This window comes from Planococcus plakortidis (assembly GCF_001687605.2).
Classification (GTDB): domain Bacteria; phylum Bacillota; class Bacilli; order Bacillales_A; family Planococcaceae; genus Planococcus; species Planococcus plakortidis.
Map to the genome: position 1 here is coordinate 1,524,051 of NZ_CP016539.2, position 115,343 is coordinate 1,639,393.

Sequence of the window (115,343 nt, forward strand, 5' to 3'; positions counted from 1 at the left end):
CACCACCGAATTGGTGCTTGAGAACGTCCGTGTGCCAAAAGAAAACCTGCTTGGCAAACGCGGCGAAGGCTTTAAGCAATTCTTGGTGACACTTGACGGCGGGCGCATCGGCATTGCGGCGATGGCTGTCGGGATCGCACAAGGCGCTTTCAATAAAGCGCTCGCTTATGCGAAAGAACGCAAGCAGTTCGGCAAGCCTTTGTCCGAATTCCAAGTGACGCAGTTCAAGCTCGCGGATATGGCGATGAAAATCGAACTCGCACGCAATATGGTCTACAAGGCGGCCTGGCTGAAAGACCAAGGGCGCCCATTCACGAAAGAAGCGTCCATGGCCAAATTGTATGCATCTGAGATGGCGATGGAAGTGGCTGACGAAGCGATCCAGATCCACGGCGGCTATGGTTATATGAAAGAATACGAAGTCGAGCGCTATATGCGCGACGCCAAGCTTCTTGAAATCGGGGAAGGGACATCCGAAGTGCAGCGCATGGTCATTTCACGCCTTGTCGGCTGCTGATCGGGTTGCAAACCGTGAAACTTTAACTATGTGTTTATTGCCGTCAACAGAATCCTTCGAATTTACCGATTTTGTCACAATACGGCAATTATTATCCGTTATGGCTTTTCGTTTACTGGATAATACAGTACAATAATGAATGATACTTATACTATCATCAAGCAGAACACAGTAGAAGGAGGGGTAACGGATGCAAAAGAATGCAATTGTACCTTATATCTTAATCATGGCTTTCGGTATTGGCCTGATTTTCTTCCTGTCATTGGAAGGAGTCGGCAACGAAGCTGAAATCGCTGAAGAACATGCGGCTGAGGAAGAAGGCGGCGGTGAAGCGGCTGAAGGCGAAGGCGGAGAAGAAGCGGCTAGCGGCGACTTCGACCCTGAATCCCATGCACAGTCAAGCTGTGTTTCTTGCCACGGTTCAAGCTATGAAGGCGGAGTTGGCCCATCATTGGTAGCCACAGAACTTTCACAAGAAGAAATCGAAGAGATTCTGATCAACGGTAAAGGCTCAATGCCACCGGGTACGGTTCCTGAAGAAAACGTATCAGCAATGGCTGAGTGGGTACTGTCACTCGAATAGCATCAAAAACCCTTAGTTCTTCCGGAGCTAAGGGTTTTTTGTCAATTAGGAGGAACTTTATGAACGCGCAGCAATTATCAGTTCGATTAATGAAAGTGGCGGAACATGTCCAGCCAGGGGCCGTAGTAGCAGACATCGGTTCGGATCATGCCTATTTGGCATGCTATCTTCTCCATAACGGGTCGGCAAGCCGGGCGGTAGCCGGTGAAATTGTCAAAGGCCCGTATGAATCGGCGAAAAAGCAAGTGCGCGAAGAAGGGCTGGAAGGAAAAATTACCGTCCGCCTTGCGCCAGGCCTTGAAGCGGTCGAGCCTGAAGACGGGATCACCGCGGTGACCATCGCCGGAATGGGCGGTTCGCTGATTGCCTCGATCCTGGAAGAGGGAAAAAGCCGCCTCGCAGGCGTCGAGCGCTTGATCCTGCAGCCAAACGTCCATGCCCAAGCAATCCGGTTATGGGCTGTCCAGAACGGCTGGCGTATTGTAGCAGAAGATATCCTGAAGGAAAAAGACAAGATCTATGAAATCCTGGTGCTGGAACCGACAGCTGAAGAAGTGCAGCTGGATGCGAAACAATTATTGTTCGGGCCGAAACTATTGCAAGATCAAAATGATATATTCAAGGAAAAGTGGAAGCGCGAGGCGACTCAATGGAAAGCGATCGCCGAACGTTTGGAGAACACAGAGGAAACCGAAGACATTCGTACGAAAAAAGAGCAGCTGCTCGAAAAAATCGCATTGATGGAAGAGGTGTTCGCGGATGAAAATCCCTAACGGCCAACAGATTATTGAAGAGTTCGAGAAATGGTCGCCGAAATATTTGGCGATGGAAGGCGACCCGATCGGGCTGCATGTCGGCACATTGAATAAAAGGATCGAACGCGTGCTGGTGACGCTCGATGTCGATGAAGCAGTGGCAGATGAAGCGATCGAAAAAGGCGCTGGCCTCATCATTGCCCACCATCCCCCGATTTTCCGTCCCTTGAAAAATCTCCAGACGGACTTTCCGCAAGGCCGGCTAATGGAAAAACTGATCAAAAATGACATTGCGGTATATGCAGCGCACACAAATCTCGATGTCGCTTGGGGAGGCGTCAATGACTTATTGGCTGATGCGCTTGGCTTGCAGGACGCGGAAGTGTTGGTAAAGACCCACGAAGCGGAGCTCGTGAAGATTGCCGTCTTCGTGCCTGAAAGCCATGAAGGCCAAGTGCGAAAAGCGCTCGGCGATGCGGGGGCCGGGGCGATCGGCGATTATGACCATTGCAGCTATACATTGAGCGGCACTGGGCGCTTCCGGCCGAATGCTTCAGCCGATCCGTATATCGGTGAAGCGGGCAAGATGGAAGAGACAGCGGAATCGAAAATTGAGGTCGTGGTCAGGAAAGCCGAAAAAGACCGCGTGATCCGGGCGATGATCGCCGCCCACCCATACGAAGAACCGGCCTACGACGTCTTCACTTTGGAGAACAAGGAGTTGCCGATGGGGCTTGGCCGCGTCGGCCGCTTGAAAGAAGAGATGACGTTCGATGCGTTTGCCGAGCATGTGAAAAAGAGCCTAAATGTCCCCTTTGTCCGTGCGGTCGGTACCGGAAAAGAACGCATCAGCAAAGTGGCGGTGCTTGGGGGCGACGGCAACAAATACATCCAGCAGGCAAAACGTGCAGGGGCGGATGTCTATGTGACGGGTGACCTTTATTTCCACGTGGCCCAGGATGCACAGGCGATCGGCTTGCCGGTGATTGACCCAGGGCACCATGTCGAGAAAGTGATGATCCAGGGAGTTGTAGACCATATGGCGGAAAAAGGCGCCAACTGGCAATGTGAGTTCCTGGCGTCTGAAGTGAATACAGAACCGTTTCGTTTAAAGTGAAGACATTAAAAAGAGGCCCCGTTCAGGGCCTCTTTTTTATAACTTATTCATTCACCGGATACGGTTCGATGCGCTCCGATGGCTTCGGATGCTTGATCTTCGGCAAAATTTTGTTGAGCGGTACGGAACGCTCGAGTGTATGCGTTGCCGGATCTTCCGGATCGTATTGATCCAAGAACTTCATCACTTCTTTGACGATCGGTGTCGGAGTGGATGCGCCGGCGGTCAGTGCGACCGTTTCGATGCCTTCTAGCCATTCCAATTTCAGTTCGGACAAATCGGAGATGCGGTAAGCCGGTGTGCCGGCGATGTCCTGGGATACTTGCGCCAGGCGGTTGGAGTTATTGCTCATCGGGTCGCCGATGACGATCAGCAGGTCGGCGTCGACAGCTTGTTCTGCGACAGCTTCCTGGCGCACTTGCGTGGCCAAGCAAATCTCCTTATGGACTTCAGCGTGCGGGAAGCGTTCTTTCAAGCGTTCCATCATATGGACGACATCCCATTGGCTCATCGTCGTCTGGTTGGTGATGATGATTTTATCTTGGTCCAGTTCGAGCGCATTGACATCATCGAGCGTTTCGACCAAATGAACCAAATCCGGAGCGACGCCGATTGCGCCTTCAGGTTCCGGGTGGCCACTCTTGCCGATATAGACGATATGGTAGCCTTCAGCTGTTTTTTCACGGATCAGGTCATGCGTGACGGTGACGTCCGGGCATGTGGCATCGATTGAAACAAGTCCTTTTCTGCGCGCCAGTTCACGCACTTGCGGGGATACGCCATGTGCCGTGAAGATGACCGTGCCGGTTTCCACTTGCTCGAGTATCTCTAGGCGGTTTTTGCCGTCAAGCGTGATGATGCCATCTTCTTCGAATGCATCCGTTACGTGTTTATTGTGGACAATCATGCCCAGTATATAAATCGGGCGCGGCAAAGTCTCATCCATGGCTGCGTTTTTCGCGATGACCATGGCATCCACTACCCCGTAGCAATAGCCTCTAGGCGAAATCTTTTTTACTTTCATTATCAAACCGCACTCCTTTCAACATCATGACTTCATTATAACGGAGACGCCGCCGCTTTACAAAAGATGCATCGCTAAGAATGGCCATTTTATGCTATAATAGCGAGAGCTTAAGGAGGGAACTATATCCCATGACAAAATTCAACGAATACCGCCTCAAGCCATTTTTGCTTGAAGCGGTCAAACAACTCGGTTTTACAGAACCGACAGCCATCCAGAAGGAAATGATTCCACAAATCATGAGTGGAAACAGTGCGATTGGCCAGTCCCACACAGGTACAGGCAAGACCCATAGCTTTATCATCCCGATCGTCGAGCGCATCGATGTGTCCAATCAGGAAGTCCAGGCCGTAATCGCGGCGCCGACACGTGAACTCGGAACACAGATTTATAACGAAATCCAAAAACTGATTGGCGATTCCGGCATCGAAGTGAAATCGTTCATCGGCGGAACGGACAAACAGCGCTCGATCAATAAATTGAAGACGCAGCCGCATATCGTCATCGGCACGCCAGGGCGCCTGAAGGACCTGGTCAATGAAAATGCGTTGCTTGTCCATACAGCCAAGATCCTGGTCGTTGATGAAGCCGATCTGGCATTCGATATGGGCTTTATCGAAGAGATCGACCAAGTCGCAGGCAAGATGCGCGATGATCTGGAAATGTACGTATTCTCAGCCACGATTCCGGAGAAACTCAAGCCGTTCCTGAAAAAATACATGGCCAACCCGGCCCATATCAAAATTGGCGATAAGCGGCCGGTTGCAGAAGGGCTCGATTTCTATTTGGTGCCGGTGCGCAGCAAAAAGAAAGTTGAACGCCTGCAGGAAGTGATGAAAATCATCAATCCGTACCTCGCCATCATTTTTGTCAACACACGCACGAATGCCGATTACATCGCTGAAGAATTGGCAAAAAACGGTATTCGCGTCGGGAAGATCCATGGCGATCTGGCGCCGCGTGAACGCGTCAAGATGATGAAGCAAGTGCGTGATCTGGAATACCAATACATCGTTGCGACAGACCTTGCCGCCCGCGGGATCGATATCCAAGGGGTCAGCCATGTCATCAATTATGAATTGCCGGAAGACCTGGAATTCTTCATCCACCGCGTCGGGCGGACAGCGCGTGCGGGCCTTAAGGGTGTCGCCATCACCTTATTCAGCCCGGAAGATGAAGACGCTATCGTCCGCGTCGAGAAGATGGGCATCCCGTTCCAGCAAAAGGATATCGTCAAAGGTGAATTTGTCGACATGAAAGAGCGCCACAGCCGGAAAAAGCGTGTGCGCACGGAAAATGAAGCTGACACCAAAGCGAAATCGATGGTCCATAAACCAAAAAGCGTCAAACCGATGTATAAAAAGAAAATGAAATGGAAAATGGACGAAATCAAAAAAGCGGAACGACGCAAAAACCGCAAAAAGTAAGGGGTTATATAAATGCTATTAGGATCGCATGTCTCGATGAGCGGCAAGAAAATGCTGCTCGGCGCGAGCGAGGAAGCCGCTTCCTACGGCTCGACCACATTCATGATCTACACAGGGGCACCGCAAAACACCCGCCGCAAACCGATCGAGGAACTGAACATCGAAGCGGGCCGGGCGCACATGGCGGAACACGGCCTGTCGAATATCATCGTCCACGCGCCTTATATCATCAATATCGCCAACACGACCAAACCGGCAACCTTTGAACTCGGCGTCGAGTTTTTGCAGTCGGAGATCGAACGTACGGCAGCACTCGGCGCGGAACAGATCGTCTTGCACCCCGGTGCACATGTCGGCGCGGGAGTGGAAGCCGGCACCCAGAAAATCATCGAAGGCCTCAACGAAGTGCTGACAAAGGATTTTCCGGTCAATATCGCCCTTGAGACGATGGCTGGAAAGGGCAGTGAAATTGGGCGCAATTTCGAGGAGCTGGCAGCGATCATCAACGGCGTGACGCATAACGAGCGCTTATCGGTTTGCTTCGATACATGCCACGTCCATGATGCGGGATACGATATCAAAGAAGATTTCGACGGGGTGCTGGCGGAATTCGACCGCATTATCGGCATCGACCGCCTGCAGGTCTTGCACATCAATGACAGCAAAAACGTGCGCGGGGCAGGGAAAGACCGACACGAGAACATCGGCTTCGGCGAAATCGGTTTTGATGCACTCAATTCGATTGTCCACCATAAACAATTGATGCATGTGCCAAAAATACTCGAGACACCGTATGTCGGCCTGGATGCGAAAAAGAAAAAAGCGCCGTATGCATATGAAATCGAGATGTTTAAAAACGGCATTTTTGCGCCTGATGAAATCGAGAAGATGAAATTACCGATCGAATCCCAATAATTCACATAAGGAGCTGGACCGGACGCCATCAAACACGGCATGCCGGTCCAGCTTTTTTGTATCAAAAAATATCATCCGTCCTTGCCGAAAAAGATACAGCATCTTTCAAGCGGGCGCTTTACGATTTGCAGTTTTCCGCATCGGCTTGCAAAAGCTTTACGGAAAAGCCCAAACGGTTTACAGGAAGGTACAAGTGCTCTATACTTTCTATAGTAAATCGTAATCATTCTTATTGGAAAAGGGGCGACCCTATGGCAGCGCCATTGATCAACATTAAAGAAGTCAGCTATGAATATGAACAAACCAAAGCATTGGACCACATTTCGATGGCAGTGGAAGAAGGCGATTTTTTGGCGATCCTCGGCCCGAACGGCTCGGGGAAATCGACTTTATTGAAAATCATGCTTGGGCTCATCCGGCCATCCGAAGGCAGCGTGGAATTGTTCGGCATCGATTCGAAGCAATTCAAACATCGCGAATGGATCGGCTATGTGTCCCAAAAGTCGAATTCGTTCAATTCAGCTTTTCCGGCCACCGTCCAGGAAGTGGTGGCAGGAGGCTTGGCGAAAAAAACCGGCTTGTTCCACAAATTGCCGAAAAACACAGCCAAGCAAGTCGAAGAAGCGCTTGATGCGGTCGGCATGAAAGCATTCATGGACCGCAGCATCAGCGAACTTTCCGGAGGCCAGCAACAGCGCGTCTTCATCGCGCGTGCCCTTGTCTCGAAGCCGAAAGTGCTCATTCTCGATGAACCGACAGTCGGCATCGATGTCCAGAATGTCCAGGCATTCTATGATATGCTCGCCGCGCTCAACCGGGAGCGCAATATTACGCTTGTGCTCGTGACGCATGATGTCGATACAGTAACCGACCGCATCACGCATGTTGCGTGCTTGAACCAAACCATCCATTTCCACGGTTTCAAAGACCAGTTGCACATGATGAGCGATGAGAAGCGCGAAGCGTGGTATGGCCATTCCGTACGGAAAATCCATCATACGGAAGGGACCCACACACATGTTTGAGGCTATCTTATCCTATGAATTCCTGCAAAACGCATTCGCATCCGGCTTGATCATCGGCGTCATCGCGCCGCTGCTCGGTGTCTTCATCGTGGTCAGGAGGCTATCGCTGATCGCAGATGCCTTAAGCCACGTGACGCTTGCGGGCATTGCCGGAAGCCTTTATTTAAGCCAAAGTGTCGGTGCGCTCGCGCTATTAAATCCGTTGTATCTCGGGATCGCATCATCCGTGATGGGTTCGATGCTCATCGAACGGCTGCGCAGCGTCTATAAGCATTATGAAGAATTGGCCATCCCGATCATCCTTTCCGCGGGTATCGGCTTCGGTGCCATTTTCATTTCCCTGGCGGAAGGGTTTTCGAGCGATTTGTTCGGGTATTTGTTTGGCACGGTGTCAGCCGTCAGCCGTCAGGATTTGTTCATCGTCGCAGGGATTGCCGTGGTCGTTTTGGCGTTTATCCGTATCTTCTTCAAGGAATTGTTTGTCTTGTCCTTCGATGATGAATATGCCAGGGCATCCGGCTTGCCTGCAAAATGGATCCATTTCCTGTTCATGATCGTCACGGCACTGGTCATTGCAGGTTCGATGCGCATCGTCGGCATCCTGCTCGTGTCGTCCTTGATGACCATTCCGGTAGCGACGGCGATGCGCGTCGCCAAAAGCTTCAAGCAAACCATCTGGCTATCGATCCTGTTTGGTGAAGTATCGGTCTTGACCGGTTTGGTTGCCGCCTTTTACTTCGATTTGGCGCCAGGCGGCACAATTGTTGTCACATCCATTGCCATTCTGCTGGTCATTCTGGCTTATCGAAAAATCTCGTTACCTAAGAAAAGGGGGGCAGCCGCATGAATTTGAATAAAGCGTGGGGCATCCTGAAAGAAAACGGTTTTAAGGAAACGACAAAACGCAATCAGATACTGGAAATCTTCGAAGGGGACGAACGCTATCTGACGGCCCGTGATATTCTGGATGTCATGCAAAAAGATTATCCAAGCATGAGCTACGACACTGTCTACCGTAACTTGGCAACATTTGTGTCGCTCGACATTTTGGAGGCAACGGAGTTGTCCGGTGAAAAGCATTTCCGCATGCATTGCGAAAGCGACCATCACCACCATCATTTCATCTGCATGGACTGCGGCAAGATCAAGGAAATCCCGTTGTGCCCGATGGACTTGTTGGGTGCGGCATTGCCGGCCTATGAAATCGACAATCACAAATTCGAAATCTACGGGAAATGCCCAGAATGTAAATAAACGCTACTATTGAAAAGGGCCTGACAGTTCATGCTGTCAGGCCCTTTTTTATCTACACATGATAGAAACAGGCAAATAAAAAAAGCGCAAGTTAGACTTGCGCTCTTTCGTTTACCGCTTGAGCAGTTCCTGTTGAATGCCGAATTCTTTTTTCACCCACTCGTCAGCTTCGAGCCAATCGTAGACGCGGACCACTTTGTTCGGTACCGGCTCACGGTTGTAGGGGGTGTCGAACAAGATGACCGGAATGTCCAATTCCTCGGAAATCTCTACCGCATTGTCATGTTTGTCTTCGAAGAACAAATCAACATTATGCGCTTTGGCGGTGCTGATTTTTTTATGCGTGCCGATCAATTCGATATGGTCGTAGGCAATCGCGTGCTGTTCGAACCAATCGTATGTGACGTTTCGAACGTTAGCTCCGCGTGCCGAGATAAAATACAGTTCGTATTGGTCTTTCCAGTTATTGATGATTTGTTTGGCGTCTTTCGAGATTGGAGAAGACGCGTAAATTTTCGGTTCGTGCTTTTTGAACCAGGAGTAGAACTCTTTCTTATCAAGCTGCGGCAAAGCAGCTGTCAAGTCGTATTCCCGGATGTCCTCGATGGTCAATTCACTGCCGAATGCTTCATTGATGTGTGGAATCAGCGAAGTGGGGCAAGTGACAGTGCCGTCGATATCGATGCCAAATCGATACATATCATCACAACCTTATGCTTGTTGTTGTTCCAGTTCCTTCTGCTTTTTCTCTTCCGCCTGTTTAGCGAAATATTCTTCCGCCAATTTGTCGATCTCGATCTTCAATTCCTCGACCATGGTTTCTTCAGGCACTTTGCGGACCGTTTTGCCGTGCATGAAGAGCAGGCCCTCGCCGCGTGCGCCGGCGATGCCGATATCGGCTTCGCGCGCCTCGCCTGGACCGTTGACGGCACAGCCAAGAACAGCGACTTTGAGTGGTGCTTTGATCGTAGAGATGTATTCTTCCACTTCGTTCGCGATGGAAATCAAGTCGATTTCGATCCGTCCGCAAGTCGGGCACGAGATGAGCGTCGCTGCGTTCGACGACAAGCCGAAGACTTTCAGGAGTTCACGGGCCACTTTGACTTCCTCGACAGGGTCTGCACTCAAGGAGACGCGGAGCGTATTGCCGATGCCTTTTGCGAGCAATGCCCCGAGCCCTGCAGAACTTTTCACGGTACCTGAGAACAAAGTGCCGGATTCCGTGATGCCGAGGTGGAGCGGGTAGTCGAATGCTTTCGATGCCTTTTCGTATGCTTCGATGGCTAGGCTTACATCGGATGCTTTCAACGAGACGATGATGTCGTGGAAATCAAGGTCTTCGAGGATCTTGATGTGGTGCAATGCCGATTCGACCATGCCGTCCGCTGTCGGATAGCCGTATTTCTCGAGGATTTTGCGCTCGAGCGAGCCGGCGTTAACGCCGATGCGGATCGGGATGCCTTTCGCTTTCGCTGCGTTGACGACCGCCTCGACTTTTTCACGGCGTCCGATATTGCCCGGGTTGATGCGGATTTTATCGGCACCCTGCTCGATGGCGATCAACGCCAGTTTGTAGTCGAAATGGATATCGACGACCAAAGGGATATTGATCTGTTTCTTGATTTCACCGATGGCATAAGCTGCCCGTTCATCGGGGCAAGCGACGCGGACGACTTGGCATCCGGCTTCTTCAAGGCGGAGAATCTCCGCGACCGTAGCTTCTACATCGTGCGTTTTCGTTGTCGCCATACTTTGTATGAATAGTTCATTGCTTCCGCCAATCGTAATGTCGCCGACTTTGACGGGGCGTGTTTTTGAACGGTGAGTCATTTCGCTCATGTTAAATTTCTCTCCTTTTTGTGAGTTTCCGGTAATCCGGACGGTTACTCAGCTTACCTTGCACGGAATTTATGTGCTGGTCTATTTCTCTTGCCTATAGCCATTTTAGCAGTGTCCCGTTTGAAAAGACAAGAAAGACGGCTGTTCTGTACAGATTCTTTACAACAGCGCAATATTAACGCGTTGTTCTGGCAGCTGGGGCTTTCGGGTAGAAGCGTGCCGCATTATATAGAAGAAACAATGTCCATAAACTCGTCAACAGCGAAATCCATAAGCTATTGACCCAGAAACTCGCCACATATGCGGCTATGGTCGGCACGGTGACAGCGAGCGCTGCCGTGCGCCACATATGGCGGTATTCCCCGCGGCGCTTGAGAAAGGCGAGAAAACCGTAACCGAATGCCGCGAATACGCTGATTTTGATGAAGTGGTACAGCGTTGTGGAGACAAACAGGAAAATGAGCGCGAACGGGTAGAGCAGCCATTCGATTTCTTCTATGAATTGCAGCAAGCCTTCGAGTTCGGATGAGCTCGAGCCGATGCCAAGCACGAACTCGGCAAAAGAAATAAGCGAAAGCAAGGCAATGAACCAGAAAACGAATGCCAGGATGCGGCCGATCGGCATGATGCGGACCGCTGCGCGTTTTTTCGGTTCCATGAAGCTTGCTTTAAATAATTGGTAGAGGTTCACAACAATCTTCCTTTCCGTATGTATTGTAATATTATCACGGAAAATAGGGAATACCGGGGGCTTATGTTACGGGTTTGTAAATTTTCAATAAAGGTATTTACATTTACTTAGCGAAGTATTCATAATAGGTGAGGTGTGATTACGTTATATTTAGGAGTTGAATGTGAATCGTGGAAATGAATTGGCAGGAAGTACTGTTTACCTTCATCGGGGGCCTCGGTATTTTCCTATTCTCAATCAAGTATATGGGTGACGCTTTGCAGAAAGCTGCGGGCGATAAATTGCGGGACATCTTGGACCGTTTTACGACCAATCCGTTCATGGGTGTCTTGGTCGGGATCATCGTAACGATCCTGATCCAATCGAGTTCAGGGACGACCGTTATCGTCGTCGGCCTCGTCAGTGCCGGCTTCATGACGCTGAGACAAGCGATCGGCGTCATCATGGGCGCCAATATCGGAACGACCGTCACGGCGTTCATCATTGGCCTCGATGTGGGGGCATACTCGCTGCCGATCATGGCGGTCGGGGCATTCCTGATTTTCTTCTTCAAGAAAAACCAAATCCAGAACATCGGCCAAGTCATTTTCGGTTTCGGCGGATTGTTCTTCGGGATGGAGACGATGAGCGGGGCGATGAAGCCGCTTCGTGAATTGCCGGCCTTCATCGACATGACCGTCAACTTGAGTGAGTTCCCGATCCTCGGCGTGGCAGCCGGGACGATCTTCACTTTCATCGTCCAAAGCTCGAGCGGGACGATCGCCATCCTTCAAGGGCTTTATGCAGAGAACTTGCTCAGCCTCGATGCCGCATTGCCGGTCCTTTTCGGTGACAACATCGGGACGACCGTGACGGCGGTGCTCGCGGCACTCGGGACATCGATCGCAGCGCGCCGTGCAGCGGCTGTTCACGTCCTGTTCAATGTCATCGGCTCCATCATCTTCCTGATCCTGCTCGTGCCGTTTACGGCGTATGTCGAGTGGCTCACCGGCGTTTTGGATCTCGAGGCGAAAATGCAGATCGCTTTCGCGCACGGTACATTCAACGTGGCGAACACATTGATCCAATTCCCGTTGATCGGCGTTTGGGCATACCTTGTGACTAAAGTGATCCCAGGCGACGAAGTGCTTGTCGAATTCAAGCCGAAGCATTTGGACTTGAACTTCATCGAGCAGTCGCCATCGATCGCCCTAGGCCAAGCCAAGGAAGAAGTCTTGCGCATGGGCAAATATTCCGTGCAGGGGCTTGAAGAAACATATGAATATTTGAAAACCAGAAGCAAGAAGCACGCTGAAATGGGGTACCAACTGGAAGATGCCATCAACAACCTGGATGGCAAGATCACCGACTACCTCGTGCTCATCTCAGCAGAATCAATCTCGGCAGCGGATTCCACGCGCCACACGATGCTGATGGAAACGGTCCGCGACATCGAACGGATCGGCGACCATTTCGAAAACATCATCGAATTGATCGATTACCAGGAAGCGAATAAAGTGAAATTGACCGGCGAAGCGATGGAAGACCTGGACGAAATGTTCACACTGACCATTGCCACCGTTTCGAAATCACTCGATGCCCTTGACACGACAAGCCACGAGCTTGCGCGTGAAGTGGCGGAGCAAGAAGACCTGATCGACAAAATGGAACGCAAATTCCGCAAGAAACACATCCTCCGCCTGAACGAAGGCGCATGTTCTGCACAGGCAGGAATCGTCTTTGTGGACATCGTCAGCAACTTGGAGCGGATCGGCGACCACTCCGTCAATATCGCGGAAGCCATCCTCGGCAACCGTACATGATCCATACTCCCTTTCATCCTTTACATTTCTCGAATTGTAAGGCACGATGAAAGGGAGTTTTTATATCGGAATAAGGAGGGCTCGAGATGCTCGAAATTGTCGGCTGGGTTTTTGTGCTTGTATTTTTTGCGATCGGCTTCATCGGACTTGTCTATCCGGTCATCCCGGCGTCGCTGTTCATTTTCGGCGGGTTTATCATTTATGGCCTGTTTTTCAGCTTTGCTGATTTGCCGTGGTGGTTCTGGCTCATCGAAATCTTATTCGTCCTGTTATTGTTCGGTGCGGACTTTTTGGCCAACGCGGTTGGCGTAAAGAAATTCGGCGGTTCAAAGGCCGGTTTGGTGGGCAGCACGGTCGGGTTGATCTTCGGTCCATTTATCATCCCGTTTGCCGGCATCCTGATCGGCCCGTTCCTCGGGGCCATCATTGCAGAGATCCTCGTCAATCGGTCATCAATCAAAAAATCGATCCGCTCCGGAATCGGCTCGGTGGTCGGCTTCATTACTTCTGCACTGACGAAAGGCATCATCCAAGCGGTGATGGTCGGCATCTTCTTCTGGGTGATTTGACTGCCATCTCCGACTAAGGTCTGAAAAGGGCAGGTCGATATGCTTTATATTTGTGTCGGTCTGAAAATTTTGATACGCTTAGAAAGTAGAACAATAGACTCAAGGAGGAATTTAATCATGGCATACGAACTACCGGAACTACCTTACGCGTACGATGCGCTAGAACCGCACATCGACAAGGAAACAATGAACATCCACCACACGAAACACCACAACACGTACGTTACAAACGTAAATGCGGCATTGGAAGGTCATGACGATCTTTCTTCAAAATCAATCGAAGAATTGATTTCTGACTTGAACGCAGTGCCTGAGGACATCCGCACAGCTGTCCGCAACAACGGCGGCGGCCATGCGAACCACTCGCTATTCTGGCAGCTTCTTTCACCGAATGGCGGCGGGCAGCCGACTGGCGCGGTAGCGGACGCGATCAACAGCAAATTCGGAAGCTTTGACGAGTTCAAAGAAAAATTCGAAGCTGCAGGCAAAACGCGCTTCGGTTCTGGCTGGGCTTGGCTAGTCGTCTCTAATGGCGAATTGGAAATCACTTCAACGCCAAACCAGGATTCCCCATTATCTGAAGGCAAAACGCCGATTCTTGGAGTGGACGTCTGGGAGCACGCCTACTACTTGAAATACCAGAACCGCCGTCCGGATTACTTGGCAGCATTCTGGAATGTCGTCAACTGGGACGAAGTTTCCGAGCGCTACGAAGCCGCTAAATAATTGTTAAATATTGAAACCCAGGCACACACTTTTTCGTCTGAAAAAGTGTGTGTTTTTTTATGTCCGTGCTATACTAACAACTGGATATTTTTTTGAAAGGAGCTACGCGCTCATGAAAACCCCTCAAAAACGTCGTGTGTCTCTGGCAAAGTCCAAACTCCAGTCCAATACGACCTTTCGGATGAACATACTCTTTTTTGCTATTTTTCTGCTGTTTTCCATGCTCATCCTGCGGCTAGGGTATTTGCAGATCGTTAAAGGGGAAGATTATGCCCGGGCGATTGCGAGAACCGAGGAAGTGGCGGTCAATACAAGCGTGCCGCGTGGCCGAATTTTTGATTCTGCCGGGCGCCTGCAAGTCGATAACGAGCCCGTCAACAGCATTACCTATACGAAGATGCAGACGACCAAGAGCAGCGAGATGCTGGAAGTGGCAAAAGAACTCGCTAAATTGATCGAAAAAGATACGAAGAAAGTGACTTTGCGCGATAAGCAAGACTTTTACATACAATTGAATACAGAGAGCGCAACGGAAAAAGTGACAGCTGAAGAACGTGCTGCGATCGAGGCTGAAGATATTCCTCAGAAAGAGAAGCAGCAGAAGCTCGATGCTTTAGTCCGCGAGAAAATCACGGATGAAGAACTGAATAGCCTGACAGAGGAACAATTGGAAGTGCTCGCGATTTACCGGGAAATGTCATCAGGCTATGCTTTATCGCCGCAGATCATTAAAGGCGAAGGCGTGACCGATGAAGAATTTGCCGTGGTGTCAGAGCGCTTGACGGACCCGAAATTGGAAGGCGTCAATACGGTGACGGATTGGAAGCGTGTGAAAATGACCGATTTGACGATTCTCGGCAGCACGACGACGCCTGACCAAGGGATTCCTGCCAACCGCCTCGACTATTATTTGAGCCGTGATTACTCCCGCAATGACCGCGTTGGCACGAGTTTTCTGGAACAGCAATACGAAGATGTGCTGCAAGGGCAGAAATCGATCGTCAAGAACGTCACTGACGGGCGCGGGCGTGTCATCGAGACAGTGCCTGTAGATGAAGGCGAGCCCGGAAAAGATTTGGTGTTGACGATAGACAGCGAACTCCAGTATGAGTTGGAAAAAATCGTCGAAGAGAAGTTGCTGGCTTTAAAAGCCGGTCCCAACTCACAGCTGGTCAAAGATGCTTATTTGGTCATGATGAACCCGAACACCGGTGATGTCTTGTCCATGGTCGGCAAACGTGTCGGCGAGGACGAAAATGGTAAGCGTGTCGTCAATGACTACGCGTTCGGCACCTTCACTGCGGCTCATGAAATGGGATCAACCGTCAAGGGTGCGACGCTCTTGACTGGCTATGCACAGGATGCCGTGGAGATTGGGGAAGTGCAGATCGACGAACCACTGAAGTTCGCGGGCACTACCCAAAAGAATTCGATCTTCAATACGACAGCGTTCAACCGCATCCCGATGAATGATTTGATGGCGATTGAACGTTCCTCCAACGTCTATATGTTCAAGATTGCGCTGGACATCGCAGACAGGCAATACCAATACAACCGGGGCTTGAGCGTCGCCCCTGAAAGTTTCGCCCTGATGCGCAATTCATTCGCGCAGTTCGGCCTCGGAGTCGAAACCGGCATCGATTTGCCGAACGAAGGCACGGGTTATGCCGGTGGGGTCAGTCCAGGGACGAAACTTTTGGACCTTGCAATCGGCCAGTTCGATACGTATACGACGATGCAATTAGCACAGTATATTTCCACAATCGCCAATGATGGCTACCGCATGCAGCCGCATGTCGTCAAGGAAATCCGCAAATCCTCTTCTGACGGCGAGACGCTCGGGCCAATTGAGACTATTATGGAACCGAAGATCATGAACCGCATCAATAATACGCAAGAAGAAATCGACCGTGTTAAAGAAGGCATGCGCAATGTGTACATCGGAAGCTCCGGATCTGCGCGCGGCCAGTTCAGCGATACGCCATACACAGCAGCCGGCAAGACCGGGACTGCGGAAGCCTATTTCTACGAACGTGGCCATGCACTGCACGGCACGTTGAACGTCAACATTGCCCATGTCGGTTTCGCGCCATATGAGGACCCAGAGATCGCTTATGCGGTAGTCATTCCCTTTGTAACGACAAATCCCCGTGAAGTTCCGAGAACGAATAACGAAATCGCCCGTGCCGCGGCGGATAAATATTTTGAATTGAAAGCAAAGCGCTCGGAAGACGAGCCGAATAAAATCAAGCCGCCGATCAGCGGCACGCGCATCGAATAATCGTTTCCTTCCTTTTATAAAATAACCGCCTGACCAAAGTCCCGTGACGGGAATTGGGCAGGCGGTTTTTCGCTTTTTCAATAAGGCTTTCGTCATTTACAATTTCTTAACAATGGCTTCATATGTCCTCAACAATAGAATCGTATAGTTGGTCTTGTAAACAACAAACCATATTAGGGGGAAACATTAAAATGAGAAACTGGAAGTTCGCTATGGCATCAACAATTCTTGGAACGGCATTTCTACTTGGCGCATGTGGCAGCACAGAAGAAACTGCAACAGGCAGCGAAACGGCTGATTCCGCTTCAGACGAAGCAGTAGTTGAAGGTTCGGTCACTGGTGATGGATCGTCAACAGTCGCGCCAATCCTCGAAGGCATTGTTGAAGAATACGCAGCAGTTCAACCTGAAGTCCAAGTAACGGTCGGTGTTTCCGGTACGGGCGGTGGATTCGAAAAATTCATCCAAGGCGAAACAGCTTTCTCGAATGCTTCTCGACCAATTAAAGAAGAAGAAGCAGCTGCTCTAGATGAAGCGGGCATTGAATATACAGAATTCCTTCTTGCTTATGACGGGCTATCAGTAGTCGTCAACCAGGAAAACGACTGGGTAGAGGATTTGACAGTTGAAGACTTGAAAAAACTTTGGGTAGAAGATGGCAGCACGAAAATGTGGTCAGACATCAACCCGGAATGGCCGGATGAAGAAGTCGTCTTCTATGCGCCAGGTACAGCTTCTGGAACATACGATTATTTCAATGAAGTCATCCTAGAAGATGAAGACATCGTTGAATCGGCGACATTGTCTGAAGACGACAATACGCTCGTGCAAGGAATCCAAGGGGATCCAAATGCGATCGGATTCTTCGGCTATGCTTACTACATTGCGAACCAAGATACATTGAAAGTCGTAACCATCGATGGCGTCGAGCCAACTCCTGAAACGATTGAATCCGGTGACTATTCGCCACTGTCACGCCCGCTCTTCACTTACGCCAACAATGCGAAAATTGCTGAAGATGAAGCGGCTTACGATTTCATGCAGTTCACTTTGGAGAACGCCGGGCAAATGGCCGAAGCTGTTGGATACGTTCCATTGGCAGTAGAAGATTACGAGCAAGGCTTGGCAGATCTTAAAGCGTTGAAATAAATCAAGTTGCAAGTTCAGTCTTAGGGTGAGCAGCTGCTGCTCGCCTTTTGCGGTTGAAAGGGGATTCCATTATGCGGACATCGGTTCAAGAACTGATCGCAAAGTCGAAAGATAAGAAAAGTAAAAAAGTCATTGAGAGACTCATCCCGATTCTATTGTTTCTGATCGCTTCTGTTTCGGTTTTGACAACTATCGGGATTGTCCTGACATTGATCATTGAAACCATTACCTTCTTTACGCGGGTGCCGCTCGCCGATTTCATCCTTGGCACGACTTGGCTGCCGTTCGCCAATAGCGGAGCGCAGTTCGGCATTTGGCCATTGATCGTCGGTACGCTGAAAATTACCGGCATCGCGATTATCGTGGCTGTGCCGATCGGCATTTCAGCTGCCATTTACTTGAGCGAATACGCTTCTGATAACGTACGGCGCATCGTCAAGCCGGTCCTTGAAGTGCTGGCGGGGGTCCCGACCATCGTCTACGGCTTTTTCGCCCTGACGTTCGTGACACCTGTATTGCAAAGCTTTTTCCCGGAGATCAAGATCTTCAACGCGATTTCACCGGGGATTGTCGTTGGCATCATGATTATCCCGATGATTGCTTCACTGTCTGAAGACGCCATGTCATCTGTCCCGAAAAGCATTCGCGACGGGGCGCTTGCCATGGGCTCGACAAAGTTTGAAGTCGCTTGGAAAATCACTGTTCCAGCCGCATTTTCCGGCATCATTGCCTCGGTTGTGCTCGGTTTGTCCCGTGCGATCGGCGAGACGATGATCGTTTCGCTTGCGGCAGGTTCCACGCCGAAATTCGATGGCGATTTCACCGGTTCGATCCAGACAATGACCGCCTATATCGTGCAAGTATCCAAAGGCGATGCCGGCTATGGGACGACAATCTATTATTCCATTTATGCGGTCGGGTTTACCTTATTCCTCTTCACGATGGCGATGAATATCCTGGCAGGCTATATGTCAAAACGTTTCCGGGAGGAATATTAAGATGAGATACGTTGAACACGAAAAGGTTGTTCGTCGCATGAACGGCCGGATGATCGTTAACCGGGTCTTTCAAGGGCTCTTCATGTTTGCCACGGCGCTTGCGCTGCTTGCGTTGGTCATCTTGCTGTACCGGATCGTCAGTCAAGGGGCAGGGCATTTATCGCTTGATTTCCTGACCAATTTTGCATCGCGGTTCCCGGAAAAAGCAGGGATCAAAGCGGCGCTTGTCGGGTCGATTTGGTTAATGGCAGTTGTCGCCCCGACATCCATTTTGCTTGGTGTGGGGTCCGCGATTTATTTAGAGGAATACGCCAAAAAAGGACGCATCACGACGTTTATCCAAATGAACATTTCCAACTTGGCGGGCGTTCCGTCGGTCGTCTTCGGACTTTTGGGATTGACGATTTTTGTCCGCGCTTTGGCGCTCGGCAACAGCATCCTCGCAGCAGGCTTTACGATGAGCTTGCTCATCCTGCCGGTCATTATCGTAGCGGCACAGGAAGCGATCCGTTCGGTTCCTGGCGAATTGCGCGATGCATCGTACGGCATGGGTGCTACCAAATGGCAGACCATCGTGCGCATCATTTTGCCGGCAGCAATTCCTGGCATTCTAACAGGCAGCATTCTTGCCTTGTCGCGTGCCATCGGCGAAACGGCGCCACTGATCGTCGTCGGTATCCCGGTCATCATCCAATTTTTGCCGGAAGGCGTCATGGACACGTTCACCGCTTTGCCGATGCAAATCTACGACTGGTCGAGCCGCCCACAAGCGGAGTTCCAGACAGTTGCAGCTGCCGGGATCATCGTCTTGATGGTCGTGTTGTTATTCATGAATTCAATAGCAGTCTTCATTCGGAACAAATTCGATAAATCCTATTAAAGTGTCATGCGGAAGGGGAGTTCATTATGAACACAGCAACGATCAAAACGAAAATCGATACAGCACAGCCTACTTCAGTAGAACTAGCTGAAAAGGAAAGTGTCTATAGCACGCGTCAATTGAATCTATGGTATGGCAATAACCATGCCTTGAAAAACATTGACTTGGAAATCGGGGAAAACGAAGTGACGGCGATCATCGGGCCATCAGGGTGCGGGAAATCGACTTATTTGAAAACCTTGAACCGCATGGTGGAACTGGTGCCTTCCGTGAAAACTTCAGGCGCAATTCATTACCGCGGCCGTAATATCTTCGATTCCAGTTACGGGGTTGAAGAATTGCGCACACGTGTCGGCATGGTGTTCCAAAAGCCGAATCCGTTCCCGAAATCGATTTACGATAATATTGCCTACGGACCGCGCATCCATGGCATCAAGAACAAGAAAATCCTGGACGAAATCGTCGAGAAAAGCTTGCGCGGCGCAGCGATCTGGGACGAAGTGAAAGACCGCCTGAACGAAAATGCATACGGCATCTCGGGCGGCCAACAGCAGCGGATCTGCATCGCGCGGACATTGGCGATCGAACCGGACGTCATCTTGATGGACGAGCCGACTTCTGCTCTCGACCCGATTTCAACATTGAAGATCGAAGAATTGGTGCAGCAGTTGAAGGAACAATACAGCATCATCATCGTAACGCACAATATGCAGCAAGCTGCGCGGATTACCGATAAAACTGCCTTCTTCTTGAATGGGGAAGTCATCGAATACGACCGTACGGATACCATCTTCTCGAACCCTGCCGACAAACGGACAGAGGATTATATTTCAGGTCGATTCGGCTGACCCACAACTCTAATCAGGGAGAACGAGAGCTTCCTGCTGGCCGTGACAAATGGATGAATGGGAGGAACAGTAAATGGCAGTACGCGAAAAGTTTGAATATGAATTGCACTCAGCGCAGGAACAATTGATTACACTCAGCACGATGGCAATCGATGCACTCGACAAATCGATGGACGCGCTCATCGCCCATGATATCGACAAGGCGCTTCAAGTGATCGATAATGATGCCAATATCAACCGGCTCGAAGAAGAGCTCAATGACCAAGTGATTCTCATGATCGCCAAGCAATCACCGGTTGCGACCGATCTCAGGCGCTTGATCGTCACGATCAAAGTCGCATCGGACATGGAGCGGGTCGGGGATTATGCCGTCAACATCGCGAAAGAAACGATCCGCATCGGGCAGCAGGAGTTGCTTGAGCCGATCGGCAAGATCGGGCGCATGCACGAACTCGCCACTTCCATGCTGCGCCAAGGCATCGATGCCTTGATAGAGGAAGACGTGGAAAAAGCGAAGGAAATTGCCGAGCTCGATGATGAAGTCGACAATTTATACGGTGAAGCGATCCGGCTGTTGTTCCAACATAGTGCCAGAGAGCCTGAAAAACTCAGCCAAGTGACGCAGCTGGCGTTTGTCAGCCGTTATATGGAGCGCTCTGCGGATTATGCGACCAATATTGCGGAGCAATTATTCTATCTCGTCCGGGGCCGCCATTACGATCTGAACAAATGAAGGGAAACCACAGTTACGGCTGTGGTTTTTTATTTACGGAAATCACCGGGACACGGGATTTTTCAGTAGACAATCACTGAAGGTATGCTATAATAATTAAGTCGTATAGATCACGCTTATTAATGAAATGGATTTTTGAAAGAATTGGGAGGGATATCGATGCGTGTAAACATTACACTAGCTTGCACAGACTGTGGCGAAAGAAACTACAGCACTGTTAAAAATAAGCGCAACAACCCTGAGCGTCTTGAATTGAAAAAATATTGCTCACGTGAAAAGAAAATGACAACACACCGTGAAACGAAGTAAGTAATTGACTGCCAAAACCTCCCGGGGTTTTGGCTTTTTCTTTTGTTAGGTGCAGTTTACTATAGAACATATACATAGACAGGCTATACAGTTCAGCAGAAAGGGCGTTTGCGCAATGGAAAAAGCAGTATTGAGAAAATCGGTCATCGGCCAAATGAACGAACTCGCGAAATCGGAGCATGCAAGCAAGTCATCGGCGATTTTGGAAAAACTCCTGGAAGACCCCGATTTCCAGCAAGCCGAGAGCATCGGTGTGACCATTTCGCGCTGGCCGGAAGTCGACACGATGCCGCTGATCGAAACGTGCTGGCGTTTGGGGAAGAAAGTTGCCGCGCCAAAATGTTTTGCGAAAGGCCGGACGATGGACTTCCGCCTGTTCGACAGCTTTGAGCAATTGGAAGTGGTGTATATGGACTTGAAAGAGCCTATCGAAGCTTCGACACAGCCAATTGGCGCCGACAGCATCGATTTATTGATCGTGCCCGGCGTGGTCTTCACGGAGAGCGGTTATCGCATCGGCTTTGGCGGCGGTTATTACGATCGTTATTTGAGCGGATACAGCGGCAATACACGGTCCTTGGCGTTCGAACTCCAGCTAGCTACGGGATTGCCGATCGAAAGCCATGACATCCCGGTCGACGGCATCATCACTGAAAAACGAACGATCGATGCAAAGGCGGTGAGAGCATGAAAGACCTCTACGATGTAATGCAATTGCTGAAACGGTACGGAACGATCATCTACACTGCGGATTTCATTTCAGACATCGATTTGATGGAATCCGATATCCGAGAACTGTATGACCATGAGTTCATCACGCCGCGCGAATATGCATCCGCTTTGATGATTTTGCGCCAGAAACGCACAGAATATGAGAAAAAGGGAAAATCATGAAACCGGAAGCGTTTTGCGGCGTCCAGTAAGGGTAATTGCTTTTGTTAGAAGGGAATTTGTTCTATACTATAAGGTATTGAATTTCCATTTTACTTGATACTGAAATTTGCACGAACCGGACAAACGCTCCGGAAAGACGAGGAGGATGTGCGGCAATGAAAAACAAAGAATGGCCCAAGCATTCGGTCCTGGCCATCGCAGTCATCGCGACATGGTTGACGACATATGCCGTCTACAAAACGGCCTTTTCCATTACAATCGACAATGCATTGCAGGAATTCATCCTGTTCCTGAACCCCTTGAGCTTATTATTATTCGCCTATGGAGGCGCGCTCTTCTTCAAGAGCAAGAAAGCGCGGAACCGCTATATCGTAGCTATCGCCGTCGCGACATCGATCATCCTGTACGGCAATGTGGCGTTTTACCGCTTCTTTACGGACTTCATCACTTTGCCCGTGTTGTTCCAGACAGATAATTTCGGCGACCTCGGCAACAGTGCGGCCGCGAGCATCTACTGGACTGACATTCTCTATTTCGCCGATATCATCATCATCCTCTTGGCGATGCGCTTCGTGAAGGAAAAGGAGACGGTTGCCAAATCGGCAGCGACACACCGCAAGGCATATTTCGTCCTGTCGGCAGCGGTGCTGTTCTTCAATCTCGGCCTTGCGGAAGCGGAACGCCCGCAGCTGTTGACGCGCAGCTTTGACCGCGAAATGCTTGTCAAGAACCTGGGCGTGTACAATTACCACTTGTACGATATCTATATCCAATCGAAATCGCAAGCGCAGCGAGCGCTTGCGGACGGCTCCGAATTGACGGAAGTGACCAACTATGTCCGTTCGAACCAGGCTGAACCGTCAGAGGAAATGTTCGGCGCAGCGGAAGGGCGCAACCTGATCGTCGTCACGCTGGAGTCATTGCAGACTTTTGTCTTGAACAATGAAATGAACGGTGAGACCATCACCCCTTTCATGAATGATTTGACACAAGATAAAGATACAATCTACTTCCCGAACTTTTACCACCAGACCGGGCTCGGCAAGACATCCGACTCTGAGTTCCTGCTCGAGACCGGCATGTATCCGTTGAGCGGAGGCGCCGTGTTCTTTACGCATAGCGGCAATACCTTCAATTCCATGGCGGAGAAGATGGGCAATGAAGGTTATTCGACCAATGTCCAGCACGCCAATACGAAAAGCTTCTGGAACCGTGACATGATGTATGAATCGCTTAACATCGATAAGTTCTACGATCTCCAGAGCTTCACGGTGGAAGAAGGGCAAGCGGTCAACTGGGGCATGAAGGACATCCCTTTCTTCGAGCAATCCGTCGGCCATATGACCGAAATGCAGCAGCCGTTCTATACGCGCCTGTTGTCGCTGACCAACCACCATCCATTCACTTTGGATGAAGAAGACAAGCTAATCAGCGAATTCGACTCCAATTCCGGCACTTTGAACCGTTACTTCCAGACAGCGCGTTATCTGGATGAAGCAGTCAAGTCCTTATTCGAGGACTTGAAAGAGCAAGGATTGTACGAAAACTCCATCATCGTCATGTACGGGGACCACTACGGGATCTCCGACAACCATAACGAAGCGATGGCACAATATCTGGGCAAGGAAATTACGCCGTATGAATCGGCGCAATTGCAAAAAGTGCCATTTTTCGTCCATATCCCAGGATATGAAAAAGGATATGTTGATGAGGAAATCGGAGGCCAAGTGGACATGCGTTCGACCATCTTGCATTTGATGGGCATGGAAACCGAGAAAGATATCCAATTCGGTGGCGATCTGTTCTCAGAAGAACACGAGGAATTCGTCATTTTCCGTGACGGGCGATTTGTCACCGATGAGTATGTCTATGCAGCGAATGTCTGCTACGATATCGAAACTGGAGAACCGGTGGAAGACCAAAGCGTATGCGACCCGTATGCTGAACGTGCCCTGGAGGAACTTCAGTATTCCGAGTCGATCATCAATGGCGACTTGCTCAGGTTCTATGAAGAGGAAAACGGCCAATTGAAAACATTGGGTGAACAAGAACAACCGTAATCATAAAGGGCTGCTACAACCGTTCCGGTGTGGCGGCCCTTTTCTTTACGGAAAATAAAAAAACCGGCGCATTGGATGCGCCGGTTTCTTCTTTCTTAGTGAAGGCCAGGTGGGTAACCGTGTGTAATGAGAGTTGCAACGGTGAAACCGCCGAAAATCACAAAGGTCCCAAAATTAAATAAGAATCCTAAAACTTCTTTGTTTTTTAGCGTTTGAACTGTACCGATTGCAGCCAAAACTGCAGTGAGGCCGAAAATAACCATCAAAATCCAACTCATCTTATGACACTCCCTTCAACTTTAACAGCCAGTGCCGTCTTCTACTCTTTATATTGTAAAGAAAGTGAGCAAGTTTGTCGAGCCGTAAAAATGTCATTCTATTGAACAAGCAGGGAATGTCTTCATGATATACTGCAATAGAGGTGAGGAATATGTTGAAAATTGACCGGTTGGAACTAGGGCCAGTGCAGGCGAATTGCTATATCGTATCAGGCGACGCCAAGCAATGCCTTATTTTTGACCCTGGCGAGGAAGCCGGAAAAATCCAGGAACTACTGAAACGCAAGCAATTGACGCCGCTTGCGATTCTTCTGACACATGCCCATTTCGACCATATCGGGGCAGTCGACGAATTGAGGGAGGTATATGGAATCCCCGTCTACCTTCATTATAAGGAGCGCGATTTCCTGGGCTTGCCGAATTTGAACGGATCGGGCAAATACGCGGCGTTGCCGGATTATCGCGTAGCGGAAGCCGATAAATTGATCACAGAGGAACGATCGCTTGAAATCGGGCCATTCAAGATGGAACTATACCATACGCCTGGACATTCGCCGGGGAGCGTCAGTTTTTATTTCCCGCATGACCGTTTCGCGATCGTCGGGGATACCTTGTTCGCGGGAAGCATCGGCCGCACCGATTTGGCGGAAGGCTCCGAGCAAGTGCTGTTGAAGTCGATCCGAGAGTCGCTATTGACGCTGCCGGACGAAACATTCCTGTTCCCGGGACACGGGCCGGAAACGACCCCTATACAGGAAAAACACCATAACCCTTTCTTGCAGAGGTAATAGAAAGGCAAAAAAAAACGGCCGAGAAGGCCGTTTTTTTGCGTTCACATTCAATTGCTATTAATGACCTGCTCCTGGGACGTGGATGAACGTAGAGTAGTAAGTAAAGCCAACGAAAAACACTGTCAGATAGGCTCCGAAAATATACATGTACATGCGTTCAGAAATGTTCAAGTATCCAAGAAGAACGAAGAAGCCGGTATTGGCAACCATCAACAATGATACTTCTACCATGTCGCCGACGTAAAATAAGATTGCAAAGATTCCAGTCCACCATCCCATTAATTTAAACATATTATCCATGGGTAATCCCTCCTTTGCCACAATACAATAATCTCCTATTCATTATATAGGAAGACGAGTCTATGTGTAAACAAGGACTTCGGGCTAGATTGTGACAAAGCGGTGTAGGCGTCTCCATAAAGCGTTCTAAAGCTATGCACGCAAGCCCTGAAAACCTGTATTTCAAGGCTTTGAGGCGCTCAAATAATTATTTTGCTATTTTTGATATCCAAGGACCATCCATATGCTTATACTAATGGTGAGCGGGGAGGCAGCCTCCGCTCCTAGACCCGGACAGGAGGTGAATATGCAAGACATCATTGAACGGCGTTGCTTCGATCTATTGCATTCCGCCGTAGAAGAAAAAACCACCGATATCCACATCAGGCCTGAACCCCGCGATTACAGCATCACCTACCGGACCTACAACCAATTCAAGCCGGTGGCGAAAATCCCCTTCGATTTAGGCGATCGAATGATAGCCTACTTCAAATACCTCTCCCTTTTGGACATGAGCGAAAAACGAAAACCCCAAACCGGCTCATTCCATCTCCAGATGAATGGCCATACCCACCATTTCCGCATCTCAACACTGCCGTCCGTCATGACGAAAGAAAGCATCGTCATCCGCGTCATCCCCGACAGTACAGCGTTGTTTCTCGACGAATTGGCGGCATTCCGTGATTCGGCCAGGCTGCTCGAGAAGCTTGCCGGCGAACGGCAAGGGCTAATGCTATTGACAGGACCGACTGGCTGCGGCAAATCGACGACCTTGTATTCTCTCTTGCGCCATTGTTCCGAACGGCTGAACCGCAATGTCATCACGCTCGAAGACCCGGTCGAGCGGCAAAATCCTGCCTATCTTCAAATCCAAGTAAACGAAAAGTCGGGAATGAATTATGCGACCGGCTTGAAAGCCATTTTACGCCATGATCCTGACATCATCATGATCGGCGAAATCCGCGATGCCGAAACCGCTGAAATAGCCGTCAGGGCTGCCTTGACAGGGCATTTGGTGTTTTCGACGATCCATGCGAGGCATTCGGTCGGCTGCATTCATAGGCTCCATGACCTTGGCATCCCCTACGAAGATATGTTGCAGACGCTCATTGGCATCGCAGCCCAGAAAATCGTGCCGATGTATGAGGATTTGGAGCAGCTCCAGACGAAGCATCGCGCGTTATACGAGATTTTATGCGATGACAGTCTAGCGGACGCGATTCGTTCCGCGAAACAGCAGCAGGATTATCAACTGCCGGAGCATTTATCGTTCGGCGGGCAGATCCGGGAAGGGGTGAGGATCGGTGCGCTTCATTCCGCTTTCGAATTCTAGCCGATTGCCGTTTCGCGACCGCGGCCAATTCTTGATGAGGCTTTCGGTATTGATGTCGGAAGGCTATTTGTTTCCCGTTGCCATGACGCTCCTGTTGCCCATGCACACAGAGCGTGTTGACGAGGCGCTCGCGGGCATGGACCGCATATTAAAAGGCGGCGGCAACGCAGCGGAAGTGCTCAAGTTTCTCGGGTTCCGCGAGCGCGTATTGTTCCCGGTTGAGATTGCCGAGTTTCATGGCAAACTCGGCGAGGCGATGACCGGCATCGCTGCAGGGTTCAAGCGGACTGAAGAAGTGCAGAGGAAGTTGCGCAATATCCTCATCTATCCGGTCTCGCTGTTAATTCTTACCGCTGCGTTGTTCTTGTTTTTCAGAACCAATTACGTGCCCAATCTGACTGCGTTGATTTCTTCGCTGCAGCACGGCGAGGAAGGCAAGGGGGTTCCGGTTTATTTGCTGCGCATTCCGGATGTGGCGATCGCTGTTTTCACGGCTGTTGCGTTGATAATTATTGGCTTCCGTGAATATGTAAAGCGGCAGCCTGCAGAACGTCAAATTTCACTATTGATCAAATTGCCGGCCATTGGCCCCGTAATGCGTCTTTATTGGTCGCAAATCGCTTCTAGGGAACTTGGCACGTTATTGCATAGCGGAATTTCCTTGCAGGAAGCGCTGAAATTATTGCGCATCCAGCAGCATCACCCCATTATCAGCCAGATCGCTGAATCGCTCCACGACGAAGTCAAGACCGGCATCGCACTGTCAGTTGCTGTTGGGCGCCATGATTTTGCGGCAAACGATATGGCGGCATTCATCCGCCACGGGGAAGCGACCGGCATGCTCGGGAAAGAATTGATGCTCTATAGCGAAGTGTTGCTCGACCGGATGGAACTGCAAGCCCAGCGGTCATTGAAAATCATCCAGCCCAGTTTCTTTGTGTTGATTGCCGTTTGTATCGTCGCCGCCTATTTGGCGATTCTTTTGCCGATGTACAATCTCGTCCATACGATATAAGGAGGAATACGATGAAACGATTAAAAAACCAACGGGGCTTTACGCTTATTGAAATGTTGATCGTCATGTTGATCATCACCGTATTGATCGCGATTGCCATCCCGAATGTCTCGAAACAGACATCGGCGGTCGATGAAAAAGGCTGCAAGGCCTTCGTCCAGATGGTTCAGGGCCAAGTGGAATCTTACCGGATGGATAAAAAAGCGATACCGGCGATGGCGGACTTGGTGTCTGAAGGCTATTTGAAAACAGGCGAGACGAGCTGCCCGAATGGGGAAGTGATCAATATTTCGGTTGACGGCGTGGTGAGCTCATCAAAAGGTACCTAAAAAGCAGTTCAGGATTTACCTTGATTGAAATGCTTCTCGTGTTGATGGCGGTCGGAATCAGTGCCTCACTGGTCGTGGCTTCTGCTGCATCACTCGAAAGAAAGCGGGAAGAAGACCGTTTTTTCGCATTGCTGGAGCAAGACATTCATTATGCGCAAAGCCAAAGTTATTCACTCGGCACTTCTGTGGTCGTCGTTTTTCGGGTTGCCAAGCCAGGCTATGAAGTGGTGTATGGATTGACCCGCCCTGGATATGCCAGGGCCATGCCGGAGTCGATTCGCTTGAACGCATCCAGCAATCTGCGCGAAGTGTATTTCATGGCGAATGGATCAATCCACCAGCCAGGCACCATGCGCTTTTCGACCAGCAGCGGTGAAAGGACGGTGACGGTCCATCTTGGAAAAGGGCGCGTGGTGGTTTCAAAATAACAAGGGCATCTCCATGGCGGAAACGATGCTCAGCCTGTTTATGGTATTTCTCGTGTTCGGTTCGCTGTTGCCGCTCGTCCATGATATGCAGGTCAGGCTCGAACTGAAGAAAGAGCGTCTCGCGGCTTATGAGACCTTGCATGAAGCGGCAAAAACCATTGCCTCTACAGGCAGCGCTGAAGGCCAACGCTCAGTGAACGGCATCTTGTATTCCTGGCAAGCGGAAGGCCATTGTGTCGAGTACGTGGATTTTCAAGGGGAGCATGTGCGCTTATGCATCGAGTGAACATCCGGTCATCAAAAGGGTTTACCTTTCTGGACAGCCTGTTGGAGCTGTTGGCATTATCGATTATGCTGCCGCTTGCCGCGATGTTCTATCTATTCAGCTCGCAATTTTTGGTGGATTTGGATTCCAGCGCGACAGAGTTCCGCCTGTTTGCGCTGGAGCTGCAGCAGTATCTGGATGGCAGCGAACAAATTTACATTATGCGCGATGGAAAGGGCGTACGCATTGTTCGTGAAGGCGTTGTTTACGATATCGAATTGTACGGCAGCGTCGTGCGCAAGCGCAAAGACCAGCTGGGCCATGAAATCATGCTGACCGATGTGAAAAACAGCTTTTTTCAATTAAAAGGCAAGCGTTTGACCATCCAACTGGAGTTTCACAGCGGCGCAAAAGAGGAGGCCGATTATGCGCTTGCGCTTCCTGACTAGCCAATCCGGTGCAGTCTATCCATTGTCTCTCGTGTTCTTTATGTCCGCATTGACGCTAATATCCCATATGGTGCTGCTTTATGCGATCGAATATCAAACTTATGATAGTTTGGAAAATGTTCATAGAAATGCTACTATACAACTACTGATAGAAATTGGGCAAAATAAAATCCCTGAGTAGGGTAGTACGGGTGGGTACAATGAACAGAATATATTTGATCGGTTTTATGGGCTGCGGAAAAAGTGCGGTCGGCAGAAGGCTAAGCTTCTTATTGAAGATGCCCTATTATGACATGGACAAAGAAATCGTCCGTCAAGTGGGCATGACGATACCGGAAATCTTCGAACGTTTCGGCGAGGAATATTTCAGGAATCTCGAGACGGAATTTTTGCAAAATTTGCAACAGGACCATTGTATTATCTCTACTGGCGGCGGTGTCACGATGCGCAAAGTGAATCAGCGCCTCATGCGCCAGACGGGACTCGTGTTATTTTTGGATGCGCCTTTCAAGGAAATTTGGCGCCGTATCCACAAAGACCCGAACCGCCCGATTGTCCGGCGTTCGACACGCGAGGAAATCGAGGCGCTCCATAAATCGCGCTACCGGGATTACAAAAGGACAGCGCATATTACCATCCGGACCGAGCACCGCACGCTAAGGCAAATTACGCAATATGCTGCATTCCAAGTCAAACGCTTGAAAAACGAATGATTTTAAAGTTTTATTTTTAAATGTTCGTAATTAGAGCTTTAAGACAAAAAAGATTGCGCTTTCGCTGATTCAATGTTAGGATGTAGTCGAAGTTATACTATTCTGTATAACGGGATGGACCAATTCATCATTGATTTGGGCGGATGATTGTACGGGGAGAGAACGCTATAGCGTCGCCGAAGGAGCAAATGATCGATCATGAATCTCTCAGGCAAAAAGACTCGTACAGGACGCATCTCTGGAGAATGCTGACCTTGTGCAGCTACCGATGAGGAAAGCCGTTACGGTAAACTTTCAGGTGCCAGGACAGAGAATTCCCTTTCCTAGTAAAGGGGATTTTCTGTCCTTTTTGTGTGCCTTGAAAACAGGAGGGGAAAAGATTGGGACAATTGAAGCGAACACCTTTGTTTGAATCGTATGCCCGCTATGGCGGGAAGACGATCGATTTCGGCGGATGGGAATTGCCGGTGCAATTTTCTTCCATCAAAGAAGAGCATGAAGCAGTCCGCACAAAAGCGGGGTTGTTTGATGTCTCCCATATGGGCGAGATTTTCGTATCGGGGCCGGACAGCCTGCCATATTTGCAAAAATTGCTGACCAACGATGTATCGAAGCTCCAGGAGGGGCAAGCGCACTACACGGCTCTGTGCTATGAAGACGGCGGAACCATCGACGACCTGCTTGTCTACAAACTCGGCGATGCCCGCTATCTGCTCGTGGTCAACGCTTCGAATATCGACAAGGATTTCGATTGGATGCAAAACCATCTCGAAGGCAATGTCGAAATCGATAACGCCTCGGACCGCTTTGGCTTGCTGGCTTTGCAAGGGCCGGTGGCTGAAAAGGTATTGTCTGCGTTGACGGAAGAAGACCTATCGGCGATCCGCCCGTTCCGGTTCAAGGATAATGTCGAAGTAGCCGGGCAGCGAGTATTGGTATCGCGCACCGGCTATACGGGAGAAGATGGGTTTGAAATCTATGGAAGCCCGGAAGCGGTCACGGCCTTATGGGACCGGATCCTGGAAGCCGGTGAATCGGAAGGCATCGTGCCGGCAGGTTTAGGTGCCCGCGATACCTTGCGTTTTGAAGCAGGTCTCGCACTTTATGGGCAAGAGCTATCAAAGGATATCACGCCGCTTGAAGCGGGTATCGGTTTTGCGGTCAAGCTGAAAAAAGAATCCGATTTTATCGGGAAACAGGCGTTAGCGGAACAGAAAGAAGCTGGGGTGCCGCGAAAATCCGTCGGCATCGAAATGATCGACAAGGGCATCCCGCGCCATGGCTATGCAGTATACAAGGGTGACGAGAAAATCGGCGAAGTCACGACAGGAACACAATCGCCGACATTGAAGAAGAACATCGGGCTGGCTTTGCTGGATGCAAACCACAATGAGCTAGGCACGGAAGTGGATGTCGAAATCCGCAACAAGCGCCTGAAAGCAAAAATTGTCGCAGCGCCATTTTATAAACGCTCTAAATAATCCGAATAAAGAAGGGGACTGCACACGATGAACCATCGCTATCTACCAATGACTTCCCAAGATGAAAAAGAAATGCTCGAGACGATCGGTGTCCAATCGATCGGCGAATTGTTTTCGGACATACCTGAAAAAGTACGATTCAAAGGCGAATACAACATCAAGCCTGCTAAATCCGAATCGGCATTGACGAAGGAACTGGCACAGCTCGCGGGCAAGAATGCGGATTCGGTCCGGTATGCTTCGTTCCTCGGCGCTGGTGTTTATGACCATTACAAACCGATCATTGTCGATCACGTCATTTCCCGTTCTGAATTTTACACGGCCTATACACCTTACCAGCCCGAAATCTCCCAAGGGGAATTGCAGGCGATCTTTGAGTTCCAGACGATGATCGCGGAAATCACCGGAATGGATATCGCAAACTCCTCCATGTACGACGGTGGCACAGCGCTTGCAGAAGCGGGCATGCTCGCAGCAGGCCAGACGCGCCGCAAGAAAATTCTCGTATCCCGCGCGGTCCATCCCGAATCACGCGATGTAGTGCGTACTTATGCGCTCGGCCAATCGATCGAAGTAGTGGAAGTCCCGCTCAAAGACGGCCGTACGGATATCGATGCCCTGAAGGAAATGGTCGATGAAAACACAGCGACCGTCATGATCCAATACCCGAACTTTTTCGGGCAAGTGGAAGATCTAAAAGAAATCGAACCGATCGTCCATGGAGCGGGAGCGCTCTTCACGGTGTCTTCCAACCCATTAGCGCTTGGCGCCTTGACCCCGCCAGGCAAATTCGGTGCTGACATTACAGTCGGCGATGCGCAGCCATTCGGCATCCCTGAAGCATTCGGCGGCCCTCATTGCGGCTATTTCGCCGTGACACAGAAATTGATGCGCAAAGTTCCGGGGCGCCTTGTCGGCGAAACGACAGACGATGAAGGCAGACGCGGATTCGTCCTGACTTTACAAGCGCGCGAACAGCACATCCGCCGCGACAAAGCCACGTCCAATATTTGTTCGAACCAGGCCTTGAACGCTTTGGCTGCTTCTGTAGCCATGACGGCGCTCGGCAAGGAAGGTACGAAGGAAATCGCGGTACAGAACATCACCAAGACCCATTATATGAAGCAGCAGCTGAAAAAATCCGGATTTGAGATCGCTTTTGACGGTGCCCATTTCAATGAAATTGCCGTCAAGGTCGATTCGTCGGTCAAGAAATTGAATGCGGCTTTATTCGAAAAAGGCATGATCGGCGGCTATGATCTCGGCTTGAGCTACGACGAGTTAAAGGGCCATATGCTGATTGCGGTCACGGAACAGCGTTCTAAAGAAGAAATCGACGCGTTTGTACAGGAAATCGATGCATTCGTGCGAGAAACGGAGGCTTCCCATGCATAAGGACAACCAACCACTCATCTTTGAAATGACCAAACAAGGCCGTGTCGGCTACAGCCTGCCGGAACTTGATGTGCCGGAAGTGGATTTGAACGAACTGCTCGGACAAGAGCTTGTCCGTGAGGAATTTGCAGAATTGCCGGAAGTCTCGGAGCTCGATATCATGCGCCATTACACAGCGCTGTCAAAACGCAATCACGGTGTCGATTCCGGGTTCTATCCGCTCGGTTCGTGCACGATGAAATACAACCCGAAAATCAATGAATCCGTTGCCCGCTATTCAGGTTTCGCGAACATCCATCCACTGCAGGAGGAATCGACTGTGCAGGGCGCAATGGAATTGATGTATGACCTTCAGGAACATTTGAAGGAAATCACCGGCATGGACGAAGTGACGCTGCAGCCGGCTGCAGGCGCACACGGTGAATGGACGGGCCTCATGATGATCCGCGCATTCCACGAAGCGAACGGCGATTTCAACCGCACGAAAGTCATCGTGCCTGATTCTGCCCACGGAACGAACCCGGCTTCTGCGACAGTCGCCGGTTTCGAAACGGTGACCGTGAAATCGAACGAACACGGGCTTGTCGACCTTGAGGATTTGAAGCGCGTAGTCGGCGACGACACGGCGGCACTCATGCTGACGAACCCGAACACGCTTGGCCTGTTCGAGGAAGACATTCTCGAGATGGCCTCGATCATCCATGGTGTCGGCGGCAAGTTGTATTACGATGGCGCGAACTTGAATGCCGTCATGTCGAAAGCACGCCCTGGCGACATGGGCTTTGATGTCGTCCATTTGAACTTGCACAAGACCTTCACGGGCCCTCACGGCGGTGGCGGCCCAGGATCTGGCCCAGTCGGCGTGCAAGAGGACCTGATCCCGTATTTGCCGAAGCCGATCCTCATCAAGACCGATGAAGGCTTCGCATTCGATTACGACCGCCCTGAATCCATCGGCCGTGTCAAACCGTTCTATGGCAACTTCGGCATCAACGTCCGCGCCTATACTTATATCCGCACGATGGGGCCGGATGGCTTGAAGAAAGTGACGGAATACGCCGTCTTGAATGCCAATTACATGATGAGACGCCTCGCGCCTCATTTCGATTTGCCGTACGACCGCCATTGCAAGCATGAATTCGTCTTGAGCGGCCGCCGCCAGAAGAAACTCGGCGTCAGAACACTCGATATGGCGAAACGCCTGCTTGATTTCGGTTACCATCCGCCGACGATCTACTTCCCGCTCAACGTGGAAGAAGGCATGATGATCGAGCCGACCGAGACGGAATCAAAAGAGACGCTCGATAACTTTATCGATGCGATGATCCAGATTGCGCGTGAAGTGGAAGAAAATCCAGAGATCGTGCAGAATGCACCGCACACGACGGTCATCAACCGGCTCGATGAAACGAAAGCGGCACGCAAGCCAGTGCTCCGTTACCAGAAGCAGTCAGCTAGCGAATAAGATAGAAAAAATCCCGGATGCATTCGCTTCCGGGATTTTTTCGGTTATTTGGATTTGATTTTGCCTGTCCATTTCTTAAAGCCGCCCTGCAATTGGAACAATTGGTCATAGCCTTTTTTCTTCAGGAACAATGCGACGCGACCGCTTCTTGCACCGTTTTGGTCATATAGGTAGACCGGCTTGTCTGCGCGGATTTCCTTATAGCGCTGGCGCAATTGCGATTGCGGGATATTGCGCGCCCCGAGGATGTGGCCGGCTGCAAAGTCTTTCGGTTCCCGGACATCGATGAGCTGCGCTTTTCTGTAGCCTTGGATGAATTCTTCCTGGTTCAAGTCGGTAACTGCCTTGCGGATGCGCAGGAAGGAAACGACCGCAAAAATGAGGATGGCGATGACGACACCCAATGTGATGTACAATAATTCCACTATTCTTGCCCCTTTCTATACTTCCCCATTATAAGAGATAAGGTGGCGGATATTCAATGGCTATGTTACAGTAATCGAGGCAAATCAGAGGCAATCCTGTGAAGCCTGGGGGCATGAACCGCATTGCGGCCATCCTTTCGGTTGTCAAGCGAATTCCGCAGGAAATTAACCCGTTTTTTGCGCCAGAATATGCGAACATACGTGTCTTTCGTCTCATTTTGAAGGAAGTGTGAACGCGTAACCCTTGCCATTGCTCGGTTATTCGGGCAAGACGATTTTCCATCAGAAAAATGTTATTGCGAGTGAGTTTCAATATATAGTATCATGGGAAATGTAATAATACTATATATAGTGTTCACTCCATATAATACAAAGGAGGATTTGTCAAATGGTTTCAGCCACACAATCCGATTATACATTAAACATTGAATCATTGAACAAAGACATCGAGGCTTTCCCTCAAGTCCATGCAATCACGAAGGATATGAAGAAGACCCATAAAGGCGTCTCCCGCCTGGTCATGATCGACCGCTATTCCTTCAAGGATACCAGCAAGAGCACGTTGAAGCCTGGTGATTTCGTCGTTCTGACAGTCAAGGAAGACCCGAAATTCCCTGCGCGCGGGCTTGGATATATCGTTTCGATCGATAAAGATGCGAACAAGGCGCGCGTATGGATCGAAGAGGATTACCGCAGTGCGATCGACAATCCTGAAGAAGTGGAACAAGGCATCGTCAACCGCCCGATCGATGTCATCGAGAAACCGCTCGAAGTGTTTTATGAGCAAATCGCCAAACGCAACGCCACAGGCCTTTCCGCAGTCGAGAAAACGCCTGAAAAGCAAAGCGAATGGTTCGAAAAATTCTACGAGCAACTCGTCAACTTGAATTTCGTGCCGGCCGGCCGCGTCCTTTACGGTGCAGGCGCCGAGACAGATGTCACCTATTTTAACTGCTACGTGATGCCTTTTGTTGCCGATTCACGGGAAGGCATATCTGACCATCGCAAGCAAGTGATGGAAATCATGAGCCGGGGCGGCGGCGTCGGGACGAACGGATCGACACTTCGCCCGCGCAATACACTCGCCCGTGGTGTCAACGGCAAATCATCCGGTTCCGTATCCTGGCTGGACGATATCGCCAAACTGACGCATCTGGTCGAACAGGGCGGTTCGCGCCGCGGTGCGCAGATGATTATGCTTGCCGACTGGCATCCGGATATCGTAGAGTTCATCATTTCCAAAATGCAGAATCCGCGTATACTGCGGTACTTGATCGAAAATACCCAAGACGAGACGATCAAGCGCCTCGCGAACGATAAATTGAAGTTCAAGCCTTTGACGGAGCAGGAAGAAGCGATGTATCAAGGTTTGCTTAACTACCGTGCCATCCCGGGCATGGGCGGATTCAATGAGAAGATCATGCGTGATGCGGAGACGAAACTGCGCGATGGCGGCACATTCTCCGTCCATAACGAAGAATTCCTCACCGGCGCCAATATTTCCGTCACCTTGACGAAGGATTTCATGGAAGCGGTCGAAAAAGACAGTGATTTCGAATTGCGTTTCCCGGCGGTCGAATCATACTCACCGGAAGAGATGGCCATCTACAACGAAGAATGGCATAAGATCGGCGATGTGCGTGAATGGGAGCGTCTCGGGCACAAAGTCCGCACCTATCGTGTCATTAAAGCGCGCGAACTGTGGAATTTGATCAATGTGTGCGCAACATACTCGGCAGAACCCGGCATCTTCTTTATCGACAACGCCAATGAAAAGACGAACGCGACAGCTTACGGACAAAAAGTCGTGGCGACGAACCCTTGCGGAGAACAGCCGCTCGCGCCATACTCCGTGTGCAACTTGGCGGCCGTCAATTTGGCACGCTTCGCCGATCCGAAAACGAAGCAAGTCGATTTTGAAGCGCTGAAAGAAACGGTGCGCGTCGGGGTCCGCATGCAGGATAATGTCATCGACGCAACGCCTTATTTCCTGGAGGAAAACCGCGTGCAGGCGCTCGGCGAACGCCGCGTAGGGCTTGGCGTCATGGGCCTCGCTGACTTGCTCATCTATTCCGACCGTGAATACGGTTCGCCGGAGGGCAATGAGCTGGTCGATGAAATCTTCAAGACCATTGCGGTTGCCGCATACGAAGCATCCACTGAACTCGCTGAAGAGCGCGGCAGTTTCCCGTTCCTCGTCGGCGAAACAGACGCGGAAACCGAGAATCTTCGCCGTGCTTTCACGGAAACCGGCTTTATGCAAGGCATGCCAGAAGAAATCCGCCAGGCGGTAATGGCTAAAGGAATCCGCAACTCGCACTTGTTGACGGTGGCGCCGACTGGCTCGACCGGGACGATGGTCGGGGTATCGACAGGTCTCGAACCATATTATTCATTCACCTACTACCGCAGCGGCCGCCTCGGGAAATTCATCGAAGTGAAAGCGGATATTGTTCGCGAATACTTGAAGAACAACCCGGACGCAGACGAAGACAATCTGCCGGAAGCATTTGTCACATCCATGGACCTTGCGCCGGAAGCGCATGCGGACGTACAGTGCATCATCCAGCGTTGGATCGATTCCTCGATCTCGAAAACCGTCAATGCGCCAAAAGGCTATACGGTGGAACAGGTCGAAGGCGTCTATGAGCGTCTTTACAGAGGCGGTGCCAAAGGCGGCACAGTGTATGTCGATGGTAGCCGCGATTCACAAGTGCTGACTTTGAGAGCGGAAGACAATACGTTCGAAGAAGAGCATAAAGAAGAAGACACCGGCAAGCGCCCGGTCGTCTTGATCGATACCATCCAGGATTTGCGTTCGACCAATGTCACGATTGGATCGGAAGTCGGCAATACCTGCCCTGTCTGCCGTAAAGGGACAGTGGAAGAAATGGGCGGATGCAACACATGCACAAACTGTGCAGCCCAATTGAAATGCGGATTGTAACAGATCCGTGCGCCCTGGGAACACCCCGGGGCCGGAAGGGAGCGGAAGCCAACATAGGCTTCCGCTTTTTTTCGGGCTTGAGGGACCTGCTTTCCTGCTTGCCGCCGATAATACGTATGCTAGAATGGAAAAGGAACGCAAAGAAAGGGGTGCAAGGGGCATGAGAGTCTTGGTGTTGAACGGTCCCAACTTGAACCGTCTTGGGAAACGCGACAAACAAAAGTACGGCAGCTTCACGTTACAGGAACTTGAACGGGAACTGCAGGAGTTCGCCGATGGGGAAGGCTTCGAACTGATCTGCCGCCAGTCCAATCATGAAGGCGAACTGATCGATTGGATCCACGGCGCGGACGATGATGCCATTTCCGGCATCGTCTTGAATGCCGGTGCGTATACGCATACAAGCATCGCTATCCGCGATGCCATCGAATCGATCCAAGTGCCGGTCGTCGAAGTACATATTTCCAATATCCATGGGCGTGAAGAGTTCCGCCACCATTCCCATATCGCCCCGGTAGCAATTGGCCAAATCGCCGGCTTCGGCAAGGACGTCTACCGGCTGGGGCTCCAGGCACTCCTGCTTCGACAACAGAAAGGATGAAACTGATGAAATTGATGAAACTGCGCGAACAAATGCAAAAGCGGGAATTGGATTCCCTGCTGGTGACAAATCCGTACAATCTTCGTTTTATTACAGGCTTCACCGGAACGGCCGGGCTTGCGCTCATTACGCCGAATGACGCCTGGTTCATTACCGACTTCCGTTACACCGAGCAGGCAGGGGAACAAGTCAAGGAATTCAAGGTGGTGCAGGCACAAAAAGGCTTGATTGACGAAGTGGCGCGCATTGCCGGGGAAGCGGCGGTCGAGCGGCTGGCTTTCGAACAGGATTATATGACCTTTGCGACCTATTCGCAGTATCAGGAAAAACTAACCGCGACGCTCGAACCGGTAAGCGGGGTGATCGAAAAGCTGCGCATGGTGAAATCACCGGAAGAACTAGAGGTGCTGAAAGCGGCAGCCAAGATCGCCGACGATGCATTCGAACATATTTGCTCGTACATTAAGGCGGGAATGACAGAACTGGAAGTTTCCAATGAACTGGAATTCTTCATGCGTTCACAAGGCGCGACTTCCTCTTCATTCGACATCATCGTCGCCTCGGGCTTGCGTTCTGCGTTGCCGCATGGCGTTGCGTCCGATAAAAAAATCGAACAAGGCGATCTCATCACGCTCGATTTCGGCGCATTGTACAATGGCTACGTATCTGACATCACGCGCACCGTTGCGGTCGGCGAACCTTCCGACAAGCTCAAGGAAATCTATCAAGTAGTGCTGGATTCACAAATGTTGGCACTCGAGAAAATCAAGCCGGGCATGACCGGGATCGAAGCGGATGCCATCGCTCGCGATTACATCAAATCTAAAGGCTACGGGGAAGCGTTCGGTCACTCGACAGGGCACGGCATCGGGCTCGAGGTCCACGAAGGGCCAGGGTTGTCGTTCCGCTCGGAAACCGTCCTTGAACCGGGCATGGCTGTGACGGTCGAACCGGGCATCTATTTGCCGGGAATTGGCGGAGTGCGCATCGAAGATGATATACTGATTACCGAAACGGGGAATGAACGCTTGACGCATTCTTCCAAAGAGCTTCGCATTTTATAATAAACGGAGGAACTACAATGATTTCAGTAAATGATTTTAAAACAGGATTGACCATCGAAGTGGATAACGATATTTGGCGCGTGATGGAATTCCAGCACGTAAAACCGGGTAAAGGCGCAGCATTCGTTCGCTCGAAGCTACGCAATTTGCGCACGGGAGCGGTCAACGAAAAAACATTCCGCGCCGGCGAAAAAGTGGCGAAAGCGCAGATCGATAACCGCAAGATGCAGTATTTGTACGCAAGTGGCGATATGCATGCGTTCATGGACACGGAAACATACGACCAGATCGAATTGCCGGAAAAAAGCATTGAATATGAACTGAAATTCCTCCAGGAAAACATGGAAGTACAGGTCATCCAATACCACGGCGAAGTGCTTGGCGTCGAATTGCCGAACACGGTCGTCCTCGAAGTGGCTGAAACAGACCCGGGCATCAAGGGAGACACAGCGAGCGGTGGTTCAAAACCGGCGATCCTGACAACGGGCCTATCCGTGCAGGTGCCGTTCTTCATCAACCAAGGGGATAAACTAATCATCAATACCACCGATTCTTCGTACGTATCCCGCGCTCAATAAGTAGGAAAGGCCTCTTTTATGAGGCCTTTTTTTAAAAAAACAGCCTCGCTATTTCAAAATGATTCAAAAAAGTCTAAAATGGAGAGGTAGCTAAAAATAATACATAACAGGGGAGTAGGTATAATATGAAAATCCAAGAAATTCGCGAAATCATTAAATTGGTGGATAATTCTTCCATCAACGAATTCAGCTATGAATTCGATGGGGTCAAAGTCAAGATGAAGAAGAATTCAGCCGGCTCTGCACAGCCGTCGGCAACGGTACAGCCGCAAGTGGCAGAAGAGCCTGCACAGGCGCCTGCGCCGGCAGCCCCGAAACAGGCGGAACCAACTCAAGCTGCGCCGACAGAACAGCCTGTCCAAACGGAAACTGCTGAGCCTGCGGGCGCGTCCAATGAAGACTTGCACAAAATCCTGTCTCCGATGGTCGGCACGTTCTATCAATCGCCGTCACCGGAAGATGATCCATACGTGGCTGTAGGGACAAAAGTTTCTTCAGACCAAGTCGTTTGCATCGTTGAAGCGATGAAGCTCTTTAACGAAATCGAAGCAGAAGTGGATGGGGAAATCGCTGAGATCCTAGTCAAAGATGGCCAGTTGGTCGAATACGGTCAGCCATTGTTCCTCGTAAAAGCAAACTAAGGGGGGAGCTGACGATGATGAAAAAAGTATTGATTGCCAACCGCGGCGAAATTGCCGTGCGGATCATCCGCGCCTGTAAAGAGCTCGATATCCAGACCGTTGCAGTTTATTCGGAAGCGGACAAAGAAGCATTGCATGTTGAATTGGCCGATGAAGCGTATTGCATCGGGCCGAAGTTATCAAAAGACAGCTATTTGAACTTCTCCAACATCATCAGCGTCGCAAAACTGACGAATTGCGACGGCATCCACCCGGGGTATGGTTTCCTCGCTGAAAATTCGAGCTTCGCCGAATTATGTGAAGCGTGCGACATCATGTTCATCGGGCCGACAGCCGCAGCGATCTCGAAAATGGGCACAAAAGACGTCGCTCGTGAGACGATGCGCGCTGCAGGCGTTCCGGTCGTTCCCGGCTCCACCGGGATTGTCGGTAGCGAAGAGGAAGGCTTGGAGATCGCCGAGAAAATCGGTTTCCCGGTCATCATCAAGGCGACCGCGGGAGGCGGCGGCAAAGGGATCCGCGTAGCGAGAACACGCGAAGATTTCATCAAAGGCCTGAACATGACACAGAAAGAAGCGGCAGCAGCGTTCGGCAACCCAGGCGTCTATATCGAGAAATTCATCGAGGATTTCCGCCATATCGAAATCCAGGTGCTGGCCGATTCGCATGGCAATGCCATCCATCTGGGCGAACGGGATTGCTCGATCCAGCGCCGCATGCAAAAACTCGTCGAAGAAGCACCATCTCCGGCCTTGTCGGAAGAATTGCGTGCTGAAATGGGCGAGGCGGCCGTTAAAGCGGCGCAGGCGGTCAATTATCGCGGTGCCGGCACAGTCGAATTCATCTTCGATGTCGAAAACCAGAAATTCTATTTCATGGAGATGAATACGCGCATCCAGGTCGAACACCCGGTCACCGAAATGATCACGGGCATCGATTTGATCCAACAGCAATTGAAAGTCGCTTCCGGCGAAACGCTCGCCTACAAACAGGAAGATGTGACGTTCAAGGGCTGGTCGATCGAATGCCGCATCAACGCCGAAAACCCGCTCAAGAACTTCATGCCTTCTGCAGGGCGTGTGGATATGTATTTACCGCCGGGCGGCCTAGGCGTACGCGTCGATTCCGCCATGTATTCGGGCTATACGATCCCGCCTTATTATGATTCGATGGTGGCCAAGCTGATCACTTTCGCCGATACACGCGAGGAAGCAGTGGCCAAGATGAAACGTGCACTTGATGAATTTGTTGTCGAGGGTGTCTTCACGACCATTCCATTCCATCTGCGCCTCATGGATCACGAGGTGTTCAAATCCGGGGACTTCAACACAAAATTCCTGGAAAAATATGATGTAATGGGCTCCTGAGGAGGAATAATTAAATGGCAGAGAAAGTAATCCCCTATGTAAAAATGAAATCACCCGGAGCACAGGATCTCGGGAATATCGAAGTCGCGTCAGAAGTGCTGGAAATTATCGCCAGCATCGCAGCGACCGATATCGAAGGCGTTGCCAGCATGCGCGGCAATTTCGCTTCAGGCGTCGTTGAGCGCTTGGGCAAAAAAGTCCATGGCAAAGGCATCAAAACCGAGCTGTCGGATGAAGGGCTGGCCATCGATGTCTATTGCGTCATCGATTATGGCGTATCGATCCCGAAGACGGCCAAGAAAATCCAGGAACAAGTCCGCCAGACCTTGGAGACGATGACTTCGCTGCAGACGCAGGAAGTGAATGTTCACATCACCGGTATACATTTCGACAATCCACAAGTGGACTGATCAGCAGGCTGTCCGGACATGCTCATGCATGTTCCGGCCAGCCTTCTTTTTATGGGATACCCGGTGCTCTTGATGATTTGTTGGAACATTTCAAACTTGGAAGTTCCACGGGATTACCTGTATAATGGGGGGATAATCAGCTTGAAAAAGGAGACCGGAATTATGATGAAACGACACGAAGCACGGGAAAAAGCGCTTCAGACGCTATTCCAGCTCGATGGAACCGAATTGACAATCGAAGAGGCGATGGAACATGTCATTGAGGGCGAAACCGACCAGTTCTATAAATTGCTTGTGGAAGGGACGAACGGCAAGCAGCAGGAAATCGACGGGAAATTGAAGGGCCACCTGCAAAACTGGTCACTCGAGCGTTTGCCGAAAGTTGAACGCACCATTTTGCGCATGGCCGTATTTGAACTGGAATACATGGATGATGCCCCGAGCCGGGTCGTCTTGAACGAGGCGATCGAGTTGAGCAAAACCTTTGGGGATGACAAGTCCAGCCGTTTCGTCAACGGCGTGCTTTCGAAATTCACTGACCAAACTGCGAACTAATCATTGGAGGAATCTACGTGACTGCTGAATTGATTGATGGAAAAGCCGTAAGCCGGAAAATTAAAGAGCGAGTGCAACAACGTGTAGAGAAACTGAAAACAGAAGGAGTCACCCCGGGCCTTTCGGTCATACTCGTGGGCGATGATTCCGCTTCGCAAACCTATGTCAAAAACAAGAAAAAGACCTGCGAGTCCCTCGGCATGCGGTCGGACCTTCATTTATACCCCGCGTCCATGACCGAGCAGGAACTGCTTGAGAAAATCGATGAATTGAACAACGATCCGGATATCCACGGCATCCTGGTCCAATTGCCGCTTCCTGCGCAGATCGACGAATTCAAGATCATCACGGCCATCGCTCCCGAAAAGGATGTCGATGGCTTCCACCCGATATCGGTCGGCAATCTGATGATCGGCAAGGACACGTTCCTGCCATGCACGCCGCATGGGGTGATGGTGCTGCTTGAGCATTACGGCATCGACCCGGCAGGCAAGCATGCGGTCGTCATCGGCCGCAGCAATATCGTCGGCAAACCGGTCGGGCAATTGCTGCTGCAAAAAGATGCGACCGTGACCTATTGCCACTCCAAGACCCCGGACTTGAAGGCCATGACCAAGCAGGCGGACATCATCATCGCTGCGATCGGGCGGGCGAAGTTCATCGGGCCTGACCATATCAAAGAAGGCGCCGTCGTCATCGATGTCGGCATGAACCGGGACGAAAACGGGAAATTATGCGGCGACGTCGATTTCAGCGCGGTGCAAGAGCGTGCCGGGTTCATCACGCCTGTGCCGGGCGGCGTCGGGCCCATGACCATCGCGATGCTGATGGAAAATACTTGCCTATCGGCGGAAAAAGGATTATCGAAAGACAAAGCCGGCGAAAGCGTGTAAAATGAATAGCAAATAGAGCTGTTTTTCGAAAGAAAGACAGCTTTTTACTTTCCATAGACAGGGGTTGACATTTTGGCGACCGACCCGTACTTAAGTGTTGCAGCAATAACAAAATACATAAAGAAGAAATTCGATGCCGACCCCCATCTGCGTGATGTTTACGTAAAAGGGGAGCTGTCGAATGTGAAAATCCATACGAGCGGGCATATTTACTTTACGTTGAAAGACCAGAAGGCGCGCTTGCCGGCCGTCATGTTCTCGGCGCGGGCGAAATCGATGAAATTTCGCCCGGAAAGCGGCATGACCGTCCTGATCCGCGGAGATATCTCCGTCTACGAAGCATCGGGACAATACCAATTATATGCCCAGTCGATGCAGCCAGATGGCATCGGCGATTATTATTTGGCTTTCGAGCAATTAAAGGAAAAGCTCAATAAAGAAGGCTTGTTCAATGCTGCACATAAACAAGCCTTGCCGCAGTTTCCCGAAAAAGTGGCAGTCATCACGGCGCAGACCGGAGCCGCAGTTCGGGACATCATCACCACGCTGAAGCGCCGGTACCCGCTTGCGCAGATTGTGCTGTTCCCGACCTTGGTGCAAGGCCAGGGGGCAGTCCAGTCGATCGTCCAGTCGATCCAGCAGGCGAACCGCACAGACAGCGACGTCTTGATCGTCGGGCGCGGGGGCGGATCGATCGAAGATCTGTGGGCTTTCAATGAAGAAGCGGTGGCACGTGCGATCCATGCATCAGGCATCCCGGTCATCTCGGCAGTCGGCCATGAGACCGATACGACGATCGCTGATTTTGTGGCGGATTTGCGGGCAGCGACCCCGACAGCCGCCGCAGAGCTCGCGGTGCCGAGCCGCATCGAGCTGCTCGAGCGCGTCATGGGCCAGCGCCAAGCGATGTTCCGCCTCATGTCAAATGACCTGGAACAGCGCCGCATCCGCCTGACACAGCTCCAAAATTCATATCCGATGGCATATCCGGACCGCCTCTACCGGCCGTTCATCGAGCGCATCGAACGGGCGACGGACGCATTGCAGCGTGAGACCGTGCTTACGGTCAAGCGTTCGGGAGACCGCCTTTCCATGCTGTCCCGCCAATTGGAAAACCGCAACCCGGCTGACCGCATCCGCCAGGCGGACCGCGATTTGGCCGTTCTTGCGGACCGTCTCGACCAGCGCATTACCCAAGTGTTCCGGCAGCGGGACCAGCAATTGAAATCTGCCATCCGCACGTTGGATGCGCTCAGCCCCTTGAAAGTCATGGACAGGGGCTATGCGATTCCGTTCAAGGAAGGCGGCGTGGTGAAATCCGTGGATCAGCTGGGGCTTGGCGACAGGCTGAGCCTTTCATTGAAAGACGGGGAAATCGAGACCGTCATCGAAGCGATCAACCCAAAAGATAAGGAGCGCGACTAAATGGCAGAAAACAACTTGATGTTCAATGACGCAATGGAGCAGTTGGAGGAAATCGTCAAATTGCTCGAGCAAGGCGATGTACCCCTCGAGGAAGCCTTGACGCTTTACCAAAAAGGCATGGAATTATCGAAGCTGTGCCACGATAAATTGAAAAATGCCGAGAACCAGCTGGTGACGATGATGAAGGATGGCAAGGAAGTCCCTGCTGAAATCGAAGGGGAAGGGAATGCGCAATGAACTTAAAACAATTCAGAACCCATTATGAACCGGTCATCCAGCAGGAGATGGCGGAATTGATCAGAGCATTGGCGATTCCGGAATCACTGAAGGAGTCCATGCATTATTCCTTGCAGGCAGGAGGCAAGCGCATCCGGCCGATGCTCGTGCTCGCCACGATGCATGAACAAGGCGCAGCCCATCCCGATGCCTTGAAAGTGGCTGCTGCGATCGAAATGATCCATACATATTCCTTGATTCACGATGATTTGCCGAGCATGGACAATGATGACCTGCGCCGCGGCATGCCTACCAACCATAAAGTGTTCGGCGAAGCGGTCGCCATTTTAGCGGGCGATGCCCTGTTGACCTTGAGCTTCGGCATCCTGTCGCGCCTGGAAGATGTTTCCGCAGAAGATAAAATACGCCTCATCGACCTGTTGTCGACAGCGGCGGGCGCGGAAGGCATGGTTGGTGGTCAGGTCCTCGATATCGAAGGGGAAGAACAACAGCTGAGCCTGGAACAATTGGAACAAGTGCATGTATTGAAGACAGGTGCTTTGCTGACCTACAGCATCATTTCAGGGGCGATCCTCGCAGGAGCCAGTTCCGATCAGTTGGTGGCGCTTTCAACTTTCGGCCGCCATCTGGGCTTGGCCTTCCAGATCCAGGATGATATTTTGGATGTCACCGGCACATCCGAAGAACTCGGGAAAACAGCCGGAAAAGACGAGTCGAGCGACAAAAGCACGTATCCCGGCATCCTGACTTTGCCGAAAGCGAAGGAAAAGCTGGATCATCACGCACAACAGGCACTGGATGCGCTTAGTGAACTTCCCGGAGACCAGCGATTATTGAAGGAATTGACTGAGCTGATCGTCCAGCGAAAAAGCTGAAAATAGGGCTCTTGTTTGTACATTTGCCCTGTCTTGCTATAATATGGGGAGACAACAATACAGGAAAATATAGAAAAAAGGTGTGTGATGGCAAATGGATCTTCATTCGATAACTGGTCCATCTTTCCTCAAAGAGCTGAATTCAGAGCAACTGGAGCTCTTAAGTGAAGATATCCGTCGATTTCTCATAGAAAATCTTTCGAAAACCGGTGGGCATATCGGCCCAAACCTCGGCGTGGTGGAATTGACGATTGCGCTTCACCGCGTGTTCGACAGCCCGGATGATAAATTGATCTGGGATGTCGGGCATCAGTCCTACGTCCATAAAATCTTGACAGGTCGCGCGGATCAATTCGAGACGCTACGGAAATTCAAAGGCCTGTGCGGCTTCCCGAAACGCAATGAAAGCGATCACGATGTCTGGGAAACTGGCCACAGCTCGACTTCCTTGTCTGCGGCGATGGGCATGGCGGCAGCGCGCGATATTAAAAAAGACAAAAATTATGTCATCCCGATCATCGGCGATGGCGCATTGACCGGCGGCATGGCGTTTGAGGCGCTGAACCATATTGGGCATGCCCAGACCGACATGACCGTCATCCTTAATGATAACGAGATGTCGATCGCACCGAACGTTGGGGCGCTGCATAGCGTTCTTGGACGCATGCGGACAGCCGGCAAATACAATAAAGTCAAAGACGACCTCGAATATTTGCTGAAAAAAGTGCCGGCAGTCGGAGGCAAGCTCGCTTCAACGGCAGAGCGCGTCAAAGACAGCCTGAAATACCTGGTCGTTTCGGGGATGTTCTTCGAAGAGCTCGGCTTTACCTACCTCGGCCCGATCGACGGGCATGACCTGGAGGAGCTTGAAGACAACCTGGAATATGCGAAAAAAACGAAAGGCCCTGTCCTGCTTCATGTCATTACGAAAAAAGGCAAAGGCTATTTGCCGGCCGAACAGGATAAAATCGGCACATGGCACGGGATCGGGCCATATAAAATGGAAACCGGCGATTTGGTGAAATCTTCCTCCACAGCCCCTTCGTGGAGCGGGCTGATCGCGGAAACCGCCCGCAAACTGGCGCGCACCGATGAACGCATCGTCGCCATTACGCCAGCGATGCCTGTCGGTTCGAAATTGGAAGGGTTCGCCTCCGAATTCCCTGAGCGCATGTTCGATGTCGGGATTGCCGAACAGCATGCGACGACAATGGCCGCGGGTCTTGCGACACAAGGGATGAAGCCGTTCCTTGCGATTTATTCGACATTCCTGCAGCGCGCCTATGATCAGGTAGTCCATGACATTTGCCGCCAGAACTTGAACGTCTTCATCGGCATCGATCGCTCGGGCCTTGTCGGCGCGGATGGCGAAACACACCAAGGGGTCTTTGATATCGCCTTCCTTCGCCATCTTCCGAACATGGTCTTAATGATGCCGAAAGATGAGAATGAAGGGCAGCATATGGTCAAGACGGCGGTCGATTACAACGGGGGCCCGATTGCCTTGCGCTATCCGCGCGGCAATGGCCTCGGAGTGCCGATGGACGATGAACTGAAGGCGATCCCGATCGGCAGCTGGGAAGTGCTGGAACAAGGCACGGACGCCGTCATCCTGACATTCGGCACAACTATTCCGATGGCACTCCATGCAGCCGGGCAGTTGCGCGACGAAGGCATCCGGGTGGAAGTTGTCAACGCGCGCTTCATCAAACCGATGGACGAAGAGATGTTGGCATCGATTTTCAGCCGCAATGTACCGGTGTTGACAATCGAGGAAGCGGTATTGCAAGGCGGCTTCGGCAGTGCGGTACTTGAGTATGCGCATGATAACGGCCATTCGCATGCTGTCATCGACCGCATGGGCATTCCGGTTCTCTTCATCGAACATGGCGATGTCGCGGAGTTGATGGACGAAATCCACCTCAACAGCGATGAAGTGGTCAAGAAAGTGAAATCGCGCATCAACCACAATTCACAGCAGCAGGAGCGGTCGAACGCCCTATGAATAAAGTGAAAAAAGAACGGGTGGATGTCCTGTTAGTGGAACGGGGCATCTGCGAAACACGTGAAAAAGCCAAGCGCGCCATCATGGCCGGGGTGATTTTCTCAGGCAGCGAACGCCTCGAGAGACCCGGCGAAAAGATCCCTGTAGATGCGCCGCTTGAGAAAAAAGGAAATGATTTGCGCTACGTCAGCCGTGGCGGCCTGAAACTGGAAAAGGCGCTCGCTGAATTCGATGTCACGGTAGACGGCAAAATGATGCTCGATATCGGCTCATCGACTGGCGGATTCACCGATTGCGCATTGCAAAACGGCGCCCGCCATGGCTATGCGCTCGATGTCGGCTACAACCAACTGGCCTGGAAAATCCGCCAAGATCCTCGTGTCACGGTCATGGAACGCACGAATTTCCGTCACTCGAAACCTGAAGATTTCCAGGAAGGCTTGCCGGAAGTGGCGACGATCGACGTCTCCTTCATTTCATTGCGCATCATCCTGCCGGTACTGAAGACCATTTTGGTGCCAGGCGGCGATTGCATCGCGCTCGTTAAACCCCAATTCGAAGCGGGGCGTGAGAAAGTGGGCAAGAAAGGCATTGTCCGCGACCCGAAAGTGCACCGGGAAGTGCTGCAAAAAGTGGCAGCCCATGCCGTCGATTGCGGTTTTGAAGTCAAGGCGATGACCCATTCCCCGATTACCGGAGGCGAAGGGAATATCGAGTTCCTGTTCCATCTGGTCTCCAACGAACAGGGGGTCAAAAGCGATTTGCCGGATGCGCAGTCGATTGCACAAGTCGTCGAGCGGGCCCATGCCGCTTTTAAGGAACAACATACACCGCTATCATAAAAGGGCTGGGGAATCATTTCCCCGCCCTTTTTTGGTGGCTTGCCGCTGGAAATGAGTGAAGCCAGCCGATAAGGGGTAAATAGTTCTATGGTGGACACGATGTTTTCTTGTCATCAACGCGGTTTAGAGGTACGATATAAAGTATATGGAATAATTATTCACTCAAGGGGGAGCACCATGAATAAAGGACAACGTCATATCAAAATCCGCGACTTGATCTCAAATCGCGAAATCGAAACGCAAGATGATTTGGTCGACTTATTGAAGGCTGCGGGCTATGAAGTGACGCAAGCGACCGTATCGCGCGATATCAAGGAACTTCATCTAGTGAAAGTCCCATTGCAGGACGGTCGTTATAAATACAGTTTGCCGGCGGACCAGCGTTTTAACCCGATGCAGAAACTGCACCGGGCGCTTACTGACGCATTCGTCAGCATCGATGGGGCCAGCCATTTTTTGGTCATGAAAACACTGCCGGGAAATGCCCACGCGATCGGGTCTTTGATCGACCATTTGGATTGGGAGGAAATTCTGGGGACCATCTGCGGGGATGACACATGCTTGATCATCTGCCGTGATGTGGAACACCGCGAAGTATTGAAACAACGCTTGATTGAAATGCTTTAATTAAAGAGGTGGGTGTATATGCTGCGAGAATTGGATATCCGCAATTTTGCGATTATCGATACATTATCGGTCAGTTTTACAGAAGGCATGACAGTCCTGACAGGGGAAACAGGTGCAGGTAAATCGATCATCATCGATGCCGTGCACTTACTGGCCGGAGGGCGCGGAAGCCAGGAATTCATTCGACACGGGGCACAGAAAGCCGAAATCGAAGGCTTGTTCCATATTGAGGGCAATAAGCATCCGGTCCATAAAAAACTGGAGGACTTCGGCATCCAGGCGAGCGATGGGGATGTCCTGTTGCGCCGCGAGCTGAACGGCAAAGGGAAAAATGTCTGCCGCATCAACGGCAAACTCGTGACCATCTCGATCTTGCGCGAAGTGGGGGCTGCTTTGATCGATATCCACGGCCAGCACGAGACGCAGGAGTTGATGGACGAGAAGCAGCATCTTCATCTATTGGATCAATTTGCCGGGAAGCTGTTGACCAAGGCCAAGGAGGGGTATGGCCATACATTCGAAAAATATACGAAATTAAAGCGTGAGTTCGCCAGTTATAATGAGAATGAGCAACAGATCGCACAGCGCATCGATTTGCTGACCTTCCAACTGCGTGAAATCGAAGAAGCCCAGCTTGTGCCGGGCGAGGAAGAAACGCTGTTGGAGGAACGCAAACGGCTGCAGAATTTCACCAAGATTTTCGAATCGATTTCACAAGCCCATGAAGCGATTCAAGGGGAATCGAAAGGGCTGGATTGGGTCGGCAACGCGATGAGCGAACTGGAACATGCCGCAGCGGTCGACGAGCAGTTCCAAGAGGCTTCGGAATCGGTTGCAGGGGCATTCTATCAGCTCCAGGACACAGCGACTGAAATCAAGCGCATCCTGGATCAGCTGGAATTCGACCCGGAACGGCTCAATGAAATCGAGCAGCGCCTTGGACTATTGCAATCCTTGAAGCGCAAATACGGCGCGTCGGTCGAAGATATGCTATTGTATCAGGAAGAGCAGGCCGATGAACTGGACAAATTGCTAAACCGCGACCAACGATTGCGTCTCGATCAGGAGAAGCTCAAGGAATTGACCGAGGACTTGCGCATCGAAGCGGAAGAACTGACCTTGCTCAGAAAACAGGCGGCAGCCAAATTGGCGAAAGCGATCATGGAACAATTGAAGGAGCTCCATATGGGCAAAGCTTCATTCGAGGTCCAGTTCAACCTGCTGCCGAAAGGGAAATTCGACCGTTTTGGCCAGGACAGCATCGCATTCCATATTTCGACGAATGTTGGGGAACCTTTGAAGCCGCTGACGAAAGTGGCTTCAGGCGGTGAATTGTCGCGCATGATGCTTGCCTTGAAGACGATCTTTTCCAAGCACCAGGGCATCACTTCGATCATATTCGATGAAGTCGACACGGGCGTCAGTGGCCGTGTGGCGCAGGCGATTGCGGAGAAAATCGCTGCCATCGCCCGCCATTCCCAGGTGCTATGCATTTCCCACCTTCCGCAAGTCGCTGCGATGGCAGACCAGCATCTGTTTATCGAGAAAAAAGTGTCGAAAGACCGCACGACCACATCGGTGAAGGAATTGACCGGGCGTAAGCGTACCGAAGAAATGAGCCGCATGCTGTCAGGGGCGGAAATCACAGAATTGACCTTACAGCATGCTGACGAACTGCTGACTTTGGCGAGGGACCGGAAGCTGTTGATGAAATAAGGGGCCGGAGCCTGTATTTTAGGAGAGAAAAATATGGAGAAAATAAAAATCGCCATTGCCGATGACAATCGTGAGCTTGTCGAACTGATGACCGAATTTCTGGATTCACAGCCCAATATGGAAGTGGTGGGCGTCGCCTACGATGGCAGGGAATGCATAGGCATCTTGGAACAGACCGATGCGGACATCTTATTGCTCGACATCATCATGCCGTATCTCGATGGGATTGCGGTACTCGATGTGCTGCGTGCCGATGAACGCATGAGCAAGATCCATGTCATCATGCTGTCCGCATTCGGCCAGGAGTCGATCATGAGCCAAGCTGCGGATTACGGGGCGTCCTATTTCATCATGAAACCGTTCGAGACCGAACGGCTGGTCATGCAAATCAACCATATTATGAAAAACGGTGACCAGCCTGCGAAAAACGGTATGGTGACAAAAGATGAGCTCATTACTTTGAGGCTGAAGGACATCGGCGTGCCGCCGCATTTGAAAGGCTATATGTATTTGAAGGCGGCCGTATCGATCGTCGTGGATGAGCCTTCCGCACTTGGCAAAGTGACGAAAGAGCTATACCCGAAGATCGCCTTGAAATTCGATACGACGCCGGCGCGGGTCGAGAGGTCGATCCGGCATGCCATCGAGCAGGTATGGGTACGCAGCGAATCCGTCAAGCATATCGCCAGCGTGTTCGGCTATAGTGAAGCGCATCTGCAATCGAAGCCGTCCAATTCCGAATTCATCGCCATGATTGTCGACAGTCTCGGCGCGAATGATGCACAATAAACATGAACCGCCGCCTGCTAAGGGCCGCGGTTTTTTTGTGCTTCAGCGCCTTATTAATAAATGTATTTAATTACATAAGGAAATATATGAAATCAAAAAAAGCCAGCAAGAAAGCCCAACACTTGCACCTGAACCATGAAATGATAAAATAAATGATCGAAGCCAGGTCCTATCCAAAAGGGGGGTAGCTATGCCTGAAATCGGAATTTACGCGCATCGTGGCGCTTCTGGCCATGCACTTGAAAATACTTGGCATGCATTTGAGCTGGCGCATCAAATCCAAGTGGGCATCGAGTTGGATGTCCAGATGACAAGAGACGGCATTGCAATCGTTTATCACGATGACCAATTGAGACGCTTGACGGGGTTGCGGGCGGACATTCAAGATATGCGTTATGAATCATTGAAATTGCTGACGATCCGGAAAAAGTTCAGGCGTTTCGGGCGCCACTCGATCCCGTTGGCATATGAAGTCATTGACTGGGCCAAGAAGAAAGGCATCCCGTTGAATATCGAATTGAAGTCATCTGTCGCTAAGCATCCTGACGGTCCCGGCATCGTCTCGGCATTACTGGAAGGGGGAGGGGATATCCATCTTTCCTCATTTGATGTTGAGCTTCTCGCGAAGATGAAGCATTTGCAGCCGCATATCGAAACGGCGTGGATATTGAAACGCGCTGAACAGTGGAGTGAACTGGAGAATTACCAATGGCTTGATTATTTCCATTTCCATAAAAGGTTCCACAAGCCCAAATGGCTGGAACCGATCGCGAAAATGGATAAACCGGTAAGGCTTTATGGAGTATCCGGAAACGAACGGTTTCTTCACGCGCTGCACCCCTCAGTCAAGGGGATCATTACCGATTATCCTGCACGTATTAAATCATTACGGAAAACCATTGAAACGGAATTGCAGCATTAAAGGAAAAAGCCAGCGGGGAACGATCGTTCCCCGCTGGCTTTTTTATGTGTTCAATGCATAGCTTCATTTATCGCTTTTGGAACCGTTCAGACACATTGCCTTTTTTACGGTCGCGATTCAGCAGGAACCCGGCGAAGAAGCCGATGCCGATTACTGTAAATAACGTCCCGAGGGTAAACTGCATCCAGAGCGCAGGATACGGTTCGAGCAATTTACTGAAAAGGGTATCCCGCATTAATTTGATGCCATAAGCGGCCATGACGCCGGGAATGAGCAAAATGATAAATGCAATAAATCGTCCCATGTATTCCACATCCTTCATGTTCCATTGTTTCCAATCCGCTCAAAGTTGTCAAGAATTGTCCCCTGCGGTAGGCTAGAAATATATGTGCAGTCCATTGCACGAATCGGGATAGAAAGGTTTGAAGGAAATTGCAAAAAGTGATCATAATCGGCGGCGGAATCGGCGGGTCTGCGATTCTGAAACTGCTCGTCGAATCAGGATGGTTCAATGTCGAAGGAGTGGCGGATATCGATGCGGCAGCGCCAGCTTTACGGGAAGCCGAAAAGTTCCGGATCTCCACATCCACGGATTATCGGGAGTTGCCGAAAGCGGTCGATATCGTCTTCAATGTCACCGGCGACGACGACTTGACGCAGCGCCTGCGCCGTTTTTATCCCCCGCGAACTGTCATCATCCCGGGGAGCGTCGCCAACATCTTCGTACGTTTAATGGATGAGAAAGAACACTATATCAATAGGCTGAGCAACGAGAGCCACAAAGGATCAATCATTTTCAATTCGATCGACGAAGGCATGGTCGGCATCGATCTTGATAACCATATAAATTTCATCAACCGCAGTGCCGCGCGCATGCTTTCGGTCAAGCAGGAGGAAGCGATCGGCCGGCATATTCATGAATTGATTTCGATGAGCGAATTGCCGAGAATCATCGAGACAGGCAGGACAGAATTGAACCGTGAGCTGGAACTGAAGGACGGCTCGAAAATCGTCACGAGCCGGTTCCCGATGATCGATGAAACCGGTGAATTGATCGGTGCCTTTGCGGTATTCAAGGACATCACGGAAGTGGTTTCGCTCGCCGAGGAAATCACCGACCTGAAGGAAATCCAAACGATGCTCCAAGCAATCATCCAATCCAGCGACGATGCCATTTCCGTGGTGGACGAAAAAGGCAACGGTTTGCTCGTCAATCCGGCCTATACAAGAATTACGGGTCTTGAGATGGAACAAGTCATCGGCCGCCCGGCGTCTGCGGACATTTCGGAAGGCGAAAGCATGCACTTCAAGGCCTTGCAAACACGTAAGCCAGTGCGCGGTGTCAATTTGAAAGTCGGACCGGCCAAACGGGAAGTCATCGTCAACGTGGCGCCGATCATCGTCGATAACCAATTGAAGGGGAGCGTCGGGGTCATCCATGACACGACGGAAATCCGTTCGCTTATGAAAGAACTGGACCGTGCGAGAAGCATCATCCGGACGCTTGAATCGAAGTATACCTTCGATGACATCATCGGCTTATCGCCCGAAATGCAATTGTCACTGCAGCAAGCGAAACTCGCCGCCCAAACACTTGTAACCGTGCTGTTGCGCGGCGAGTCGGGCACGGGCAAGGAATTGTTCGCGCACGCCATCCACAGCGCCAGCGAAAGGCAGTTCAATAAATTCGTCCGGGTCAATTGTGCGGCCGTATCAAGTGAGCAATTGGATGCCGAACTGTTCGGTTACGAAGAAGGCGCCACGCTTGAAAGCCGGACCGGGGCAAAGCGGGGATTGCTGGAAGAGGCGAACAACGGCAGCATCTTTCTCGACGAAATCGGGGAATTGTCCCCTCAGATCCAAAGCAAATTGCTGCGGGTATTGCAGGAACACGAAACGATGCGGATCGGCGGGACCAAGCCGATCCCAGTCAATGTCCGTGTCATCGCCTCGACCAATGCCAATATGGAAAAGGCGCTGCTTGACGGGACCTTCAGGGAAGACCTGTATTACCGGCTGAACCGCATGCCGATATTGATTCCGCCATTGCGCAGCAGGAAACAGGACATCCCGCGCATCGTCGACCGCCTGTTGCTGAAGCTCAACCAGGAATATGGGCGCAATGTAGAAAGTGTATCGGAAAAAGCCTTGCAATTCCTGAAGATGTACGATTGGCCGGGGAATGTGCGGGAATTAGAGAACATCTTGAGTCGGTCGATGATTTTTATGCAAATGAACGATAAAGTCATGACGGAAGACCATATCCCCTTGAATATGCTGAAAGCGAAAGAAGCAAAGAACGAAGTGATCATTCCCGCGTCGGCTCCCTTGCAGGAACAACTGGAAACCGTCGAGCGCGGCATCCTCCATAGAGCGCTTGAGGAAGCGAAGGGCAATAAATCGAAAACCGCGAAACAACTCCAGATTTCTTTGCGCACTTTATACTATAAATTGGAAAAATTCGGACTACTATAAGCTTTTGCAACTCTTTGCAAGGTTTTGCAAAAATTTGCAAAGAGAACTGCCGTATTTTGCAAATAAAACGCTTACATCCCTTATATCTCAAGTTTTCTTCTGTTTTAATAAAAAAGAATGAGGTGATAGATATGACCACTTTGCAACGCATCGTCGATGAAATCGACTTACAGGATGAGCACGCTGTTGCCGTGGCAGCCGCTGCGGACCACGCAGTTTTGGAAGCCATTTCATTGGCGCTCGATCAAAATCTGGCAAGCTTTCATCTATACGATGACGAATCCACTTTAAAGCAATTAATTGCGGATGACTTTCCACATTTAAAAGGACATCCGAAACTGGCCTTTCATCATGTGAACGGAGCTCAGCAAGCGGCAAAAGAAGCGGTGCGGGCCGTCTTCATGAATGACGCCAGCGTATTGATGAAAGGGCATATCCCGACTGCAACACTGATGAAGGCCGCGCTCAATGCCGATTACGGCCTTCGCACCGGATCGGTATTGTCACATGTAGCGGCTTTCGAGGTCGAAGGCTATGACAGGCTCATTTTCGTAACCGATGCCGGCATGAACCTCGAACCGTCGCTTCAGGAAAAAGCGCAGATCATCCGCAATGCGGTCCAGGTGGCGCGGGCGAATGGTGTCGAACTGCCGATCGTGGCTGCGCTCGCGGCGGTGGAAGTCGTCAATCCTGCCATGCAGGCGACTCTGGATGCCGCCGCGCTGGCCGCCATGAACAAACGCGGGCAGATTACCGATTGCATCGTCGATGGGCCGCTCGCCCTGGACAACGCCATCTCCGTGGAAGCGGCAAAGCATAAACGCATCGAAGGGGACACAGCGGGGCATGCAGACATCCTGTTGGTGCCAAACATCGAAGCAGGAAATATCCTCTATAAATCACTTGTCTATTTTTCGAAAGCCAAAGTCGGCGGCATCATTGCAGGCGCAAAAGCGCCGATCGTCTTGACATCGCGCGCCGACAGTGCAGAAAGCAAATTATTCTCTCTCGCTTTAGCATTGCGCTCAGCGACTCTATAAAAGCAGCGTCTATTCAACAGATCGCTGCCCATTAAAATTTTTGCCAAAATCAGCAGAAACCACTAGGAGGAATTTATGATGGAAATTTTCAAAAAAATGGAAGAACACGACTACGAGCAATTGGTATTTTGCCAGGACAAAAACTCAGGGCTGAAAGCCATCATCTGCATCCACGATACGACTCTTGGGCCGGCTCTTGGCGGCACACGCATGTGGAACTATGAGACTGAAGAAGAGGCGATTGAAGACGCGATCCGCCTAGGGCGCGGCATGACGTACAAAAACGCAGCTGCGGGGCTTAACCTCGGCGGCGGCAAGACCGTCATCATCGGCGATCCGCTGAAAGACAAAAATGAAGAAATGTTCCGCGCTTTCGGCCGTTTCATCCAAGGCTTGAACGGCCGTTACATCACGGCTGAAGATGTGGGGACGACTGTCGCCGATATGGACATGATCCACGAAGAAACGGATTTCGTTACAGGCATCTCGCCGGCATTCGGTTCATCCGGCAATCCGTCCCCTGTCACTGCGTACGGCGCATACATCGGCATGAAAGCTGCTGCGATGGAAGCTTACGGCGACGATTCACTTGAAGGCAAAACAGTGGCAGTGCAAGGCGTCGGTAACGTCGCGTATCCACTATGTGAGTACTTGCACAAGGAAGGCGCGAAATTGATCGTCACAGACATCAATAAAGAAGCGGTTCAGCGTGCAGTGGAGGCATTCGGCGCAACTGCAGTCGAGCCTAACGAAATCTATTCGCAGGATGCGGATATCTTTGCGCCATGTGCTATGGGAGCGATCATCAACGATGAGACGATTCCTCAATTGAAAGTCAAAGTAGTTGCAGGCTCTGCCAACAACCAGTTGAAAGAAGAACGCCACGGCGATGAACTCGAAGCACGCGGCATCGTTTACGCACCGGATTTCGTCATCAACTCAGGCGGCGTCATCAACGTAGCGGATGAGCTTTACGGCTACAACAACGAACGCGCCATGAAACGCGTTGAAACGATCTACGACAGCATCACGCGCATCTTCGAAATCGCTAAACGCGACGGGATCCCGAGCTATATCGCTGCTGAGCGCATGGCTGAAGAGCGTATCGAACGCGTCCGTAATTCCAGAAGCCAATTCCTGCGCAGCGGCCACGGCCACGATATCTTGAGCAGACGCTAACCAGAAGGAAGAAATGGAGGAATCGATGTGCAAAAACAGCTGAATCGAATTCTGGTCATTAACCCCGGCTCAACTTCGACAAAGATCGGCGTTTTTGACAACGATGTCCAGATCCTTGAAAAAACAATCCGCCACTCAACAGAAGAGCTGGCGGATTTCCCTGCCATTATTGACCAGTTCCAATTCAGGAAACAAAACATATTGGAAGCGCTGGATGAAGAAGGCATGAACGTCTCGAAACTTTCTGCCGTATGCGGAAGGGGCGGCTTGTTGCGGCCGATCGAAGGCGGCACTTACGCTGTCAATGAAGCGATGCTGGAGGATTTACGCGAAGGCTATTCGGGCCAGCACGCTTCCAACCTCGGCGGCATCATCGCCCATGAAATTGCCGAAGGATTGAACATCCCGGCATTTATTGTCGATCCGGTGGTGGTTGATGAATTAGCGCCTATTGCACGTGTTTCCGGCTTTTCATTAATTGAACGCAAATCGATTTTCCATGCCCTCAACCAAAAAGCGGTCGCAAGACGCTATGCCAAAGAGACAGGGCGGGCATACCAGGACCTGCGCCTCATCGTTACACATATGGGCGGAGGCATCACGGTCGGCGTGCATGAAGGCGGCAAAGTCGTCGACGTCAATAATGGCTTGCACGGCGATGGCCCTTTCAGCCCGGAGCGGGCAGGCACCGTGCCGGCGGGTGATTTGGTCGAACTGTGCTTTTCCGGACAATATTATCGTCATGAGATCATGAAAAAGCTCGTCGGGCAAGGCGGGTTGGTCGGTTATCTCGGCACGAACGACGCAGTGACGGTCGAAAAACGCATCCAAAAAGGCGATAAGGAAGCCGCCTTGATTTACGAGGCGATGGCTTATCAAGTCGCCAAGGAAATCGGTTCTGCAAGTGCCGTATTGAAAGGGCAGGTCGATGCCATCATCCTGACCGGCGGCTTGGCTTATGGAAAAGAGTTCGTCAAATCGATTTCTGACCGAATTTCATGGATTGCCGACGTGGTGATTCACCCCGGCGAAAACGAATTGCAAGCGCTCGCAGAAGGCGCCAGCCGGGTACTCGACGGCGAAGAACAAGCTCGAATCTATCCAAACGGTTAACCATTCCAAAGGAGGAATACCCAATGGCTCAAAATTACGATGTCGTCATTCTAGGCGGCGGTACGGGCGGCTATGTAGCGGCAATCCGCTCAGCCCAGCTCGGCCTCAAAACTGCGATTGTCGAAAAAGGCAATCTGGGCGGCACATGCCTGCATAAAGGCTGTATCCCGAGTAAAGCATTGCTCCGCAGTGCGGAAGTTTATGCGACGACGAAAAACCATGCGGCTGATTTCGGCGTCAATACCGGGGAAGTTTCACTCGATTTCTCTCGCGTCCAACAGCGCAAACAAGGGATCGTCGACCAGCTTCATGCCGGTGTCCAAGGCTTGATGAAAAAAGGTAAGATCGATGTCTATGAAGGCATCGGCCGCATTCTCGGCCCATCGATCTTCTCGCCGAGCCCTGGAACCATCTCCGTCGAGATGAACAACGGAGAAGAAAATGAAATGCTCATCCCGAACAATGTCATCATCGCAACCGGATCACGCCCGCGGACATTGCCAGGTCTTGAGATCGACGGGGAATTCGTCATGAGCTCAGATGAAGCACTTGCCATGAGCGAATTGCCGAAATCCATTTTGATCGTCGGAGGCGGTGTCATCGGAATCGAATGGGCATCGATGCTCAACGATTTCGGCGTTGACGTGACGGTTCTCGAATATGCGGACCGCATCATCCCGACCGAAGATAAAGACATTTCAAAGGAAATGCAGAAATTATTGAAGAAAAAAGGGATAAACTTCGCCACAAGTGCCAAAGTCTTGCCGGAAACAGTCGAAAAAGGCGATGGCCAAGTGTCGATCCAGGCAGAAATCAACGGCAGCAATGAATCATTCACTGCCGATAAAATGCTGGTCTCGGTCGGACGCCAAGCGAATGTGGAGAATATCGGGATCGAAAACACGGACATCCTTGTTGAGAATGGTTTCATCCAAGTGAAGAACACATTCCAGACGAAAGAATCCCATATTTACGCAATCGGTGACGTCATCGGCGGCCTGCAGCTTGCACACGTCGCGTCACATGAAGGCATCACGGCTGTCGAGCATATTAAAGGCAATGCACCGCACGCCATCGATTACGATTTGGTCTCCCGTTGCATCTACTCGAATCCGGAAGCGGCAAGTGTCGGCATTACGGAAGACCAGGCGAAAGAGCAAGGCTATGATGTGAAAACCGGGAAATTCTCATTCAAGGCAATTGGCAAAGCGCTGGTCTACGGGGAATCGGATGGTTTCGTCAAGATCATTGCGGATAAAGAAACGAATGATATCCTCGGCGTGCACATGATCGGGCCGCATGTCACGGACATGATCTCGGAAGCCGGGCTTGCGATGGTACTTGACGCAACGCCATGGGAAATTGCAGATACGATCCACCCGCACCCGACGCTTTCAGAGGTCATGGGCGAAGCAGCTTTAGCCGTAGACGGCAAAGCGATCCATAGTTAAAGGAGGAAATTCAATGGCTACGAAACACGAAGAAGTAGGATTGACGAACGAAGATGTCTTGAAAATATATGAAACGATGTTGACGGCACGCCGCGTCGATGAACGCATGTGGCTCCTGAACCGCGCCGGTAAAATTCCTTTCGTCATTTCTTGCCAAGGGCAGGAGGCGGCACAGGTCGGGGCGGCTTATGCGCTCGATAACACGAAAGATTACGTTGCGCCGTATTACCGCGACCTTGGCGTCGTCCTCCATTTCGGGATGACACCGAAAGAATTGATGCTGTCGGCTTTTGCCAAAGCAGAAGATCCGAACTCAGGCGGCCGCCAGATGCCCGGGCATTTCGGCCAGAAGAAAAACCGCATCCTGACAGGTTCTTCTCCTGTAACGACACAGCTCCCTCACGCAGTGGGCGTCGCGCTTGCAGGGAAAATGAAGAAGAAGGATTTTATCACATTCAACACGCTCGGTGAAGGATCTTCCAACCAAGGCGATTTCCATGAAGGCTTGAACTTTGCAGGTGTCCATAAATTGCCGGTCATCACGATGGTCGAAAACAACCGCTATGCGATTTCCGTGCCATTCGACCGCCAAGTGGCGAGCAAGAGCGTTTCAGACCGCGCGGCAAGCTACGGCATGCCAGGCGTGACGATTGACGGAAACGACCCGATCGAAGTTTACAAGCACGTGAAAGAAGCGGCAGACCGCGCACGCAATGGCGAAGGCCCGAGCCTGATCGAGACGGTCTCGGAACGCATGACGGCCCACTCATCAGACGATGACCACCGCCAATACCGTTCTGCGGATGAGCTTGCGGCACAGAAAGAAAAAGACCCGATCCTGTTGTTCGGTGCTTATTTGAAAGAAAATGGCATCATGGATGATGCACTCGAAAAAGAAATCAACGACCGCATCATGGCTCTTGTCAACGAAGCGACGGATTATGCAGAAAATGCACCGTATGCAAAAGCGGAAGATGCATTGAAATATGTCTATGCAGAAGAAGGAGGAAACGAATAATGGCGGTTATGAGTTATATCGATGCCATCACGCTGGCCATGAAAGAAGAAATGGCGCGTGACGAAAACGTTTTCGTACTTGGGGAAGATGTCGGTAAGAAAGGCGGCGTCTTCAAAGCGACTCAAGGGCTCTACGACGAATTCGGCGAAGACCGCGTAGTCGACACGCCACTCGCTGAATCAGCCATTGCCGGAGTCGGGATCGGCGCGGCCATGTACGGCCTGCGCCCGATCGCTGAATTCCAGTTCGCAGATTTCATCATGCCGGCAGTCAACCAGATCATTTCGGAAGCTTCCCGCATCCGTTACCGTTCGAACAATGATTGGTCCTGCCCGATTGTCTTCCGTGCGCCTTTCGGCGGGGGCGTCCACGGCGCATTGTACCACTCTCAGTCGGTTGAGGCGGTATTCGCAAACCAGCCTGGATTGAAAATCGTCATCCCGTCCAACCCGTATGACGCTAAAGGGCTTTTGAAAGCCGCGATCCGCGATGAAGACCCGGTCATGTTCTTTGAACACAAACGTGCTTACCGCCTGATCAAAGGCGAAGTGCCGGAAGACGATTACACAATCGAAATCGGGAAGGCCGACGTCAAGCGTGAAGGGGAAGACATCACGGTCATCACTTACGGCCTGGCTGTCAACTTCGCGTTGCAAGCAGCCGAACGCCTGGCAGAAGACGGCTATTCAGCGCATATCCTCGATTTGCGCACGATCTATCCGCTGGACAAAGAGGCCATCATCGAAGCGGCGAAAAAGACTGGTAAAGTCCTCCTGGTCACTGAAGACAATAAAGAAGGAAGCATCATCGGCGAAGTGGCAGCGATCATTGCAGAAAACTGCCTATTCGACCTTGACGCACCGATCAAGCGCCTCGCTGGGCCGGACGTCCCGGCGATGCCATACGCACCGACCATGGAAAAATTCTTCATGATCAACCCGGACAAAGTAGAAAAAGCCATGAGAGAACTAGCCGAGTTTTAAGAAGAAAAGCGGAAATGGCCGTCTAGCTTCGACAGGCATAAAGCAGGCTGGCGAAGCGGCGCTTTTTTGCCGCACAGCCAGAATGATTTATGACCCGAGAAGCTGGCCGTTGGAGCTGGACAGAAGAAAAGCGGAGTTGCCCATCTAGCCCCGACAAGCGCTGGAGGTCACGCCAGCACTGGCGTTCTTTGCCAGTGCAGGTGGGGCCGAAGCGACCTCGAGGGGCTGGGCAACGAAGCTGGACAAAAGAAAAGCGAAAACGGCCGTTTAGCTTCGACAGGCATAAGACGAACCGGCGAAATATAGAGGCATGCAATACAGATTGAAAAGGAGGAACCCCTTTGGCTATTGAAAAAATCACGATGCCGCAACTAGGCGAGAGTGTAACAGAAGGCACAATCGAAAAATGGCTCGTCCAGCCAGGCGATCACGTAAATAAGTATGATCCGTTGGCGGAAGTCAATACTGATAAAGTAACCGCAGAAGTCCCTTCATCCTTTACAGGAACGATCAAAGAGTTGATCGCTTCCGAAGGGGATACATTGGAAGTCGGCGAAGTGGTCTGCACAATCGAAACTGAGGGCGGAGATTCCGCGCCAGTCGAAGAGGCGAAGCCGGCTGAAGGCGAAAAAGCCAATGAAATGCCGGCTGCAGGCGCGGCACCAACGAAACAGCTTGAAGGCGAAAAAGGCTCCTCGAAACCAGCTAAACCTCAAGGCGGGAAAGCGCGCTATTCACCAGCCGTTCTCCGTCTTGCACAGGATCATGATATTGACTTGAACCAAGTCGAAGGATCCGGAAACGAAGGCCGCATCACCCGCAAGGACCTGCTGCAATTGATCGAAAGCGGCAATATCCCGCAAGCTGGCGGCAAAACGGCACAAGCTGCCGGAGCGACTGAAGCGGCAGAGCCTGTTCAACAAGCTGCACCGCAACAAGCGCCAACAGCGCCGGCAGCGAAGGAAGAGTCGATCGAATCGGCAACTGGCGATATCGAGATTCCGGTAACTGGCGTGCGTAAAGCGATTGCTGCGAATATGCTCAAGAGCAAGCACGAAGCGCCGCACGCTTGGATGATGATCGAAGTCGACGTGACAGACCTTGCACAGTTCCGCGATTCCATCAAAGGCGACTTCAAGAAAAAAGAAGGATTCAACATCACGTATTTTGCGTTCTTCGTCAAAGCGATCTCCCAGGCCTTGAAAGAGTTCCCGATGATGAACTCGATGTGGGCGGGAGACAAGATCATCCAGAAGAAAGACATCAATATCTCGATTGCTGTCGCTTCGGATAACGCCTTGTTCGTACCGGTCATCAAAAATGCCGACGAAAAATCCGTCAAAGGCATTGGACGCGAAATCAACGAACTAGCGCAAAAAGCGCGCGCAGGGAAATTGAAATCGGCAGATATGCAAGGCGGCACTTTCACCGTCAACAACACCGGGTCATTCGGCTCAGTGCAGTCGATGGGAATCATCAACCATCCGCAAGCTGCCATCATCCAAGTCGAGTCGATCGTCAAGCGCCCTGTCATCATGCAAGGCGGAATGATCGCCCCACGCGACATGGTCAACTTGTGCTTATCGCTCGATCACCGTGTCCTCGATGGCCTTGTCTGCGGGCAATTCCTGGCACGCGTCAAAGAAATCCTTGAAAAGATGAACAAAGAGAATACATCTGTTTATTGATGAAAAGTTTGGAGTCTTCGGACTTCAAACTTTTTTTTACTTTCAGTAACTTGCTGCGTCAGGTAAAATGGAGTCAGAAAGCTTTGAGGAGGGAATAGTTTGACGATTGAATCGATGAAGAACATTCAGTTTCCGGAGCATACATATGAAGAATGGAAACAAGCAGCAGAAGCTGCATTGAAAGGCAAAGATTTTGAAAAGGTGATGAAAACCCGCACCATTGAGGACATCACCCTTGAACCCCTCTATACAAAAGAGATGCTGGAACGCAGCGTATCCGATGTGGATGCGCAAGTGGCAGTAGTCCAAAGCGGAAAGTTCGGGCCTTCCTGGATCGTTGCCCAGGAAATCACTGCGCATGATGCCGAGGAGTTTCTGGCAGTGACGGAAGATGACCTATCCCGCGGCAATGAAGCGGTCGTCTATTCAGGCGCGCAGCCATTCGAATGGTCAGAAACGCAACTCGGACGGCTTGCGGAATTAATTGTCCGTTACCCGATTTATTTTAAAGTGACCGAAGACGAAGACCCGATTTTGCGAGTGTTCGATAAGCTGTCAGCCGAACAGCGGTCGGCTGTTGAAGGAGTGATTTTCACGGAAGAACCGATCGAGGCACCGGAGAATGTCCGGACCGGCTTGATCGACACATTGCCGACGCATAATGCCGGAGGAACGATCATCCATGAACTCGGTGTGGCACTTAGCATGATGGCCGAAACATTGAAACAACAAGACTTCGAATCAGCGGCCAAGAAATTCTGGATCCGTTTTGCGGTCGATACCCATTTCTTCCAGGAAATTTCCAAGATACGGGCATTCCGTGTATTATGGCACGCATTTTGTTCCGCTTACGGTCAACAAGCGCCGCGTATTCCTGTGTTTACGGAAACTTCAGTGCGTTCGTATTCCAAACTGGACCCTTACGTCAATTTACTGCGCGCTGGAAATGCGACATTCTCTGCCGTCCTGGCAGGGACCGATGGCCATACAGTGCATCCGCATGACTTCCTGACGGTTCCGACCGGCTCCAGCCGCCGCATTGCACGCAATGTCCAATTGGTCATTAAAGAAGAATCGCATGTTTCGCATGTCACGGATGCTGCGGCGGGTTCTTATTACATTGAAAGCCTGACCCGTGAGTATGTAGAAGGGGCATGGAAGTATTTCCTGGAAATCCAGGAAGCTGGCGGCTATTCAGAAGTGAAGCGGACCGGCTGGCTGACGGACGATATTCAGGCAAAATGGCTCGAACGCGAACAGCAAGTGGCCAATCGCAAAGCTTCCTTAATCGGGACGAATATTTACGCCAACCCACAGGAACCAGTGAAAGATGCGAAAATCGATGCTGCCCATCTTGAATACATGACAGCTAAACGCCTGGCGACGCCATTCGAGAAATTACGCGCAAAAAGCCGTGAAACGAGCGTGAAATCGGCTGTGGTCCTTCTAGAACCATTAAAAGCCGTGAAGCCGCAGGCAGATTTCGTGCAAGGTTTCCTTTCCGTCGCCGGAATCGAACCCGAGCTAAGCCCATATCTTTCATCTGCTGACGAAGTGAACCGCTATATCCGTTCCGAAGAGCTGGATTACGCCGTTCTTTGCGGGAGCCGGGAAACCCTGGAGAAAATCATCCCGCAACTGGAAGTGAAAGCAGCTGTAGACGTCGCTGGAAAAATCGATGCCGAAACCTTGGAATCCTGGGAATCAAACGGCGTCCGCGACTCGCTGTATGCAGGGAAGCCGTTGATTGAGAAATTGGAAGCTGTTTTGTCACTTGGAAAGGAGGCGCTGTAAATGACTGCACCGGATTTCACGAAAATCGATGTTACAAAGCTGGATACGCAAAAATTAGGTGAACGTGGCGATAGCGCTTTTATGACCAATGAAGGCATTGCCGTGAAACCTTTTTATACTTCTGATGATTTGAATAAAGAACAGGTGAGTTTTCCCGGGTTTGCGCCGAACGTCCGTGGTCCTTATCCGACAATGTATGTGTCCCGGCCATGGACGGTGCGGCAGTATGCCGGATTCTCCACAGCCGAAGAAAGCAACGCGTTTTACCGACGCAATTTGGCGATGGGGCAAAAAGGCTTGTCGGTAGCGTTTGACCTCGCGACACACCGCGGCTATGATTCCGATCACCCCCGGGTTGTCGGGGATGTCGGGAAAGCGGGAGTGGCGATCGATAGCGTGGAGGATATGAAAATCCTGTTCGACGGCATTCCACTTGATCAAATGTCCGTCTCGATGACGATGAACGGCGCGGTCGTGCCGATCATGGCGTTTTTCATCGTCGCAGCTGAAGAGCAGGGCGTATCGCCCGAACAACTGGCCGGGACGATACAGAACGATATCCTGAAGGAATACATGGTCCGCAACACTTATATCTATCCTCCGGCGATGTCGATGCAAATCATTGCCGATATCTTTAAATATACTTCCAGCCATATGCCGAAATTCAATTCGATTTCCATCTCGGGCTATCATATCCAAGAAGCGGGTGCGACGGCGGATATCGAACTTGCCTATACGCTTGCAGATGGATTGGAATATGTCCGGACCGGATTGGAGGCAGGAATCGGGATCGACCAATTCGCGCCGCGCCTATCGTTCTTCTGGGGCATCGGCATGAACTACTTCATGGAAGTGGCAAAAATGCGTGCCGGACGCGAAATCTGGGCGAAGATGATGAAGAGCTTCGATCCGCAAAATGCCAAATCCCTGGCGCTCCGCACCCATTCACAAACTTCCGGGTGGAGCTTGACGGAGCAGGACCCGTTCAATAATGTAACGCGCACGCTTCTCGAAGCGAACGCTGCGGCAATGGGCCACACGCAATCCTTGCACACGAATGCACTTGACGAAGCGATTGCCCTGCCGACGGACTTCTCAGCCCGCATCGCGCGCAATACCCAATTGTTCCTTCAGGAAGAGACGATGATGAACAATACGATTGACCCGTGGGGCGGATCGTATTATGTCGAAAAACTGACGGAAGAACTAGTGGAAAAAGCATGGGCGTTAATCGAGGAAGTCGAAGAACTCGGCGGCATGGCAAAAGCGATCGAAACCGGCCTTCCGAAAATGCGTATCGAAGAAGCGGCGGCGAAGAAACAGGCGCAGATCGATTCGAATGAAGAAACGATCATCGGCGTCAACCGTTACCGGCTGGACCAGGAAGACCCGATCGATATCCTGAATATCGATAACACGATGGTGCGCAAAAAGCAGATCGAACGGCTCGACCGGATGCGTGATACGCGCGATCAGAAAAAAGTGGAGAAAGCCCTTTTGGAATTGACAAAAGCGGCACAAAGCGGCGAAGACAATATTCTTGCCTGCGCGATTGAAGCAGCTCGCCACCGGGCATCACTCGGCGAGATTTCAGATGCCATCGAAAAAGCTTCCGGCAGGCACAAGGCGGTGATCCGTTCAGTGAGTGGCGTATACAGTTCGAACTTCTCCAACCAGGAAGAGATGCAGATCGTCAAGCAAATGACGGAAGAATTCATCGAAAACGAAGGCCGCCGCCCGCGCATCTTGATTGCCAAAATGGGGCAGGACGGCCATGACCGCGGAGCGAAAGTCATTTCGACCGCATTTGCAGACCTTGGTTTTGATGTCGACATCGGGCCATTGTTCCAGACGCCTGCAGAAACAGCGCAGCAGGCAGCCGAAAACGATGTCCACGTCATCGGCGTCAGCTCGCTGGCGGCCGGCCATATGACACTGGTGCCGGATCTCGCGGCAGAATTGAAAAAAGTCGGCCGCGAAGACATTTTGATCGTCGTCGGCGGCGTCATCCCGGCGCAGGATTATGAATTCCTGCGCAATAACGGCGCAAGTGCCATCTTCGGACCAGGGACGGTCATCCCGGTCGCCGCCCAGAAAGTCATCGAAGAAATCTACGCACGCCTCGGATACGAGGAAGAGGCAGACTGATGGATCATGAGAAGCAGTCCAGGCAGGTCATGTCGGGTGTTTCGGATGCTCATGACGGCATGAAAGCATTGCCGAGAAAAAAATTCAAGAAACCGAACAAGAGCCAATTTGATATAGATGAACTCGCGCGTGGCGTCCAAAGCGGTTCGCGTCTGCATTTAGGGAAGGCAATCACCTTGCTTGAAAGCACCAACCCCGAACACAAAAAGCGCGGCCAGGAATTATTGAATGTGTTGCTGCCGAAAACGGGCAATAGCATCCGTATCGGCATCACGGGCGTCCCTGGGGCAGGCAAAAGCACGTTCATCGAAACTTTCGGGACAATGCTGACGGAACTTGGACACCGGGTTGCGGTGCTCGCGATCGACCCGAGCTCCTCCCGGACAGGCGGCAGTATACTCGGCGACAAAACGCGGATGGAAGAACTCGCGAGAAACCCGCAGGCATTCATCCGGCCTTCGCCGACAGCGGGTACGCTCGGCGGCGTCCATAAGAAAACGCGCGAGACGATGCTTTTGTGCGAAGCGGCAGGATATGATGTGATCCTGGTCGAGACGGTCGGGGTCGGCCAGAGCGAAACGCTTGTGCGCGGAATGGTCGACATGTTCCTCTTGTTGGTATTGACAGGAGCCGGAGATGAACTGCAAGGAATGAAAAAAGGAATTCTGGAATTGGCGGATGCGATGATTGTCCATAAAGCGGATCAGGAAAACTTGCCGCTTGCCAAGAAAACCGTCCGGGAATACAAACAGATGCTCCATTTCTTGCAGCCGGCGACAGCTGGCTGGACGACACGCCCTTTGGCTGCCTCTTCTCTGGAAGGGACCGGCATGCAGGAAATCTGGGAGATGGTCAAGGAATTCGAGCATACGGTGAAAGAAAGCGGCTATTGGAACAAGCGGCGTCAGGAGCAGACACAGGATTGGTTCCATTCGATGATCACCGATGAATTACTCGGCCGTTTCTACGGGGACCCTGAGCGCAAACAGCAGGTGAGGGAGATGGAACAGCGCATACTCAATGACCGGCTGACGGTCTCGCAGGCAGTTGCTGAACTGTTCAAGTAAGCTTTTTTGCAACTGTGCCGCCGTCCTGATATGATAAGAACAGCAATAATGAAGGAGTGGTACAGATGAGCATGGATTTTAATTTCCTGATGAATGATATCGTTACACAAGCCCGTCAAGAACTGACAGACGGTGGCTATACACAACTTGAAACAGCTGAAGACGTGCAAGAGGCTTTCGCAAAACCCGGCACGAGCCTTGTCATGATCAATTCGGTTTGCGGTTGCGCAGGCGGCATCGCACGCCCGGCTGCTCTTCATTCAATCCATTACGATAAACGCCCGGATCACTTGTATACCGTGTTTGCCGGACAGGATAAGGAAGCAACTGCGCAAGCGCGCGCATTGTTCGGAGATGACCATTTGCCATCATCACCATCGTTCGCGTTCCTGAAAGACGGTAAATTGGTGGATGAAATCGGCCGCCATGAAATTGAAGGGCACGACCCGATGTCAGTCATTACGCATATCCAATCAATTTTCGAAGAGCATTGCGAGGAAATGTAAGAAAAAAATGCCCCCGGCAGCGGGGGCATTTTTGTATTTCGAGGAGAGACGACTATGAAATTGAAACCTTACCGCATCGGCTACCGGACCATGAAAACGGCGCTCGGGGCCGCCATCGCCATTTATTTGGCACAGTTGATCGGGCTCGACTATTACGTATCGGCCGGCATCTTGACGATTTTATGTATCCAGCCCACAAAGAAGAAGTCAGTTCGTGCGGCGTTTTCCCGCTTTGTCGCGAGCATGATCGCCATCGGCTTCGCCTTCGTCTTTTTTGAACTGGGCACCTATCATCCTGTCGTGCTCGGCTTCATGATCTTGCTGTTCATCCCGGTACTCGTGAGCTTCGGATTCTCGGATGGGTTTGTCTCGAGTGCGGTCATCCTGCTGCATCTTTATGACGCTAAGAACCTGACTGGCGGATTATTTCTCAATGAGCTGATGCTGATGGTGATCGGCTTCGGGACGGCATTGATCGTCAATATGTATATGCCGAGCATCGAGAAGAAGCTTGATCGTTACAGGGAGGAAGTCGAACGTTTGTATTCGACGATTTTCCGGGAAACGACGATTTATTTGCGCCATGGCGAATCGGATTGGACCGGCAAAGAGTTGATGGAATCGGAAAAGCTCATCGAGAAAGCGAAAGCACTCGCCTATCAGGATGTTGAGAACCATTTGCTTCGCCATGAAAATAAGTATTATCATTATTTTGATATGCGCGAGCAGCAGCTCCAAATTATCGAGCGCATCTTGCCGAAAATTACGGCACTCCCGGTGATTGTTGGGCAGACGCAGCTCGTCGCTGATTTTTTAGAGGACTTGTCGGAACATGTGCATTCAGGCAATACTGCAGACCAGTACATCACGAAACTGGATCGGCTGAAAGCGAATTTTGCAGAGATGCCGTTGCCGGACACGCATGAAAAATTCCTCGCGATGGCCGATCTGAACGCCATCATTCAGGAGATGGAGACGTATCTTGAAATCAAGCAAAGCTATAAAGGCTTCCATAATAAAAAAGGGCTGAACCCAAGCCCCGCCTAAAAACAGCCCGGAGAACATTGGTTCTCCGGGCTGTTTTTGACTGTGCACATGAAAAAAGGACATCTTTTACGCATGATGCATGTAAAGCCGCCCTTCAGCAAATATCAAATTAAATGACGAAGCTTAAGCCCATCATCAGGCTCGACAGCAGCATCAATCCGACCATTGCGTAGACAATGACTTTACGGAAAGCTTGGTTTCTCATGGATAGCATAGCTCCTTTATTCCTTTACTGTGGCATCATCATACCATATTTCAACCCCAAAATAAACTGGCTTGTCCTTCATTTTCATAATATTCGATAACAACTAGAGTTTTTACCTCTGAATGGGTACAATAAAGAGGAAGTCAAAAAAGGAAGTGAATAAGGATGAAGAAAGTAGATCACATCGGAATCGCTGTAAAGGATTTAGAGCAGGTCCTGCCTTATTACACAGAGACACTCGGGTGTCCGCTGAAGAAAATCGAGGAAGTGGAAGGGCAGCAAGTCAAAGTCGCCTTTATCGATGCCGGCAATATCAAACTCGAACTATTGGAACCGATGAGTGAAGACAGCCCGATCCATAAATTCATCGAGAAAAAAGGGGAAGGCATCCACCATATCGCATTCGGTGTCGACGGCATCGAAGAACGCATGGCGGAACTTCGTGAAAACGGTGTCAAGTTATTGAGTGAAGAGCCGAAACCGGGCGCAGGCGGGGCAATGGTCGCGTTCTTGCATCCGAAGTCTTCAAACGGCGTCTTGTATGAACTTTGCGAAAAGAAGTGATGGAGGAGTGGGGAAATGGATATTTATGAGCGCATCAATGAGTTGTATGACAGAAAAAGGGAAATCGAATTGGGGGGCGGAGAAGCTCGCATCGACAAGCAACACGAAAAGGGCAAACTGACGGCACGCGAACGCATCGACTTATTGCTCGATGAAGGCAGCTTTGTCGAGCTGAGCCCATTTGTCGAGCACCGCACGACCGACTTCGGCATGGGCAAAGGCCCAGGCGAGGGCGTCGTCACCGGTTACGGTAAAGTGAATGGCCGCCCCGTCTATTTATTTTCACAGGATTTCACCGTGTTCGGCGGTGCGTTGGGTGAAATGCATGCCAAGAAAATCGCCAACGTCATGGATATGGCAGCCAAAAACGGCGCGCCTTTCATCGGCTTGAACGACTCCGGTGGTGCCCGCATCCAGGAAGGCGTGTTATCGCTTGACGGCTATGGCCATATTTTCTACCGCAATTCAATTTATTCGGGAGTTATCCCGCAAATCTCCGTCATCATGGGGCCATCTGCAGGCGGCGCGGTCTATTCGCCGGCCATTACCGATTTTGTCTTCATGGTCGACAAAACGAGCCAAATGTTCATCACCGGCCCGAAAGTCATCGAAACGGTCACAGGAGAAAAAATCTCCTCTGAGGATCTCGGGGGATCACGCGTACATACCGCTATCAGCGGAAATGCCCATTTCCGTTCAGGTTCAGAGCAGGAAGTTTTGGAAATGGTGCGCCAATTGGTCAGCTATTTGCCGCAGAACAACCAGGAAATGCCGCCGCGTCTTGAAGTCGAAAACGAAGACGATTACCGCCCGGATCTCGCAGATATCGTCCCTTACGAAGCGATTCGCCCGTACGATGTCCGGAAAGTGGTCGAACAAGTCGTCGACAAGGACAGCTTCATGGAAGTACAACCGGAGTTCGCACGCAATATCGTCGTTGGCCTTGCCCGCATCAAAGGGGAGACGGTCGGACTTGTGTGCAACCAGCCGAAAGTGATGGCAGGCGGACTCGATATCGATTCATCCGATAAAGCAGCACGCTTTATCCGTTTCTGCGACAGCTTCAATATCCCGCTCATTACGTTCGAAGATGTCACCGGTTTCTTCCCGGGCATCAAACAAGAGCATGGCGGCATCATCCGCCACGGGGCAAAAATCCTTTATGCTTATTCGGAAGCGACCGTCCCGAAAATGACGGTCATCTTGCGCAAAGCATACGGCGGTGCCTACGTCGCGCTCAACTCGAAATCGATCGGCGCGGATTTGGTATTCTCATGGCCGAACGCCGAAATTGCCGTTATGGGGCCGAACGGTGCGGCAAATATCATCTTCGCGCGTGAAATCGCTGCGAGCGACGATCCGGAAGCGACACGTGCTGCCAAAATCGAAGAGTACCGCGAGAAATTCGCAAACCCGTATGTCGCAGCTTCACGCGGCATGGTCGATGACGTCATCGACCCGCGCGAAACACGCATCAAGCTGATCCAGGCACTTGAGATGATGCGCAATAAGAAAGACGAACGGCCAAAGAAAAAACATGGCAATATGCCGCTATAAACAGCTGCGATCAATCTCTTCCTGTTAAAGGGAAGAGATTGATGCGTTTTGCATGAAGTCAGCAAGGGCTAGAGCTATAATAGGAATTGGACTAAATGGAATAGAAGAGGAGTTTTTGAATGAAAACCGATCGCTTATTGGAAGAATTTCTGGAGCTTGTGCAAATCGACTCCGAAACAAAAGAAGAAGCCGCCATTGCGGAAGTATTGACCACTAAGCTGGAAGCTCTTGGCTTTAGCGTAGTGGAAGACGACTCGAAACAACGCACCGGTCACGGTGCAGGAAACCTGGTGGCGACACTTGAAGGCACCAAAAAAGAGGCACCGCCGATTTATTTCACCGTACATATGGATACCGTCGTTCCGGGCAAGGGCATCAAGCCGGAAGTCCGTGACGGCTACGTGTATTCAGACGGCACGACCATCCTCGGCGCTGATGACAAGGCCGGTGTCGCGGCATTATTGGAACTCGCGCGCCACTTATCAGAAGAAAACGTCGAGCATGGGGACATCCAATTCCTGATCACGGCTGGCGAAGAAAGCGGGTTGGTCGGGGCGAAGGAATTCGACGCCTCCCTGTTGAAAGCGAAATTCGGCTACGCAGTCGACAGCGACGGCCAGGTCGGCGGCATCGTGACAGCGGCGCCGAACCAAGCGAAGCTGTGGACGACCATCTACGGCAAGACCGCCCACGCCGGCGTGGCCCCGGAAAAAGGAGTTTCTGCGATCACCATCGCGTCAAAAGCGATCGCTCGCATGAAACTCGGCCGTATCGATGAAGAGACGACCGCCAACATCGGGCGTTTCGAAGGCGGCAAAGCGACCAATATCGTCTGTGACGAAGTCCATATCCTGTCTGAAGCGCGTTCGATCAGTGAAGACAAATTGGCTGGCCAAACGGCGCATATGGAATCCGTTTTTGAAGAAGTCGCCAAGGAAATGGGCGGGCGTGCAGAGACAGACGTCCAGCTCATGTACCCAGGCTTCCGCTTTGATGAGATGGACCCTGTCGTGGATATCGCGAAAGCCGCAGCAGAACGCATCGGCCGCCCGTCGCCTGTCCTCACGAGCGGCGGCGGAAGCGATGCCAATATCATCAACGGCCACGGCGTCCCGACGGTCAATCTATGTGTTGGCTATGAAGAAATCCACACGACGAACGAGCGCATGCCGGTCCTGGAGCTCGAGAAACTGACCGAGCTACTAGTCGAAATCGTTAAAGAAGCAGCTACACGTTAATCAAACCAAAATAACTGCCCCGACAGGCCATTACACATGGCTTATCGGGGTATTTTTTAGTACTGGAGATTACGCTGCAAGGGGATGGGGCGAGTGTTGCATCGCTTTTCTCACTAGTGCTCAATCCATTGTGCCTCGTTTTTCTGTGATCGGGCATCACATGAAAAGCGTTGCTCAACTCTCGCTATGCTCCAGCTTCGCAAATGAATGGACTCGGCTTCCCCTCGCCATCCATTCGCCCCTTTCCGCTGCATCTCTAATTTTAGAGATGCAATATAATTCATTACGTAACGAAGTAAATACATATAGTTTTGTTCAGCCTTGGAAATACAAATTGAACAGCACACGGAACTTCTCTGTAATTATCAAGTCCAGCTAAGCGTCGCCACCAGCGGATGAAGTCAACCAATAGTGATACTTCTTTGCACTCAATATCCAATGAAATCTAAAGCCGAACCGCGCATAAGGGCGAGCCGACGCAATAAGACAAGTGCTCTTCTTGGCTTATTGCCAATGGCCAGCCCAAAGCGGGAGGCGACTATTTAATAGATGAAACAAACAATAATCAGTACACCACGCTCACAAGTCTAACTAAGCTTATAACTAGCGAACATACAAGCAGTAACGGTGCTCCATGCTCCACATCAAAAGGTGAACAGGATGCCTGTTCGCCTATTTTTTGATACACTGAAAGAAAAAGGAAAGCGAAGCGATGGTTATGGCAGGGCGCGTGATTTTCCATATTGATATGAATAGTTTCTATGCATCCGTCGAACAGGCCCACAATCCGTCGCTCAAAGGAAAAGCGCTGGCGATTGCGGGGAACCCGAAAGAGCGCAAAGGCATCATCGTCACTTGCTCTTACGAAGCGAGGGCACATGGCATATACACGACGATGCAAGTGCACGAGGCGAAGAAAAAGTATCCGGGGCTCTTGCTGATGCCGCCAAACTTCGACCGCTACCGGGAAGCGTCGCGGCAAATGTTCGAGATCTTGCGCACTTATACAGATGCCGTAGAACCAGTGTCGATCGATGAAGCGTATATCGACGTGACGGAACTATCGGCTGACCGGCACCCAGTGGATATTGCCGAAGAACTGCAGCAGCGCATATTAAAAGAGCTGGACCTGCCGTGTTCCATCGGCATCGCGCCGAATAAATTCCTCGCCAAGACGGCATCTGATATGAAAAAACCGCTCGGCATCACCATCCTCAGGAAACGCGATATCCAGCGCATCCTATGGCCAAGGGAAGTCATTGAAATGCACGGTATCGGGGAAAGCACCGCGAAAAAGCTCAATGGCTTGAAACTATATACCATCGGTGATTTGGCGCAGGCACCGGAAGGCTTGATCAAGGAGAAAATGGGGAAAAACGGTGTTCGGCTGCAAGCGCGTGCCAGGGGCGAAGACAATCGCGAAGTCGATCCGGATTCGATTTACGACCGGAAAAGCGTCGGCACCTCCACGACCTTGCCATTCGATGAGACCGATTTGGAAAGTTTGAAGAAAATCTTCCGGACTCTAAGCGCCAAAGTCGCGTCAAGGCTGCATGCGAAAAACTTGGCAGGCCCAACCGTCAGCATCCAAACGCGCAGTGCGGACTGGAAAAACCGCACGCGCAGCGTCACCTTGAACAATACCGTCTGGAAAGAGCAAGACATCATGGTGCAGGCGTGGCAATTGTTCGAAACGCATTGGAACGGCGAACCGCTGCGGCTTGTCGGTGTGACCGTCTCAAACGTCGTCGACAAAGGCGACATGACCGAGCAATTATCGCTGTTCAATTTCGAGGAACATGCGAAAGATGAGCCGATCCTGGATTTGGTTGCCAGACTCGAAAGCCGTTTCGGCAAGGGGTCCGTCTCGAGAGGGATGCCGTATCATCAATCGAAGCACGACGCACAAACTAGCTTAAGCAAAGATTTTCTGAGTGACCACGAGAGGAAGAAACGTTAATGCAAGTATTATTTTTAGGAACAGGGGCAGGCATGCCGTCAAAACAACGAAATACATCGGCGCTAGCCTTGAAATTGCACGAAGAGCGGGGCGCTGTCTGGTTGTTCGACTGCGGGGAAGCGGTCCAGCACCAGATCCTTGAAACGACCATCAAGCCGCGCAAAATCGAGAAGATCTTCATAACCCATATGCACGGCGACCATATTTTCGGCTTGCCTGGGCTGTTGGGGTCGCGTTCATTCCAGGGGGGCGATGAGCCACTCGATTTGTATGGGCCGAAAGAGCTGAAGGAATACGTCGAGATGACCTTGCGCTTAAGCCGGACGCATTTGACTTACCCGATCCGTTTCCATGAAGTGAAAGAAGGCGTCATTTTTGAAGATGACACGATGACGGTCGAAGCGGGCCTCTTGGCGCACGTCATCCCGACTTACGGCTACCGTATCGAGCAGAAACCGCTATTGCCGAAACTCGATATGGACAAAGTGAAACAGCTTGGTGTCCCGAAAGGCCCGCTGCTGGCTAAATTGAAGTCAGGAAAAACCGTTGAGCTTGCGGATGGGCGAAAAGTGGAATCCAAAGAAGTGACCGAGCCAGCAGAACCTGGCTTTACGGTCGCCATCCTCGGCGATACGCAGTACTGCGCTAAATCGGAGGAATTATCGAAAGATGCCGATCTGGTCGTCCACGAAGCGACGTTTGATGGCGAAACGGAGAAACTCGCCAAAGAATACGGCCATTCCACCATTTTGGATGCCGCCACGGTCGCCAGCCGCGCCGGTGCCCGAAAGCTCATCGTCAATCATGTCAGTGCACGTTTTTTGCCGGATCACGAAAAACATCTGCTCAAGAACATGCGGCAAGTGCATGGCAATAGTGACATCGCCCATGACTTCGATGAATACGGCTGGAATAAAAAAGAGCGTTTGATGGAGAAGCTCATAGAACGATGACACAAGATGCCTCTCACGGGGCTTTCGATACTAGCGGATAAAAGCGGAAGGAAAGCGTAATTCATTTGCGGGAGAAAAGGTGAAAGGAAGTGTGGGGCATGGATTTCCATACAGTGATGCAAGAGCTCGAAGCCTTAGGGAAAGAACGGACAAAGAAAATGTATTTGTCGAGCGGGGCGAAAGAGCCACTTTTTGGTGTCGCGACAGGCGCGATGAAGCCGATGGCGAAACAAATTAAAACCGACCAGCCTTTAGCAGAAAAATTGTACGCGACGGGCAATTACGACGCCATGTATTTTGCCGGCATAATCGCCGATCCGAACGCCATGACAGAAGACGATTACGATCGCTGGATGGACGGGGCTTATTTCTATATGCTGTCGGATTATGTGGTGGCGGTCACCTTGTCTGAATCCGATATTGCGCAGCAAGTGGCCGATAATTGGATCGCTTCGGGCGATGAACTTCGCATGTCTGCAGGGTGGAGCTGCTATTGCTGGCTGCTCGGCAACCGCCCGGACAATGAATTTTCGGAAGACAAAATTTCCGCCATGCTTGAAGTGGTGAAAGACACCATCCACCAATCGCCCGAACGGACGAAAGCCTCGATGAATAATTTCCTCTACACTGTCGGCATTTCCTATAGGCCGTTAAGCGATAAAGCGGTCAACACGGCAAAAGCTGTCGGTAAAGTCGAGCTCAAACGGGAAAACAAGAAACCGACACAGCTCCATGCCTATGACAGCATTCAACAAAGCTTGGAAAAGGGAAGGCTTGGATTCAAGCGTAAATATGTCAGGTGTTAAATTCGGGAATATGGTTTCCAGGTAAATTAATGCGAGGGCATTTAAAGTATAATGGGCGACAATTAGACATTTAACAAAACGACAAAACGAAGTCAAATAAATCCGCCATTTCAGATCAATAAGTGAAAAAAGGCAAGAGGCAGAAATTCATATCAACCGTTCAGAAAACCCGAAATGGCTTTAATAAAGCTACTTCGGGTTTTCTTTGTAATCAGTTGCAGCGCATATTAATTTCGAATTGAATAACTGTTATTCCACATTTTTTTAGACGATTTTCAATTTTAAAAAGGCAGGCGGAGGTGCGGTGAACCGATGCGCCTTATTTATTCACCGATATTCAAACCACCCCCTTATGTCCGTTTTTTTATTTATTCACTTTTATTCAAAAGGGCGACGGGATATAGTGCTCCTGTTCCTGTCCAGTTAAACAGAGCGAGTTATGGCGTGCAGCTCTCCATTCAGCAAACAAGTAAAATCCAGGTTCCCGCAGAGTTTCTGATTGCAAATGACTTCGATCGAATTCGGATCGGGACCTCATTTTGCTTAGATCTGAATTCAGTGAATAAGTGAGTGGTTAATGTTTATTTGTGTAAATGAGTCATCATCAATTCATCACCATTTTTTATAAAGAGGGGCGCCATTGAATCGATTTTAGTAAATCTATTCATCTGGGTCGAGCTGGATTGATGCTTAAGTGAATAGTCAAAGACGCGGCTTTCAAATTGCCAAGTTATACGAAGCTTGTTATATTCTTGCATTTAATCGATGATTATTTCTGAGGCGACCGGCAAGCGTATGAGGGAGCTGGCTTCCATCATACGGCGATACATTTCGAGGAGGGAAGACGTGCCAAAAGCCAGCGAATCTACCGCATCTCTCATGGAATGCTGCCGTTTAATCAAGCAGCCGCAGGGTACATGTGAAGCATAGAAAAAATCTTCTTGAAAAGGAAGGCGGAGTTGAAATGCTAGATACGATTTTATTCGATGGATGGAAAAGCGTCCTGCGCATCGCTATCATGTCTTTGTTGGCATATCCTTTTTTGATCGTTCTTTTGAGGAATTTCGGAAAACGCAGTTTAACCAATATTAATATTTTCGACTTTATCATCACCGTGACATATGGGGCGACATTAGGCAGTGTTATCACCAGCGATAAAGTTTCCTTCGCTGACGGCGCAATGGTCTTATTCATGCTCAGCTTGATGCAATATATCGTTTCGAAACTATCGGTGAACTCCAAAAACTTCGCCCAATTGATCAAAGCCCACCCGTGTTTCATCTATCGCAACGGGGAATTCATTGAAGAAAACATGCAAAAATATCGCATCCGTAAAAACGACGTGCGCGGAAAAGTTCGCCAACAAGGCTTGAGTTCTTTCGAACAAGTGGAAGCGATTGTGCTCGAGGGCGATGGTTCAGTATCCATTATCAGAAAAGAGGAAGGCCTGTCACAGGATGCATTGGAAAATGTCAGGTGAAATCACAGTATTCCTCAAATAAATGAAGCAAGGGCTGTCCGTTCTAGGCAGCCCTTTTTGAAAGCAAGTATATGGGCATAATAAACGCCACTATTGCTGAAAATTATGATCCTTTTGCGGAAAATATCAAATATTTCCCCGGATGATGAAATAGCGAAGCTCTGCAGATGGTAACGCTTTCTTCGTCTGTTCTTTATGGCTGTCCCTATCTGAAATGATAAAAAAGGGGAAAAATGGATTTGTGCGCAAGTGAAACAGTTTGTATAATGAAGTTAAAATATTTAAAAAAATGCATTATTATACGTGCTTTTCATTTTGATGGATTGAAGAAAGGGTTGAAGAAAGTTGGTAAAGACACTAACGGATAAGGCTATTAAAAAGCAATCGTCATCTGAGTACATAAAAGCTATGCATAAAAAAGTCGAAGAACGGAACCCGGGGGAAGCGGAGTTTTTGCAGGCAACATGGGAAGTGTTCGATTCTCTGCAGCCTGTTTTTGAACAACACCCTGAGTATTTGGAACAAGGCATTTTGGAACGCATTTCCGAACCCGAACGGTTCATTTCTTTTCGCATAACCTGGGAAGACGATGAGGGCAGGGTCCATATCAACAGGGGCTACCGCGTGCAATTCAACAGCACACTGGGACCGTATAAAGGCGGACTGCGCTTCCATCCATCCTTGACGGCCAGCGTCGTCAAATTCCTGGGATTTGAACAGATCTTCAAAAACGCGTTGACTGGCTTGCCGATCGGCGGCGGTAAAGGGGGCTCCGATTTTGACCCGAAAGGCAAATCGGATCGGGAAATCATGCGCTTCTGTCAAAGTTTCATGACAGAGCTGACTCGCCATATCGGTCCGGACATCGATGTTCCGGCAGGGGATATCGGCGTCGGCAAACGAGAGATCGGTTATATGGTCGGCCAGTATAAACGCCTGCGCAACGCTTCTGAAGCTGGGGTCTTCACTGGCAAAAATCCGGATAATGGCGGAAGCCTGATCCGCAAGGAAGCGACGGGATACGGTACGGTGTACTTCGTGGAAGAAATGCTGAAAGACCAAGATCTTTCGTTCAATGGCAGCAAGGTCATCGTTTCGGGCTCTGGCAATGTCTCGATTTATGCAATGGAAAAAGCAACGGAATTCGGGGCGAAAGTGATTGCGTGCAGTGATTCGGAAGGTTATATTTACGATCCTGATGGTATCAATGTCGAGACGGTCAGGCAATTGAAGGAAGTGGAAAGAAAGCGGATCTATCATTACCTGGAAAGCCATCCGAACGCCCAATACGGCGCCAACCGAACGGATATCTGGAAAATACCATGTGATATCGCACTGCCTTGCGCTACCCAAAATGAGATAAATCGGGAAAGTGCGTTGGCGTTAGTCGAAAACCGCGTGAAAGCCATAGGGGAAGGCGCAAACATGCCGTGTACGGAGGAAGCTGTCCGCGTACTCATCAATAACCGTATCTTGTTCGCGCCGGCTAAGGCGGCCAATGCAGGGGGAGTTGCCGTTTCGGCAATGGAAATGTCCCAAAACAGCATGCGTTATTCGTGGACGGCTGAAGAAGTGGATGAAAAATTGCTCGGCGTCATGAAGAATATCTATAAGACCTGCAGTGAAACTGCCTCGCAATACGGATCACCGGGCAATTTGGTCGTCGGGGCGAATATCGCCGGATTTAAGAAAGTAGCTGACGCCATGATCAGTTATGGCTTGAATTGAGTGGACGGGTTGCCTGCCAGACCATCACAAAAGAGTTTGCCAGGAAAAAAAGAAGCAAGGTTTCAAATTAATAAGGTGTCCGAGAGCAAGAGGAAGCGCTGAGACATCCAGCGCTTCCTCTTATATGTTTTCTTAAAAAAATATATTCTATCCCCATCTATGTCTTTCATCCTGCTTGAAGCCATTTTTGAAAAAGCTGGAATTTATATTTGTGTAGAAGGGTAGAAGCTGTAAAAATATCCCTAGGTATTATTTTTCAAAATACAAAATAGTCTAATAACTTATTGATTGTCTAAATTTCCTTCGGTATACTAAATTTCATCAAAGTCGAGGAGGAAAAAATTTGAAGAAAAAATATATTGTCCCTGTCATTTTATCATCTGCTCTTGTCGCCAGTTCGTTCACCGCCTCTACCGCCCTGGCAAATAGCCAACAAGGCAATGGATCTCCTGATAAAAGCTGGAATGAAAACGCCAATGTCCCGGTCTTCGTCAAGGAGAAAATCGCCGAGAAGCGGGCTTCAAGCAATGCAGCCAATGCACTGGATTACCTAGCGGAAAATGAAGGCAAGACCGGCCTGAAAAATCCCAAGCAAAACTTACAGCAAAAAGAGGTCGAAAAGGATGCGCTTGGCATGACGCATGTCCGCTTTAACCAGGCTGTCAACGGCGTGCCGGTAGAAGGCGCGGAAGTGGTCGTCCATTATAATGCACAAGATGAACTGGTTTCGGTCAACGGTGGCCATTTCCCGGAAGCCGCCTCGAACAATATCGACACGACGCCAGATGTGAGCGTCATGAAGGCTGTCCAGACAGCGAAAGCCGCAGTCGAAGCCCCGGAAAAACTTGAGTACAATCCGGAATCGGAAGTGGTCGTCTATCCATTCGACGGTGAAAATCATTTAGCTTATAAAGTCAATGTCAATTTCCTTGGGGATAAGCCCGGCAACTGGTTTGTCTTTGTGGATGCGAAAAATGGCGAAGTGATCGACCAATACAACGCAATCATGCACGCCGAAGACATCCATCAATCCGTCGGTACGGGTGTCCTTGGCGAGCAGCGCAAGATCCACACAACGAAGAGCAAAGAAGCGCGTGGCGGCACGACATTCAGCTTATCCGACGAGTCCCATGAAGGCTTGGAGGGCATCTATACTTTCGATGCAAACGATGGCGAAATCATGACGAACCACAGCGCATCGTGGAAAGACGAATACTTACACGCCGGAGTGGATGCGCATTACAACTCTGAACAGGTCTATGAATATTTTCATGACGAACACGATCGCAATTCCCTCGATGATGAGGGCATGGCCATCATTTCCTATGTCCATTACGGCGACAGCTACAATAACGCGTTCTGGAATGGCCGTCACATGACTTACGGGGACGGGGACGGCTCGTTCATGGTGCCGTTATCTGCTGGACTTGATGTCGCTGCACACGAAATGACGCACGGAGTAATCTCCAACTCGGCAAATCTCCAGTACCGTTTTGAATCCGGTGCATTGAATGAATCCTTTGCAGATATTTTCGGGGCATTGGTGGATGCCGATGATTGGGAAGTTGGGGAAGACATCATGGGGCCTGACGCCAAAGCGGACGGCCGGGAATCGTTGCGCAGCTTGAGCGACCCAAGCAAATACCCTGTCAAGGCGGATTATATCCCGTATGGCAACGGGGAAGGCAATTACCCTTCGCATATGGACGAATTCTATGACTTGCCGAGAAACCTCGACAACGGCGGTGTGCATATCAATTCATCCATCACCAACCACGCCGCGTACTTGATCGGCGAAGAAATCGGCAAGGAAAAACTCGGCCAGATCTTCTACCGTGCATTGACGGTCTATCTGACGCCCACCTCCAACTTCAGCGAAGCCCGCAAGCTGATCGTCCAATCGGCGGCTGATATCTACGGGGAAGGCAGTGCAGAAGAACAAGCCACGGCGAACGGATTTGACGAAGTAGGCATTTACGAATAAGGATTTTAAAACCGCTGGCAAAAATGTCTAATTAAACACTTTTGCCAGCGGTTTTCATTAATCGAAATTAAAGAGGGAGATTAAAATAATTTGAACATATTCAAGGGAAATAAACACTTACTCTATCAAAACTTCTTTACACAGAATGACAATAATTTAATGGAATTCAATAAAGCGTGAAGTGATAACGAAATGACAAATCAAAAATATAAAAAGAAAAGCGGATCAAAAACTGGCTGGCTTACTAAGGAAATCATGAAAGACTTGTCTGATTCGTATATGGAACCCTATAGGCATGTGCAGAAACTGAAGTCCGATGAGTTGGATCCTTCAACCATCCGCATATTCCACCACGTCGAGAAATACCAAAGATTTTACCGCATCATTTTTTCGAAATATGTACCGATGGCGTATTATTACTTGTTGTTCGATCAAGTAAATCAATTATTGAATCAGGATATTGATCAAAAACATCAGTCGTACAATACGAATATGTTCAGTGCCTATCAAGCGAATGCCATATTGGGAATGATCATCGAATGGCATCGGCAGGACTTTCAACAAACCGCTGCTGAGATGAACGAGTTATTGGTAGAAATTCTGAACTCCCATGATCACCAATAAAAGTGCTAGGACGACAGCTGGGTAATGGATAGAAAAAGGGACGATCCTGTAACGCCAGGAACGTCCCTTTTTCATCGTAATGAGTGCAGTTGGAGCCAATGCACCGACTTTTGCTTATGGCCCTGAATCAACGCGCCCATCTTCTCGAGTTGTTCATATGCTTCCGCATAGACCTCACCCGTTGGCAAATTCCCTCATTGTATCTCCGCCAATTTCCAGCTAATGTATAGTATAAAGAACATTCTATTTTAACCAAATACTCCATAAAAGGGGAGATATGCTTGATCATCAGAAAAGCGAAGCAAAGTGAACTGGAACAGGTCATCTCCTTATCACCTCAGGCTATTTACGATGGGACGCTGGGTGAAGTGATGCCTTCCGGGGAGAAAGTCAAAAGCCTGGTGAATCCTTTGTTGGATAAAGGCGGCTTTTATTTTATCGCAGTTGAAAATGATGAAATCCTTGGTTGGGTTCTAGTAGGTACCACAAAAGACCAGTTTACTGAAAAGCCGAGCGGGTTTATTTACGAATTGTATCTCCGACAACAATATCGTGGCAAAGGATATTCAAAACGTTTGATGGATACGGCCATAGAGCATTTTCAAGCGGAAGGGCTTACAGAAATCCGGTTAAGTGCGAAAGTGGACAATCCAGCTGTACGTATGTATGAGATTATGGGATTTACAACGCGGACTGTTAGCATGAGCTTGAATATAGAATGAAAAAGAGCGCAGAAGAAATGCTGACCTTCTACACTCTTTCAATCCTACACTTCAATTTTAGATTAAGATCGGCTTACTTTTTTAATGAGAAATCGGATTACCATAAGCAATACCATAAAAAATATAAAGGTAAAAATTATATCTCCCCAGTTAAGAAATTCTAAAGACTCCATCATTATTCGCTCCTCAGTATGTGTATATCTGTATAACTATACTCATAAAACAAGAAATGGTTTCATTTTTTACAAACAAAATACATAAGTGTTCACTAAGCTCCTAATGAAAAGGGGGATCACCATGAAAATTGAAGGCCACTTAAAAGCCTTGCCGACATTCGAAACCGAACGTCTGCTACTAAGAAAAGTAATACGGCACGACCTGGATGATGTTTTCGAATTCTCATCCGATCCTGAAGTAGCGAACCGCATGACGTGGGAGAAGAACGATTCAAAAGAGGAAACCTTGTCCAATTTCCTGCATCCGACTATGGATGGATATAAAGATGGCCAGAGCGGTGTATGGGCGATTGTTTATAAAGAGAGCGAGAAGTCATCGGTACCTGCTCGTTAGTTGGGTGGTCAAATGAACATCAAAAAGCAGAAATAGGCTTTGTGTTGAACCGGAATTTTTGGGGAGCGGGAATCGCGACAGAAGCATTGCGGGAAGTTCTTGCTTACGGTTTTGACGTGCTTCAGTTTAACCGTATCGAAGGCGGCTGCGATATAGACAATATCGGTTCCGAAAAAGTCATGACAAAAGCCGGTATGGCCTTTTAAGGAGTATTAAGGAAGAATGAACGCATCAAAGGCGAATTCTGGGATACGAAAATCTTTTCGATTTTAAAAAGCGAATTTGATTCTATGAGCAGAGGAGGTGGACAATAGTGAACCCAGGAGCAATCTCGATATCAGCGTTTTTGATTTCTTTGGCTATTTATGCGGCTTGGTTCTTTAATGAAAATCTGTTCTCTAATTCAGCAATGATTGTAGCCGTCCTACTTCCGCTTATCGGTATCGTGGCAGCAGTCTTTGCCAAGAACGGATTTCTCAAAGCACTAGGCTTTACCGGAAATTCCTTCGTTCTTATTTTAGTTGTCATTATTCCATTTATCTCTACGTTGTTTTGGAATACACCTTAAACATACAGGATGGACGTTTGAAAGAAAAAACGCTTTACCAGAAATCTTTTCAGCGAACCTTCATAATATTTCAGTCACTATCCTCTTCGCACTACCAATAAAGTGTAAAATCCAAGGTTAAAAACACACAAAAAACGGTATACGATGGAATTCAAAGAAGCTGCTAAAAGGCTTCTTTTTTTTTTTTGTAATTAATCAAGGGTGTTCAAGGTTATTTGTGATTTAGAACTTGTGATTTCAGTAATGTGTTTTAATTAATTAAATGGTAAAATAAGTATATGTAAAAAATGGGGTATTAAGCGAAATGACATCCCGTGCTCTGCGACTGTATTGCAGAAAGTGAAATTTGGAAGGGGATCATGCCAATGAACAAGCAGAAAAAGAAGAACACAAACAAGAGTGATTTTTTTGAGGCAATCTTGTTTTGGATCCCAGAATTGCTATTTCTTCCCTTCAGGATCCTGTTTATGGCAGTAAGGGGAATCATTCGGTTAATTGGGGGCTTTTTTAATGTTGTTTAATTAGCCGGCTTACATGTTTCTGATAAGCTCGCTTGATATTGAGTAAAGTCGGGAAGTGATGAGATGGACCGGTTGTGGAAAGGATTGCATAAATGGATTTTCGAAAAATACGAGCAGTTTTCCAATGAGAATTGTTTCCGCCTCGGGCTGAAACAACCGCCATCTCCACACATTATTTAAGCAAAGCCAGTTGCCTGACCGCCATTGATGGCCAGAAGGATTTGATTTGGGAGAAGAAGTTTTTTCAAAAGAGCCAGATCGAGATAAAATGCTGTAGATGCATCATATAGAAACGGGGAATTTAATTTGGTATTGCTTGAAATAATGATCGTTTTCCTCGTTGTGAGCTGTTCTTTGGTTATACATGAATTGGGACATGCAATTGCAACAGTCACGGCGAGCAAAAATGCCAAAGCTGAAGTGTTTCTTGGTTCAGCCAGTAAAGCGAACAAGTTAAGGCTGTCTTTTGGAAGAATCACCTGTTATCTGACTATCGCCATCTCTGGCTATTGCGAGTATTCCATCCCGAAAGAGTACCCGGCGTTTACGTATAAACAAAAGATCTTCTTTTAGCTTGGCGGGCCAAGCGCATCATTGCTTTGTTTTGTGGCATTATTCATTGCCACTCATTTTACATCTGGAGTAGCGAGAAATATCATTATCAATAGCGCAGGAGTAAACCTTATTCTCATTATCATGTCATTGGTTTCGTGGACTTATCCCCGCTTTTTAGGTGGCGGTCCGAGTGATGGCTTACAGATCTTGAATTTAGTGAAAAGGAATAGAAAAGAGCGCGAATTTAGCACTTAATAAACTAGCCGATCATTAATTCTCAATGTAAAAATTTTATCATTCAGGAGTTCGAAGCGAACATATTTCCTAACTAGCTCTAACGATACTTCTATCATAAGCGGCTTGAAAACGTTCGTAATAGTGGCTGCAATCTGCTGGACGTTCGTAAAGTGTTTCTGCACATTTACGAACGTTATTTTTGTTCAATTTTTTGCTGTGTTCTGGCGTTCGTAAAGGTGTACTTTTACGAACGGTTTAAATTTTGGAGTAAAATAAAAAGGTCAGAATATTTTGGTATATTTTGGTATAATGTATTTGTGGCTATCTAAACAATGTGTATGAAGTTAACTTACACAGATAAATAGGGGGAATAAAATGAACAAGTTTGGTTTATTATCTCTACTGACGTTTGGTATAAGTGTCACTGCATTCTTTCTTATGAGGGGACCAGATGGAGATGTTTATTTGGGCATAATAGTATTTAGTGTCCTCTCAGTTATAGGTCTTTTATTTGCAGCATTATCCAAGCAATTGCTATGGACGATTTTAGGTATTGGTGTTAATTTGATTCCATTAATATTCGCGTTTCTACTGTTACTCGCAATGGGAATAAGTGAGCCTTAAAAAATTCAAATGGAACAAATCAAAAACTCCCTTTCGCAACTAAAAATCAAAGAATACCAAGGGCTCTGTACACCAGTATTAGTAGGTATTCGAATGTAACTTAAGTGCAGTTAAGTTACATTCGGTTCCCCTGAATTGTTGCAGGATATAAAGAGTTTTATTTAGAGGAGGAAAGTAAAATGGATTCAATAAGTGAGGAAACCCATCTTGAAAAGTTTATTGGACTCTTAAAAAATCTCTCTTTAATCATTGTAATTCCAGTGTTATTTCTTCTCGGTGCTGAATACGAAAACCTGAAGACTGTAATGGTGTTGGTGGTTGCAATTTTATTTTTAGTAGAGGGGTTTTTACTATTTTCTAAACAGAAAACAAATAGTTTGATTGATTTTGGTGTAGGTCTATTTCTTATCGCAATGATCATTTTTATTTAATACATTAAACGCTTAACCGAATGTAACTTAATGTAAATTAAGTTACATTCAGTTCCTTGATTTTAGCCTGTTACAAAATGCGAAAACATCGGTATTTACTTACCAATTTTTGGTGGTATTCTATTACTAGTCTTAAAACACTCTATCAATACATTTTATCTGGTCACAGTAAATTTAAGGAGCAAGCCTAGTGTCTCGAGAAACCATCAAATTGACTTTATCTATTCTAGTAATTGTCGTTGTTGTAGCCATTGGCATTTATCTTCAAATGACTGATGCGCCTGTCTATGGCATTCCACGTCTTTTAGAACAACTTATTGAAAAATAAAGCGTTACAACCGCCAGAAGCATTTCCCGAACTCGGTCGATCAGTTGATAGTGCTGAGTGATTGAGTTTTTTAGATTTTCGAATGTAACTTAATCCTAATTAAGTTACATTCAAAACCTTAATTTCATTGGCTCGACCCGACAACTAAGTGAAGTTGAGTTTTTTCTGAAAAATGATGCATTCAAAAGACTGTTCTGTAAGGCTCTAGAATTGGAATTGTGAAATACACAGTCTGCATATCAAAACTTGACGATAGAAGGAACTTTACTGAAGTTTCTTCTTTTTTGTTCGTAGAAGTACTTTTATGAACAGTTCCAAATAACTTTATTGCTGAGTTTGGGAATAAAAGTAAGGAGGAACATGTTAAAGTTAAATTGTCAAAGTATTATTTTTTATAATGATTTGTCTAAAAGAGAGAGGCTAGTATATCCAGATGAGAATAAAATGGGGAGAGGGCTGGTAAGATGTCATCAGTGATCATTTCAGGATATGTAATTGCATTTACAAGCGCATTTTTAGCTTTTCTGTTAAGTGTAAATAAACCGAAAAAGAAAAAGTATATGATATGGGGTATTGCTCTTATGATACCAATTTCACCAGCATTAGCTTTTGCGATTGGGAGACATTACGCAGTCATTGTAGAAAATGGTTGGGCTGCACTGATAATGTGGTATATTTTCCCCTTTGTATTTATAATCGGACTCATTATGTTACTTGTTGGTATTTATAAGAAAGAAGAAACAAAAATAGTGTAAGTGATCAAAGTAATACAAGCGATGAAGAAATTTACCATTAAGACTTCTAAAAAATAGTTTTGTTAAGTTATTTTGACAATTGATCAGTTTACATATCATGTGTTTTATCGGAAGTTGTATGAACACAAAATGGAGAAAAGCGGCCAATCAAAGCGTCTCTTTTCTCCAGTTTTTTCGTCAAGGTATATTTACGAGCAGATTTATTCTGACATAAAAAAAGATAAGAGATATTAGAAAATTTTGATATAATATTAAAAGGGAGAAATATCCCTGCTAATTTATGTAAGTTAGGCTTAGGAAACAATACGGAGGAGGACATTCAGATGATGGAAGAAAAGCGCATGCCGCCTGAAGCAGCCATATTTGGAACAGCAAACGGCGTATTTTTCATGGCGATATTCGGCACATTATGGGCATACACTGGCATTATGGGTTTGCAATGGCCGGGAGGAACGCAAACAGCATTGCTTATCATTGCACTATTAATCGGAATCGCTTTGTGCACAACGGGCTTTCTGCTGCTGCGATCGGGAAGGAAGTTTTCTGGCACCAGCGCTGGTTCAAAGTCCGGAAAAAAACAGCGCAATGCATTTAATCTTATTTTCGCTGCTGAAGGGATTGCCATCGCAATTGCCATCTTTGTTTGTAACGCGACACAAATTACGCAACTCATTCCAATTATCGTGGCGTTGATTGTTGGTGTGCACTTTTTCCCATTGGCTTCACTTTTCGGCGTTCGTGTTTATCATCTGACGGGGGGACTGATTTGTGCAATCGCTCTCGTCGCCTGGATTTTTATTCCGGAGAGAATTTCGATTGGCGGATATGAAGCAAATGCATACATGACGGTAGTTGGCCTGGGGTCTGCACTGGTCCTATGGCTCACGTCTTTGCAGATTGTCCGTATCGGCAGGGGAATTGTTCAGAATGCAGAAGCACGTTAATTCGAACAAAATTGGAGTTAAGAGATGGAGCCCGAAAAGCTTCTTCTCTATATTGATAAGCTCTTTTCTATGTATGAATTGTACTAAATCCAGTTACATATAATTGCTTATCTGAAGGAAAGAAGTGATGGAATAAGCTTCTTTCCTTTCGTTCGTGTAAGTGTACTTTTACGAACGGTTTTTAATCTTGCTTATATGATGTTTATAAGATGTAAGTTTTTTCCACCCTCAATGAAACTTTCTTAAAACGGTTCCGTATAAGATAAGAGGAAGAGGTGCTGACGTGGAAAATCCATTTATATTAATTGCTGTATTCGTCGCCTGTCTGATTACATATCAACTTTTAACAAGAAATCGACGGAAACTGAAGAAGATTCGACAAGAGTGGGAAACTGGGACATACATAGCGTTACATGAAGATATTCAATCTGTATCTTCATACTGGAGAAACAAAAAAGAGTGTGCAGAATTTTATGCTGGCATCGATCAGATTACTTGGGACGACTTAGCGATGGACCAGGTGTTTAAAAAGATGAATTACACCAAAACCAGTGTCGGCTCAGAATACTTATTCAATCAATTGCGGGACATAGATCCGAAACTTGAGGGGCTTCAGTCCAAAGAAGAACTTTATACACTCGTTGCACAGGATGATAAGTTGAGAGAACAAGTTCTCCTCATTTTGTCCAGTCTTGGAAAACGCAATTATGCCGATAGTTCTTCCTATTTTTATCATTTCAACGATCATAAGATTAATTTTGCATACGTGTATGTCCTTCTCGCCTGTATACCGATCATCTCGGTTTTTCTCATGTTCTTTAGTTTAAAGGTCGGTATCATCAGTTTGATTATTTCATTATTGATAAACGCCTTGATTTATTATCGCAATAAAAAGACGTTGGAAAATAATCTGCATTCCATTACATACGTAGCTGCCATTGTAAACACAGGGAAAAGTTTGGCTTCCGTTCGACATCCGCAATTCTCTATCTATAGAGACTTAATGAAAAAGGAAGGAAAAGGGCTGAAAAGAGTTTCCTTCTTCGGTAAGGTCTTGTCTATTGGTACGTATACAGGCGGAGACTTTGACATTCTTTTAGAATATTTCCGAATCGTGTTCTTGCTCGACTTCATTTCTTATAATCAAATTGTGAAAGCGATTGTCACGCATCAGAACGCTTATCAACAGTTGTGGGAAGCGATTGGCGAGCTGGATGCCGCGATTGCGATTGCCTTTTACCGGAAATCACTCTCCTCTTATGTATTGCCCTAGTTTATCGACAAGGAAAAGCTTTCATTTGAAGACTTGGCTCATCCACTTCTGAATGATCCGGTAACCAACTCTTCTACATTAGGCAAGACTGTATTGATTACCGGATCGAATGCTTCTGGAAAATCAACGTATATCAAAGCGGTTGCCATCAACGCCATATTGGCGCAAACGATTCATACAGTCTTGGCTAAAACGTGGACAATGAAACCTAGTTATATCGTGACTTCGATGGCGATTCAAGACAACGTACTGGATGGGGATAGTTATTTTATTGCAGAAATCAAGTCGTTGAAACGAATTATCCAGCTGAGCAAGGAAAAGAAACCTCTTATTTCTTTCGTGGATGAAATTTTAAAAGGCACCAATACGATTGAACGGATTTCTGCATCGGCAGCCATTATGGAATGGTTGTCTGCCAACAAAGGGATGAACATTATTGCTTCCCACGATATTGAACTGACAGAAATTGCAGAAGGAGTGTATACCAATTACCATTTCCGGGAATCAATTAAGGATGGGGAAGTGCTGTTCGATTATAAGATCCATGAAGGACCATCTGTAACCCGAAATGCCATTAAGCTATTGGAAATTCTAGATTATCCCGAAAGTGTAACAAACCAAGCGAATCAACTGGCACAGCATTTCACCGATATACGTGAATGGAAAGAGTTAAACGCAGTCTAAATATTGTCGATTTAAGATGGTTATTCTAAAGGACGATTCGAAAAATTAGTTTACATATCAGTGCGTATCGGAAGGAACTCATTAATGAGTTTCTTCTTTTCTTGTGTTCGCGAATTTGTCTTTTACGAACGGTTTCCAAAAGTATAACAATGAGAATATCTTTATTTTTTATATACGCCTTAGGTCTTAGATAGATTCAATTCCTCAGGCTGATTGAAGGGGTGTTAAATTTTGGTTACAATAGAATAAATTACAACATTCAAAATCGGAGGAATACATATCGAAACGAATAAAAAACGTTCACCCTTTAAACTGGTATCTATAGCATTTTTGCTCTTGGTTATTCTATTTATAAGTACTGGTTTATTGGCAAACTCTCTTGATACAAATCAATCGATTCAAAATGTCCTTATTGAGATATTCGAGAATGATCCGAAGGCTCAACGAGAAATGAACCCTGAAGAAATTACCGCTATCTCTGAACAATATACAAATGATATTTTGAGTTTTGTGCAGAATGCTTTAAAATATCCCTTTTACTTGCTGGGAATAGCAGCCTTATTGAGTTTGGTTGCGCTCTTCACAATAAAACTCAATAAATATGTATCAGCGCTATTACTCTTGTTTGCTGGATTGTTATCAATTTTTACATTGCTTCCACCGATACTGTTGTTCTTTGCTTCAAACAACTTATTCAAAACCTCATCACAGAACCAAAATGCTGTCCGTAAATTAATGTGACATAAGTGTACTAAAGTGAAAGGTTTTTAAATTAACTCAAATTCTGTTTTGTAATTCTTTATCAAAGATATTAAAGAAATCATTAGCTTATTTACTTTCAATTAGTTTACATATCATTACGTTATCGGCAGTTCTCTAAAAACAAATACAAGAGAGGAAGAGGGATGGCCTACTTATCAGCTTTTCCTCTTCCTTTCTTATAAAGTCATGTATGATTCACTGCTTGATTGATAAATTGGTATAGCTCGCTATCTATTTCATATTGGAGTTCGTTCCCTGGGTTTTCGGCGTGGAAATGTTCGGCTTGCTTGCGGAAAGTCCTATCGTCTTCGGAAAAGGCATTCACGATGTCATTCCATTTTTTCGCTAAATCCTGTACTTTTTCATCGGAAGGAGAAGCACCTTTTTCTTTTTCCAAACGAATTTCCTTGATAAGACCGTTAAATTCTTGCTCTGCCTGCTTTAAAAGTTGTTTGTCGGCATTTTCATATCTGCTTTCCATGGTAGCCAATTGCTGCTTCGAAAAGTATTTTTCCTTATTCATTTTCAGCGCCTCCATTAATTTAGTAAGTTCTGAAATCGACATGGTCCGATTGCTGCGTGCAGCCCATAACGCATTTTCCAACTCGGCTACTAGTTTTTGCTGAACCTCTATCTCTTTTTTGACGCGAGAAATTTGGATTTGCAAAATCTCCGCAACGGTTTGTTCCTCCGGATTAGACAACAGAAGTTGTATTTCTTCTAATGACATTCCCATCTGCTTTAGGGACAAAATGGGCTGAAGACGTACCAAATCTGCTTGCGTGTAAAGCCGATGCCCTGACTCCGTATACTGAGAAGGTGAAAATAAACAGATTTGATCGTAATAGCGTAATGTTCGAATCGTTAAACCCGTCAATTCTGCCACTTCTCCGACTTTCCAATGTTCCTTCATCTGCTTGGCCTCCATTTAACACTATTTTATTCACCAACTAAAAACGAGAAATTTGAAGTTAGAAGAGTTGCTGCATCTCCTTTTGCTTAAACGTGTAGGTTTTCCCGCAAATATGGCAAAAAGCTTCAATATCTTCCTTTCGTTCAATGCTCCGTTTGATTTCCTCTTCACTCAATGAATAAAGCATGCCATAGAACATTTCTTTACTGCACCCGCAGAAAAATTGACTGGAGCTATGGCCGATGATTTTTGCATCTCCAAACAACTGGGTTAACGCTTCTTCGCTGTCACTCGCTTTTTCAGCGTTTAGTTTACTGAAAATATCCGGATTGGCTTTCACAATCATTTTCACTTCTGAAAGCAGGTGTGGTGGTGCACCGGGAAGCAGTTGTGCATATAGTGCATGGCTGGAAAGAAGGGAAGCTCCATTATCCAACTGAATGTCGGAATAAAGATAGGTCGGCGTCTGATCACTCTGCACAAAATAGTTGGCGATATCATCCGTGATATGTTGATTTGGCATATCGGTAATGCTGGTGAATTGATTCATCTCAGAACCCTTTATGACACGGATCATCCCAGAAGGTCCAATCAAATCTTGCATCGACTTTTCTTCTATATTAGAAGTTCTCAAAAGTTCCTCGTTCAAGTATCCTCTGACATTTCCATTCGCTTCGGCTTCCGCAAAAATCTTATGGTGAGGGTTACTCAACGTTACCTGGATGCTCATTCGCTGGTTTCCTTTGAGCGTACCAGAGAGTATGCTCATCGCTGATACCGTTTTGCCTAACAGCAGTTTAAGCGGTTTAGGAAGTTCCTGGTTTAAGGCATAGATATCGCGAAGCAGCTGGGTATTATCAATAAAATATAAACGAATCTGTTCTTCATTAATTAATGCCTTCACAATAGCATTTTGCACAACGATTCCCCCTTTGCAAAAGTAAGCTAGTTTTACTATAAAACATTACCCTACGTAAGGTTCAAGGGGAAAATGAAATTTTCACGATAATTATTTTTAGTTAACATATGACCCCTTATCGGAAGTCTATAATAGCGAAAAGAGAAGGTACTGGTCCCGAGTATCTTCTCTTTTTCGTTTGTGTAAGTGTAATTTCACGAACACTTCTATGATTATCGATAAGAAAGATTTACTTCGTTAAATATTAAAAGTTATCAATGATTACTTAATCATGGCGCTTTAATTTTCTTGAAATATCTAGAAATAAAAAAATGTGAGTAGGAAGAACTTTATTTAGGAAAACCCATTTATTTACTTTAATGTATACTATAATTAAATTGATAGAAGTACATTTAAACTAATTCCATTCGAAGGAGTAGCCTGTGAAAAAAATTAAAATTGTATTTCTTAGTTTAACAATATTTGTTTTCTTTTCTTTCATTCTAGTTTTAGGTGGGAGCTTTTTTCTTTACAAAGTCATAGCAGAAGAACAACCAGATATAAACCTTACATACATCGAAGCAATGGCAGCGATAGTAACTCGAAGTCCTGAAGGAAAACTAAAAAACCAGATCAAAGATTCTTACTTACAAGAAGATTATAAACACGTTTCAATTTATCATGAAAAGGATTTCTCTGAACTTCTGCCAATAACAAAAGAAACGTTAGACTTAGCTTTCGTGAAAACCGAAGCATTGTTCGGCAAAACATATCAAGAACCGATTGACTTTCTTGTATTCCAAGATAGCGAAGAGATGTCGAAGTTGTCTGGGGTAGAAGGTGGTGCTGGATTTTATTCAGCAGAGGATAAGCTGTTAGCCATACATTATCTTGATAAGGACCTTATATTAAAAAGAGAGAATTACCCTTTATACATGTTTCAGGGAGTCATTCTTCACGAATATACTCACTACGCTTTTGCTCAAAAGGCCAAAGATTTAAATATTTACCCGCTTTGGTTTCAAGAAGGTGTTGCTGAATATATTGAAGCCGAAGATCAAGGAGCACCTTTGCCTGAATCTGAAAGTATTCCTTTTGCTCACTTAACAACCTATGAACAATGGGCTGAAGCGAGGTACATAGAGTCAACCAACAATTATGCACAGAGTTATTATGCAATTGAATTCTTAATAGAGGAATACGGGGAAGAGATTATCAACAAAATAATGAATTCGGCAAATAAAACGAAAGACTTCGAGAAAAGTTTTAAAGAAATAACGGGGTTAACAATTAATGAATTAGATAAAGTGTACTTAAAATTTTATAGAGAATGAAGCAAATTAAATATTTTGAGGGATTTCTAATCTGTTTGGTTTACATATTGCCCGATTATCGGAAGCTATAAAATAGAAAGGAGAGAAGGAGAGTATAAGCCGAATCTTCTCTCCTTTTGCTATTGTTTCCTAAAAAGTACGTTCACCTAATGGAAACATCCACCTCTGTATTGACTGCCAGTTTGTCCTGAATAAGCAACGATCTTGAACTCATTATCGTAACCTTTGAAGCAACAAATATAGGGAACAACGATTGTAGATGTGATTTCTTTATTATAAACTTTTTCCTTTAATCACAAAAAAGTTGAATTATATTTCATTTCCAAATGCTTATGATGACATTATTTTCATAGAAGTTTCATACGTTACTTAATATATGGAAGTCTTAACCAAGTTTTAATATTGGGTTTTAGGGAATGGGATATATCGTGACAAATAGAGAAAAGGGGAGGAACACTAATGACGAAAAGTTCGTGGTCGAGATTAATGTCCCTCACAGTATTAAGTTCTGTGTTGGCTTTGGCAGCATGTGGCAATGAAGATGCTACCGAAGAAGAGTCAGCGAATGACTCGGATGCTACAACAGAAGAAAGTACAGTTGAGGGTGCTACAACTGAGGAAAGTGCAGACGAGGGCGCAAATGAAAGTGCAGAAACTGAACCGAAAGTGACTGAGTTTGAACCGGCATTTCCGGAACAAACGAGAGCACCGGCAGTAGAAACTGAAACGGAACTGGATACGGAAGTGGTCGTTGAAGGTCTTGGCGTGTCTTGGGGCATGACCGAGTTTGAACCGAACCGCTTACTCGTGACACAGCGGGATGCAGCAGAGCTACTCATCGTAAACCTTGAAGATGGTTCTGTGTCAGATCCAATCGAAGGAACGCCGGAAGTGAATAACGAGGACCAAGGCGGCTTGCTGGATGTCACGGTCGCTCCGGATTTTGAGGAATCGCGAATGGTCTTTCTGACGTTTTCTCAGGATATTGAAGGCGGCACGGTAACGTCTGTCGGTAAAGGAATGTTATCAGAAGATGAAACTTCCCTCGAAGACTTTGAAGTGATCTTCCAGGCAACTCCTGCATATGAAGGCACTTTGCACTATGGCGGGCGGATTATCTTTGATGATGAGGATAACCTGTTCCTAACGACGGGTGAACGTTCAGATGTCGAAAGTCGCGATCGCGCACAAGAATTGGATGCTTACTTGGGTAAAGTCATCCACATCACACAAGATGGAGAACCAGTAGAGTCGAACCCGTTTGTAGAAGATGAAGACGCACTCGATGGAATCTTCAGCTACGGTCACCGCAATATCCAAGGTATCGATTATAACCCTGCAACAGGCGATTTATGGATTGTCGAGTTCGGCCCGCAAGCTGGGGACGAATTGAATATCATTGAACCAGGCAATAACTATGGCTGGCCCGTTGTTTCTTATGGTCTCGAATACTCTGGTGAATTGGTCAATGATGGTATTTCAGAACACGAAGAACAAGGATTTGTTGAACCAAGATATTATTGGGATCCAACAAGTGCACCGAGTGGGATGGCATTTTATGACAATGACGCCATTCCGGAGTGGGAAAACAACTTGTTCATTGGTGGTTTAGCACCGAATTATATTGTACGTGTCGTTATTGAAGATGACATCGTTGTTGGAGAAGAACGATTGTTAACGGATGAAGTCCAACGTTTCCGTGACATTCTTGTCACAGAAGATGGCGCGCTTATCGCATCTACAGATGGTGGCTTGATTTATAAGATTACTGCAGCAGAATAATTAATGATACTCTTAAAACGCCCGGTCTAATGTCTATGTTGTTAACTCAGGGCATTCGATAATAGTAGGGAAGCAGGCATTCGTGGAAATCCACGAATGCCTGTTTTTTTTATCACTTTATTTATGGTGTGATTGTTCAAATAACAGTTATGAGATTGTCGCCATGCAATTGCACTTTTGCCTAATGGTTCTATTTATGCTTAGTCTATTTCCGGAAAGAGTGCTCTTGTATGAAATTATCTATTCAATAATAAAATCAGACATTTGGATGAAACCGCCGCTCCCGAATTTACCGTATAGTATTAAGTAACCGTCGAATTGGATGTACTATCGACTTTTCCTGCTATGGCCGCTGTTCCTAAGGTTTTATCGTTCCAATTACTTGATAGTTTATGTTGTCTTGCACGGCATTTATAACGCCAAATGAGATTTCTTCATGGGTCAACCAGCGCGACACGCCATTCTCGATTTTGAAGCCGAGCTGTACTTGGTGATAGCTCATGTGGCTGGGGGGAGTCGAAGTTTGCTTGGGCGTGACGTAATTTAGGACAGCTTCCAGTTACACGGGATAGTTTGCAAGGGTCGGAAGCAGGGAGGAGATCGGCTAAGCAAGGGGTTACATCATTTTCATACGCATAGATCCAGGCAACGATCAAGTGAATCGGGCCTTGGTGCTGAATCTTAATAAGTTCAGCAGCGAATGCTTTCGTATTTGTATAGTCGACGAAAACTGGCGTTAAGTGATTGGGGGTTGTACCAAGAGCTGCTGCGTTTTCTGCCGGCTACGCCCAATGACAGAAACGCGGTAGCCATTTCTCGATAACCATAGCATCGTTTGGTCGAGCATGCCGGCGCCAGTGACAAGTGCATGTTTCAACCGAATCACTCCTAATTCAAATGGGGTAATTAGAAAGATAGAAAGGATGGAATGGATGGCCATGATCGTAAAAACTTCTAATTGTTTATTATTATCGACTGACCAAAAAAAGTCGGAAAGCCTGTGGCGCGACAATCCGTGTTTTAAATTCATGTTTTCCTTGAAAGGTTCGATGCATTATCAAAGCAACCGCAATGACTTGACCATAGCGGAGCAAGAATTTATCGTGTTCAATCCGCATGATGGGCATCGGCAGCTTGCAGTTGATGACCATAAGTTTTTGGTCGAACTGGATGCTGTGTTTCTTAAAGAGGCAGCAAGGGCTATTACAGGAAACGATAGGGAACTTTATTTTGCACAAACGTCTCAGAAAAATCCTCTCATCGAGCAATGAGTTCATTTTTTGCAGCAATACATGCTGTTGGAACAAGGCGGCAGTGGTTCAATTGAAATGTTCTTGGATCACAGTTTTGCCCAATTGAGTTTATTGCTCACGAAGGCTGCGATCGGGACGCATATACCCGATATGGCCGCTTGGCGCATCTATTCAAAGAAAAAATCGGTGTTTCCCCGTATTCCTGGCTGCAGCTTTACCGTCTCGTGAGAGCGCAGGAGCTATTGATCCAAACTAACCGGAGTATCACGGATATCGCCTATGATTGCGGATTTTCTTCGATCAGCTCGTTTAATCAATTATTCAAGCGCCTTTACGGCTTTTCGCCGCGCATGTTCCGTCAGGATGCCTCGAACAAGATAAAATAAGGCGGCCATCACCATCAGGCTGCCACAAATGATAAACAGCTGCTGGATGCCGACGACAGAAACAAATGCGCCGAAGACCGCGAGTGACAAGACATTGGAGCCATATAAAAGAACCGCATTAAAGCTGAAAGCCCGACCCAGCATGTTCGCAGGCACCAAGGTTTGGATCAAATACACGCGAGCCAGGCTAGATAGCGGCAAACCGGCCGCTGCAAGGAACATTCCGGCAAAATAAAACGGCAAGTTACTCGCGCATCCAAGTACTACAAGACCGATTCCCCAAACAAGCGAGCCCCCTAAATAAAGTGGCAAGGTCAAGGTTTTCCAAAAATAAGGGATGGCGATATTGGCCAAAATCACGCCGGCTCCGTACCACCCCAAGATTAGGCTGTAAAGTTCTTGGCCGTTCCCAGGGTAGCGGTCGATGAGCAGCAACAATAAGCCGACCTGCCAAACCCAGGTATTGAAAAAGACCATCCAAAACGTTGCCACAAACAAAATCTTGATCGTCTCTTCGCGTTTTGCCCATCGAACAAACAGCCCAATCGAACGAAAGATTCCTTGTGTGTGCACCTTATTTATATCTTGTTCACCTATCGCTTCCTGCCAATGCATGTTCAAGATGAGCATTGCACTCACAAGATAAGTCAGGGCATCGATCGTATAAAGGTGAATGGTGTTTCCGCTATTGACCATGGCGATTGCAAAAACCGGCGTCAACACTTGAATTCCCCTTGTCACCGTATCCAACAGGCTATTGACCGCTGTTTGTTGATCAAGAGGCGTGATCAGCGGCAATACGGCTCGGTAGGCGGGGTTATATAAACACCCCAAGCTTTGCACCATAAAAGCAGCCGTCAGCAAATGCCAAAACGCCAGCGTGCCCATTTGATGGAATATAACCAACGAAAAGATGGGCGGGATTCTCAGCAGGTCGATCCATACGAGCATCCTCTTTTTATGGACACGGTCCGCAACGGCCCCGCCAATCAAGCCAAATAGCAAATAGGGCATGGCTTGTGATATGGCTATGATGGACGTTAAGGCAGCGGACTCTGTCAGGCCATAGGAAATAAAAAGAAAGGCAAGCCCTGCCAACACATTGCCGAGCTGGGAGATGCCAGCTCCCGCTAAGTAACACATAATATTTTTGTTTTTCAATACACGTTGATACATCATAACCACCTCCCGTTCAGGTTACGCTGAATTTCAAGGTGGCTCTATACGAATCTTGCTGCTTCATTCGACAAGAAATCCATAGTTTAAAGATAAGAGCGCTGCAAGTTTGCAGTGCTCTTGTTTGCTGTTGGGCTATTTGATACTACCATTCAAACACAAACTTCAGTGAAATCGTAATGGCAGAATAAATGACGACGGAAATAAGAAAAGTCGGGAAATGCGTTTCTTTTTCGCTCGGCAATTCGTGCTTGAAAACCGTAAAGATCATCGCGCCGGAAACGAGTGAGAAGACGATCGATTTGAACAGCGGCGTCAGTTCTGTCGTCAAGGCGATGATCCATCCACTAATAATGCCGACAGCCAATATATAACGTCCGTATCGATTGTATTCCACTGGAAACTTCCGCCACATATCATGGGCGACCGCCATGAAGTGCGGACCGATTGCGACGCAGTAGAACAAGGCTTGAATGGCTGATACTTCAAACGACAAAACGGAGTAGGAGACGAGCGCGTTATAGAAAGCACAGAAAACGATGACGGACCAGAAAGTAGAGGTGTGGGAAATATAGTTTTGCTGGATGACAATTTGGATGCCGACGAACAAGACGACGCCGAGAAGGCCGACAAAATAGATTTCCGACTCCATCGTCAGCTGCCGGTACGGTTCTTCGATGGCGGCTTGTTGCTTATGGAGTGTGGGGAGCAGGTAGATGAAAATATACGAAACGGCAAGCCCGCCCGAAAACGAGAACCATTTCACTTGCTTCAGTTTGTCTCTTGGCACCAGGACGCTGGCGAAGAAATGGATCAAGATGAATACAATGCCGATCAAAAACGGAATCAACAGCATGACCCAAGCCTCCTGTCAAATGAAATGATCTGGTGAAATGGAAAAGTTTGGTTAAATTGCAGAATGCCATAAACAACTTGCGATGGTTTTCTATATTGTACTGCTTCGACTTTAAATAATGAATGACCTTTTAAGATTTGGAAGTCTTACGTAGTTGAAACTATATTCAATAAGATGATAGGGATTTTAGGGCAGAAAGAGAATCTAATGCAATGACCAAAATTATGGGGGCTGAAGATGAAACGCAATATGCATTATGAACTTACAAGCATGGCGGATACGCCTGAAACATTTTCTTACGCAGATGACTATGCGTTTTGGATACTGATGATCGAGCATTTCTTTGGGTATGCAGATTCATTTGAGATCCAGTGCTGGAAAGAAGAAACGGCAAAATTCGAAGATATTATAAACGAATTGCCGAATGTAGAACATGATGATGGCCATTTGCTTATTGCAAATGGGCAATTAAATGAAAAAGCGAAAGAATTCATTCTTACGCGTTCTCTTGATGCAAATCGCAGGCTGAAGTGGTTCTCTGTATTTCTGGAAAGACAGGGGGAAACACTATTCTCTTCTGAACATTATGGAATGGAATTAATCGGTTACGAGTTAAACCTAGAACAAATAGCCTTTTTAGAAAAAGTTCTTCCTGGAGATGTTCGTAAGTTTGAGTGGTGAATGTAAAAAAACTTGAACAAAAGCTTTCCGAAATATGATTTTAATCGCCGATTTCTATAGTACAGAAATGCTGTGAAACTTTTCAGTTGCATTTATCCTGCAGCGGGTTTATATTGTGTGAGGCATCAATTAATGAGGGGTCAATTAATATCCTTTAAAACAATTAAGAGAGAAAAAGGAGCAATTCGTCATGCATACACTGCAAAATAAGAAAACCAATGATTTCAATGAAATCGTCAACGGACGCCGTTCCATAAAACACTACAATCCGACGGTGAAAATCAGCCGCGAGGAAATGACGGAAATCCTGGAGCAGGCAACGAAAGCGCCTTCTTCCATCAATATGCAGCCATGGAGGTTTGTCGTCATTGACAGCCCAGAAGGAAAAGAAAAGCTCGCGCCGCTTGCATCATTCAATTTAGATAAAGTCATGAGTTCTTCCGCAGTCATCGCGGTGTTCGGGGACCGGAAAAATTATGAATACGCAGAAGAAATTTACAGCAAGGCGGTCGAACACGGCTACATGCCGGAAGACGTAAAAGACTTCCAGCTCAATTATTTCAAGCCGATGTATGAAGGCATGTCCGCTGATCAGATGAAAGACATCGTGATGCTCGACTCAGGGCTTGTCTCCATGCAATTGATGCTCGTTGCCCGTGCATTCGGCTACGACACCAACCCAATCGGGGGCTATGATAAGGAGAAAATCGCTGAAACATTCGGCTTGGAAAAAGAGCGTTATGTACCGGTTATGCTCTTGACGATCGGTAAAGCCGCGAGCGAAGGCTTCCAGTCGTACCGCTTGCCGGTCGACACAATCACGACGTGGAGCTGATCCCGCCACCTTTTAAGTACGGAGGGCTTATGTAATATATTTGACTGGTCAATTTATAGTAGGTGTAATCATCAATTGACTTTATCGATCATTTAGGAGGTTTGCTAATGCCGTGTTCATTTTCAAAGCAGGAACAAGTGCTGCACCAGTTTAAAGGCCTGACCAATCAAATCAGCCCGAAGTTCGAGCGCTGCACGGGTATCAGCGCGTCGCGTTATGAGTTATTGTCGCAGCTTTATAAAGTGGACGAAATCAATCAGTCGACGCTGCAAAAATTGGTCAATATCGATAGCGCCGCGGTGACGCGCCACTTGAAACAACTAGAAACGAGTGGCATGGTCACAAAGCGCAGAAATCCAGAGGACAATCGCGTAATCTTTGTCAGCCTAACCGATGAAGGCCGCGAGCGCATCGTCGAATACCGCAAAGAAAATACGGGCTTCATCAAGCAAATGCTCCATGATTTTACCGCTGAGGAAGTGGATGCGCTTAGCGATATGCTGAGGCGCATGCAAGACAATATCGTAGATTATTAAAAATACACATTAAAGGATGGCGAAATCACATGATGATTATCCACGCACATTTGCAAGTGAAACCGGACCAGAAGCAAGCTTTTTTAAACGAAAGTAAAATCCTGATCGACGCGTCGCGTCAAGAGCGAGGCAATGTTCAATACGATTTGATGAAATCGGTAGAGAAGGACGGCCATTTCACGATGGTTGAAGTATGGGAAGATGCGCAAGCGATCGAAGCACATAACGCGAGTAAGCATTTTACGGCTTTTTCTAAAAAAGCGGCTGGGTTCATGAGCGCACCGATGGAACTCAAAGTTTATAGCGGTGAAGCTGTCCCAATGTAAGGAAATCTTGTTTGTTCAACCGAGATGTTAGACAGAGCTTGAACATCTCGGGCAATTGTGACAAGATAGTCTTTGAAAGACAAATGCTAATTTCATAAAACACATGTGGGGGAATCGGTGTTGCCGATTGAGAGAATATCCGTGAGATATTGACCCTTGGAACCTGAACTGGCTAATACCAGCGGAGGGAACATATTCAAATCGGTCTATTCTGCGATGATATGCGCCCAAGGTTTCCATAACCTTGGGCGCTTTTTTTGTATCCGCAATTGGATATGTCCCCTGATTCAGCTCCTGAAATCATTTTTTATGGATCTATTCAGAGGGGGAAACAACATGAAAAAATGGACGATTGCCATCGCGCCGGTATTGCTGATGGCGGCATGCACGGACGAAGCGGAAAATCCGGGCAGCGATGTGGCGAATGAACAACAGGGATTACAAGAAGTGACGATGGTCTTGGATTGGACGCCGAATACTAATCATACCGGGTTGTATGTGGCACAGCAAAAGGGCTATTTTGAAGAGCAAGGGCTCGATGTAGAAATCATTTTGCCGGGTGAAGCGGGCGCCAATCAATTGGTCGCTTCCAAGCAGGCGGAATTCGGCATCGGGGCACAGGAAAGTTTGACGGAAGCGAGAGTGCAGGACATCCCGATCGTTTCAATCGCGGCGCTCATCCAGCACAACACCTCCGGATTTGCATCGCCTAAAGACAAAGGCATTGAGTCGCCAAGTGATTACGAAGGGAAAACCTACGGCGGATGGGGCGCGCCGGTCGAAAAAGCGGTGCTTGGGTCCATCATGGAACAAGACGACGCCGATGTGGAAAACGTCGACATCGTCAATATCGGCAATAGCGACTTTTTCACAGCCGTCGAGCGCGATATCGATTTTGCGTGGATCTATTATGGCTGGACGGGCATTGAAGCAGAGTTACGCGGCGATGAGTTGAACATGCAGTATTTGACCGATTACTCGGACAAACTGGATTATTACACTCCGATCCTGATGACCAACGAAGACATGATTGCAGAAGATCCGGAAACGGTGCGTGCATTCACCAAAGCGGTGTCGCAAGGCTATGAATTCGCCATCGATGAGCCGGAACAAGCAGCGGACATCCTCATCGAGTCGGTACCGGATTTGGACCCGGAACTGGTGAAAGCGAGCCAGGAATGGCTGTCGCCGAAATATCAGGACGATGCGCCGCAATTCGGCGAACAACAAGAGCAAGTGTGGGCGGATTATGCAGCCTGGATGTTCGACAACGGCTTGTTGGATGAGGAACTGGACGTTGAAGAGGCGTATACCAACGAATTTTTACCGGAGGGGGAAAACTGATGGCCAATGCACTCTTAAGTATTCAAATCATCCCGAAAACGAAAAACGGGGAAAACGTCATCCCGTATGTGGACAAAGCGATCGCCGTCATTGAAAAGTCAGGCGTCCCGTACCAAGTCAATCCATTGGAGACGACGATGGAAGGTGATCTGGCGCAGTTATTTTCAATCGTCGAAGAAATGAACGAGGCGATGATCGAAAACGGCAGCCCGAACGTCATCTCCCAAATCAAAGTGCTGTATCAGCCGAGCGGCGCATCGATGGATAAATTGACGGAGAAATACCGGCCGTGATGATTGTGCGAAAAGGATGGAGACCGGTTCTGGTCCTCATCCTTTTATTGATCATCTGGCAAGTGCTGGTGCCGCTGTTTGAAGTGCCGGACTGGCTACTTCCGACCCCTTATCAAATCGGGCTGGAAGCGGTAAACAGTTGGCCGAATTACAGCGGTCATTTGTTTTCGACGATCCGGTTATCGATTCTCGGCTTTTTCATCGGATCGTCGATCGGGCTCGGCGTCGCGATGCTCCTCCATCTCGTGCCGAAACTGCGGGAGACCTTTTATCCTTTGCTGATTTTATCGCAAAATATCCCGATTATCGTTTTGGCGCCGCTGTTGGTCATTTGGTTCGGCTTTGGCTTATTGCCGAAACTAATCATTATCATTCTCGTATGCTTTTTCCCGATCACCATCGCGGCACTTGATGGGTTCAGGCAGACGAGCGGCGAGTTGCTGCATTATATGAAAATGGCCGGAGCTAACAGACGCCAGATTTTTTGGAAGCTCGAATGGCCGCATGCGATGCCGTCGATCTTTTCAGGCTTGAAAATTGCGGCGACCTATAGCGTCATGGGCGCTGTCATTTCTGAATGGCTCGGGGCGCAGGAAGGCATCGGCGTCTATATGACGCTCGCTTCTTCTTCGTTCAAGACGACGCAAGTATTTGTCGCGATCCTGTTGATCATGTGTTTGAGCATGCTATTTTTTGCGGCGATCGTGTTACTCGAAAAGCGGGTCATCCGCTGGAAAACGAGCGGAGGAGGAAATTCGAATGGCTGAATTGGCGATTGAACAATTGACGAAAATCTTTGACGGGACCGAAGTGCTGAAGGAGTTATCATTGAATATAGCAGAAGATGAATTTGTTGCCGTGCTCGGCCCTTCCGGCAGCGGCAAAAGCACCTTGTTCCATTTGATTGGCGGGCTCTATGAACCGGATGCAGGAGCGATCTTGTTGGACGGCGAGAACATCAACGGCCAAAAAGGATCTGTCAGCTATATGCCGCAAAGCCCATCCCTATTGCCTTGGCGCACCGTACTGGACAATGTTTTGTTAGGAGCTGAAATCGCCGGGCATAAAGATCGTCAAGCAGCCATTCAAATGATGGGAAAAGCAGGACTTTCGGGATACGAACAATCCTATCCGCATCAATTGTCGGGCGGCATGAAGCAGCGCGCCGCCTTTATCCGGAGCCTCTTGAGCCCACAGCCGCTTATCTTGCTAGACGAACCGTTTTCCGCGCTGGACGAATTCACCCGTTCGGAGATGCAAAAATGGCTGCTGGATATCTGGCAGCACGATAAACGATCGATTCTTTTCGTCACCCATAATATTGATGAAGCTTTGTTTCTCGCAGACCGCATCCTCGTGCTGTCGGAAAAACCGGCACAAGTCGTCACCGAATTCAAGGTGGAATTCGAACGGCCGAGGGCAGAAGCACTCACTTTAAGCGAAGAGTTTCTTCAATATAAGAAGGACATATACAAAGTATTGAAGAAAAGGACAATGGAAGAAACAATGGGATCATAGCAAGAGCCAGAGGGAGGGGCAGCGATGGACACGTGGTTTGGCCCGAGATCCGATTATCCGTTCGAACTTTTTTCCGTTAGTCATTTGGCTGTATTGGGAATCGCCTTCTTAGGCTTTCTTTGCTTGGTTCTCCTGAAAGACAACCTATCCACCAAAGACGCTTTATTCCAACAATTGCGCTGGCTATTATTTGCTGCGTTGCTAATCTCTGAAGTGTCATATCAATATTGGGCCATCAGCCACGATTATTGGAGTTTCAACCGCTATATGCCACTCCACCTATGCGGTGTGGCTTCTATCACTGCCATGCTCGGCTTAGTGACTTTACATCCATTTTGGATCCGCGTGTCGTTTTTCATCGGCATCGTCCCGGCGGCTCTTGCCTTGGTGACGCCCGATATGCCATACGATTACCAACATTACCGGTTCTGGAAGTTTTTTGTCCACCATACGGCCATCGCCTGGGCCTGTTTGTTTTTAGCTTTGGCTAAGCCAAGTGCACTCACTTGGCGTTCGGTGTTCTCAGTTTATGGCCTGTTGCTCCTTTATGCAGCATGCATCGGGTTTGGGGTCAATCCACAGATGGGGTCGAATTACCTCTACTTGTCGCAGCGGCCTTCAACCGTTTCGTCGCTGGATTTTTTCGGGGAAGGCATCTGGTATTATGTCAATCTATGTTTGGCGGCCCTTGCCTTGTTTGCAGTTCAGTACGGGATATTCCGGGCGCTTTTCAAGAAAGTGCCGAATGAAAAAAGTTGAATCAGCTGTCTAGACGGGAAAGCTTCCGTGCTTGGCAGCTTTTTTGGGTTCAATAGAGGACTATTTACGTATCTAGCGAATAGAAAGGACATAGCGAAAGGGGTGGCGGGGATGGATTGGGTAGTCGCACTGAGCTGGACATTGAACGCATTGATCTTATTGAACCTTGTGCTTGCGTTTGTGATCATCTTCAATGAACGAAGGGATGCGGGGGCCACTTGGGCATGGCTATTGATTTTGTTCTTTTTGCCCATCATTGGATTTATCGTTTACTTGTTTTTCGGCAGGCATTTGACCAATAAGAACTTCTACAATTTAAGCGAAGATGAACAATCCTATTACTCCCGGCAAGTCGATGCTCAAGTCCGACGGATTCGTGATGGGGAAGAGGAGTATGATGAAGAACTCTTGAACAAATACGAACAATTGCTTGTCATGAATTTGCAATCCTCCAAGTCGCTTGTCAGCTTTTATAATGACACGCGAATCTTTTCTGAAGGAAACCAAAAATTTGATACGATGATCGAAGATATCGGCAATGCGCAGGAGGAAGTCAATGTGCAATACTACATCATCCAACGGGATGCGCTCGGCCGAAGATTATTTGATGCTTTGCTTGAGCGGGCCAAAGCAGGGGTCAAGGTTCGGCTTCTGTATGATGCAGTGGGGTCGAAAAGTTTGAGGCAGTCGGACTTCAATGAATTGATCGAGCACGGGGGCGAAGTGGAGATTTTCTTTCCGTCCAAATTGGGCTTCATCAATTTTCGCATCAACAACCGCAATCACCGGAAAGTGTGCATCATAGACGGGAAAATCGGCTATATCGGCGGTTTCAATGTCGGGACGGAATATTTAGGAGAAGTGAAGAAATTCGGCTATTGGCGCGATGTCCACCTTCGGATTGAAGGGGATGTCGTCCATCACCTGCAGGACCGTTTTGTACTGGATTGGAACTACGCCAATCAATATCAAAATCGGGAAGATATTTTCTGCTTTCCTGTTCACCACGTGAAGACTTTCGCGCCCATGCAAATTGTCACGAGCGGCCCGAACTCCGAGACGGAGCACCTGAAAAATATGCTGATTAAAATGATTTCTTCGGCAAGACGTGAAATCTTCATCCAGACGCCGTATTTCATACCGGATAAAAGCTTCATGGATGCATGCAAAATGGCCTTGCTGAGCGGTGTCAAAATGAATATCATGATACCCGGGAAACCAGACCATCCCTTCGTCATGTGGGGATCTTGGTCGTTTCTCGGTGAACTGCTCGAGTATGGGGCGGATGTCTATCTATATGACCGAGGCTTTCTCCATGCCAAAACCTTGACCGTAGATGGGGAGATCTCAACTGTCGGGACCACCAACTTGGACGCCCGCAGTTTCCGGTTGAATTTCGAAATCAATACACTCGTGTTCAATCGCCGGATTGCGCTGGAACTGGAGTCCTTGTTCGAGTCGGATACAGCCGATTGCCGCAAGTTGACGAAAGAACTTTACGCACAGCGTGACTGGACCATCAAGCTGCGCGAAGGTTTTGCCCGCCTATTGAGCCCGATCTTATAAGTTATGATAGCTAGATATTAAATAGCATACAAAAAGCTGGAACTATTTTAGGTTCCAGCTTTTTTATTTACCTAAAATTTTTCAGGACCTATAAGCGCTTCTGTGACATGGCTTCCCGCATATGGCGGAGTGCCGTCTTGCCTTCGTCTCCGCAGGCGATCATGACGTTCGTGTAGAGCGCATCGATCAAGCTGAGCTGCGCGATGCGGGAAGCGAGGGCTTCCGAACGGAAATCCGTTTCTTCCGACAACGTGTACAGGACAATATCCGCTTCTTTGGATAAAGGGGATTTCGCGAAATTGGTCACACAGACGATTGTCACTTCTTTTTCCTTCAAAACGTGAAGCACTTCGAGGACGTCGCGCGTGCTGCCGGAGTGGGAGATGACGATGGCCACGTCGCCTTTAGTGAGCTGAGATGCAGACATGAGCTGCAGGTGGGCGTCCATGTTCATCGCCACATGCAGGCCGAGCCGGACGAATTTATGATAGCCGTCCATGGCAATCATGGCAGATCCGCCGTTTCCGAAAAACTCGATCTTACGTGCGGACAACACTGCGGCGACTGCTTGTTTCAAGGCTTCTTCGTCAATGATCTGCAAGGTATCTTCGAGTGTCTTGATGTTGGAGCGGAATACTTTTTCCGCCACAGTTTTGACTTCATCGCCTTCTTCGATTTGTTCGTGGATATCTTTCAATGGCGCCACGACTTCCGCAGCCAAGGCGATTTTGAACGACTGGAAGCCTTTGAAGCCGAGGCGCTGGCAGAAGCGGAAGACAGTCGATTCTGCGAGCCCGAGTTCTTCGGCAATCTGGTTGATTGTCAAATGGATGATGTTACGGGGGTCATTCAAGATGTAATCCGCGATTTTCTTTTCCTTTTCACTGAAATTCCGGTAATTGCCACGTATGGCTGCCAATGCGAATTGTTGTTGTTTCATTGTGCCACGCCTCTTTCTGTTGCTTATCGTTTTTCATATTTCTATCATAACATGCTTGTGTATGGAAAAATATTTGATATACTTATTTCAATAAAGAAAAAAATTCTTTTATTCTACAGGAGGTTTTCGAATGGAAATTGGAATTATTGGCTTGGGCAAGATGGGCAAGAACCTCGCACTCAATTTAACAGATCATGGCCACACAGTGGTCGGGCATGATGCAAACGCCTTGGAAGTAAGCGATTTCAAAGTGGCTGGATCGCTCGAAGAATTGGTGCAGAACCTGCAGGCGCCCCGCACGGTATGGTTGATGGTGCCGGCCGGGGAAATTACGGAATCGGTCATCGCTCAATTGGTACCGCTGTTGGACAAAGGCGATACGATCATCGACGGAGGCAACTCGAACTACAAGGAATCGGTGCGCCGCGCTGAGGAATTGAAAGCTAGCGGAATTTATTTCTTCGACTGCGGCACAAGCGGAGGAACAGAAGGCGCACGCCACGGGATTTGCGCAATGATTGGCGGAGACGAAGAGAAGTTCAACGATATCGAACCGCTCTTCCGCGACATCTCAGTCGAAGGCGGCTATCTATACGCTGGCAAACCAGGCAGCGGTCATTTTATGAAAATGATCCACAACGGCATCGAGTACGGCATGATGCAATCGATTGCGGAAGGATTTGACATTCTTCACAAAAGTGATTTCGATTACGACTACGAAAAAGTTGCCGGCGTGTGGAATAACGGCTCAATCATTAGTTCTTATTTGATGGGCTTGACGCAAAATGCGTTCTCGAAAGACGAAAAACTTGATGGCATCAAAGGGGTCATGAACTCATCGGGTGAAGGGAAATGGACAGTGGAAACGGCACTCGATCTGAATGTGCCGGCACCGGTCATCACGATGTCGCTGATGATGCGCTACCGCTCACTTGAAGACGATACGTTTACTGGGAAAGTGGTTGCGGCACTGCGCAACGAATTCGGCGGGCACGCAGTCGTCAAGAAATAAAGTATTGCTTATCTGAAGAGGGGGAAAACACATGGATGGTTCAATATTGATTATCATCGCGGTCGCAAGCATTTTCGTACTGCTGTTCTTGGTCATGCGTACGAAATTGCACGCGTTCGTCGCGTTATTATTGGTAAGTTTACTGCTCGGCATCGCGGCAGGCATGCCGCTTGGGGATGTCATTCAATCGATTCAAAACGGCATGGGCGGAACGCTCGGCTTTGTCGCTGTCGTCGTCGGCCTTGGCGCCATGTTCGGGAAAATGCTGGAAGTTTCCGGCGGCGCTGAACGATTGGCGGCTACATTGATCGCGAAATTTGGTGAAGAAAAAGCACCGTGGGCTCTTGGCGTAACTGGTTTCATCGTGGCCATTCCTGTATTTTTCGATGTTGGCTTCATCATCTTAGTGCCGATTGTCTATAGCTTGGCGAAAAAGACCGGCAAATCGCTTTTGCATTACGGGATTCCGCTATTGGCGGGTCTTGCAGTCACCCATAGCTTCATCCCGCCGACTCCGGGGCCGATTGCGGTTGCGGAACTGGTTGGGGCGGAACTTGGCTGGGTAATCCTGTTCGGGGTACTCGCGGGGATTCCTTCGATGATTCTCGCGGGGCCTGTTTTTGGACGCTACATAGGAAAGCGCATTCATTTGACAATTCCAGATTACATGGACATCAAAGAACAGGAATACGATAAGGAGTTGCCAAGCTTCGGCATGATCATTTCCTTGATCTTGATTCCGCTTGTGTTGATCCTGTTCAACACCTTGTCAGCTGTTGTGTTAGATGAAGGAAACCAGATCCGCGAGACTTTGACATTCCTTGGCCATCCGTTCGTCGCTTTGACGATCGCTACGATCCTGACGTTTTTCTTCCTCGGCACACGCCGCGGCTATTCACGCCAGGAAGTACAGGACATTGCCACGAAAGCGCTTGAACCTGCAGGGATCATCATCCTCGTCACAGGTGCTGGCGGCGTGTTCAAACAAGTGCTCATCGACTCAGGTGTCGGTGATGTGCTCGGCCAGATGATGGGCGATTCTGCGCTTCCGCCGATCGTTTTGGCATTCTTGATCGCTTCCGCGGTCCGTGTCGCACAAGGTTCCGCTACCGTTTCCATGGTAACGGCTGCCGGATTGATCGCACCGCTTCTGGAAATTACCGGAACGACTGGCCCGGCACTTGGCTTGATCGTTATTTCCATCGCTGCCGGCGCGACGGTCTTATCCCACGTAAACGATTCCGGCTTTTGGCTTGTTAACCGCTATTTCGGAATGAGCGTCAAGGACACATTGAAATCCTGGACCGTGATGGAAACCATCATCGGCCTCACCGGATTCGTGGTAGTATTGGTTTTAAGTTTCTTTATCACATGAGTACAGAAAAAGAAAAAGGAATCTTTCCTTTTTCTTTTTCTGCTATAAGGAAGGAAGAAGAACATGCCTGAACAATCCTATTATTTAGGTGTCGACATAGGGACCACTTCCACAAAAGCTGTCCTATTCAATAAAGCGGGAGAAATTAAAGATAGCCATACCGTGTTTTATCCCTTGCACACACCGAACCAATTGACCGCAGAACAGGATCCGGAAGAAATTTTCCGCGCTGTTTTGACAGCTGTCCGGGAAACCTTGAGAAAAAGCGACATCAGCAAAGAGTCATTAAAGCTCGTGTCGTTCAGTTCGGCAATGCACAGCCTGATTGCGGTGGACGCCGAAGGGGACCTGTTGACCAACAGCATCACTTGGGCAGATACAAGAAGCTCGAAGCATGCGAAGCACATCAAAGAAAACTTGAACGGCCATGACATCTATTTGCGCACCGGCACGCCGATACATGCGATGTCGCCACTGTCGAAACTGTTGTGGCTGCAGGATGAAAAACCGGAAATCTGCCAAGCTACCGCGAAGTTCATCAGCATCAAGAGCTATATTTTCCATAAGTTCTTTGGGGAATATGTCGAAGACCATTCCATCGCCTCCGCTACCGGCTTGTTTAATTTAGAACAGCTCGACTGGGACCAAGGCGCACTGGATGTGTCTTGTGTAACGAAAGAGAAATTGCCGCGCCTTGTGCCGACGACCGAGCAGTTTACAGGAGTCGCCCCGGAATTCGCTGCGTTCATGGGCATCCGGGAAGACGTTCCGTTTATCATCGGGGCAAGCGACGGCGTATTGGCCAATCTCGGCGTCGATGCCATCGATCCCGGCGTCATTGCCGTGACCATCGGGACGAGCGGTGCCATCCGCACGGTATCGCCGGTGCCGAAAACCGACCCAAAAGAGCGGACCTTCTGTTATGTATTGACGGAAAATCATTGGGTCATTGGCGGGCCGGTCAATAACGGCGGCATCATTTTGCGCTGGCTGCGCGATGAATTCGCATCATCTGAAGTGGAAACGGCGAAACGCCTCGGGATCGATACGTACGACGTGTTGACGAAAATCGCAGCAACCGTAAAACCGGGAGCTGACGGGCTGCTGTTCCATCCTTATTTGACAGGGGAACGGGCACCGCTCTGGGATGCCAACGCGAGAGGTTCATTCTTTGGCCTCAGCATCCATCACCAGAAGCAGCATATGATCCGTGCCGTTTTAGAAGGCATCGTTTTCAATCTGTATACTGTGCTATTGGCCGTTGAGGAATTGACGGGAGAGCCGGCACGCATCCAAGCGTCTGGCGGTTTTGCCCGCTCAGAGTTGTGGCGCCAGCTATTAGCAGACGTCTTCGACAAGCCGGTCATCATCCCGGAAAGCTTTGAAAGTTCCTGTCTCGGCGCCGTGGTCCTCGGCATGTATGCCACGGGCGAGATTGAGGATTTCAGCATTGTCTCTGACATGATCGGCAGCACCCATACGCATCATCCAGAAACGGAAGCGAGCAATATTTACCGTGAACTGCTTCCGATCTATATCCGTTTGTCGCGTTTACTGAAAGAGGAATACGAAAGCATTTCCGATTTCCAGCGCAAGCATATGAAATAACGACAAAACCCGAAGCTAATGGCTTCGGGTTTTTCTGATTTGCCGATTAATTTGTTATATGGGCGAGGGAGCTTTTGCGGGAAGGTTCTGAAAACAACATGAATGTTAAAGAACTTTTGATATACTAATATTTATAAGTGCAGGTCAATGCTGGGCTGGATAGATTGCTGGCATACACATTAAGAGTCAGTATGAAACTCGTTTTATTATTCGGCCCACAAGCTGTCGGCAAAATGGTCAATAAATACTTAATGTTTTTAGAAATCGCTATCCATTCTGTTAGCTATCTGGACAAAAGGAAGTCAAGACATGACTAAGAACTGAGGTGAGCGGCCTATGCTGAATCAGGTGTTAAAACAATTCAAGCTGCAAGCAATTTCCATTAACGAAGTCGAAGATTCTTTCAGTTCAATGGTTTACAAATGCACCCTGCAAAATGGCGAATCCGTCTTCGTGAAAATCCCGTATACCCGCGTAAAATACGAGCGCGAGCTGTCTGCTTATAAAATCCTCGCTGGGCATGTCCCGATTCCACAGCTGCTCGATCATTGGGCGGGTGACGATAAATGTCCGCGGGCTTTTCTGCTGTCCGAACTAAAAGGGAAGCCTTTGTCCGCAACAGCTTCTCCGGAAATTGCGTATCAAATCGGCGCCATGCAAGCATCTATGCATCAAATCACACCTTCTAACAAGACAGCACTCGGCGCTATACAAAACGAATTCCCCAATTGGCATGAATTTATCGCGAAACAGTTTTATAGCTTTGCGGAAGATGTAAAAGAAGTATTGGATGAAGATTTGTATATGGCCAGCTTGCGCAAGTTTGAGGAGATGA

120 protein-coding genes and 2 riboswitches (2 of these 122 cut by a window edge) are annotated in these 115,343 nt (G+C 48.7%); of the genes, 105 read left to right on the forward strand and 15 right to left on the reverse strand.

The features are described 5' to 3' along the window. The 4 genes from BBI15_RS07715 to BBI15_RS07730 all read left to right on the forward strand — a co-directional run. Positions 1-517, forward strand: partial view of an acyl-CoA dehydrogenase gene (locus BBI15_RS07715; protein WP_068869032.1) — the final stretch only. It extends 623 nt beyond the left edge of the window; 517 of the gene's 1,140 nt are visible here — the last part of the coding sequence; its start codon lies beyond the left edge, outside the window; its stop codon occupies positions 515-517. A gap of 190 nt (positions 518-707) precedes the next feature. Next, the gene (cccA, locus tag BBI15_RS07720; RefSeq protein ID WP_068869033.1) at positions 708-1,100 is read left to right on the forward strand and encodes a cytochrome c550; all 393 of its coding nucleotides are present in this window, start codon (positions 708-710) and stop codon (positions 1,098-1,100) included. 59 nt (positions 1,101-1,159) lie between these two features. Next, on the forward strand, positions 1,160-1,873 hold the full coding sequence (locus BBI15_RS07725) for a tRNA (adenine(22)-N(1))-methyltransferase (RefSeq protein ID WP_068869034.1): 714 nt from the start codon (positions 1,160-1,162) through the stop codon (positions 1,871-1,873). Further along, the gene (locus BBI15_RS07730; RefSeq protein WP_068869035.1) at positions 1,860-2,972 is read left to right on the forward strand and encodes a Nif3-like dinuclear metal center hexameric protein; all 1,113 of its coding nucleotides are present in this window, start codon (positions 1,860-1,862) and stop codon (positions 2,970-2,972) included. The genes BBI15_RS07725 and BBI15_RS07730 overlap by 14 nt, the downstream gene beginning before the upstream one ends. A gap of 43 nt (positions 2,973-3,015) precedes the next feature. On the opposite strand, the gene BBI15_RS07735 is transcribed toward BBI15_RS07730, so the two are convergent. Beyond that, complete coding sequence (locus BBI15_RS07735; protein WP_068869036.1) at positions 3,016-3,996, reverse strand: 4-hydroxy-3-methylbut-2-enyl diphosphate reductase; 981 nt, start codon at positions 3,994-3,996, stop codon at positions 3,016-3,018. 131 nt (positions 3,997-4,127) lie between these two features. Between BBI15_RS07735 and BBI15_RS07740 the strand changes: the two genes are divergently transcribed. The 5 genes from BBI15_RS07740 (at position 4,128) to BBI15_RS07760 (ending at position 8,617) form a co-directional block, all read left to right on the forward strand. Next, positions 4,128-5,423 (forward strand): DEAD/DEAH box helicase, encoded by a 1,296-nt coding sequence (locus tag BBI15_RS07740; RefSeq protein ID WP_068869037.1) that lies wholly within the window; start codon positions 4,128-4,130, stop codon positions 5,421-5,423. Between the two features lie 12 nt (positions 5,424-5,435). Further along, positions 5,436-6,338, forward strand: coding sequence for a deoxyribonuclease IV (locus BBI15_RS07745; protein ID WP_068869038.1), 903 nt, complete (start codon positions 5,436-5,438; stop codon positions 6,336-6,338). Between the two features lie 251 nt (positions 6,339-6,589). After that, positions 6,590-7,363 (forward strand): metal ABC transporter ATP-binding protein, encoded by a 774-nt coding sequence (locus BBI15_RS07750; RefSeq protein WP_068869039.1) that lies wholly within the window; start codon positions 6,590-6,592, stop codon positions 7,361-7,363. Further along, positions 7,356-8,210: a metal ABC transporter permease gene (locus tag BBI15_RS07755; protein ID WP_068869040.1), complete on the forward strand. Its 855-nt coding sequence runs from the start codon at positions 7,356-7,358 to the stop codon at positions 8,208-8,210. Before BBI15_RS07750 ends, BBI15_RS07755 begins: the two co-directional genes overlap by 8 nt. Beyond that, positions 8,207-8,617, forward strand: coding sequence for a Fur family transcriptional regulator (locus BBI15_RS07760; RefSeq protein WP_068462005.1), 411 nt, complete (start codon positions 8,207-8,209; stop codon positions 8,615-8,617). The genes BBI15_RS07755 and BBI15_RS07760 overlap by 4 nt, the downstream gene beginning before the upstream one ends. A 111-nt stretch (positions 8,618-8,728) precedes the next feature. Here the strand turns inward: BBI15_RS07760 and BBI15_RS07765 are convergent, their stop codons facing one another. The 3 genes from BBI15_RS07765 to BBI15_RS07775 form a co-directional block, all read right to left on the reverse strand. After that, on the reverse strand, positions 8,729-9,316 hold the full coding sequence (locus tag BBI15_RS07765; RefSeq protein ID WP_068869041.1) for a hypothetical protein: 588 nt from the start codon (positions 9,314-9,316) through the stop codon (positions 8,729-8,731). 12 nt (positions 9,317-9,328) lie between these two features. Beyond that, positions 9,329-10,456, reverse strand: a complete 1,128-nt coding sequence (gene ispG, locus BBI15_RS07770; RefSeq protein WP_068869042.1) for a flavodoxin-dependent (E)-4-hydroxy-3-methylbut-2-enyl-diphosphate synthase — start codon at positions 10,454-10,456, stop codon at positions 9,329-9,331. A 175-nt stretch (positions 10,457-10,631) separates the two neighbouring features. Continuing rightward, positions 10,632-11,147, reverse strand: coding sequence for a DUF1189 family protein (locus tag BBI15_RS07775; protein WP_084632790.1), 516 nt, complete (start codon positions 11,145-11,147; stop codon positions 10,632-10,634). A 170-nt stretch (positions 11,148-11,317) separates the two neighbouring features. Between BBI15_RS07775 and BBI15_RS07780 the strand changes: the two genes are divergently transcribed. The 13 genes from BBI15_RS07780 to BBI15_RS07835 all read left to right on the forward strand — a co-directional run bounded on the left by BBI15_RS07780 (position 11,318) and on the right by BBI15_RS07835 (position 24,395). Continuing rightward, positions 11,318-12,949, forward strand: coding sequence for a Na/Pi cotransporter family protein (locus tag BBI15_RS07780; RefSeq protein ID WP_068869043.1), 1,632 nt, complete (start codon positions 11,318-11,320; stop codon positions 12,947-12,949). Between the two features lie 86 nt (positions 12,950-13,035). After that, entirely contained in the window at positions 13,036-13,518 is a 483-nt protein-coding gene (locus BBI15_RS07785; protein ID WP_068869044.1) for a DUF456 domain-containing protein, read from the forward strand. 117 nt (positions 13,519-13,635) lie between these two features. Continuing rightward, on the forward strand, positions 13,636-14,244 hold the full coding sequence (sodA, locus tag BBI15_RS07790; protein ID WP_068869045.1) for a superoxide dismutase SodA: 609 nt from the start codon (positions 13,636-13,638) through the stop codon (positions 14,242-14,244). Between the two features lie 112 nt (positions 14,245-14,356). Continuing rightward, positions 14,357-16,525 carry a peptidoglycan D,D-transpeptidase FtsI family protein gene (locus tag BBI15_RS07795; protein WP_068869046.1) on the forward strand — a complete coding sequence of 723 codons (2,169 nt, stop codon included), beginning with the start codon at positions 14,357-14,359 and terminating at the stop codon, positions 16,523-16,525. 191 nt (positions 16,526-16,716) lie between these two features. Next, positions 16,717-17,673 (forward strand): PstS family phosphate ABC transporter substrate-binding protein, encoded by a 957-nt coding sequence (locus BBI15_RS07800; RefSeq protein WP_068869047.1) that lies wholly within the window; start codon positions 16,717-16,719, stop codon positions 17,671-17,673. Between the two features lie 71 nt (positions 17,674-17,744). Further along, the gene (gene pstC / locus BBI15_RS07805) at positions 17,745-18,671 is read left to right on the forward strand and encodes a phosphate ABC transporter permease subunit PstC (RefSeq protein ID WP_068869048.1); all 927 of its coding nucleotides are present in this window, start codon (positions 17,745-17,747) and stop codon (positions 18,669-18,671) included. Between the two features lies 1 nt (position 18,672). Next, positions 18,673-19,551 carry a phosphate ABC transporter permease PstA gene (pstA, locus tag BBI15_RS07810; protein ID WP_068869049.1) on the forward strand — a complete coding sequence of 293 codons (879 nt, stop codon included), beginning with the start codon at positions 18,673-18,675 and terminating at the stop codon, positions 19,549-19,551. 26 nt (positions 19,552-19,577) lie between these two features. Then, positions 19,578-20,399, forward strand: a complete 822-nt coding sequence (gene pstB / locus BBI15_RS07815; protein WP_068869050.1) for a phosphate ABC transporter ATP-binding protein PstB — start codon at positions 19,578-19,580, stop codon at positions 20,397-20,399. Between the two features lie 73 nt (positions 20,400-20,472). Then, positions 20,473-21,132, forward strand: coding sequence for a phosphate signaling complex protein PhoU (gene phoU / locus BBI15_RS07820; RefSeq protein WP_068869051.1), 660 nt, complete (start codon positions 20,473-20,475; stop codon positions 21,130-21,132). Positions 21,133-21,291: 159 nt separating this feature from the next. Next, positions 21,292-21,441, forward strand: a complete 150-nt coding sequence (gene rpmG / locus BBI15_RS16255) for a 50S ribosomal protein L33 (RefSeq protein WP_082799233.1) — start codon at positions 21,292-21,294, stop codon at positions 21,439-21,441. Positions 21,442-21,556: 115 nt separating this feature from the next. Next, entirely contained in the window at positions 21,557-22,132 is a 576-nt protein-coding gene (locus BBI15_RS07825; RefSeq protein ID WP_068869052.1) for a 5-formyltetrahydrofolate cyclo-ligase, read from the forward strand. After that, entirely contained in the window at positions 22,129-22,335 is a 207-nt protein-coding gene (locus BBI15_RS07830; RefSeq protein ID WP_068869053.1) for a YqgQ family protein, read from the forward strand. The genes BBI15_RS07825 and BBI15_RS07830 overlap by 4 nt, the downstream gene beginning before the upstream one ends. Positions 22,336-22,490: 155 nt before the next feature. Beyond that, a complete protein-coding gene (locus BBI15_RS07835; RefSeq protein WP_068869054.1) occupies positions 22,491-24,395 on the forward strand; it encodes an LTA synthase family protein in 1,905 nt (634 codons plus the stop codon). Between the two features lie 95 nt (positions 24,396-24,490). Here the strand turns inward: BBI15_RS07835 and BBI15_RS07840 are convergent, their stop codons facing one another. Next, the gene (locus BBI15_RS07840) at positions 24,491-24,673 is read right to left on the reverse strand and encodes a DUF2759 domain-containing protein (RefSeq protein ID WP_068869055.1); all 183 of its coding nucleotides are present in this window, start codon (positions 24,671-24,673) and stop codon (positions 24,491-24,493) included. A 152-nt stretch (positions 24,674-24,825) separates the two neighbouring features. Between BBI15_RS07840 and BBI15_RS07845 the strand changes: the two genes are divergently transcribed. Continuing rightward, positions 24,826-25,461: an MBL fold metallo-hydrolase gene (locus tag BBI15_RS07845; protein WP_068869056.1), complete on the forward strand. Its 636-nt coding sequence runs from the start codon at positions 24,826-24,828 to the stop codon at positions 25,459-25,461. A 60-nt stretch (positions 25,462-25,521) separates the two neighbouring features. On the opposite strand, the gene BBI15_RS07850 is transcribed toward BBI15_RS07845, so the two are convergent. Next, positions 25,522-25,764 (reverse strand): DUF2626 domain-containing protein, encoded by a 243-nt coding sequence (locus BBI15_RS07850; RefSeq protein WP_058380895.1) that lies wholly within the window; start codon positions 25,762-25,764, stop codon positions 25,522-25,524. 286 nt (positions 25,765-26,050) lie between these two features. Between BBI15_RS07850 and comGA the strand changes: the two genes are divergently transcribed. The 10 genes from comGA to gcvPB all read left to right on the forward strand — a co-directional run bounded on the left by comGA (position 26,051) and on the right by gcvPB (position 34,616). Next, entirely contained in the window at positions 26,051-27,076 is a 1,026-nt protein-coding gene (comGA, locus tag BBI15_RS07855) for a competence type IV pilus ATPase ComGA (protein ID WP_068869057.1), read from the forward strand. Next, positions 27,048-28,091 (forward strand): competence type IV pilus assembly protein ComGB, encoded by a 1,044-nt coding sequence (gene comGB, locus BBI15_RS07860; RefSeq protein WP_068869058.1) that lies wholly within the window; start codon positions 27,048-27,050, stop codon positions 28,089-28,091. The genes comGA and comGB overlap by 29 nt, the downstream gene beginning before the upstream one ends. A gap of 11 nt (positions 28,092-28,102) precedes the next feature. After that, positions 28,103-28,420, forward strand: coding sequence for a competence type IV pilus major pilin ComGC (gene comGC / locus BBI15_RS07865; RefSeq protein ID WP_068869059.1), 318 nt, complete (start codon positions 28,103-28,105; stop codon positions 28,418-28,420). Further along, complete coding sequence (comGD, locus tag BBI15_RS07870) at positions 28,405-28,848, forward strand: competence type IV pilus minor pilin ComGD (protein WP_257785651.1); 444 nt, start codon at positions 28,405-28,407, stop codon at positions 28,846-28,848. The genes comGC and comGD overlap by 16 nt, the downstream gene beginning before the upstream one ends. Positions 28,849-28,861: 13 nt before the next feature. Continuing rightward, positions 28,862-29,134, forward strand: coding sequence for a hypothetical protein (locus tag BBI15_RS07875; protein WP_237150923.1), 273 nt, complete (start codon positions 28,862-28,864; stop codon positions 29,132-29,134). Continuing rightward, on the forward strand, positions 29,122-29,562 hold the full coding sequence (comGF, locus tag BBI15_RS07880; RefSeq protein WP_068869060.1) for a competence type IV pilus minor pilin ComGF: 441 nt from the start codon (positions 29,122-29,124) through the stop codon (positions 29,560-29,562). Before BBI15_RS07875 ends, comGF begins: the two co-directional genes overlap by 13 nt. Positions 29,563-29,762: 200 nt before the next feature. After that, positions 29,763-30,275: a shikimate kinase gene (locus BBI15_RS07890; RefSeq protein WP_068869062.1), complete on the forward strand. Its 513-nt coding sequence runs from the start codon at positions 29,763-29,765 to the stop codon at positions 30,273-30,275. A gap of 143 nt (positions 30,276-30,418) precedes the next feature. Continuing rightward, a riboswitch (glycine riboswitch) is annotated at positions 30,419-30,508 on the forward strand. Between the two features lie 147 nt (positions 30,509-30,655). Next, complete coding sequence (gene gcvT / locus BBI15_RS07895; RefSeq protein ID WP_068869063.1) at positions 30,656-31,756, forward strand: glycine cleavage system aminomethyltransferase GcvT; 1,101 nt, start codon at positions 30,656-30,658, stop codon at positions 31,754-31,756. A gap of 27 nt (positions 31,757-31,783) precedes the next feature. Beyond that, positions 31,784-33,151, forward strand: a complete 1,368-nt coding sequence (gene gcvPA, locus BBI15_RS07900; protein WP_068869064.1) for an aminomethyl-transferring glycine dehydrogenase subunit GcvPA — start codon at positions 31,784-31,786, stop codon at positions 33,149-33,151. After that, the gene (gene gcvPB / locus BBI15_RS07905; RefSeq protein ID WP_068869065.1) at positions 33,144-34,616 is read left to right on the forward strand and encodes an aminomethyl-transferring glycine dehydrogenase subunit GcvPB; all 1,473 of its coding nucleotides are present in this window, start codon (positions 33,144-33,146) and stop codon (positions 34,614-34,616) included. Before gcvPA ends, gcvPB begins: the two co-directional genes overlap by 8 nt. A 44-nt stretch (positions 34,617-34,660) precedes the next feature. Here the strand turns inward: gcvPB and BBI15_RS07910 are convergent, their stop codons facing one another. Continuing rightward, positions 34,661-35,041: a rhodanese-like domain-containing protein gene (locus tag BBI15_RS07910; RefSeq protein ID WP_068869066.1), complete on the reverse strand. Its 381-nt coding sequence runs from the start codon at positions 35,039-35,041 to the stop codon at positions 34,661-34,663. 388 nt (positions 35,042-35,429) lie between these two features. Here BBI15_RS07910 and BBI15_RS07915 point away from each other — a divergent pair, with 388 nt between their 5' ends. From BBI15_RS07915 to BBI15_RS08000, 18 genes are all read left to right on the forward strand, one after another. Continuing rightward, on the forward strand, positions 35,430-37,988 hold the full coding sequence (locus tag BBI15_RS07915) for a vitamin B12-dependent ribonucleotide reductase (protein ID WP_068869067.1): 2,559 nt from the start codon (positions 35,430-35,432) through the stop codon (positions 37,986-37,988). Between the two features lie 160 nt (positions 37,989-38,148). Beyond that, positions 38,149-38,589, forward strand: a complete 441-nt coding sequence (aroQ, locus tag BBI15_RS07920) for a type II 3-dehydroquinate dehydratase (RefSeq protein ID WP_068869068.1) — start codon at positions 38,149-38,151, stop codon at positions 38,587-38,589. 5 nt (positions 38,590-38,594) lie between these two features. After that, entirely contained in the window at positions 38,595-39,653 is a 1,059-nt protein-coding gene (locus tag BBI15_RS07925; RefSeq protein WP_068869069.1) for a M24 family metallopeptidase, read from the forward strand. A 17-nt stretch (positions 39,654-39,670) separates the two neighbouring features. Next, a complete protein-coding gene (gene efp, locus BBI15_RS07930; RefSeq protein WP_068869070.1) occupies positions 39,671-40,231 on the forward strand; it encodes an elongation factor P in 561 nt (186 codons plus the stop codon). Between the two features lie 125 nt (positions 40,232-40,356). After that, on the forward strand, positions 40,357-40,872 hold the full coding sequence (gene accB / locus BBI15_RS07935) for an acetyl-CoA carboxylase biotin carboxyl carrier protein (protein WP_068869071.1): 516 nt from the start codon (positions 40,357-40,359) through the stop codon (positions 40,870-40,872). Between the two features lie 14 nt (positions 40,873-40,886). Then, on the forward strand, positions 40,887-42,239 hold the full coding sequence (accC, locus tag BBI15_RS07940; protein WP_068869072.1) for an acetyl-CoA carboxylase biotin carboxylase subunit: 1,353 nt from the start codon (positions 40,887-40,889) through the stop codon (positions 42,237-42,239). A 14-nt stretch (positions 42,240-42,253) separates the two neighbouring features. Next, entirely contained in the window at positions 42,254-42,649 is a 396-nt protein-coding gene (locus BBI15_RS07945) for an Asp23/Gls24 family envelope stress response protein (RefSeq protein ID WP_068869073.1), read from the forward strand. A 165-nt stretch (positions 42,650-42,814) separates the two neighbouring features. Next, positions 42,815-43,204 carry a transcription antitermination factor NusB gene (gene nusB, locus BBI15_RS07950; RefSeq protein ID WP_068872548.1) on the forward strand — a complete coding sequence of 130 codons (390 nt, stop codon included), beginning with the start codon at positions 42,815-42,817 and terminating at the stop codon, positions 43,202-43,204. Between the two features lie 17 nt (positions 43,205-43,221). After that, entirely contained in the window at positions 43,222-44,097 is an 876-nt protein-coding gene (folD, locus tag BBI15_RS07955; protein WP_068869074.1) for a bifunctional methylenetetrahydrofolate dehydrogenase/methenyltetrahydrofolate cyclohydrolase FolD, read from the forward strand. A 72-nt stretch (positions 44,098-44,169) separates the two neighbouring features. Next, on the forward strand, positions 44,170-45,522 hold the full coding sequence (xseA, locus tag BBI15_RS07960; protein ID WP_068869075.1) for an exodeoxyribonuclease VII large subunit: 1,353 nt from the start codon (positions 44,170-44,172) through the stop codon (positions 45,520-45,522). Beyond that, complete coding sequence (gene xseB, locus BBI15_RS07965; RefSeq protein ID WP_068869076.1) at positions 45,523-45,759, forward strand: exodeoxyribonuclease VII small subunit; 237 nt, start codon at positions 45,523-45,525, stop codon at positions 45,757-45,759. After that, on the forward strand, positions 45,756-46,634 hold the full coding sequence (locus tag BBI15_RS07970; RefSeq protein ID WP_068869077.1) for a polyprenyl synthetase family protein: 879 nt from the start codon (positions 45,756-45,758) through the stop codon (positions 46,632-46,634). The genes xseB and BBI15_RS07970 overlap by 4 nt, the downstream gene beginning before the upstream one ends. A 94-nt stretch (positions 46,635-46,728) precedes the next feature. Next, positions 46,729-48,639, forward strand: a complete 1,911-nt coding sequence (gene dxs, locus BBI15_RS07975; protein ID WP_068869078.1) for a 1-deoxy-D-xylulose-5-phosphate synthase — start codon at positions 46,729-46,731, stop codon at positions 48,637-48,639. Then, the gene (locus BBI15_RS07980; RefSeq protein WP_068869079.1) at positions 48,636-49,481 is read left to right on the forward strand and encodes a TlyA family RNA methyltransferase; all 846 of its coding nucleotides are present in this window, start codon (positions 48,636-48,638) and stop codon (positions 49,479-49,481) included. Before dxs ends, BBI15_RS07980 begins: the two co-directional genes overlap by 4 nt. Positions 49,482-49,658: 177 nt before the next feature. After that, complete coding sequence (ahrC, locus tag BBI15_RS07985) at positions 49,659-50,108, forward strand: transcriptional regulator AhrC/ArgR (RefSeq protein ID WP_058380870.1); 450 nt, start codon at positions 49,659-49,661, stop codon at positions 50,106-50,108. A gap of 18 nt (positions 50,109-50,126) precedes the next feature. Next, entirely contained in the window at positions 50,127-51,824 is a 1,698-nt protein-coding gene (gene recN / locus BBI15_RS07990) for a DNA repair protein RecN (RefSeq protein ID WP_068869080.1), read from the forward strand. A 33-nt stretch (positions 51,825-51,857) separates the two neighbouring features. Then, positions 51,858-52,613 carry a sporulation transcription factor Spo0A gene (spo0A, locus tag BBI15_RS07995; RefSeq protein ID WP_068869081.1) on the forward strand — a complete coding sequence of 252 codons (756 nt, stop codon included), beginning with the start codon at positions 51,858-51,860 and terminating at the stop codon, positions 52,611-52,613. A 190-nt stretch (positions 52,614-52,803) separates the two neighbouring features. Further along, positions 52,804-53,535: a glycerophosphodiester phosphodiesterase gene (locus tag BBI15_RS08000; protein ID WP_068869082.1), complete on the forward strand. Its 732-nt coding sequence runs from the start codon at positions 52,804-52,806 to the stop codon at positions 53,533-53,535. Positions 53,536-53,602: 67 nt separating this feature from the next. Here BBI15_RS08000 and BBI15_RS08005 read toward each other — a convergent pair whose 3' ends face one another. Next, positions 53,603-53,839, reverse strand: coding sequence for a DUF2627 domain-containing protein (locus BBI15_RS08005; RefSeq protein WP_068869083.1), 237 nt, complete (start codon positions 53,837-53,839; stop codon positions 53,603-53,605). A 128-nt stretch (positions 53,840-53,967) separates the two neighbouring features. Here BBI15_RS08005 and BBI15_RS08010 point away from each other — a divergent pair, with 128 nt between their 5' ends. From BBI15_RS08010 to BBI15_RS08070, 13 genes are all read left to right on the forward strand, one after another. Further along, positions 53,968-56,010 carry a sigma-54 interaction domain-containing protein gene (locus BBI15_RS08010; RefSeq protein WP_068869084.1) on the forward strand — a complete coding sequence of 681 codons (2,043 nt, stop codon included), beginning with the start codon at positions 53,968-53,970 and terminating at the stop codon, positions 56,008-56,010. Between the two features lie 122 nt (positions 56,011-56,132). Then, positions 56,133-57,050 carry a phosphate butyryltransferase gene (gene yqiS, locus BBI15_RS08015; protein ID WP_257785648.1) on the forward strand — a complete coding sequence of 306 codons (918 nt, stop codon included), beginning with the start codon at positions 56,133-56,135 and terminating at the stop codon, positions 57,048-57,050. 78 nt (positions 57,051-57,128) lie between these two features. Continuing rightward, on the forward strand, positions 57,129-58,229 hold the full coding sequence (locus BBI15_RS08020) for a Leu/Phe/Val dehydrogenase (protein ID WP_068869086.1): 1,101 nt from the start codon (positions 57,129-57,131) through the stop codon (positions 58,227-58,229). Positions 58,230-58,256: 27 nt separating this feature from the next. Continuing rightward, on the forward strand, positions 58,257-59,342 hold the full coding sequence (gene buk / locus BBI15_RS08025; RefSeq protein WP_068869087.1) for a butyrate kinase: 1,086 nt from the start codon (positions 58,257-58,259) through the stop codon (positions 59,340-59,342). Positions 59,343-59,365: 23 nt separating this feature from the next. Next, entirely contained in the window at positions 59,366-60,793 is a 1,428-nt protein-coding gene (gene lpdA, locus BBI15_RS08030; protein ID WP_068869088.1) for a dihydrolipoyl dehydrogenase, read from the forward strand. A gap of 13 nt (positions 60,794-60,806) precedes the next feature. Next, positions 60,807-61,811 carry a thiamine pyrophosphate-dependent dehydrogenase E1 component subunit alpha gene (locus BBI15_RS08035; RefSeq protein ID WP_068869089.1) on the forward strand — a complete coding sequence of 335 codons (1,005 nt, stop codon included), beginning with the start codon at positions 60,807-60,809 and terminating at the stop codon, positions 61,809-61,811. Next, entirely contained in the window at positions 61,811-62,794 is a 984-nt protein-coding gene (locus BBI15_RS08040; protein ID WP_068869090.1) for an alpha-ketoacid dehydrogenase subunit beta, read from the forward strand. The genes BBI15_RS08035 and BBI15_RS08040 overlap by 1 nt, the downstream gene beginning before the upstream one ends. A gap of 341 nt (positions 62,795-63,135) precedes the next feature. Continuing rightward, positions 63,136-64,482, forward strand: a complete 1,347-nt coding sequence (locus tag BBI15_RS08045; protein WP_068869091.1) for a dihydrolipoamide acetyltransferase family protein — start codon at positions 63,136-63,138, stop codon at positions 64,480-64,482. Between the two features lie 99 nt (positions 64,483-64,581). Next, entirely contained in the window at positions 64,582-66,276 is a 1,695-nt protein-coding gene (locus BBI15_RS08050) for a methylmalonyl-CoA mutase family protein (protein ID WP_084632792.1), read from the forward strand. Further along, positions 66,277-68,424 (forward strand): methylmalonyl-CoA mutase, encoded by a 2,148-nt coding sequence (scpA, locus tag BBI15_RS08055; RefSeq protein ID WP_068869092.1) that lies wholly within the window; start codon positions 66,277-66,279, stop codon positions 68,422-68,424. It begins immediately after the preceding gene. Continuing rightward, the gene (gene meaB / locus BBI15_RS08060) at positions 68,424-69,491 is read left to right on the forward strand and encodes a methylmalonyl Co-A mutase-associated GTPase MeaB (protein ID WP_068869093.1); all 1,068 of its coding nucleotides are present in this window, start codon (positions 68,424-68,426) and stop codon (positions 69,489-69,491) included. Before scpA ends, meaB begins: the two co-directional genes overlap by 1 nt. Positions 69,492-69,556: 65 nt before the next feature. Next, on the forward strand, positions 69,557-69,997 hold the full coding sequence (locus tag BBI15_RS08065) for a BrxA/BrxB family bacilliredoxin (RefSeq protein ID WP_068869094.1): 441 nt from the start codon (positions 69,557-69,559) through the stop codon (positions 69,995-69,997). Positions 69,998-70,051: 54 nt separating this feature from the next. Then, on the forward strand, positions 70,052-71,044 hold the full coding sequence (locus tag BBI15_RS08070) for an aromatic acid exporter family protein (protein ID WP_068869095.1): 993 nt from the start codon (positions 70,052-70,054) through the stop codon (positions 71,042-71,044). A 109-nt stretch (positions 71,045-71,153) separates the two neighbouring features. Here BBI15_RS08070 and prli42 read toward each other — a convergent pair whose 3' ends face one another. Further along, a complete protein-coding gene (gene prli42 / locus BBI15_RS16420) occupies positions 71,154-71,249 on the reverse strand; it encodes a stressosome-associated protein Prli42 (protein WP_156889046.1) in 96 nt (31 codons plus the stop codon). 165 nt (positions 71,250-71,414) lie between these two features. Here prli42 and mce point away from each other — a divergent pair, with 165 nt between their 5' ends. The 22 genes from mce to BBI15_RS08175 all read left to right on the forward strand — a co-directional run bounded on the left by mce (position 71,415) and on the right by BBI15_RS08175 (position 93,096). After that, positions 71,415-71,813, forward strand: a complete 399-nt coding sequence (mce, locus tag BBI15_RS08075; RefSeq protein ID WP_068869096.1) for a methylmalonyl-CoA epimerase — start codon at positions 71,415-71,417, stop codon at positions 71,811-71,813. 15 nt (positions 71,814-71,828) lie between these two features. Continuing rightward, positions 71,829-73,370 carry an acyl-CoA carboxylase subunit beta gene (locus BBI15_RS08080; protein WP_068869097.1) on the forward strand — a complete coding sequence of 514 codons (1,542 nt, stop codon included), beginning with the start codon at positions 71,829-71,831 and terminating at the stop codon, positions 73,368-73,370. Positions 73,371-73,489: 119 nt separating this feature from the next. Further along, the gene (locus BBI15_RS08085; RefSeq protein WP_068869098.1) at positions 73,490-74,608 is read left to right on the forward strand and encodes a M20/M25/M40 family metallo-hydrolase; all 1,119 of its coding nucleotides are present in this window, start codon (positions 73,490-73,492) and stop codon (positions 74,606-74,608) included. 712 nt (positions 74,609-75,320) lie between these two features. Beyond that, on the forward strand, positions 75,321-76,568 hold the full coding sequence (locus BBI15_RS08090) for a DNA polymerase IV (RefSeq protein ID WP_237150924.1): 1,248 nt from the start codon (positions 75,321-75,323) through the stop codon (positions 76,566-76,568). Beyond that, positions 76,568-77,521, forward strand: a complete 954-nt coding sequence (gene rnz, locus BBI15_RS08095; RefSeq protein ID WP_068869099.1) for a ribonuclease Z — start codon at positions 76,568-76,570, stop codon at positions 77,519-77,521. The genes BBI15_RS08090 and rnz overlap by 1 nt, the downstream gene beginning before the upstream one ends. A gap of 98 nt (positions 77,522-77,619) precedes the next feature. Beyond that, the gene (locus BBI15_RS08100) at positions 77,620-78,327 is read left to right on the forward strand and encodes a DNA alkylation repair protein (protein WP_068869100.1); all 708 of its coding nucleotides are present in this window, start codon (positions 77,620-77,622) and stop codon (positions 78,325-78,327) included. Between the two features lie 964 nt (positions 78,328-79,291). Next, positions 79,292-79,807 carry a DUF421 domain-containing protein gene (locus BBI15_RS08105; RefSeq protein ID WP_084632793.1) on the forward strand — a complete coding sequence of 172 codons (516 nt, stop codon included), beginning with the start codon at positions 79,292-79,294 and terminating at the stop codon, positions 79,805-79,807. Between the two features lie 372 nt (positions 79,808-80,179). Beyond that, positions 80,180-81,535, forward strand: a complete 1,356-nt coding sequence (gene gdhA, locus BBI15_RS08110) for an NADP-specific glutamate dehydrogenase (protein ID WP_405312879.1) — start codon at positions 80,180-80,182, stop codon at positions 81,533-81,535. Positions 81,536-81,878: 343 nt separating this feature from the next. Further along, positions 81,879-83,519 carry a M4 family metallopeptidase gene (locus BBI15_RS08115; protein ID WP_068869102.1) on the forward strand — a complete coding sequence of 547 codons (1,641 nt, stop codon included), beginning with the start codon at positions 81,879-81,881 and terminating at the stop codon, positions 83,517-83,519. A 192-nt stretch (positions 83,520-83,711) separates the two neighbouring features. Then, a complete protein-coding gene (locus BBI15_RS08120; RefSeq protein WP_068869103.1) occupies positions 83,712-84,143 on the forward strand; it encodes a TetR-like C-terminal domain-containing protein in 432 nt (143 codons plus the stop codon). 281 nt (positions 84,144-84,424) lie between these two features. Then, complete coding sequence (locus tag BBI15_RS08125) at positions 84,425-84,865, forward strand: GNAT family N-acetyltransferase (protein WP_068869104.1); 441 nt, start codon at positions 84,425-84,427, stop codon at positions 84,863-84,865. Between the two features lie 297 nt (positions 84,866-85,162). After that, entirely contained in the window at positions 85,163-85,435 is a 273-nt protein-coding gene (locus tag BBI15_RS16735; RefSeq protein WP_250637412.1) for a GNAT family N-acetyltransferase, read from the forward strand. After that, the gene (locus BBI15_RS16740; RefSeq protein ID WP_335645710.1) at positions 85,417-85,641 is read left to right on the forward strand and encodes a GNAT family N-acetyltransferase; all 225 of its coding nucleotides are present in this window, start codon (positions 85,417-85,419) and stop codon (positions 85,639-85,641) included. Before BBI15_RS16735 ends, BBI15_RS16740 begins: the two co-directional genes overlap by 19 nt. 107 nt (positions 85,642-85,748) lie before the next feature. Then, entirely contained in the window at positions 85,749-86,003 is a 255-nt protein-coding gene (locus BBI15_RS08135; protein WP_068869105.1) for a hypothetical protein, read from the forward strand. A 1,688-nt stretch (positions 86,004-87,691) separates the two neighbouring features. Further along, the gene (locus BBI15_RS08145; protein WP_068869106.1) at positions 87,692-87,940 is read left to right on the forward strand and encodes a hypothetical protein; all 249 of its coding nucleotides are present in this window, start codon (positions 87,692-87,694) and stop codon (positions 87,938-87,940) included. 179 nt (positions 87,941-88,119) lie between these two features. Further along, positions 88,120-88,371 carry a hypothetical protein gene (locus tag BBI15_RS08150; protein WP_068869107.1) on the forward strand — a complete coding sequence of 84 codons (252 nt, stop codon included), beginning with the start codon at positions 88,120-88,122 and terminating at the stop codon, positions 88,369-88,371. 190 nt (positions 88,372-88,561) lie between these two features. Continuing rightward, positions 88,562-88,699 carry a hypothetical protein gene (locus tag BBI15_RS16425; RefSeq protein WP_157101637.1) on the forward strand — a complete coding sequence of 46 codons (138 nt, stop codon included), beginning with the start codon at positions 88,562-88,564 and terminating at the stop codon, positions 88,697-88,699. Between the two features lie 464 nt (positions 88,700-89,163). After that, a complete protein-coding gene (locus tag BBI15_RS08155) occupies positions 89,164-89,454 on the forward strand; it encodes a hypothetical protein (RefSeq protein WP_068869108.1) in 291 nt (96 codons plus the stop codon). 323 nt (positions 89,455-89,777) lie between these two features. Further along, complete coding sequence (locus tag BBI15_RS08160; RefSeq protein WP_068869109.1) at positions 89,778-90,398, forward strand: hypothetical protein; 621 nt, start codon at positions 89,778-89,780, stop codon at positions 90,396-90,398. Positions 90,399-90,681: 283 nt separating this feature from the next. Further along, entirely contained in the window at positions 90,682-91,671 is a 990-nt protein-coding gene (locus tag BBI15_RS08165; protein ID WP_068869110.1) for a hypothetical protein, read from the forward strand. 93 nt (positions 91,672-91,764) lie between these two features. Continuing rightward, on the forward strand, positions 91,765-92,355 hold the full coding sequence (locus tag BBI15_RS08170) for a MutS-related protein (protein WP_068869111.1): 591 nt from the start codon (positions 91,765-91,767) through the stop codon (positions 92,353-92,355). A 312-nt stretch (positions 92,356-92,667) separates the two neighbouring features. After that, on the forward strand, positions 92,668-93,096 hold the full coding sequence (locus tag BBI15_RS08175; RefSeq protein ID WP_257785652.1) for a DUF4064 domain-containing protein: 429 nt from the start codon (positions 92,668-92,670) through the stop codon (positions 93,094-93,096). 205 nt (positions 93,097-93,301) lie between these two features. Here BBI15_RS08175 and BBI15_RS08180 read toward each other — a convergent pair whose 3' ends face one another. Together BBI15_RS08180 and BBI15_RS08185 are read right to left on the reverse strand one after the other, a co-directional pair. Next, complete coding sequence (locus BBI15_RS08180) at positions 93,302-94,030, reverse strand: MerR family transcriptional regulator (protein WP_068869113.1); 729 nt, start codon at positions 94,028-94,030, stop codon at positions 93,302-93,304. A gap of 58 nt (positions 94,031-94,088) precedes the next feature. Beyond that, positions 94,089-94,949, reverse strand: a complete 861-nt coding sequence (locus BBI15_RS08185; protein WP_068869114.1) for an Hsp33 family molecular chaperone HslO — start codon at positions 94,947-94,949, stop codon at positions 94,089-94,091. 422 nt (positions 94,950-95,371) lie between these two features. Here BBI15_RS08185 and BBI15_RS08190 point away from each other — a divergent pair, with 422 nt between their 5' ends. Next, complete coding sequence (locus BBI15_RS08190; protein WP_068869115.1) at positions 95,372-96,262, forward strand: peptidase MA family metallohydrolase; 891 nt, start codon at positions 95,372-95,374, stop codon at positions 96,260-96,262. A gap of 459 nt (positions 96,263-96,721) precedes the next feature. Continuing rightward, positions 96,722-98,044: a PQQ-dependent sugar dehydrogenase gene (locus BBI15_RS08195; protein ID WP_068869116.1), complete on the forward strand. Its 1,323-nt coding sequence runs from the start codon at positions 96,722-96,724 to the stop codon at positions 98,042-98,044. A gap of 736 nt (positions 98,045-98,780) precedes the next feature. On the opposite strand, the gene BBI15_RS08200 is transcribed toward BBI15_RS08195, so the two are convergent. Then, the gene (locus tag BBI15_RS08200) at positions 98,781-98,921 is read right to left on the reverse strand and encodes a Rossmann-fold NAD(P)-binding domain-containing protein (RefSeq protein WP_157101638.1); all 141 of its coding nucleotides are present in this window, start codon (positions 98,919-98,921) and stop codon (positions 98,781-98,783) included. Positions 98,922-98,976: 55 nt separating this feature from the next. Here BBI15_RS08200 and BBI15_RS08205 point away from each other — a divergent pair, with 55 nt between their 5' ends. Genes BBI15_RS08205 through BBI15_RS08210 form a run of 3 tightly spaced genes read left to right on the forward strand, consistent with a single transcriptional unit; the run spans position 98,977 to position 99,683 of the window. Then, entirely contained in the window at positions 98,977-99,315 is a 339-nt protein-coding gene (locus BBI15_RS08205; protein ID WP_071349271.1) for a hypothetical protein, read from the forward strand. Positions 99,316-99,324: 9 nt separating this feature from the next. Further along, the gene (locus tag BBI15_RS16630) at positions 99,325-99,525 is read left to right on the forward strand and encodes a hypothetical protein (RefSeq protein WP_237150953.1); all 201 of its coding nucleotides are present in this window, start codon (positions 99,325-99,327) and stop codon (positions 99,523-99,525) included. Beyond that, positions 99,456-99,683, forward strand: coding sequence for a helix-turn-helix transcriptional regulator (locus BBI15_RS08210; RefSeq protein ID WP_237150925.1), 228 nt, complete (start codon positions 99,456-99,458; stop codon positions 99,681-99,683). The genes BBI15_RS16630 and BBI15_RS08210 overlap by 70 nt, the downstream gene beginning before the upstream one ends. Here BBI15_RS08210 and BBI15_RS08215 read toward each other — a convergent pair. Together BBI15_RS08215 and BBI15_RS08220 are read right to left on the reverse strand one after the other, a co-directional pair. Further along, a complete protein-coding gene (locus tag BBI15_RS08215) occupies positions 99,615-100,862 on the reverse strand; it encodes an MFS transporter (protein ID WP_335645708.1) in 1,248 nt (415 codons plus the stop codon). The genes BBI15_RS08210 and BBI15_RS08215 overlap by 69 nt on opposite strands. 142 nt (positions 100,863-101,004) lie before the next feature. After that, the gene (locus BBI15_RS08220) at positions 101,005-101,715 is read right to left on the reverse strand and encodes a hypothetical protein (RefSeq protein ID WP_068869119.1); all 711 of its coding nucleotides are present in this window, start codon (positions 101,713-101,715) and stop codon (positions 101,005-101,007) included. 237 nt (positions 101,716-101,952) lie between these two features. Between BBI15_RS08220 and BBI15_RS08225 the strand changes: the two genes are divergently transcribed. The 10 genes from BBI15_RS08225 (at position 101,953) to cls (ending at position 109,573) form a co-directional block, all read left to right on the forward strand. Continuing rightward, positions 101,953-102,396: a hypothetical protein gene (locus BBI15_RS08225; RefSeq protein ID WP_068869120.1), complete on the forward strand. Its 444-nt coding sequence runs from the start codon at positions 101,953-101,955 to the stop codon at positions 102,394-102,396. A gap of 190 nt (positions 102,397-102,586) precedes the next feature. Further along, on the forward strand, positions 102,587-103,231 hold the full coding sequence (locus tag BBI15_RS08230) for a nitroreductase family protein (RefSeq protein ID WP_068869121.1): 645 nt from the start codon (positions 102,587-102,589) through the stop codon (positions 103,229-103,231). A 107-nt stretch (positions 103,232-103,338) separates the two neighbouring features. After that, positions 103,339-103,767 carry a MarR family winged helix-turn-helix transcriptional regulator gene (locus tag BBI15_RS08235; protein ID WP_068869122.1) on the forward strand — a complete coding sequence of 143 codons (429 nt, stop codon included), beginning with the start codon at positions 103,339-103,341 and terminating at the stop codon, positions 103,765-103,767. Positions 103,768-103,796: 29 nt separating this feature from the next. Beyond that, on the forward strand, positions 103,797-104,093 hold the full coding sequence (locus BBI15_RS08240) for a putative quinol monooxygenase (protein ID WP_068869123.1): 297 nt from the start codon (positions 103,797-103,799) through the stop codon (positions 104,091-104,093). 97 nt (positions 104,094-104,190) lie between these two features. Beyond that, positions 104,191-104,300, forward strand: a riboswitch (TPP riboswitch). Positions 104,301-104,429: 129 nt separating this feature from the next. Continuing rightward, positions 104,430-105,437, forward strand: a complete 1,008-nt coding sequence (locus BBI15_RS08245; protein WP_068869124.1) for an ABC transporter substrate-binding protein — start codon at positions 104,430-104,432, stop codon at positions 105,435-105,437. Further along, positions 105,437-105,730, forward strand: a complete 294-nt coding sequence (locus tag BBI15_RS08250) for a thiamine-binding protein (protein ID WP_068869125.1) — start codon at positions 105,437-105,439, stop codon at positions 105,728-105,730. Before BBI15_RS08245 ends, BBI15_RS08250 begins: the two co-directional genes overlap by 1 nt. After that, on the forward strand, positions 105,730-106,497 hold the full coding sequence (locus BBI15_RS08255) for an ABC transporter permease (RefSeq protein ID WP_068869126.1): 768 nt from the start codon (positions 105,730-105,732) through the stop codon (positions 106,495-106,497). Before BBI15_RS08250 ends, BBI15_RS08255 begins: the two co-directional genes overlap by 1 nt. Further along, positions 106,490-107,248, forward strand: a complete 759-nt coding sequence (locus BBI15_RS08260; protein WP_068869127.1) for an ABC transporter ATP-binding protein — start codon at positions 106,490-106,492, stop codon at positions 107,246-107,248. The genes BBI15_RS08255 and BBI15_RS08260 overlap by 8 nt, the downstream gene beginning before the upstream one ends. A gap of 24 nt (positions 107,249-107,272) precedes the next feature. Next, the gene (locus BBI15_RS08265; RefSeq protein ID WP_068869128.1) at positions 107,273-108,007 is read left to right on the forward strand and encodes a YwaF family protein; all 735 of its coding nucleotides are present in this window, start codon (positions 107,273-107,275) and stop codon (positions 108,005-108,007) included. Positions 108,008-108,118: 111 nt separating this feature from the next. After that, a complete protein-coding gene (cls, locus tag BBI15_RS08270) occupies positions 108,119-109,573 on the forward strand; it encodes a cardiolipin synthase (protein WP_068869129.1) in 1,455 nt (484 codons plus the stop codon). Between the two features lie 88 nt (positions 109,574-109,661). Here cls and BBI15_RS08275 read toward each other — a convergent pair whose 3' ends face one another. Beyond that, positions 109,662-110,513 carry a MurR/RpiR family transcriptional regulator gene (locus BBI15_RS08275; protein WP_068869130.1) on the reverse strand — a complete coding sequence of 284 codons (852 nt, stop codon included), beginning with the start codon at positions 110,511-110,513 and terminating at the stop codon, positions 109,662-109,664. A gap of 130 nt (positions 110,514-110,643) precedes the next feature. Here BBI15_RS08275 and gnd point away from each other — a divergent pair, with 130 nt between their 5' ends. The 4 genes from gnd to BBI15_RS08295 form a co-directional block, all read left to right on the forward strand. Then, positions 110,644-111,525 carry a phosphogluconate dehydrogenase (NAD(+)-dependent, decarboxylating) gene (gene gnd, locus BBI15_RS08280; protein WP_068869131.1) on the forward strand — a complete coding sequence of 294 codons (882 nt, stop codon included), beginning with the start codon at positions 110,644-110,646 and terminating at the stop codon, positions 111,523-111,525. A 31-nt stretch (positions 111,526-111,556) separates the two neighbouring features. Next, positions 111,557-112,900 (forward strand): GntT/GntP/DsdX family permease, encoded by a 1,344-nt coding sequence (locus BBI15_RS08285; RefSeq protein ID WP_068869132.1) that lies wholly within the window; start codon positions 111,557-111,559, stop codon positions 112,898-112,900. 63 nt (positions 112,901-112,963) lie between these two features. Then, positions 112,964-114,508 (forward strand): gluconokinase, encoded by a 1,545-nt coding sequence (gntK, locus tag BBI15_RS08290; protein ID WP_068869133.1) that lies wholly within the window; start codon positions 112,964-112,966, stop codon positions 114,506-114,508. 336 nt (positions 114,509-114,844) lie between these two features. Then, positions 114,845-115,343, forward strand: the 5' portion of a protein-coding gene (locus BBI15_RS08295; protein ID WP_068869134.1) for a phosphotransferase family protein. 365 nt of this gene lie beyond the right edge of the window; 499 of the gene's 864 nt are visible here — the first part of the coding sequence; it begins with the start codon at positions 114,845-114,847; the stop codon falls past the right edge of the window.

What these genes read in the sequence shown, in the direction of transcription:
- cccA (WP_068869033.1), top strand. Translation starts at nt 708, where the DNA reads ATGCAAAAGAATGCAATTGTACCTTATATCTTAATCATGGCTTTCGGT.
- BBI15_RS07725 (WP_068869034.1), top strand. Translation starts at nt 1,160, where the DNA reads ATGAACGCGCAGCAATTATCAGTTCGATTAATGAAAGTGGCGGAACAT.
- BBI15_RS07730 (WP_068869035.1), top strand. Translation starts at nt 1,860, where the DNA reads ATGAAAATCCCTAACGGCCAACAGATTATTGAAGAGTTCGAGAAATGG.
- BBI15_RS07735 (WP_068869036.1), bottom strand. Translation starts at nt 3,996, where the DNA reads ATGAAAGTAAAAAAGATTTCGCCTAGAGGCTATTGCTACGGGGTAGTG.
- BBI15_RS07740 (WP_068869037.1), top strand. Translation starts at nt 4,128, where the DNA reads ATGACAAAATTCAACGAATACCGCCTCAAGCCATTTTTGCTTGAAGCG.
- BBI15_RS07745 (WP_068869038.1), top strand. Translation starts at nt 5,436, where the DNA reads ATGCTATTAGGATCGCATGTCTCGATGAGCGGCAAGAAAATGCTGCTC.
- BBI15_RS07750 (WP_068869039.1), top strand. Translation starts at nt 6,590, where the DNA reads ATGGCAGCGCCATTGATCAACATTAAAGAAGTCAGCTATGAATATGAA.
- BBI15_RS07755 (WP_068869040.1), top strand. Translation starts at nt 7,356, where the DNA reads ATGTTTGAGGCTATCTTATCCTATGAATTCCTGCAAAACGCATTCGCA.
- BBI15_RS07760 (WP_068462005.1), top strand. Translation starts at nt 8,207, where the DNA reads ATGAATTTGAATAAAGCGTGGGGCATCCTGAAAGAAAACGGTTTTAAG.
- BBI15_RS07765 (WP_068869041.1), bottom strand. Translation starts at nt 9,316, where the DNA reads ATGTATCGATTTGGCATCGATATCGACGGCACTGTCACTTGCCCCACT.
- ispG (WP_068869042.1), bottom strand. Translation starts at nt 10,456, where the DNA reads ATGAGCGAAATGACTCACCGTTCAAAAACACGCCCCGTCAAAGTCGGC.
- BBI15_RS07785 (WP_068869044.1), top strand. Translation starts at nt 13,036, where the DNA reads ATGCTCGAAATTGTCGGCTGGGTTTTTGTGCTTGTATTTTTTGCGATC.
- sodA (WP_068869045.1), top strand. Translation starts at nt 13,636, where the DNA reads ATGGCATACGAACTACCGGAACTACCTTACGCGTACGATGCGCTAGAA.
- BBI15_RS07795 (WP_068869046.1), top strand. Translation starts at nt 14,357, where the DNA reads ATGAAAACCCCTCAAAAACGTCGTGTGTCTCTGGCAAAGTCCAAACTC.
- BBI15_RS07800 (WP_068869047.1), top strand. Translation starts at nt 16,717, where the DNA reads ATGAGAAACTGGAAGTTCGCTATGGCATCAACAATTCTTGGAACGGCA.
- pstC (WP_068869048.1), top strand. Translation starts at nt 17,745, where the DNA reads ATGCGGACATCGGTTCAAGAACTGATCGCAAAGTCGAAAGATAAGAAA.
- pstA (WP_068869049.1), top strand. Translation starts at nt 18,673, where the DNA reads ATGAGATACGTTGAACACGAAAAGGTTGTTCGTCGCATGAACGGCCGG.
- pstB (WP_068869050.1), top strand. Translation starts at nt 19,578, where the DNA reads ATGAACACAGCAACGATCAAAACGAAAATCGATACAGCACAGCCTACT.
- phoU (WP_068869051.1), top strand. Translation starts at nt 20,473, where the DNA reads ATGGCAGTACGCGAAAAGTTTGAATATGAATTGCACTCAGCGCAGGAA.
- rpmG (WP_082799233.1), top strand. Translation starts at nt 21,292, where the DNA reads ATGCGTGTAAACATTACACTAGCTTGCACAGACTGTGGCGAAAGAAAC.
- BBI15_RS07825 (WP_068869052.1), top strand. Translation starts at nt 21,557, where the DNA reads ATGGAAAAAGCAGTATTGAGAAAATCGGTCATCGGCCAAATGAACGAA.
- BBI15_RS07830 (WP_068869053.1), top strand. Translation starts at nt 22,129, where the DNA reads ATGAAAGACCTCTACGATGTAATGCAATTGCTGAAACGGTACGGAACG.
- BBI15_RS07835 (WP_068869054.1), top strand. Translation starts at nt 22,491, where the DNA reads ATGAAAAACAAAGAATGGCCCAAGCATTCGGTCCTGGCCATCGCAGTC.
- BBI15_RS07840 (WP_068869055.1), bottom strand. Translation starts at nt 24,673, where the DNA reads ATGAGTTGGATTTTGATGGTTATTTTCGGCCTCACTGCAGTTTTGGCT.
- BBI15_RS07845 (WP_068869056.1), top strand. Translation starts at nt 24,826, where the DNA reads ATGTTGAAAATTGACCGGTTGGAACTAGGGCCAGTGCAGGCGAATTGC.
- BBI15_RS07850 (WP_058380895.1), bottom strand. Translation starts at nt 25,764, where the DNA reads ATGGATAATATGTTTAAATTAATGGGATGGTGGACTGGAATCTTTGCA.
- comGA (WP_068869057.1), top strand. Translation starts at nt 26,051, where the DNA reads ATGCAAGACATCATTGAACGGCGTTGCTTCGATCTATTGCATTCCGCC.
- comGC (WP_068869059.1), top strand. Translation starts at nt 28,103, where the DNA reads ATGAAACGATTAAAAAACCAACGGGGCTTTACGCTTATTGAAATGTTG.
- BBI15_RS07875 (WP_237150923.1), top strand. Translation starts at nt 28,862, where the DNA reads ATGGCGGAAACGATGCTCAGCCTGTTTATGGTATTTCTCGTGTTCGGT.
- comGF (WP_068869060.1), top strand. Translation starts at nt 29,122, where the DNA reads ATGCATCGAGTGAACATCCGGTCATCAAAAGGGTTTACCTTTCTGGAC.
- BBI15_RS07890 (WP_068869062.1), top strand. Translation starts at nt 29,763, where the DNA reads ATGAACAGAATATATTTGATCGGTTTTATGGGCTGCGGAAAAAGTGCG.
- gcvPA (WP_068869064.1), top strand. Translation starts at nt 31,784, where the DNA reads ATGAACCATCGCTATCTACCAATGACTTCCCAAGATGAAAAAGAAATG.
- gcvPB (WP_068869065.1), top strand. Translation starts at nt 33,144, where the DNA reads ATGCATAAGGACAACCAACCACTCATCTTTGAAATGACCAAACAAGGC.
- BBI15_RS07915 (WP_068869067.1), top strand. Translation starts at nt 35,430, where the DNA reads ATGGTTTCAGCCACACAATCCGATTATACATTAAACATTGAATCATTG.
- aroQ (WP_068869068.1), top strand. Translation starts at nt 38,149, where the DNA reads ATGAGAGTCTTGGTGTTGAACGGTCCCAACTTGAACCGTCTTGGGAAA.
- BBI15_RS07925 (WP_068869069.1), top strand. Translation starts at nt 38,595, where the DNA reads ATGAAATTGATGAAACTGCGCGAACAAATGCAAAAGCGGGAATTGGAT.
- efp (WP_068869070.1), top strand. Translation starts at nt 39,671, where the DNA reads ATGATTTCAGTAAATGATTTTAAAACAGGATTGACCATCGAAGTGGAT.
- accB (WP_068869071.1), top strand. Translation starts at nt 40,357, where the DNA reads ATGAAAATCCAAGAAATTCGCGAAATCATTAAATTGGTGGATAATTCT.
- accC (WP_068869072.1), top strand. Translation starts at nt 40,887, where the DNA reads ATGATGAAAAAAGTATTGATTGCCAACCGCGGCGAAATTGCCGTGCGG.
- BBI15_RS07945 (WP_068869073.1), top strand. Translation starts at nt 42,254, where the DNA reads ATGGCAGAGAAAGTAATCCCCTATGTAAAAATGAAATCACCCGGAGCA.
- nusB (WP_068872548.1), top strand. Translation starts at nt 42,815, where the DNA reads ATGAAACGACACGAAGCACGGGAAAAAGCGCTTCAGACGCTATTCCAG.
- xseB (WP_068869076.1), top strand. Translation starts at nt 45,523, where the DNA reads ATGGCAGAAAACAACTTGATGTTCAATGACGCAATGGAGCAGTTGGAG.
- BBI15_RS07970 (WP_068869077.1), top strand. Translation starts at nt 45,756, where the DNA reads ATGAACTTAAAACAATTCAGAACCCATTATGAACCGGTCATCCAGCAG.
- dxs (WP_068869078.1), top strand. Translation starts at nt 46,729, where the DNA reads ATGGATCTTCATTCGATAACTGGTCCATCTTTCCTCAAAGAGCTGAAT.
- BBI15_RS07980 (WP_068869079.1), top strand. Translation starts at nt 48,636, where the DNA reads ATGAATAAAGTGAAAAAAGAACGGGTGGATGTCCTGTTAGTGGAACGG.
- ahrC (WP_058380870.1), top strand. Translation starts at nt 49,659, where the DNA reads ATGAATAAAGGACAACGTCATATCAAAATCCGCGACTTGATCTCAAAT.
- recN (WP_068869080.1), top strand. Translation starts at nt 50,127, where the DNA reads ATGCTGCGAGAATTGGATATCCGCAATTTTGCGATTATCGATACATTA.
- spo0A (WP_068869081.1), top strand. Translation starts at nt 51,858, where the DNA reads ATGGAGAAAATAAAAATCGCCATTGCCGATGACAATCGTGAGCTTGTC.
- BBI15_RS08000 (WP_068869082.1), top strand. Translation starts at nt 52,804, where the DNA reads ATGCCTGAAATCGGAATTTACGCGCATCGTGGCGCTTCTGGCCATGCA.
- BBI15_RS08005 (WP_068869083.1), bottom strand. Translation starts at nt 53,839, where the DNA reads ATGGGACGATTTATTGCATTTATCATTTTGCTCATTCCCGGCGTCATG.
- BBI15_RS08020 (WP_068869086.1), top strand. Translation starts at nt 57,129, where the DNA reads ATGGAAATTTTCAAAAAAATGGAAGAACACGACTACGAGCAATTGGTA.
- lpdA (WP_068869088.1), top strand. Translation starts at nt 59,366, where the DNA reads ATGGCTCAAAATTACGATGTCGTCATTCTAGGCGGCGGTACGGGCGGC.
- BBI15_RS08035 (WP_068869089.1), top strand. Translation starts at nt 60,807, where the DNA reads ATGGCTACGAAACACGAAGAAGTAGGATTGACGAACGAAGATGTCTTG.
- BBI15_RS08040 (WP_068869090.1), top strand. Translation starts at nt 61,811, where the DNA reads ATGGCGGTTATGAGTTATATCGATGCCATCACGCTGGCCATGAAAGAA.
- scpA (WP_068869092.1), top strand. Translation starts at nt 66,277, where the DNA reads ATGACTGCACCGGATTTCACGAAAATCGATGTTACAAAGCTGGATACG.
- meaB (WP_068869093.1), top strand. Translation starts at nt 68,424, where the DNA reads ATGGATCATGAGAAGCAGTCCAGGCAGGTCATGTCGGGTGTTTCGGAT.
- BBI15_RS08065 (WP_068869094.1), top strand. Translation starts at nt 69,557, where the DNA reads ATGAGCATGGATTTTAATTTCCTGATGAATGATATCGTTACACAAGCC.
- BBI15_RS08070 (WP_068869095.1), top strand. Translation starts at nt 70,052, where the DNA reads ATGAAATTGAAACCTTACCGCATCGGCTACCGGACCATGAAAACGGCG.
- prli42 (WP_156889046.1), bottom strand. Translation starts at nt 71,249, where the DNA reads ATGAGAAACCAAGCTTTCCGTAAAGTCATTGTCTACGCAATGGTCGGA.
- mce (WP_068869096.1), top strand. Translation starts at nt 71,415, where the DNA reads ATGAAGAAAGTAGATCACATCGGAATCGCTGTAAAGGATTTAGAGCAG.
- BBI15_RS08080 (WP_068869097.1), top strand. Translation starts at nt 71,829, where the DNA reads ATGGATATTTATGAGCGCATCAATGAGTTGTATGACAGAAAAAGGGAA.
- BBI15_RS08085 (WP_068869098.1), top strand. Translation starts at nt 73,490, where the DNA reads ATGAAAACCGATCGCTTATTGGAAGAATTTCTGGAGCTTGTGCAAATC.
- BBI15_RS08090 (WP_237150924.1), top strand. Translation starts at nt 75,321, where the DNA reads ATGGTTATGGCAGGGCGCGTGATTTTCCATATTGATATGAATAGTTTC.
- rnz (WP_068869099.1), top strand. Translation starts at nt 76,568, where the DNA reads ATGCAAGTATTATTTTTAGGAACAGGGGCAGGCATGCCGTCAAAACAA.
- BBI15_RS08100 (WP_068869100.1), top strand. Translation starts at nt 77,620, where the DNA reads ATGGATTTCCATACAGTGATGCAAGAGCTCGAAGCCTTAGGGAAAGAA.
- BBI15_RS08105 (WP_084632793.1), top strand. Translation starts at nt 79,292, where the DNA reads ATGCTAGATACGATTTTATTCGATGGATGGAAAAGCGTCCTGCGCATC.
- BBI15_RS08120 (WP_068869103.1), top strand. Translation starts at nt 83,712, where the DNA reads ATGACAAATCAAAAATATAAAAAGAAAAGCGGATCAAAAACTGGCTGG.
- BBI15_RS16735 (WP_250637412.1), top strand. Translation starts at nt 85,163, where the DNA reads ATGAAAATTGAAGGCCACTTAAAAGCCTTGCCGACATTCGAAACCGAA.
- BBI15_RS08145 (WP_068869106.1), top strand. Translation starts at nt 87,692, where the DNA reads ATGAACAAGTTTGGTTTATTATCTCTACTGACGTTTGGTATAAGTGTC.
- BBI15_RS08150 (WP_068869107.1), top strand. Translation starts at nt 88,120, where the DNA reads ATGGATTCAATAAGTGAGGAAACCCATCTTGAAAAGTTTATTGGACTC.
- BBI15_RS08155 (WP_068869108.1), top strand. Translation starts at nt 89,164, where the DNA reads ATGTCATCAGTGATCATTTCAGGATATGTAATTGCATTTACAAGCGCA.
- BBI15_RS08160 (WP_068869109.1), top strand. Translation starts at nt 89,778, where the DNA reads ATGATGGAAGAAAAGCGCATGCCGCCTGAAGCAGCCATATTTGGAACA.
- BBI15_RS08180 (WP_068869113.1), bottom strand. Translation starts at nt 94,030, where the DNA reads ATGAAGGAACATTGGAAAGTCGGAGAAGTGGCAGAATTGACGGGTTTA.
- BBI15_RS08195 (WP_068869116.1), top strand. Translation starts at nt 96,722, where the DNA reads ATGACGAAAAGTTCGTGGTCGAGATTAATGTCCCTCACAGTATTAAGT.
- BBI15_RS08205 (WP_071349271.1), top strand. Translation starts at nt 98,977, where the DNA reads ATGGCCATGATCGTAAAAACTTCTAATTGTTTATTATTATCGACTGAC.
- BBI15_RS08215 (WP_335645708.1), bottom strand. Translation starts at nt 100,862, where the DNA reads ATGATGTATCAACGTGTATTGAAAAACAAAAATATTATGTGTTACTTA.
- BBI15_RS08220 (WP_068869119.1), bottom strand. Translation starts at nt 101,715, where the DNA reads ATGCTGTTGATTCCGTTTTTGATCGGCATTGTATTCATCTTGATCCAT.
- BBI15_RS08225 (WP_068869120.1), top strand. Translation starts at nt 101,953, where the DNA reads ATGAAACGCAATATGCATTATGAACTTACAAGCATGGCGGATACGCCT.
- BBI15_RS08230 (WP_068869121.1), top strand. Translation starts at nt 102,587, where the DNA reads ATGCATACACTGCAAAATAAGAAAACCAATGATTTCAATGAAATCGTC.
- BBI15_RS08235 (WP_068869122.1), top strand. Translation starts at nt 103,339, where the DNA reads ATGCCGTGTTCATTTTCAAAGCAGGAACAAGTGCTGCACCAGTTTAAA.
- BBI15_RS08240 (WP_068869123.1), top strand. Translation starts at nt 103,797, where the DNA reads ATGATGATTATCCACGCACATTTGCAAGTGAAACCGGACCAGAAGCAA.
- BBI15_RS08245 (WP_068869124.1), top strand. Translation starts at nt 104,430, where the DNA reads ATGAAAAAATGGACGATTGCCATCGCGCCGGTATTGCTGATGGCGGCA.
- BBI15_RS08250 (WP_068869125.1), top strand. Translation starts at nt 105,437, where the DNA reads ATGGCCAATGCACTCTTAAGTATTCAAATCATCCCGAAAACGAAAAAC.
- BBI15_RS08255 (WP_068869126.1), top strand. Translation starts at nt 105,730, where the DNA reads ATGATTGTGCGAAAAGGATGGAGACCGGTTCTGGTCCTCATCCTTTTA.
- BBI15_RS08260 (WP_068869127.1), top strand. Translation starts at nt 106,490, where the DNA reads ATGGCTGAATTGGCGATTGAACAATTGACGAAAATCTTTGACGGGACC.
- BBI15_RS08265 (WP_068869128.1), top strand. Translation starts at nt 107,273, where the DNA reads ATGGACACGTGGTTTGGCCCGAGATCCGATTATCCGTTCGAACTTTTT.
- cls (WP_068869129.1), top strand. Translation starts at nt 108,119, where the DNA reads ATGGATTGGGTAGTCGCACTGAGCTGGACATTGAACGCATTGATCTTA.
- BBI15_RS08275 (WP_068869130.1), bottom strand. Translation starts at nt 110,513, where the DNA reads ATGAAACAACAACAATTCGCATTGGCAGCCATACGTGGCAATTACCGG.
- gnd (WP_068869131.1), top strand. Translation starts at nt 110,644, where the DNA reads ATGGAAATTGGAATTATTGGCTTGGGCAAGATGGGCAAGAACCTCGCA.
- BBI15_RS08285 (WP_068869132.1), top strand. Translation starts at nt 111,557, where the DNA reads ATGGATGGTTCAATATTGATTATCATCGCGGTCGCAAGCATTTTCGTA.
- gntK (WP_068869133.1), top strand. Translation starts at nt 112,964, where the DNA reads ATGCCTGAACAATCCTATTATTTAGGTGTCGACATAGGGACCACTTCC.